Origin of the sequence: Citrobacter sp. Ca225 (assembly GCF_030337175.1) — a bacterium.
GTDB classification, from domain to species: Bacteria; Pseudomonadota; Gammaproteobacteria; order Enterobacterales; family Enterobacteriaceae; genus Citrobacter_A; species Citrobacter_A amalonaticus.
In genome coordinates this window covers 44,541-159,172 of the sequence record NZ_JAOWCD010000099.1, presented here as the reverse complement: position 1 = coordinate 159,172, position 114,632 = coordinate 44,541, and the positions used below count along the sequence as shown (strand labels likewise).

Sequence of the window (114,632 nt, the reverse complement as noted above, 5' to 3'; positions counted from 1 at the left end):
CCAGCGGTGAAATTATAGCCATCTCCGATCCGCTTTTATCATGCGTAACACAAATTTTATGAGGCGTTACTGTTTTTTCATCCAGTATATTTTACTGGCAATATTATCTTCTGCGAGTAAAATTACACACCTGCCCGCTCATTCCTTCAGGTAGCTGCTCATGAGTAAACCGTTCAAACTGAATTCCGCATTTAAACCTTCCGGCGATCAGCCTGAGGCGATACGCCGTCTGGAAGAGGGACTGGAGGACGGCCTGGCGCATCAGACGCTACTTGGCGTAACGGGGTCGGGGAAAACGTTCACCATTGCGAATGTGATCGCGGATTTGCAGCGACCGACGATGGTGCTGGCACCCAACAAAACGCTGGCGGCGCAGCTGTATGGTGAAATGAAAGAGTTTTTCCCGGATAACGCCGTCGAGTATTTCGTCTCCTACTACGACTACTATCAGCCGGAAGCGTATGTTCCCAGCTCAGACACCTTCATCGAAAAAGATGCCTCGGTGAATGAACACATCGAGCAGATGCGTCTGTCGGCCACCAAAGCGTTGCTGGAGCGTCGTGACGTGATCGTCGTGGCCTCCGTTTCTGCCATCTATGGTCTGGGCGATCCCGATTTATATCTGAAGATGATGCTGCACCTGACGGTGGGCATGATTATCGATCAGCGCGCCATTCTGCGGCGACTGGCTGAACTGCAATATACCCGTAACGATCAGGCGTTCCAGCGCGGGACTTTCCGCGTGCGCGGTGAGGTGATTGACATCTTCCCGGCGGAGTCTGACGACATCGCGCTGCGTGTGGAGCTGTTTGATGAAGAGGTGGAGCGTCTGTCGCTGTTTGACCCGCTGACCGGGCAGGTGGAATCCACTATTTCGCGCTACACCATCTACCCCAAAACGCACTACGTGACCCCCCGTGAGCGCATTGTGCAGGCGATGGAAGAGATCAAAGTCGAACTGGCTGAACGTCGCAAAATCCTGCTCGCCAACGACAAACTGCTGGAAGAGCAACGCCTGAGTCAGCGTACCCAGTTTGATCTGGAAATGATGAACGAGCTGGGTTACTGCTCGGGGATCGAAAACTACTCGCGCTTTCTGTCAGGACGCGGGCCGGGTGAGCCGCCGCCGACCCTGTTTGACTATCTGCCCGCTGACGGTTTGCTGGTGGTGGATGAATCCCACGTCACCATCCCGCAGATTGGCGGGATGTATCGTGGCGATCGGGCGCGTAAAGAGACGCTGGTGGAGTACGGTTTCCGTTTGCCATCGGCGCTGGATAACCGTCCGTTAAAGTTCGAAGAGTTTGAAGCGCTGGCTCCGCAGACCATATATGTGTCTGCGACGCCGGGCAATTACGAGCTGGAGAAATCGGGCGGAGAAGTGGTTGATCAAGTGGTGCGTCCGACAGGGTTGCTGGATCCGGTCATTGAAGTGCGACCGGTGGCAACGCAGGTGGACGATCTGCTCTCTGAAATCCGCAAGCGCGCAGAGATCAACGAGCGCGTGCTGGTTACCACGCTCACCAAGCGTATGGCGGAAGATCTCACCGAGTATCTGGAAGAACACGGTGAGCGGGTGCGTTACCTGCACTCGGACATCGATACCGTTGAGCGTATGGAGATCATTCGTGATCTGCGTCTGGGCGAGTTTGATGTGCTGGTGGGGATCAACCTGTTGCGCGAAGGTCTCGATATGCCTGAGGTGTCGCTGGTGGCGATTCTCGACGCCGACAAGGAAGGGTTCCTGCGTTCCGAACGTTCGCTGATACAGACCATCGGTCGTGCGGCGCGTAACATCAACGGGAAGGCGATTCTTTACGGTGACAAAATTACGGCCTCAATGGCGAAGGCGATTGGCGAAACCGAGCGTCGTCGCGAGAAACAGCAGCAGTACAATGAAGAACACGGCATTACTCCGCAGGGCCTGAATAAAAAAGTGGTCGATATTCTGGCGCTGGGGCAGAACATTGCGAAAACCAAAGCGAAGGGCCGAGGCAAATCGCGTTCCGCAGCGCAATCGGATGTGGTGGAACTGGACATGACGCCAAAAGCGTTGCAACAGAAGATTCACGAGCTCGAAGGGCAGATGATGCAGCATGCGCAGAACCTGGAATTCGAAGAGGCCGCGCAGATCCGCGATCAACTGCATCAGCTGCGTGAACTGTTTATTGCTGCGTCGTGAGAGATTGCCGGATGGCGGTGTAACCACCTTATCCGGCCTGTTCACTGGTAGTTTGCAGAGTAGATAAGCAGGCCTGGTGAACGTAGCGCCATCAGGCAATAAACCCTTTACCGCAGCGCCTGTACGGCTTTCTCCAGCGCGCTGTGCAATAACTGGCGGTCATGGCGATAGGGAATATCGCTGGCCTCCAGCACTTCCTGAATCACCACCCGGTCGCTGACCGCAGAGACATCTACCTTCGGCCCCACGATAACCGCATCAACGACTCTTTTGCCGACATACTGCTCCATAATGGTGAGCTTATCGATAAGCGTCAGGCTTGCGGCGGGGATGCTCAATTCCCGGCCCAGATTGCCGATGTAGACCATCGGCGCCTGCGTACGGCGCAGCGCCTGTGCGAGATCCTCCAGCAGCAGGATTGGCATCAGGCTGGTGTAAAAACTGCCCGGACCGATAATAATCAGGTCGGCATCGTTAATCGCCTGCACCGCTTCCCGGGTGGTGGGGACCTTCGGTGACAGCATCAGTTCCTGCAAGGGCGAGGTGAGCTGATCAATATTCACTTCGCCGTACACTTCATGCCCCTGATCGTCGATCGCCATCAGGTCAACTGGCAGCTCTGACATGGGGATTAAATGTGCGTCCACTTTCAGCAGATTACGAATTAAGTTGATGGCTTCCAGAGGCCGCACGCTCAGGTGGTCGAGCGCCTTTAACATCAGATTTCCGAGGTTATGGCCTGAAAGTTCACCATTACCGCCAAAACGGTATTCAAACATCGCGGAAGCGACGCTCGGTTCGGTAATCAACTGATTGAGACAGTTGCGCATATCGCCCCAGGCGATTCCCCCTTCCGAGCGGCGAATACGCCCCGTCGAACCGCCGTTATCGGTGGTGGTCACGATACCGGTGAGGCGTGAACCCAGGGAGGAGAGGGAAGAGAGAACGCGTCCTAATCCATGCCCTCCGCCGAGAGCCACGACACGATCCAGGTCAGCCAGCGTACGATTGCGCATAAAAGTTCCTGAAGTCAGATTTACCGCGCTACAGTAGCGCAAACAGGGGCTTTTCAGCAATTCGCTAACGGCAAGTTGAGAAAATAAATTCTGCCGCACTACTCCTTTAGGGGGGCGAATGCCTGACAGCGAAATGATGTACATCAATGCAAAAGTGCTATTTTTGCTTATTCTGTAACGAAATGGCACGATCATGGCGCTATATATATGATTATACATCGTTAAGTGTAAATAGCATTATGTTCGTTTACACGCTAGTATCGCCATAACCACAGTTAACACTCTAGCCTCTGCACCTGGGTCAAATGATACGGTGCTTTGGCCGTGACAACGCAAACGCATTGCCACCAGGGCGCAGGAAGAAATGACTTCGCCTCCCGTATTTGGAAAGGTGTACATGGCCACACAACTGACCGATGCTTTCGCGCGCAAGTTTTACTATTTGCGTCTGTCGATTACCGATGTGTGTAACTTTCGTTGCACATACTGTCTGCCGGATGGCTACAAGCCCGGCGGCGTCACCAATAAAGGTTTTCTCTCCGTCGATGAAATTCGTCGGGTGACTCGCGCCTTTGCTAACCTGGGCACCGAAAAAGTGCGCCTGACCGGTGGCGAACCTTCTCTGCGTCGTGATTTTACCGACATCATTGCCGCCGTGCGTGAAAACGAGGCGATTCGTCAACTGGCGGTGACCACCAACGGCTACCGTCTGGCGCGTGATGCCGCCCACTGGCGCGATGCGGGTTTGACCGGCATTAACGTCAGCGTTGATAGCCTTGATGCGCGTCAGTTCCACGCGATTACCGGGCAGGATAAATTCCAGCAGGTGATGGCGGGCATCGACGCCGCGTTTGATGCCGGTTTTGCAAAAGTTAAAGTCAACACCGTGCTAATGCGCGATGTGAATCATCATCAGCTCGATACTTTTCTTGGCTGGATCCAGACGCGTCCCATTCAACTGCGTTTCATCGAACTGATGGAGACGGGTGAGGGCAGCGAACTGTTCCGTAAACACCACATCTCCGGTCAGGTGTTGCGTGACGAACTGTTGCGTCGCGGCTGGATCCACCAGCTACGCCAGCGCAGTGACGGCCCGGCGCAGGTGTTCTGTCACCCCGATTATGAGGGTGAAATCGGCCTCATCATGCCGTACGAAAAAGATTTCTGCGCCACCTGCAACCGTCTGCGCGTCTCCTCCGTGGGTAAACTTCATCTCTGCCTGTTCGGCGAGGGTGGCGTCAGCCTGCGTGATTTGCTGGAAGACGATGGGCAACAAGACGCGCTCGAAGCGCGTATCTCGCTTGCGTTGCGTGAGAAAAAGCAGACCCATTTCCTGCACCAGAACAACACCGGTATTACCCAGAACCTCTCATACATCGGCGGTTAACGCCGCTTGAACAAGGAGTATTCCATGAGTCAGGTAAGCGCTGAATTTATCCCGACCCGCATTGCTATTCTGACAGTATCGAATCGCCGTGGCGAAGAGGACGATACCTCTGGTCATTTTCTGCGGGATTCCGCGCAGGAAGCGGGACATCAGGTTATCGATAAAGCAATTGTCAAAGAGAACCGTTACGCCATTCGCGCGCAGGTGTCAGCATGGATTGCCAGTGATGAGGTGCAGGTGGTGTTGATCACCGGCGGCACGGGCCTGACTGAAGGCGACCAGGCACCGGAAGCGCTGCTGCCGCTGTTTGATCGCGAAGTGGAAGGCTTTGGTGAAGTGTTTCGTATGCTGTCATTTGAAGAGATCGGCACGGCCACGCTGCAGTCGCGCGCAGTGGCGGGCGTGGCCAACAAAACGCTAATTTTTGCGATGCCGGGTTCCACCAAAGCCTGCCGCACGGCGTGGGACAATATCATCGCGCCGCAACTTGATGCCCGTACGCGTCCTTGTAATTTTCACCCACATTTGAAGAAATAATAAGTATGTCGCAACTGACTCACATAAACGCCGCCGGTGAAGCGCACATGGTGGATGTCTCCACAAAAGCGGAGACCGTACGCGAAGCGCGCGCCGAAGCCTTTGTCACCATGCGCAGCGAAACACTGGCCATGATTATCGACGGCAGCCACCATAAGGGCGATGTGTTCGCCACCGCGCGTATCGCCGGGATTCAGGCAGCAAAGCGCACCTGGGAGCTCATCCCGCTGTGCCATCCGTTGCTGTTGAGCAAAGTGGAAGTCCAGCTCCATGCACAGCCGGAACACAACCGTGTCCGTGTTGAATCGTTGTGTCGTCTTACCGGCAAAACCGGGGTGGAAATGGAAGCGCTGACGGCGGCGTCCGTCGCCGCGTTGACCATTTACGACATGTGCAAAGCGGTGCAAAAAGACATGGTGATTGGCCCGGTGCGCCTGCTGGCGAAAAGCGGCGGCAAGTCTGGCGATTTTAAGGCGGATTCGAATGATTAAGGTTTTGTTCTTTGCTCAGGTTCGCGAACTGGTTGGTACGGATACGCTGGACGTCGCGGCAGATTTCCCGACAGTGGAAGCGCTGCGTCAGCATCTGGCGACTAACAGCAACCGTTGGGCGCTGGCGCTGGAAGACGGCAAGCTGCTGGCGGCGGTAAACCAGACGCTGGTGAGCTTTGATCATCCGCTGACGGCGGGTGATGAAGTGGCTTTCTTTCCCCCGGTGACGGGAGGCTGAGATGGCTGAAACGAAAATTGTGGTCGGGCCTGCGCCGTTCAGCGTGGGGGACGAGTATCCCTGGCTGGCGGCACGCGACGAAGACGGTGCGGTGGTGACCTTTACTGGTAAAGTGCGCAACCATAATCTCGGCGACAGCGTGAAGGCGCTTACGCTGGAGCACTATCCGGGGATGACGGAAAAAGCGCTGGCGGAGATTGTCGATGAGGCGCGGGTGCGCTGGCCGCTGGGACGCATCACGGTGATTCACCGGATTGGCGAACTGTGGCCGGGCGATGAAATCGTCTTTGTTGGCGTCACCAGTTCGCACCGTAGCAGTGCGTTTGAGGCCGGTCAGTTCATCATGGACTATCTAAAGACGCGTGCGCCGTTCTGGAAGCGTGAAGCCACGCCGGAAGGCGAGCGCTGGGTGGAAGCCCGTGACAGCGATCGGCAGGCGGCTAAACGCTGGTAGCAAGAAATTGTGATACGCTTATCCAGAGTGGTCACTTTCAATCAGGAGATTATCATGGACCGATTTCCACGATCCGAATCAATCGTGCAGGCACGTTCCGGCCTGCAAACCTATATGGCGCAGGTATACGGCTGGATGACGGTCGGGTTGCTGCTTACCGCGTTTATTGCGTGGTATGCGGCGAATACGCCAGCCGTCATGATGTTCGTTTTTTCCAGCAAAATTACGTTCTTCGGTTTAATCATCGCCCAACTGGCGCTGGTCTTTGTGCTGTCTGGGTTGGTGCATAAACTCAGTGCAGGTATGGCGACGACGCTGTTTATGCTCTATTCGGCGCTAACCGGGCTCACACTTTCCAGTATTTTTATCGTCTACACCTACTCCTCCATCGCCAGCACCTTCGTGGTGACCGGCGGGATGTTTGGAGTGATGAGCCTGTGGGGATACACCACGAAGCGCGATCTGAGCGGCTGGGGCAACATGCTGTTTATGGCGCTGATTGGCATCATCCTGGCCTCACTGGTGAACTTCTGGCTGAAAAGCGAGGCGCTGATGTGGGCGGTGACCTATATTGGCGTGGTGGTGTTTGTTGGGCTGACCGCCTATGACACCCAGAAGCTGAAGAACATTGGCGAGCAAATCGATGTGCGCGACAGTTCTAACCTGCGTAAATATTCGATTCTCGGTGCGCTGACGCTGTATCTGGACTTTATCAACCTGTTCCTGATGCTGCTGCGTATTTTAGGCAATCGCCGTTGAGTTCGTTGTGCCGGATGGCGGCTACGCCTTATCCGGCCTACGAAATGATGCCGAGGGCGGTGACGAGGTATTACTTCGCCATCGCCTTCTCGTTCTTCGCCCGCAGCTTCTTCGCCCGACTCTCCAGCACCAGATAGCAGATCAGCGCCAGCAATAAGGGAATAAAGTAATACAGCACGCGGTAGGCGAGCAGGGCGGCAATAATCGCGCCTTGCGACGTGTCTTCCCCCGCCAGCAGCGCGATAAACACCGCTTCCAGAACGCCAATTCCCGCCGGAATGTGGACAATCACTCCCGCGATACTGCTGACCAGCAGCACGCCCAGCACGAAGAAATAATTCACCTCCTGGCCCAGTAGCAACCAGATAATCGCCCCCATCACCATCCAGTTGGCGCTGGAGATGGCCATCTGGGCCAGCGCAAATTTCCACGACGGTAGCACCAGTTTCTGCCCTTTGATCGTCATATGACGGTGTTTTGCGAAAGCGCAGAACCACAGATAAATAGCGATGATTAACAGCAGCACCACGCCGAGAATACGCAGCGTGCCCTCGTCGATATACCAGTGGGCAGGCAGTTGCACCACGCCAAAGGTGAAGATGATCCCGCCAAGCAAAATATAGCCCAGCCAGTTGGTGGTGATGCTAAGAGAGAAGATACGGGTGATGGTGCCACCCGGCAGGCCGAGGCGGGAATAGAGCCGGTAGCGCATACCGATGCCGCCGACCCAGGTACTGAGCGTCAGGTTAAATGCATAGCAAATAAACGACACCAGCATCACTTGCCGCTTTGCCAGCTTGTGACCGCAATAGGCGCGGCCCAACAGGTCATAGCAGCCATAGAGCAGATAGCTGAGGATCACCAGCCCGACGGCGCTCAGCAACGCAACCCGGTTGTAGTCACGGATCACCGTCCAGACGTCTTCCCAGTTCACCTTTTTGGCGTAGACCACCAGCAGCACAATCACGGCGATAAAAAACAGCCAGGTGAGGATCTTTTTTGCCAGCCGCCAGCGCGGATGTGATTTTGCCATCAGGGTTTGGCTCCTGTGTTCTGTACTTCTACCCGATCCTGCGTTTCCATCTCGGGCTGGGCTGGCGGATCAACCTGCGCGAGATGGGGAGTATGCGCCGGAAGCCAGCCGACCAGCGCCGGGAAGTGACGTAAGAAGTGGAACGCCAGCACGCTTTTGGTCAGGTTCCACCAGGTGCGTCTCGGCAGCATCGACTCATCGACCAGCTTACAGTCTTCGGCAATGATCGCGTTAAGGTTGTCGCGCAGCGTCTGGTTGAACTGGCGATCGTGCACGATCAGGTTGGCTTCCAGATTAAGCGACAGGCTGAGCGGGTCGAGATTGCTGGAGCCGACCGTCGCCCAGTGGTCATCCATCAGCGCCACTTTGCCATGCAGTGGCTTGCGGCGATATTCGTAAACCTGGACATCGCCTTTCACCAGATAGTTGTACAGCAGACGGGCTCCGACCTTCACAATTGGCATATCCGGCTCCCCCTGCACGATCAGTTTGACGCGCACGCCGCGGCGGGCGGCTTTGCGCATGGCGTGCAGTAACCGGTAACCGGGAAAGAAGTAGGCGTTGGCGATAATCACTTCCCGCCGTGCCTGGGTGAGCATTTTAAGGTAGTGACGTTCGATATCGTCGCGGTGCTCGTCGTTGTCGCGCCAGACGAACAGCGCCTGCGCCTCGCCGGGCTGGCGGTTCTCTTCAGCACGGTGATGACGGCGCCACCAGCGGCGTACTGCACTCTGCCCGGGAAGGTTTTCCACTTCAAACTGCAGTATATCGGCGACGACAGGTCCTTCCACGCGTACCGCGTAGTCCTGCTTGGCTTCCGGGCCATAGTCGGACATATGTTCATCGGAATAGTTGATCCCGCCGATAAACGCCACCCGGTCGTCTATCACCACAATCTTGCGATGCATACGGCGAAAGACGTTGGTGCGCATACCAAAGATCCGGGGACGCGGATCGTAATAACGAAACACCACGCCTGCCGAGGTCAGTTCGCCAACGAATGCATCGCTCAGGTCCGGTGAGCCGTAGCCGTCCAGCAGTACTTCCGCCTTCACGCCGCGTTTTGCTGCGGCCAGCAGAGCCGCATGAAGCTGTTTTCCTACCTCATCTTCAAACCAGATGAAAGTTTCGAGAATAATTCTTTGCTGCGCATCGGCTATTGCCGCAAACACAGCGGGATAATACTGGTCGCCGTTTTCCAGTAACTGGATCTGATTACCTTCACGCCAGCCACATTTCATAGATGGATCTCCGCGCTAAGGGGGGCATGGTCAGAGAGATGCCGCCAGTTGCGCAGCGGTAGCGCTGTCGGCGAACTGGCATTGGCATTTTTCACGTAAATACGATCAAGGCGCAGCAGCGGCAGGCTGACAGGAAAGGTCCGTGCCGGGCGGCCGCGGGCGCGGGTGAAAATTTCCTCCAGGCCCGCGGCTTTTAAGGAATGGTTTGCCTTTTGCCGCCAGTCGTTGAAATCACCGGCCACCACCACCGGTTCACCGTCGGGCAGGGCGTTGACCCAGTCTGTCAGCAGGGTAAGTTGCGCCTGCCGGTGAGCTTCACGCAGGCCGAGGTGAACACTCATCACATGAATCGGTTTCCCGAGTTGCGGCGGAACAATACGGCAATAGAGCACGCCGCGCTTTTCACTGCTGCCGACCGAAACATCACGATTTTCATAATGTTCAATAGGATAGCGTGACAGCACCGCGTTGCCATGATGCCCTTGCGGGTAGACGGCGTTACGCCCGTAAGCGTAGTCACTCCACATCGTGTCGGCGAGAAATTCGTAGTGCGTGGTATCCGGCCAGTTTTCGACGTGCAGTGGATGCACTTCGTGCGCGCCCATCACCTCCTGCAGGCAGACAATGTCGGCGCCAACCGTACGAACGGCATCACGCAGTTCCGGTAAAATGAAGCGCTTGTTAAAGGCGGTAAAGCCTTTATGCGTATTGATGGTGAGCACGGTGAATGAAAAATTTCGTGTCGATTGAGTCATTTTTCTCCTGTTGGCGTCACTCTTCTGATTGAAATAGTGTAGTCGTCGTCACAAAAAGGTGCGGTGTTACGGAATTTTCCGTAAAGTGCGGTACTCTGAGTCATTAGAGAAAAATCCTTCAGGAGAAAAGCCATGAGGTGGCAACAACGAGTTCGTGTCGCAACGGGGTTAAGTTGCTGGCAGATTATGTTGCATTTACTGGTCGTGGCGTTGTTGGTCGTAGGCTGGAAGAGTGGCACGCTGGTGCACGTTGGCCTGGGATTATGCGTAGTGTATGGCGTGACCGTATTACTGATGCTGGCGTTACAGCGTCATCACGAGCAGCGCTGGCGCGAAGTCGCCGACGTGCTGGAAGAACTCACCACCACCTGGTATTTCGGCGCGTCGCTGATTGCGTTGTGGCTGCTGTCCCGGGTTTTACAAAACAACGTCTTGTTGGCGTTAGCGGGACTGGCAATCCTGGCCGGACCCGCTGTGGTTTCGCTGCTGGCGAAAGACAAAAAGTTACATGATTTTGCGTCTAAACATCGCATACGCCGCTGATCCCGTTGTGGCCGCTATCACCAGTAGCGGCCACAAGCTTCCCCAGACAATCTGCAAACTCGCATCTTTCAAATAGATCTGCTTGGTGATATCCGTGAAATGACGGATCGGGTTTATCCATGTCAGATTCTGTAACCAGACCGGCATGTTCTCGACCGGAGAGACGTAGCCCGACAGTAAAATTGCCGGCATCATAAAGACGAATACGCCGATAAACGCCTGCTGCTGCGTGGAGCAGAGTGAGGAGATCAACAGGCCAAATCCCACCAGCGACAGCCCGTAAATCACCATCGTGAAGTAAAACAGCGCCAGCGACCCGGCAAACGGGATCTGATACGCCCAGATACCGATTGCCAGCACGATAGAGGCCTGGCCGGTGGCGACAATCAGTGCAGGAACCGCTTTACCGATAAATATTTGCCAGGTGGTGAGCGGGGAGACCAACAGCTGATCCAGCGTGCCCTGTTCGCGCTCGCGCGCGACAGACAGCGAGGTAACGATCATCACGCCAATGGTGGTGATCATCGCGATCAGTGACGGCACCACAAACCATTTGTAGTCGAGGTTAGGGTTGTACCAGTTGCGCACCACCAGCTCGCTGTTGTTCGGCTTCGGCTTGCCCTCCATCAACTCCTGCTGATAGTTCTTCACGATTTGCTGGAGATAGTTGGCGGCGATCTGCGCGCTGTTCGAGTTACGACCATCAAGTATTAACTGCATGGGCGCAGACTGAAAGGTATCCAGATTGCGCGAGAAATCCGCCGGAAAGCGCACCAGCAGCAGCGCTTTTTGCGTATCGATTGTGGGCTGAATTTCCTGCGGGCTTTTCAGTAGCAGGATGTGGGTAAAGGCTTTGGCACGGGCAAAGCGTTGGGTCAGCTCCACCGAATGCTTGCCGTTGTCTTCGTTATAGATGGCGATGGTGGCGTTAGTCACTTCCAGCGTTGCGGCAAAGGGAAACAAAAGCACCTGAATCAGTACCGGCAAAATTAAAATCGCGCGGGTCTGCGGTTCGCGCAGCAGCGACTGCAATTCTTTGCGGATTAACGTCCATAAGCGATGAAACATACGCGTCTCCCTAATCCAGCCGACGTTTGGTTTTCAGCCACGTCAGACCAATAAACATCACCGCTGAGGCGATCAAAAACAGCACGTTGACCACCAGCACCACCGGGATATTACCGGCGAGAAACAGGCTTTGCAGGGTGCTGACGAAGTAGCGCGCCGGAATAATATAGGTCACCGCGCGGATCACCGCAGGCATACTGTCTATTTGAAAAATAAAGCCTGACAGCATAATCGACGGCAAAAAGGCGGCGTTAAGCGCCACCTGGGCGGCATTAAACTGGTTGCGGGTGATGGTGGAGATCAGAAGTCCCATCCCCAGCGTGCTGAGCAAAAACAGGCTGGTGATGAAAAACAGCAGCAGAAGCGATCCGCGATACGGGACGCCGAGAATAAACACCGACACCAGCATACACAGCAGCATCGCCAGCATGCCGAGGAAGTAGTAGGGGATGAGCTTGCACAGCAGCAGCTCTGCGCGCGTCACTTCCGTGGAGAGCAACGCTTCCATGGTCCCGCGTTCCCATTCGCGCGCCACCACCAGCGAGGTGAGGATCGCGCCGATCACCGTCATGATAATGGTCACTGCGCCCGGGATAATAAAATGCTGGCTGATTGCCGCCGGGTTAAACCAGTAGCGGGTTTGCACCTCAATCAGTGGTTCAAACGTTTCCCCGCGATCTTCCGCTCGCTGCATCTGCCAGATTTGCCAGATCCCTTCCACATAGCCCTGCACGAAGTTGGCGGTATTGGGTTCACTGCCGTCGGTGATTACCTGAATGGGTGCGGTGTCGTTGGCGCGCGCCATCTGCTGGGCGAAATCGACCGGAATGACCACCAGACCGCGAATACGTCCGGCCTGCATCTTTTCAATCAGCGCCTGGCGGTTATCGCTGATGGTGGCGTCGATGTACGGTGAGCCGGTCATCGCATGGGTAAAGTCCAGCGCCTCTTCGCTTTGCTGCTCAAGCAGGATCCCCACCCGCAACTTGCTGGAGTCAAGGTTAATGCCGTAGCCAAAAATAAACAGCAGCAGCAGTGGGATCACCACGGCGATCAGCCAGCTACTGGGATCGCGGACAATCTGCCGCGTCTCTTTGACGCACAGCGCCCGTACGCGACGCCAGGAGAGAAGGCGGTTACGCATTGGCATGCTCCTTATCCCAGTCGTTAATTAGCCGGATAAAAGCCTGCTCCATGGTCGGGTCCGGCGTGTCGTCATCGGCGGCCTGCGCTTTCAGATCGTCCGGCGTACCGCTGGCAATCAGTTTCCCGCGATAGACCAGTCCGATGCGGTCGCAGTATTCCGCTTCGTCCATAAAGTGGGTCGTCACCATCACCGTCACGCCTTTTTCCACCATGCTGTTGATATGCAGCCAGAACTCTCGGCGGGTGAGGGGATCGACACCAGAAGTGGGCTCGTCAAGAAACAGAATGTCCGGTTCATGCATCAGCGAACAGGCCAGCGCCAGACGCTGCTTAAAGCCCAGCGGCAGTTCGTCGGTGGCATGCGAAGCGATGCTCTTCAGACCAAACGCCTCGCTCATGCGGGCGATTTTTTCGTTCTGCGCGCGTCCCCGCAGACCATAAACGCCGGAGAAAAAGCGCAGGTTTTGCTCCACCGTCAGGTTGCCGTAGAGCGAGAACTTTTGCGCCATATAGCCAAGATGCTGGCGAGCTTTGCCGGAGCTGACCTTCAGATCCATGTCCAACACCAACGCTTTCCCGGACGTGGGCACCAGCAGGCCGCACATCATTTTAAAGGTTGTCGATTTTCCCGCGCCGTTGGGGCCCAGCAGGCCAAAAATTTCTCCGCGCTGGACGGCAAAATCAACGTGGTCAGTGGCGGCAAAATCGCCGAATTTCTTGGTCAGCGCTTTCGCTTCAATCACCGTTTCGCCTGGCGTTCCCTCTACGGTATGCAAAATGGCGCCCAGCGGCGATTCAGAGGTCGCGGCACCGCCCAGCAGATCGATAAACGCATCTTCGAAGCGTGGCGCAGTCTCGCTGATGTCGAGTTCCGGCATGTCGTTGCCATGGCGAATGTCGTCCGCTGTGGCCTCTTTTTTCAGGATCAGACGCACCGATTTCCCCTGAATCATGCCGTCGCTAACCTGCGGCAGTTTTAACGCCCGCTGGAGCAGTTTCCGGTTGTTTTCCTGCGGGCTGTGCATCAAAAAACTGCGTCCCGCCATGGTTTGTGTCAGTTGGGTCGGCTCCCCCTGATACAGCAGTTCGCCTTCGTTCATCAGCAGCACGTCCCGACACTGTTCGGCTTCATCCAGATAGGAGGTGCTCCACAGGATCAGCATCCCGTCTCCCGCCAGTTCGTGCACCATCTGCCACAGTTCGCGACGTGAGATGGGGTCGACGCCGACGCCAGGTTCATCCAGCAGCAGCACTTTGGGTTCGCCGACCAGCGTACAGGCCAGCCCCAGCTTCTGTTTCATCCCGCCGGACAGTTTTCCCGCCAGACGTCCGGTAAACGGGCCGAGTGAGGTAAATTCCAGCAGACGGGCAAAGGTTTTTTCCCGCACCTCGCCCGTCACGCTGCGTAAATCCGCGTACAGATTGAGGTTCTCCATTACAGTGAGATCCTCATACAGACCGAATTTCTGCGGCATGTAACCGAGCACAGCATGTAGCGCGCTGTCGTTTTTGATTGGATCAAAGCCAATCACCGTTGCGCTACCGCCATCCGGCTTCAGCAAGCCCGCCAGCATTCGCATCAGCGTGGTTTTCCCGGCGCCATCCGGCCCCACCAGACCGGTTACATACCCGGCGTGAATCGTACAATCGAGTGGGGCGACCGCCGGCTTTTCCAGTCCGGAAAAACGCTTAGTCACCCCGCTCAGCGTGATGACGGCGTCATTCATGTCCAGCCTCGTTGCCGAACTTCACCGTCACCGGCATGCCCTGGCGCAGCGCGTCGTCGGCATCGGTGACCACAATGCGCAGACGGTAAACCAGATCGGTACGCAGGTCCGGTGTCTCTACCGTTTTCGGCGTGAATTCTGCCGTCGGAGAGACAAAGCCGATTTTACCGTGATAAGGCTTGTCGGGACGTCCATCGGTATACAGCAGGATTTCGCGTCCCGGCTGTGCCTGAGAAAGATGACGTTCGTCGACGTAGGCGCGCACCCAGACTGGTCGGGTGAGAGAGAGCGTCAGCACGGTGCCTCCTGCGCTGAGCATGCTGCCAGGTTCGACCGCACGAGTTAGCAGCGTGCCGTTCGAGGGGGCGATAAGCGTGGTGTCATGGAGATCGAGTTCCGCCTGTGCCAACTGCGCTTGTGCCTGTTCAAGGCTGGCTTTCGCCTGGGCGATATCCTGTTCGCGATTACCGGAACGGTACTGATTCAGTTTGTCCTGCGCGGATTTCAACGTGGCCAGCGCCTGGTCGCGGGAAGAACGGGCGTTTTCCAGATCGTTAGCGGAAATAGTGCGGCTTTTCCACAATCCCTGCTGACGGTTGTAGAAATTCTGCGCGTAATCATAGGCAGCCTGGGCCTGTTTCACCGCTGCTGCCGCCTGCGCAATCTCTTCCTGACGATAGCCCGCCAGCATCAAATCGTACTGGGCCTGGGCGACGGAAACGCCTGCTTTTGCCTGCATCAGGGCGTTCTCATAGGGAGCATGATCCAGTTCACCCAGCACCTGTCCCGTTTTAATGGTATCCCCTTCATCCACCGCCAGCGACGCGAGTCGGCCTCCGACGCGAAAGCTGAGGTTAACGGTACGGATGTCCACGTTGCCGTAGAGCGTCAGTCCGTTATCCTGTCGGCTTTGATACCACCATGTACCACCCGCAATCACGGCGAGCAGTGCCGCAATCACCAGCCCGATAACGACAGGTTTTTTCATCACTCCAGACTCCTTTGCGATAACCCTTGCAGAATAAGATCGATATGACAGGTCACGGTCTGCGTAATCAGTGCAGTTTTTTCTTCATCAAACTGCGACCAGCCGGTACGTAACAAAATGGTTTCTTTACCAAGACGGAATGCCAGCACTTCGCCGAGCAGCGCGTGGGTATGCAGAATCATGCGCGTATCGCTGGCGTCGCAGCCGGTATACGCGGCGATAAGACGAGTGAGATGACTGTGCAGAGGCTCAATAACCTGCTCGTGCACCCGTTGATAAGCCGCGGTAGGGGAGAGCTGTTCACGCGAGATAAATTTGCTCAGATTGACGGTGTCCTCCTGGGTCAACAGCATGATCATGTTTTTGCAGGCACGCAGAATCAGCTCGCGCATGGCCGCACGGTCGGGATGGGGCTCGGCGAATAAGCGTTCGGCTTCTTCCGCGTGTGGCCGAAACTGCCCGCCAATAAAATCGGCAATCCACTGGGCGCAGGCGAGGTATAAATCCTCTTTTGAGCCAAAATAGTAGGTAATGGCGGCAATATTTTGTCCGGCCTGCGCGGCAATGTCGCGGGTGGTGGCATGCAGGCCATACTCGCCAAACTGTGCCAGTGCGGCGGCAATCAGCTGGCTTTTGGCCTGTTCACCTTTCGTGGTCATGGTGGGTGTATTCATCACGCGACCTAATTCTTAATCAATCGATTGATTAAGATTATGACTGAATATTCTCCTTGTCCAGTCTGGTCGTTTATTTTGTCTTTTCCAGTGACCGGGATAATTTATGCGGTGTGTCATAAAAACTGCTACACTCCGCCCCTTCATGACATTGTGGTTTTTGTCATTCCCAAATTGTATGCATCTCCCTGAAAACGACACCGGGAACGGTCGGGGCGGTTCGGAGTAGTTATGTCTTTTGATTCCCTGGGTTTAAATCCTGATATTCTGCGCGCCATTGCCGAGCAGGGTTACCGTGAACCTACCCCTATTCAGCAACAGGCGATCCCTGCCGTGCTGGAAGGTCGCGACCTGATGGCGAGTGCGCAGACCGGTACCGGTAAAACGGCGGGCTTTACGCTGCCGCTGTTACAGCACCTTATTACCAAACAGCCGCATGGCAAAGGGCGTCGCCCGGTGCGTGCGCTGATCCTGACGCCAACGCGTGAGCTGGCGGCGCAGATTGGTGAAAACGTCCGTGATTACAGCAAGTATCTGAACATTCGCTCGCTGGTGGTTTTTGGCGGCGTGAGTATTAACCCGCAGATGATGAAACTGCGCGGTGGCGTCGATGTGTTGGTGGCAACGCCGGGCCGCTTGCTGGACCTGGAACACCAGAACGCGGTGAAGCTGGACCAGATTGAGATTCTGGTGCTGGATGAAGCGGACCGTATGCTGGATATGGGCTTTATTCACGATATTCGCCGCGTGTTAGCGAAACTGCCGGCGAAGCGTCAGAACCTGCTGTTTTCCGCGACGTTCTCTGATGAGATCAAAGCGCTGGCCGAAAAGCTGTTGCATAACCCACTGGAAATTGAAGTGGCGCGTCGCAACACGGCGTCTGAGCAGGTGACGCAGCACGTCCATTTTGTCGATAAGAAACGCAAGCGCGAACTGTTGTCGCAGATGATCGGTCAGGGCAACTGGCAGCAGGTACTGGTCTTTACCCGCACCAAACACGGCGCCAATCACCTGGCGGAACAGCTCAACAAAGATGGTATCCGCAGCGCAGCGATCCACGGTAACAAGAGCCAGGGGGCGCGTACCCGTGCGTTGGCGGATTTCAAATCAGGCGATATCCGCGTGCTGGTGGCGACTGACATTGCGGCGCGTGGTCTGGACATCGAAGAACTGCCGCACGTGGTGAACTACGAGCTGCCGAACGTTCCGGAAGATTATGTGCATCGTATCGGTCGTACCGGTCGTGCTGCGGCGACGGGGGAAGCGCTGTCGCTGGTTTGTGTTGATGAACACAAACTGCTGCGTGACATTGAAAAACTGCTGAAAAAAGAGATCCCACGTATTACCACGCCGGGCTATGAGCCGGATCCCTCGATCAAAGCTGAGCCGATCCAGAATGGTCGTCAGCAGCGTAGCGGTGGTGGCGGTCGGGGCCGTGGTCAGGGACAAGGGCAGGGCGCAGGTCGTGCTCAGCAGCCGCGTCGTCAGGACGGTGGCGCGTCGAAGGGCAAACCCCGTAGCGCAGAAGGCAAACCGGCTGGCGAAAAGCCACGTCCACCGCGTCGCCCGCGCAGAATTACACCCGTACAGTAAGGGGGTCAGGAAGGCCTGATACTCTGAGAAATGTTACGTTCACTTTGTATTCAGTGATTCTCTGAAACCGCAGTACACGTGAACGTGCAAGGGAGGCTCACCGCCGCCTCCCTTGCAACCCTGGCTCCCGGCAAGGAAAATCGCCACTTCGTGGTTCATTCGTCTTATGCCGTCTGCCTGTCGGGTCGGGGTCGAGCCTGCATCCATGCAGGCCGTCCCCTCCGCCCGCTTCCCTGCGGGCGGCCCCGGTCAGCCGCCAACGCCTCATCGATTTTCACGCCGGACCAATGCCATCGCTTCAATTCTCTGCCTTTCAGCTAAATTCACTTCGCTGTAAAAAAAAGCAAACCGTGGAGATGGTCAGGTATGGATAGGTCCGGCTGAAAATTGCCGACGCGTTTCCGTAAGGCCGGGAGAACCCGCAGGGATGCGGGTTCAGGGCGCGCGAAGCAGGGATGCTGAGTCGTGCCCGGCCCGGTAGCCTGAAGGAATAAGCGGAGGGTATCGCGAAGCGACAATTTTCCAGCCGGGAGCCAGGATTGTTAAGGAGGCGGCGACGAGCCTCCTTAACCCGTTCACAGGTACTGGTGTACCAGATTGGCTGCGAACATGAGGTGAACGGTACTCGTCCCACAGGGGCATATGCTTCTCAAAGCGTATACGCCCCCTCACTCCCCCGCATTCTGCGATTTCAACACAATAGAACAGGTATACCGTCCCGCCGGGTGAATTGAAATCGTGGTCTCGAACACTTTCCCGTCACGATCCCGATAGCGCCGTACGATGCGCATCCCCGGAGAGTCGGGCTCGACATTCAGTATCTTGGCGATTTTCTTCGGTACGCCAACGGCGGTGATCGTCTGATGCACTTCGTGACTCTTAATTCCGTAGTGCGTTTCGATCAGATCGCTAATCAGCGAGTGCGGATCGTCGCGGATGAACGCGCGTAGCCTGGAATAATCGGTGCTGGCGTAACTGTCCGTCCAGCAAATAGGCGCATCCGGGTTTTGCGCATCCTCACGAATACTGGCGATATGTAGCCAGCGTGAACCGGGCGGGCAATCTATCAGTTGGGAAAGCTCAATATCCGCTACAATCTCATCGATCTTCTTAATCACCCGCAGGTTGTTTTTCGCCAACAGCAGCAGATCTTCCAGATGTGACAACGGATGGTTAACCCCGCTCGCCTGCGGTTCGCATACGCGCGTGCCAGCGCCTTTACGTCGCGAAATCAACCCCTGTTCCGTTAATTCCCTCAGCGCTTCGCGCATGGTGTGACGACTCACTTGCCAGGTTTCGCACAGTTCCATTTCTGTCGGAAACAGTGAACCGGGTGGGTAAGTTCCCGTCGAGATTTGATGAGCCAGTTCACGGGCTATCCGTTTGTACAGAGATTCTTTCATCGCAGTTTCGTCAAATAATTAATGATCACAGTCACAAAAATGGGTACGGGCTATTCCATACATTCGTCATGATTATTATAAATGTCCGTACATTATAAATGTACGGACATTTACGTATGTTCGGACATTTTTGTTGTCCCGATTGCGTCGTAAACCGGGTCAGACGCTCATCTTATCATTATCAGATTGAACCGGGGGATTTATGGCTTCGAATGTAATGGATTCTGTTTTATTTAGAGATTCTTTTGGTACACCCGCAATGCGCGCCGTGTTTGATGACTACGAACTTATTCGCAAGTATGTCGAAGTGGAGGTGGCGCTCGCCAAAGCGCAGGCGCGTTGCGGAGTGATCCCGGAAGCGGCAGCCAAAGAGATCGCTGAGAAGTGCAATGCCGATACGCTGGATTTCGATTTGTTACGTCATGAGACGGAAATCGTCGGTTATCCGATCCTGCCGCTTGTGCACCAGATTTCAAAGCAGGCCGGAGAGTCTGGCGGCTATGTGCACTGGGGAGCGACGACGCAGGACATCATGGACACGGCGGTGGTACTGCAAATCCGTGATGCCTTTGAACTGATCGAGGCGGACATGAACCGGTTACGTGCAACGCTGGCTGACCTGGCGCTGCGCTATCGGGATACGCCAATGGCCGGTCGCACCCATTTACAGCAGGCGCTACCGGTGACGTTTGGTTATAAAGCCGCTATCTGGCTGGACATGTTTGAACGCCACGCCGAACGTTTGCAACAGGCGCGTCCGCGAGTGTTGGTCGGTGAATTTGCCGGGGCCGCCGGAACGCTGGCATCGCTGGGCGACAAAGGATTGCCGGTACAAAAAGCGCTGATGGAAGAGTTAGGTCTTAACGTCCCGACCTCCACCTGGCACGTAGCGCGCGACGGCTTCGCAGAGGCGGTGAACCTGCTGGCGGTCATCACCGGTTCGCTAGGGAAGATTGCTTATGACGTGATGCTGATGGCATCGAACGAGTTTGGCGAACTGTATGAACCGTTCGTTAAAGGCCGTGGTGCCAGCAGCACTATGCCGCAAAAACGCAATCCTATCTCCAGCGAACTGATGCTGGCCTGTGCAAAAGGCGTTCGTCAACAGGCCGGGCTGATGTTGGATGCGATGGTTCAGGATCTGGAACGCGCCACCGGACCGTGGCACGCGGAGTGGATTGCGATCCCGGAAAGTTTCGTCCTGAGCGCAGGGGCGCTGCATCAGGCCAACTTTATGCTGGCAGGACTGGAGGTCGATGAAGCCGCGATGACGCGCAATCTGGGAATGACCAATGGATTGATTGTGGCAGAAGCCGTGATGATGGGGCTGGCTCCATACATCGGCCGCCAGGATGCTCACGATGTGGTGTATGACGCCTGTCGCATCGTTAATGAGAAGGGCGGTCACTTGGCCGACGTACTGAACGCCATGCCGACAGTGGCACAACGACTGGATCCGCAACTGATTAACCAACTGACCGATCCGGCAAATTATCTGGGAATGGCGCCGGAAATGGTCGATCAGGTGCTGGCCAAATATCAGTCACGGAAATGAACATGATTGTGCTAACGCAATAAGGATAGCGCTATGTCTACGAATTTTGTCATGGGCAAGAAACTTCTCTCATTTCTGATCCCGCTGGTAATCGGTGCCGTCATTTGGTTTATTCCCGTTCCTGAAGGGTTAACCCCGGCGGCCTGGCATATGTTTGCGATTTTTGCCGCCACCATTGCGGCAATCCTGACCCAGCCGCTCCCTTCGGGGGCGGTTATGCTGATTGCGCTTTGCGTGGTGATCTTCAGCAAAACGTTGACTGAGGCGAAGGCACTGTCAGGCTTTGCCTCTGGCACGGTATGGTTGATTTTCTGCGCCTACGTGCTCTCGCTGGGGTTTGTGACCTCCGGACTGGGAAAACGTATTGCCTATAAAATGCTGTCGCTGTTTGGCGGAAGCAGTCTGGGAATTGCCTATTCGCTCGGTGTTTCTGACCTGATTATGGCCCCGGCGATGCCGTCGGTGACGGCGCGGTCTGGCGGGATTATTTTCCCGATCGCTCGCTCAATCAACGACGTACTCGGTTCGGCGCCTGGCGCGACTGGCAAGCGGATTGGCGATTTCTTGACGATGGTTTGCTTTCAGTTTACGCCGATCACCGGGGCGATATTTTTAACCGGTATGGCGGCGAACCCGCTGGTGGCAAGCCTGGCAAAATCCACGCTGGGTCTGGAGATCACCTGGGGCGGCTGGTTTATTTCTGCCGTCGTTCCAGCGATGGTCTGTTTTTGCCTGATGCCGCTGCTGGTCTACAAGCTGCTGGATCCGGAACTGAAGCATACACCGGAAGCCAAAGCGATGGGCAAACAGTCGCTGGGCGAACTGGGTGTCATGAGCAGTAATGAGAAAAAAGTGGCCGTAGGGTTTGTGCTGGCGCTTGTCGGCTGGGGAACCAGTCTGATTACCGGGATCTCGGCGACATCGGTCGGGCTGGGGCTAGCCGCTTATTTGTTTGCGACCGGGGCCGTCAGTTGGAAAAGTCTCCTCAATGACCATGCGGCGTGGGACACGGTGATCTGGTTCAGCGTGATCATCAGCCTGGCGACGGGTCTGGCGGATCTGGGATTCATCAAATGGATGACGGTGAAGTTGGGTAGCGGGATTCAGGGATTCGGTGCGATGGAAGCATTCATTGTGCTCGGTGTCTTGTACATCTACGTCCATTACCTGTTTGCTACCGCCACGGGGCACGTTGCCGCGTTGTACGCACCATTTGCCGCCACGGCGATTGCAGCCGGCGCACCGCCGATGATGGTGGCTATCTGCTTCGGTATCTTCAGTAACCTGATGTGGGGGAACACCGAGTACGGCGGAGGACCCGGCCCTATCTACTTTGCGCAAGGTTATTTTGAGCGACCACGGTTTTACCGAATCAACCTGTGCGTGGTGACCTTCAACGTCATTATCATTTTCGCGGTTGGCATGCTGTGGTGGAAGCTGCTGGGTTACTATTAAGTCACAGCGCAGTTGCCTGATGGCGCTGCGCTTATCAGGCCTACAAGCACATTTTTAATACGTGATATAAGAGGAGCTTTTAAAGACTTTTTACTGAAAATAAGAAAGACATTATTAATCAGCATGCAAATAAAAGCATAGGCAAAAAACATTATGATAGATACGATTATATCATTGAAACGCGTGAGGTAACATAAAAATGGGAGAAAACAATACAAATTTTGCAAACAAATGACAGTGTAACTGAGATTAGGTCGATAATTTAAAGGAACAAGAGCATTGACTCACTGAATAAATAAATTATTCTCTTCACATTCACATTCACATTCACATTCACATTCACATTCACATTCACATTCACATTCACATTCACATTCACATTCACATTCACATTCACATTCACATTCACATTCACATTCACATCCTGAATCTTCAGTGTGAGGATTCAGGATTTTTGTTGGAATTTGCAAGTGACATCACAATAAAAGCAATAAAAATAGTCTGATATTAAACTTTGCCATTTAATGCGAGGAACTTAATTATGAGAACCTTTAATAAGCGCTCTGAAGGGTTTTTATTAGCACCAGGAGATCGAACGAGTTGTGGTGGTTATATATTAAAGAGTAAAGAATACTATATGCTTGATGACATGGAAATAGTATATGAAATGGATGAATATATATGCGGGATGAATGGCCAAAAATATGAGATTAAAGGTGGTGTACCTAAAGGCTCATGGATTGAAAGAGGGGAAAATTTATTTCGTCGGACTAACGCAAGTTCCTGGGATAGTAGTATAGATTCGGAAGGGCGAAAAGTAGAACCTCCATCAGTATCGATAAAGCGGCTCAATGAGGAAAAATTTTTGTACCGGAGAAACCCCGATTCTCTTCGGAATTTTGAAAACGGATTTGGCTTTGAACATAACAGATTTCTCGGAAGAGCGGGGGGAACGATAAACCTTAAGAAAAAAATAATTGTTAATGATGAAAAAGAAGATGGTTTTTCACATCGAACATCTGGTTTCCCATTCCGAACCAGAATAAGTCATGAATTATATAATCATTACTTAACAATGGGGCATGATATGTCTCAATACGAGACAGAAATTATATGTTTACTAGCTGGTTCAGCGCATAGCAGAGGTACATGTTCTTGCCATTGTCGATTTATTCCCCATTTAAATATTACATACAGATATGATAATTATATTTTAGCAAGTTATGAATCAGCAAACAGGTCTCAAAATTCCACGCCTCTGGCTCCCGCAACAAGAAAAATTTCAGAGTCGAGACAATCAGTTGAACCGGGCTTTTGCGTAGTACCAGAATTGACGACACCCAAATCATATGAATATGAGTTAATGGTTAATCCACCATCTGGAGTAAAAGAGTTATATCATCAGTTGAATCCAGAAAAAAAGAAAAAGCCCGGTTCAATCTTAGTTGTTGCTGACCCACTATCCAGGTCACCTGAAAAAATTGCGCAAGTACAAACAGCAAGGGATAAAATTGATAAAGCACTTGAACCGCTGACTAATGAGGAAGCTAAATTACTCTATGAAAACAGAACCTCAATAGATATATTCTCATCTAATTTATATAGCGATGCTTTAGGACAAAGCGGAGATATCTTAGGTTACATAAAGGATGCTGGTGGGGGGTATTATGAAGAAATAAATAAAATACTAAACGAAATTCAGGAACTTTATAAAAAAACATATAGCCAAAATTCTGGCCGGATTTCTGGAGAGGAATTTTTTGGTCAGCGAGAAAGGTTATTTAAAAAGTTAGATGGTATTTTGAATAAATTTTCAAAAGAACAATTGAATTTAAAACAATACGAACAAATAAAACAAACATTGGGTTTATCCACAAAATCCATTATGCATAAGTGGGATCAAACAGGGGTGAAAGATATTGAAGGTTATGCAAACTATATAGAAAAATCTGCCAAGCTGATGAAAATAATGAGAACAACAGGCTTTATTGGTATTGGCCTTGACTTTGCCAGCTATACAACAAATGTGTATGACGCTTGCGCGAAAGGGCGAGAAAGCGAATGTAGAAAAGCAGCGATAATGGAGTATAGTAAATTCGGCTACAAACAAACTGCAAGTATTGCTGGTGGTGCTGTCGGGGGCATTATGGGGAGGGCAGCGTGTACGTGGGTTCTGGGATTGATTACATCAGAAGCTGGAGGTACTGGAGCGGCTTTATGTTTGGCTACCGGCATTGCTTCAAGTATTGCTGGCGGAAAAGTTATGGAAAAAGTAGGTGAAAAATTGGGTGAGGGGTTTGGCGGAATGGTGATTGGCGACATTGATAATCAAGGGTTTAAACAACATGGTCCAGATTCATTTACTGAAGAAGCAGGCATTCTAATATATGAAAAAGTATTTAGCAGATAATTTAAGTACTATTAACATGAGTCTTGGCACAATGCTAGTCATTTTAATGTTAATTTTAATATTTATGTCTTATGTCATAAACGATGAAAAATATAAAAAAATAGTAATTTTATATGAAGGGGAATTTGGTTGTCTTCCTATCACTGCAAATTTGGCGAGAACTGCAAGTTTAATTGGTACTCCCGGTATGTACTTTGCAAAAATAGATTTCATTATGTCTAGTCTAATATTCCCCTACAATAAGATTTTTAATAACAACATGAGCATTGAAGGATATCATTTTATTCGGGCCTTACCAAGTGAATTAACTACTAGTTTTAAAATTGAAGCGGCATTTTGGTTTATTGAAATTATTGTTGTATTCAGTTTGGTAATTCTTTATTTTATATTCTAGCTTGTTGAAATATAAAGGGACTCTATCTGAGTCCCTTTATAAATTTTTTTCAATGCCCCACATATCTGATCAACAATCCAGCCATATGTAGCCGCAGGTAATAATCCACTCACAAAAACATTTGGGTTTATTTTAGGGTCTGCAACTGGCGAGTGTGACCTGTTACCTCAAATCACAATAACCATATGATTAATCGGGTCGATAGAGGTCATCGTTCCGGTCCAGCCTGTATGACCATACGTTTCAGAGCTGGCTAACACATCAAACGTTGGCGTCATCGATGCGTTACTATTCGCACGCCACCCCAGTCCAGACGCAACGTCTTCTGACGAACTGCGAGTAAACTTCCTGACGGTTGCCTTATCGAACAGCTTAACGTTGCCATAGCCGCCGCCGTTAGGCATAACCTGCATTAGCACCGCCATATCGCTTGTATCAGAGAACAATCCAGCGTGGCCTGATACAACGCCCCTTGAGTACCAGGCTTATTCATCATATTGATCTAACGGCATTGCGAAGCGCCTTCCAGAAGCGGCAAAAAAGATACGTTCCAGGTCTGAAATGTGCCACAATAGTGGCTGTTTATACAGTGTTTCAGGTTTTCTCATGGCATTAACCGCTGCGCTTAAAGCGCAAATCGCCGTCTGGTATAAGGCGCTTCAGGAACAGATCCCCGACTTTATCCCCCGTGCGCCGCAGCGGCAGATGATTGCCGATGTCGCGAAAACGCTGACCGGAGAAGAAGGGCGTCATCTGGCGATAGAGGCGCCTACCGGAGTGGGGAAAACCCTGTCCTATCTCATTCCCGGCATTGCCATTGCACGGGAAGAGCAAAAAACGCTGGTGGTTAGCACCGCCAACGTGGCGTTGCAGGATCAGATCTACAGTAAAGATCTGCCGTTACTGCGCAAAATTATTCCCGATCTTCGCTTTACCGCCGCGTTTGGACGCGGGCGCTATGTGTGTCCGCGAAATCTGACGGCGCTGGCCAGTACTGAACCCACGCAACAGGATCTGCTCGCCTTTCTTGACGATGAACTCACGCCGAACAACCAGGAAGAACAGAAGCGCTGCGCAAAGTTAAAAGGCGACCTCGACAGCTACAAGTGGGACGGCCTGCGCGATCATACGGATATCGCCATTGACGACGACCTCTGGCGACGACTGAGTACCGATAAAGCCAGTTGCCTGAACCGCAACTGCCACTACTACCGCGAGTGCCCGTTTTTTGTCGCCCGTCGCGAGATTCAGGAAGCGGAAGTGGTGGTGGCAAACCATGCGCTGGTGATGGCGGCGATGGAAAGCGAAGCGGTGTTACCGGACCCGAAAAACCTGCTGCTGGTTCTGGATGAAGGCCATCACCTGCCGGATGTCGCCCGCGATGCGCTGGAAATGAGCGCGGAAATTACCGCCTCCTGGTATCGCCTGCAACTGGATCTGTTCAGCAAACTGGTGGCGACTTGCATGGAGCAGTTTCGCCCCAAGACCACGCCGCCGCTGGCGAATCCGGAGCGTCTGAACGCCCATTGCGAAGAGCTGTATGAACTTATCGCGTCACTTAATCACATTCTCAGTTTGTACATGCCTGCCGGGCAGGAAGCGGAACATCGCTTTGCGATGGGGGAACTGCCGGATGAAGTGATGGAGATTTGCCAGCGTCTGGCGAAGCTCACCGAAACGCTGCGCGGTCTGGCGGAGCTGTTTTTGAATGATCTCAGCGAGAAAACCGGCAGCCATGACGTTGTGCGTTTGCATCGGGCTATTTTGCAGATGAACCGGGCGCTGGGGATGTTTGAAGCGCAAAGCAAACTGTGGCGACTGGCCTCGCTGGCCCAGTCATCCGGCGCACCGGTGTCGAAATGGACGACGCGCGAGGTGCGCGACGGGCAACCCCACGTCTGGTTTCACTGCGTGGGGATCCGCGTGAGCGATCAACTCGAGCGATTACTCTGGCGCAGTGTGCCGCATATCATCGTCACCTCCGCCACGCTGCGTTCGCTTAATAGTTTTTCGCGTCTGCAGGAGATGAGCGGCCTGAAGGAAAAAGCCGGAGACCGCTTCGTCGCGCTCGATTCGCCGTTTAACCATGTCGAACAGGGTAAAATTATTATTCCGCAGATGCGCTATGAACCGTTGATCGACAACGAAGAACAGCATATTGCGGAGATGGCGGCTTATTTCCGCGAACAGCTGGAAAGTAAAAAACATTCCGGCATGCTGGTGCTATTTGCCAGTGGGCGAGCGATGCAGCGCTTTCTGGAATACGTCAGCGATCTGCGCTTGTTGTTGTTGGTCCAGGGTGACCAGCCGCGCTACCGGCTGGTGGAACTGCACCGTAAGCGGGTGGAAAACGGCGAGCGTAGCGTGCTGGTGGGGCTGCAATCCTTCGCCGAAGGACTGGACCTGAAAGGCGATTTACTCAGTCAGGTGCATATCCACAAAATTGCTTTTCCCCCCATCGACAGCCCGGTGGTGATCACCGAAGGCGAGTGGCTTAAAAGTCTCAATCGCTATCCGTTCGAAGTGCAGAGTTTGCCCGCCGCCTCGTTTAATCTAATCCAGCAGGTGGGACGCTTGATCCGTAGCCACGGGTGTTGGGGAGAAGTGGTAATTTATGATAAGCGTCTGTTGACCAAAAATTATGGCAAGCGTTTACTGGAGGCATTACCTGTTTTTCCCATAGAACGACCCGCAGTGCCAGACGTTATCGTTAAGGCAAAAGAAAAAGCGAAACCCACGCGCCGTCGGCGTAAATAACGTGAGTGTGAGGCAAGGAGTTTTCGATGGATTACCGCAACATAATTAAAGAGATCGGCCGGGGGAAAAACCACGCCCGCGATCTGGATCAGGACACCGCGCGAGGGCTTTATACCCACATGCTCAACGGCGACGTGCCGGAACTGGAAATGGGCGGCGTGCTGATTGCATTGCGTATCAAAGGGGAAGGTGAAGCCGAAATGCTGGGCTTTTATGAGGCGATGCAAAACCATTCCATTAAGCTTACCCCGCCGGTTGCGAAGCCGATGCCGATCGTTATCCCCAGCTATAACGGCGCGCGTAAACAGGCGAACCTGACGCCGCTGCTGGCGATTTTATTGCACAAGTTGGGTTTTCCGGTCGTCGTGCATGGGGTGAGCGAAGATCCGACCCGCGTGCTGACAGAGACCATTTTCGAACTGATGGGAATTGCGCCGACGCGTCATGCCGGACAGGCACAGGCGAAACTGGATGGACATCAGCCAGTCTTTATTCCGGTGAGTACGCTCTGCCCGCCGCTGGAAAAACAGCTGGCAATGCGCTGGCGACTGGGTGTGCGCAACAGCGCACATACGCTGGCGAAGTTAGCGACACCGTTTGCCGAAGACGCCGCGCTGCGTCTTGCCAGCGTGTCGCATCCGGAATATGTGCCGCGCGTCGCGAAATTCTTTAGTGATATTGGTGGGCGTGGGTTGTTGATGCACGGAACCGAAGGTGAGGTTTACGCCAATCCGCAACGCTGCCCGCAGATTAGCCTGATTGATAGCACTGGCACCCGGGTGTTACAGAGCCGACAAAGTGAAATGCCAGACGAACCTGTACCGCTGCCCGCGGCAAAGGATCCTGAGACGACCGCGCGCTGGATTGAACGCTGCCTGGCGGGAAGTGAGCCGGTACCCGCATCGTTGAAAATCCAGATGGCCTGTTGCCTGGTGGCAACGGGTGAGGTGGCAACACTCGAGCAAGGACTGGCGCGAGTCAACGACAGTTTTTAGCGCGACAGATAAAAAAGCCCGTCCAGTGGCGGACGGGCAAACAAGGGTAATTCAGGTTCAATGAGGGTTGGAGCAGGGTGTCTGTTGGCAGCAGACGGGGTAAAACTTATTTGTAGATAACAGCAGTACCGCTCATTTTGTTGTTGTTGTTGGCGGATGTGATGCTGTAACCGCTTGCGCCGGCAGCAGCGGCTTTCTCAGCCAGTTTTGCTTCCAGGCCGTCCAGCGTGGTTGCGCCTTCTGCAGAAACCACACCGATTTTATTCATGCTTTGCGCCTGAGCAGCCGTAACAGGTTCGGCAGCGAAAACGCCAAAAGACAGAGTAGACAGGGCAACAGCGGCAACAGCATATTTGATAGTTTTCATTGTTAATCTCTCGCAGGTTATTTATTAAGGAAGACGATGTTCCGTCGATGTGATGAGTATCACGCTTTTTTTCGAGAGATAAAATCGAAGAGAATTGACAGCATTAATCAAAAAAATTGAATGACAAATAACTTATTGATTATTAATTAATTCACGAGATGAATTTACGGTTCTACGCAGTTCACTTTACAGTTGAGGGATGAACGGCACATTTTGCTACGCAAAGAGCAATTTAACGTGAGCGTAAGCGAAACGGCATGTTCTTGATATTTATGTAAGCTTAGGTCAACGTAGCTGGCTGTCTTTTGATCCTCTGCGATTATATCCTGTATATGATGAGTTCTGTGAATCTTTCTCCTGCTGGCAGTTAAGGCACAGTCTTACACCTGGCACTGCCTGTCGGCGGGCTTCAGGGATCGGATCGCCACATTCTTCACATTCATACAGACTATCACCGCGCGGAATTTCGCCTCTTGCACGTGCAACAGCATCTTCAATTGTACTGTTGATTTGTTCGTTCACAGCGTCATCATTTGCCCAACCAGAAGCCATAGCACTATTCTCCTCACGCTTTTTACCGAGGTTATTATAGTCAAGATGGGGTCAAAAATTGCTCAGTCAAGGGAACATTGCCCGATAAGCGGCGTTGCTATCGGGCAGGTGGTGGGGAAGGTTACTTGTAAATGGTGGCTGTACCATACATCTGGTTCTTACCGCCTGCGGAATTAACCATAAAGCCTTTCGCGCCTTGTTCTTGCGCTTTTTCCGCCAGCTTATCCTCCAGATCACTCAGGTTGGTTGCGCCAGTGGCAGAGACGGTACCTGACGCACGTAGCTGACCGGTATCGGGACTGCTCAAAGGTTGTGCTGCAGACGCCGCGAATGCCACGCCTGCAAGCGTGGTGGCGACGAGTAATACGAGGCATTTTTTCATGATGCTCTCCTCAGTGAAACAACGTGTAGTGCCAGATAAGTTTAGGTCGTCAGTGCGGCAGAAATGGCGTAAAAAATTGATGATGATCTGCTTAAAATTTGAACGAAAAATATTGACGTATGTTGACAAATCAATGACATACATATCATTGATATTTGGGCGATTTGCGCCACTTCACCCCATTTCGCGCGCAGATGCGCTGCAGAGAAGCGCCCGTTTGTTATCAACCCGGTTTACCGCGTTGCGTTATGCGGGTATCTTACGCCGCTGTTAAAAGGAGAATGCTATGTCCCCCCAGAAACCGGGCTTACACCCGCGCAACCGTCACCACAGTCGCTACGATCTTGCCACGCTCTGCAAAGGCACGCCTGAGCTGGCGCAGTATCTCGTCCTGACCCCCGCAGGCGAACAAAGCGTTGATTTTGCCAATCCGCTGGCGGTAAAGGCCTTGAATAAGGCGCTGCTGGCGCATTTCTATGGGGTGGCAAACTGGGATATTCCTGAAGGGTTTCTGTGTCCGCCTGTTCCTGGGCGTGCCGATTACCTCCACCATCTGGCCGATCTGCTTGCAGAGACAACGGGAAGTGTGCCAACTCAGGCCACAATCCTGGATGTTGGCGTGGGCGCGAACTGTATTTATCCGCTGATCGGCGTGCATGAGTATAGCTGGCGTTTTACGGGCAGTGAGACGCATGAGCAGGCGTTAGCCAGCGCGCAGGCCATTATCAGCGCCAATCCAGGGCTGACGCGCGCCATTCGCCTGCGTCGTCAGAAAATCCCAGCGGCTATTTTTAACGGCATTATTCATAAAAATGAGCAATATGATGCGACGCTGTGCAACCCGCCGTTCCATGATTCCGCCGCCTCTGCTCGTGCAGGAAGCGAGCGCAAACGTCGCAACCTCGGACAGAGCAAAGATGATGCGCTGAACTTCGGCGGTCAGCAGCAGGAGTTGTGGTGCGAAGGGGGGGAAGTCGCGTTCATCAAAACGATGATTTCCGAAAGCCAGGCTTTTGGCCGTCAGGTCATGTGGTTTACCACGCTGGTGTCACGCGGCGAAAACCTGCCGCCGCTCTATCGTGCGCTGACTGACGTGGGAGCGGTCAAGGTGGTGAAAAAAGAGATGGCCCAGGGGCAAAAGCAGAGCCGCTTTATTGCCTGGACCTTTATGGACGACGACCAGCGCCGTCGTTTTAGCGCGCGTAAGCGCTAGAGCGTCGGCTCGCCGGGTGGCCGCGACGGCGGTGTGGCCGGTGTTGTGGCTGCCGCTGGCGCGGCGGGCAGAAACTGCCAGGTCTGCACCGGTGGACGAACGCCCGCCAGGTCGAAATGTTTTTTCACCTGGCTGTCCAGCGCGAAGCGAACCGTCCACTGCTTCAGCGGCAGCGTGGTAAACGATACCCGCAGCGTAAATGCCGTGTTGGTTAATCCGACAATCCCGGCAAACGACGGCTCACCAATAATCAGCCCACGAACGTCCTCGGTTTCCATTACCGCAGCGACCGCCTCTTTCAGCGCCTGATTGGCCTTATCAGCATCTTCATGACGATCCACATCGTAATTGGCGACCACCGAGCCAATGCCGCGGACAAAGTTGGCAAAGGTGGTGATCGATGACCACGGAATAATATGATACGCCCCGGTGTCCTGGCGTACGCCAACGGAGCGAATCGACATGCGTTCTACCGTACCGGTTAACGGCCCGATGGTCACCAGATCGCCCGTATTCATGCCATTTTCAAACTGAATAAAGACCCCGGTAATAATATCTTTCACCAGCGTCTGCGCACCAAAGGAAATTGCCAGCCCCAGCGCCCCGGCCCCGGCCAGCAGTGGGGCGATGTTAACGCCGATTTCCGAAAGTACGATCATGATGGTGATTGTGCTGATGATCACCGCCAGTGCGTTACGAAACAGCGTTAACAGCGTGCGGGTACGCGCGCTGGGGAGAGGACGGCCATGAATATCGGAAGCCAGCCGGTTTTCGATCAGGCTGGCAAGCAGCGTCCAGCCTACTGCGGAGAAAAACAGAATCAGCACGATGCGGATCAGAATATCAACCGTCTTCTCACCGGCGCCGTTGTGCAGCCAGTTCCAGAAATCAAACAGTCCCCAGGCGTTCAGCAGCAGCATGATGGCGACACACACCGTCAGGATCCGCGCCACATTCAATGCCGTAGAAAGCCAGCCGTTGAGCCGCTTTTGCAGTTCGGGATAATTGCGCTGCGTATGCGGGGAGAGGGTAATGGTTTTGGCGATCCAGCGGGTAAACATTCCGGAAACGAAGGCCGCAATGCCGATGATCACCAGACTGCGCACTGTCGCCCCCATCATAAACTTCAGGCTGTTGCCGGGGTCGAACAGGGAGAAGAAAAACAGGACGATGAAATAGGCGCTTGCCAGCCAGTGCCAGACCAGAGCAAAGGCGCGAATAAACAGACTGAAAAAGGCCAGCGATCGTTCCGCAAGATTCAGCAGGTGCTGGGTAATCTCTTTCTTGTTACGAAAAATCAGGTACAGCGCCCACAGCGTAATACACAGCATGATGACCACGTTGGCCATCGCACCGACCTGTACGTTCACCTGATTGGAAATAATCGGAACAGCGACGATCAGGCCATAGCCAATCAGACTGCTCAGCGAACTCAGTCGCCGGTTCCAGTAGCGGGCGCTGGCATCCTGAATGGTAAAAGGCCGCAGTTCCGCCACGTTCGGACAGAAGATCAGTCGCAGAATGGCTTTGAAAAATTCGATCAGGGCAAAGGCGTTCAGAAACAGTCCTTGTTGAAACGCGATGGTGCGACTGCCCGCGTTCAGCCTGTCGCTCAACAACTGACCGACAAACAGGGTAAGCGCCAGCAGAAGCAGATCAATAATAAAGGCGCCAACGATCATTGCCGGTAGCTGGAGCCAGTTGCTGCGCTCGCGGTTCTTCTTCCGCGCCCAGTTTCCCATTTTACGGTACAACGGCAACATACACAGACGAATCAACCAGTAGAAGCCGAACACCGCAGCGGCCAACATCAGAAAGTGACTGAGGGCATTACTGAAGGTCTGGCTGTTAAAGGGCTTGTGTGGCGCATCGGTGATGTTGCGATAGAGTTGGGCAAAGCGGCCAGACAGAGCTTCGCCGTAATGGCGGCTGAGATCGGTAACGTTCTCCAGTACCGTTTTTTCCTCCACAACCACCGGCGGGGTGATTTTAGGCACCGGTTCCGGCGGTGGCGTGGCGGCAACGGTACGCAACTGGTCAATCAATTCTTTGCGCGATGTCTCATTTTCCAGTACGTCGGCCAGCGCTCCGTAGGCCGCTTTCTTTTGCTCGACATCAGGTTCGGGCGCAGGTGTTGTTTGCGCGTCAGCATCAGCGCCGGTTGTGACACCGGGAATGGTTACCGCCTGGGCTGGTGCGCCCAGCAGGCAAAAGAGGATGAACAGGATCCACCGCATGACTCCTCCAGTGAGAAAACAGAACAAAGAGATAAGTATAGTGGCTGGAGGCGCGGCGATTCGAAATGGGAAGAGTCGTAGAGAAACCTCCCTTCCAGATGGAAGGGAGGCAGACCGTCAGGAAACGTGCTGCAAGAACTCCTGCAAACGCTGGCTTGGCGGGTTTTCAATCAGGGTTTGCGGATTACCGTCCTCGGCAATACGGCCCTTATCGATGAAGATCAGGCGCGAGGCGACTTTTTCGGCAAAGCCGATTTCGTGCGTAACGATGACCATCGTCATCCCTTCTTCCGCAAGATCCTGCATCACTTTCAGTACTTCGTGGCGCAGTTCCGGATCGAGCGCAGAGGTCGGTTCATCAAACAGCATCATCTTCGGCTTCACCGCCAGGGCGCGGGCAATCGCCACACGCTGCTGCTGACCGCCGGAAAGCTCAGACGGGTAGTGGTGAGCGCGCTCGGCCAGACCCACTTTCGCCAGCAGCTCTTTTGCCTGCTTCTCGGCAGCGTCTTTCTTCGTCCCACGAACGCGCAACGGGCCAAACATGACGTTTTCCAGCGCGGTCAGATGAGGGAAAAGATAGAACTGCTGGAACACCATCCCGGCTTCCTGACGGATCAGACGCTCGTCGACCTTCGGGTCGTTGACCTTTAGCCCATCAACGATCAGATCGCCGGAGGTAATCTCTTCGAGTTTATTTATGCAGCGCAACAACGTGGATTTACCGGAACCCGATGGCCCGATAATCACCACCACTTCGCCCTGCTTAATGCTCAGATCAATGTTATGCAGCACCTGGGTCGGGCCAAAATGCTTTGAGACGTTTTTAAATTCAATCACAGGATTTTCATCCTTCTTTCCAGACTACGAAGCACGATGTTCAGGACTTGCGTGATGATGAGGTAAATAACACCCACCGCGGTCCAGATTTCCAGGGCACGGAAATTGCCGGCAATAATTTCCTGACCGCTGCGGGTCAGTTCCGCCGCGCCGATGACGATAAACAGCGATGTATCTTTGATACTGATGATGAGCTGGTTACCGAGCGAAGGCAGCATACGACGCAGCGCAAGTGGCATGATCACATGACGGATGGTTTCCCGACGGGAAAGACCCAGCGCCAGACCCGCTTCGCTAAATCCTTTATGGATCGACAGGACCGAACCACGGGTGATTTCCGCGATATAGGCTCCGGAGTTAATCATGATCGTGATAACGGCGGCGCTGAAGGTGTCGATGCGCAAGTCCGGGAAAGCCATCGGCAGGGCGAAATAGATGTACATCACCTGGACGACGATCGGCGTGCCGCGGATGACTTCAATGAAGACGAGAGAGACGTGATTGGCGATCCAGCCGCCATAAGTTCGGGCTAAACCCGCCAGCAAGCCGATGATGATCCCGCCAGCCAGACCGAGGATGGAGATCCACAGGGTCATTTTGGCGCCCTGAAGCAGGATCGGAATGGCGGGCCAGATGGCGCTCCAGTCAAACTGCATATGTTGTTCCTGTTACCGTGGTGAAAAAAATCAAATGCCCGGTACGCTTAGCGCCTCCGGGCAACATCTGAAGGCAAAGCCATTATTATTTAGGTTCAGTACCGAACCATTTTTTGTAGATTTCGTTATAAGTACCGTTGTCACGCAGCGTTTTCAGCGCGCCATTCACTTTCTCGCGCAGTTCGTCGCTGCCTTTCGGGAATGCGATACCGTACTGCTGCGCTTCCAGTGATTCACCCACCGCTTTGAACTGGCCGTTACCTGCGGTTTTGATGAAATACAGGATGTTCGGCGTATCGTGCAGAACCGCGTCTGCGCGGTTGGTACCCAGTTCCATGTAGGCGTTATCGATGTTCGGGAACTGACGCAGATCTTTCGTTTTGATGTTGGCTTTGGCGTAATCAACGGAGCCAGTACCGCTCTTCACCGCGACCACTTTACCGTCCAGATCTTTTACGCTTTTTACGTCGTTGTTGTTGGTTTTCACCATCACTAACAGACCGCTTTTGTAGTAACCGTCAGAGAAATCGATCGCTTTTTTGCGCTCGTCAGTAATGGTGATGCCCGCCAGCGCCAGGTCAACGTTTTTGGTTTGCAGCGCCGGGATAATGCCGCTGAAATCCATCGGTTTCAGTTCATAATCCAGCTTCAGTTCTTTTGCTACGGCGGCCCACAGGTCCACATCAAAGCCAACGTATTTGTCACCCTGTTTGAATTCAAACGGGACGAACGCGGTGTCAGTTGCGACAACCAGTTTCTTATCCGCGGCATGAGAGGACACCGCAAAAGCCAGAGCAAGTGCTGCCAGTGAAACTTTTAATACAGACTTCATAGCATTTCCTTTTTTATCCACGGGGCGATCCCCTGCGAGAACGATAAATGTAATGAAAAAATCGTGCCAGTTTTGCAACCCCTTGTTTTAACAAGAGGGGACTGCACGCTTGTGCACAGGTCTCGGAGCAAAACTCGCTTTTTGCACCATTCTGGGGCACTGATTTAGTGCAGCCTGGAGGGGGCGTGAACGGTCTGCCTATTTAGCGCAAAGATCGTTGATAAAACAATCTTTCGTTAACGATTGTGTGAGGTGATTATTACAAATATTTTACTTTACGACGGAGTGGTGACGATGTGGTGCACCATAAAAGTGCAAAACCCCCGCCGTGGCGAGGGTTGTAGAGGGAATACTTATGAGGCGATTATTCGATGTTGGATTCGATGAACCACAGGAATTTGTCGAGATCGCGGGATGCGGCGGTAAAGATATCGGCGGTATCTTCGTCTTTCGCTTCGCTGATGGCTTTACGCACATCGTTAGCGACGACAGCATAACGGTCTGCCAGTTCTTTCAGATGATCCTGAACGGTATGGATGTCCAGCGGATAGCTTTTCAACGGCGTTTTGCTATTAATAACCTGCGTAGTCCCCAACGCCACACCGCCCAGCTGTACGGCACGCTCTGCCATGGTATCGAGATGGTCGGTCAATGCCGTACGGAAGCCATCCAGCATCTCATGGACGGCAATAAAATTAGCCCCACGCATATTCCAGTGGGCCTGCTTGGTGATCAGTGACAGGTCGATAAACTGGATCACCTGACGATTCAGCAACTCAACCGTTGCTTTCTTATCGCTGTCAGAGACATCGTTGCGGGTATAAAGCAGATTGGACGCTTTTGTTTTTACCAATTTAGCGGTACTCATAATTTCATATCCTCTTGATGTTATGTCCCAGTAATTTACGAGATTCAGTATAGCACCGGTTATGATTCCTGCTTTTCTGGCTCTGCCTATCGCTTTAATAGTATTTAACACCATCGTTATTTAATTGCATTACTATTCATGTGGTTGCGCAAGAGTTAGACCAGCGGTAACAATATTCTGATGGCGACATGAGAAGGCGGATAAATAGTCGGTACGGGGCAGATAGACGGTGGGGAAATATCAGGAAAATACAGGGAAAACAGCGGGAAGATATTCTGCATGGTTATGCAACCATGCAGAAATGTAAAATTAATTTACATCAACCTCTTTTATTTTGCTTTCCCGTCGAATGGTCAACGTCGAGCCCATCGAGGCGGCAATGATCGCGCCAAGCGCCAGCAACTGGACAAACGTGAGCGTTTCGCCCAGAAACAGGATACCTGCCAGTGCGGCCAGTGCGGGTTCCATACTCATCAGCGTGCCAAAGGTGCGCGTAGGCAGACGGGTTAAGGCAATCATCTCCAGCGAGTAGGGGAGCGCCGTCGACAGTACCGCAACCGCCAGACCCAGCGGAATGACAGACCAGTGCCAGAGCGCTTCCCCGGCCTGCACAGCCCCAAGTGGGACGAAAACCAGAGCCGCAATCAGCGAACCTATCGCGACAGTGGCCGGGCCGTGCTCAGCGCCGGCGCGTTGTCCGCTGAGAATATAGATAGCCCAGCAGGCGCCTGCGCCCAGTGCCATGGTGGCGCCGAACAGGTCGACATGCGAAACGTCCTGACCCAGCGGCAGCAGGAACCAGAGTCCGAGAACCGCGAGTACCACCCAGATAAAATCAACGGGGCGTCGCGAAGAGAACAGGGCGACCGCCAGCGGCCCGGTAAACTCCAGCGCGACAGCGATCCCCAGCGGGACCGTCTGAATCGACAGATAGAAGAGGTAGTTCATTCCCCCCAGCGACAGGCCGTAAAAAAGCAGCGGCAGACGCTGCTCTTTGGCAAACCGCAGACGCCATGGCTTGAAGAAGACAATAAGAATCAGCGTGCCTAACGCCAGACGGAGAGCGGTCACACCGGGCGCGCCAACCAGCGGAAACAATGATTTTGCCAGCGATGCGCCGCTCTGGATTGAGGCCATGGCAATAAGCAGTACTAAAACAGGCAGCCAAACTGGCGTTTTACGTGACGACCCTGGCATCCGTTCTCCCGACATAACTGTAGATACACGCCATCCAGCAACTTGCCTGATTTGTGTATAGAAAAGTAAAAGAGGCAGTGTAATGGAAATAACCATCTACGGTTGAGTCTTCGTTGAAAAAAAATTTCTGGAAAGCCGTAAAATGGCGGCAAATTGATGGATTAATGCGCTGGCAGATTAGGAATAATCTGGATGAATGTCCTTTATTATGCGCGTAATAATGGGGCAAATATCTGGAAAAAGTGATGTTAATTGAAAGAGATAGCGGTTGATGGAAACGTTCTGTTACATGAAATTGCCCGTTAGACATCACTAATCGCAAAGAGTTTCTCATCAATTTTTGATATATTTAACACTTAGGATTTATTTGAAGCACATTTGAGGTGGTTATGAAAAAAATTGCATGTCTTTCAGCACTGGCCGCTGTTCTGGCTATCTCCGCAGGTTCCGCTGTCGCTGCAACGTCTACCGCTACCGGTGGTTATGCTCAGAGCGATGCTCAGGGCGCGGCGAACAAAATGAACGGTTTCAACCTGAAGTATCGCTATGAGCAGGACAACAACCCGCTGGGCGTAATCGGTTCCTTCACTTACACCGAAAAAGATCGTACTAACGGTGCAGGCGATTACAACAAAACTCAGTACTACGGCATCACTGCTGGTCCGGCTTACCGTCTGAACGACTGGGCAAGCATCTACGGTGTTGTGGGTGTGGGCTACGGTAAATTCCAGGACACCAACTACCCGACGCATAAAGATGACACCAGCGATTATGGTTTCTCTTATGGCGCAGGTGTGCAGTTCAACCCGATCGAAAATGTTGCTCTGGACTTCTCTTACGAGCAGAGCCGTATTCGTAGCGTTGACGTTGGCACCTGGATCGCAGGCGTCGGTTACCGCTTCTAATCACGTCAGTGATATAAAAAATCCGCCTCAAGGGGCGGATTTTTTTTGGATGTATTTCAATAGGTTATCGCGATTTGGTGCTAAAGATATCGGTTCCCAGGTGGTTATAATCCACCTTCTGCAATTTGAAATTGGTGATATACACCGGCCCGGCTTTCTGTTCAGAGATAAACCGGTACTTCATCTTAATCTCTTTTGCGCTGATCCCTGTCCACTGTGAGAAAAAGCCAAGGAAGTCGTTGGCGGAGCGCCGCGCTTTGATGACTTTATGCGCTTTGTCATCGCTGGAGAGCACCATAAACGGGACCTGAAAGTTTTGCTGGAACTGGTCGTCATGCGCCAGATACTGCACTTCCTTCCCACGCTCTTTAAAGGCGAGACCGTGATCGGAGAAATACGCCAGCGAGAAACTGTCGCCGCTGTTGCGGAGCTGATCGTACAGTTTTCGCAGCAGGTCGTCGGTCTGAGTCATGGTATAGAGATAGCAGGAGGTTTCTTTCGACTGGACGAACGTGTCGTACTTGCCTTTTGTCCGATCGCAGGCCTGTGGATGAGACCCCATCAGATGCAGGACAATCAGCTGCGGCTGGGTGCGTTCCGTTTCCAGCACCTGTGCGGTCATTTTTAACAGCGCCTCGTCCTGGGTGTTTTTGTCCGCCTCGAAGTCACCGTTTTTAAGAAAATGCACTTCATCAGCCCGCTTTGCGATACTGGCGATAGCGGTATCGTATTCGCCGATTTGTCCCTGATTCGAGAACCACCACGTCTGGAAACCGGCGCGGTTTGCCAGCGTGACAAAGTTGTCCTGATACTGCGGCTTATCATCAACGACCCGGTTGAGGGTCAGCCCGAGCGATTTTTGCGTTGACCCGCTGGCCGCGATGTAATCGGCAAACAGGTAGCCGTTAACGCTGCTGGCAAACGGAGTGTTATCCCAGTGACCGCCAAACGCCCCCAGCGCATCACGACGAGCGCTTTCACCGATCACCACCACATAGGTGTGATATTTCGGCTTCACAGCGGTGACAGTCCAGGTGTCTTTCATGCTGGCTAACTTCGCCATGCGCTCCTGCTCGTCAATGACTTCATTGTTATTGACGATGACGTCTTTGGCGAAACGGAACACCGGATAGCCGGTATCCTTTAATTTAAACACGCCGCCCCAGGCCAGGTTCTGTACGGGGGTGACAAAAAAAGCCACGACGCTGAACAGCAGGCACAGGCTGTCATATTTATTCCAGCGTTTCTTCTCTTCGTCAGGTTTGCGACGCACGGCGATCACGCCAAGGGCAAAGATAAACACCCCCATCAGGTAATTATACCAGGGGAAAATCGTCAGGATTTCCGTGGACTCTTCCATATTGGTCGAGTGCAGAGCCAGCAGCGTATTAAAGTTTGGCGATCCGTAGGCCTGGCCGAAAGGAAAGTAACAGGCGGCGACCAGCGAACACACGCCGATCAGCACCTTCTGCGCTTTCGGCGCGCTCCGCCAGAGCAACTGCAATATGCAGGTAAAGGCAAGGGTATACAGCAGACTAAACGGATAGCCCAGCGCCAGGTTGATCAGCAGCGACTGCAAAACATAAAAGCCAGTCCACGGGCTAAGGGCCCGGCTGCGAGCAAGAAGTGAGTCTTTGACGGTTAAATTCATATGCCACTATCGTAAAAACGCCATGTGCTTACCCTGGCGCCAAGGGTCATTACCTGCTGAGAGTGCGTGAAGAGGGAAAGAGGTCCGCATCTGCGAGCCGCAAGTTAGGCAGGGCTGCAAGAAGATAGAGCGTGTGAATGTGAAGGTCAACGGGCAGACAGAAATTGTTTTGCGAAGGGGTTAGCAAATCCGACAAAAAGAAGGGCTATTTTGACATAGGCAGAAGTGTAACGGCCGTAGATGACAGCCAGATGACGCGGCGTACCGCGACGCCGCGTTATTTATCCGAGGGCTTATCCTGCTCAGGTTTGCTGTTGATCATATCGCACAGCATTGAGAGCAGCATTAACCGGACTTTAAAGGGAGAGTGGCTAAACACGCGCATACACCTCTTAAACTCGTTCATATTGACCTCCTGACGTTCTGGTCCCTCGATCCGTGAGAGATGACTGCATTACATACAGATATAGCACAGGCTATATTATATAGCTATTGCTAAAACGTTAATTTTTTGTGCCTGGGCAACTCTGGTTTACAATGGACGCTCTCCAATTAGATGCTGTTAACGCGTCACAGGAATGAGGAAGCAGAATGAGTCGTCGCGCAGGTATGCCAACAACAAAAAAAGTGACGCAGTTAGTGAACGTTGAAGAACACGTCGAAGGGTTTCGTCAGGTGAGAGAGGCGCATCGGCGTGAGCTGATTGACGACTATGTTGAGTTGATTTCTGATCTGATTATCGAAGTCGGTGAAGCGCGTCAGGTGGATATGGCGGCCCGGCTCGGGGTGTCCCAACCCACGGTGGCGAAGATGCTCAAACGCCTGGCCTCGGTGGGATTGATCGAAATGATCCCCTGGCGCGGCGTTTTCTTAACCCCGGAAGGGGAGAAGCTGGCGCAGGAAAGCCGTGAGCGCCATCAGATCGTGGAGAACTTCCTGCTGGTGCTGGGGGTGAGCGCTGAGATAGCCCGTCGCGATGCTGAGGGGATGGAGCATCATGTCAGTCAGGAGACGCTGGACGCATTCCGGCTGTTTACCGAACAACACGGAACTTCCGTTGAATGAACCTGCCTTTATTGCGGGCGTTGAAACGCGACCGTTTTTTTCAGCTATTGATTGTCGTTGGCGTGGCGTTGAGTCTGTGGGTGCCGTTCACGCCACGGACGTGGCCTGGCGCTATTGACTGGCACACCATTATCATCCTGAGCGGCCTGATGTTGCTGACTAAAGGCGTGGAGCTTAGCGGCTATTTCGATGTGCTGGGACGTAAAATGACCCGCCGCTTTGCGACTGAGCGCCGTCTGGCGATGTTCATGGTGCTGGCAGCGGCGCTGCTTTCCACTTTTCTGACCAACGACGTCGCGCTCTTTATCGTCGTGCCACTTACTATCACCCTGAAGAAATTGTGCGCGATACCGGTCAACCGGCTGATTATTTTTGAAGCGCTGGCCGTGAATGCTGGCTCGCTGTTAACGCCCATCGGCAACCCACAAAACATTTTGCTGTGGGGGCGTTCTGGTCTCTCATTTTTTGCCTTTATCAGCCAGATGGCGCCGCTTGCCGTTGCGATGATGGTGACGCTGCTGGTCGTGTGCTGGTTCTGCTTCCCTAATAAGCCGCTGTCGTACCACACCGGCACGCATGCGCCGCAATGGCAGCCGCGACTGGTATGGGGGTGTCTGGGGCTGTACCTCGTTTTTCTGACGGCGCTGGAGTTCAAACAAGAGCTGGTAGGGCTGGCGATTGTCGCGCTGGGGTTTCTGTTACTGGCGCGGCGTGTGGTGTTGAGCGTTGACTGGACGCTGTTGCTGGTGTTTATGGCGATGTTTATTGATGTTCATCTACTGACGCAACTGCCGGCGTTGCAGGGAACGTTAAGTCACGTCGGCTCGCTGTCTGAACCCGGCCTGTGGCTGACGGCAATTGGCCTGTCGCAGTTTATCAGCAATGTTCCCGGCACCATCTTACTGCTGAATTACGTGCCTCCGACCGTGCTGCTGGCATGGGCGGTCAACATCGGTGGATTTGGTTTGTTGCCGGGATCGCTGGCGAATTTGATTGCGCTACGGATGGCAAACGACCGACGCATCTGGTGGCGCTTTCATCTCTATTCACTGCCGATGCTGGTGTGGGCGGCGTTGGTGGGGTATGGGCTGTTACTGCTGAGATAATCCCAAATAAAATCAACAAAAAAGGGCGGAAAAATTATCCGCCCTTTTTATTGTCCAGATTCGTATCAGTTCAGACGAACCGGCATCCCTGAACGGTTCTGAATCGCTTGTTCCACAATACTCTGGTCAACATCGGCCTGATTGGTGATGTTCTGAATGCTCTTCGACAGGGTAATCGGTACGATTTCGCCGCCTTCAAACTGCGCTTCAGTGGTCGACAGTGGGTTGTGAACTTCGATGTAACGGCTGCCATCTGGCTCAGTGGTCGCTTTTACCGGCTCATCAATAAACTGTACGCGCGTGCCGACAGGCACATTCTGGAACAGGAATTTGATGTCTTCGTTACGCAGACGCACGCAACCGTGGCTCACGCGCAGGCCGATACCGAAGTTGGCGTTGGTGCCGTGAATGGCGTACAGACGCCCAATGTACAGCGCGTACAGACCCATCGGGTTATCCGGACCTGCCGGAACAACGGCAGGCAGCGGTTCACCTGCGGCACGATATTCAGCGTGCATTTTCGCGGTTGGCGTCCAGGTCGGACCGGCTTTCTTACGTTCTACTTTGGTGGTCCAGTTGATAGGCGTGTCTTTACCTAACTGACCAATACCGATAGGCAGGACGATCACCGTATTGGTGCCTTTCGGGTAGTAGTACAGACGCATTTCCGCGCTGTTAATCACGATACCTTCGTGCACGGTGTCCGGCAGAATCAACTGCTGCGGAATATTCAGCACGGTGCCGCCTTTCGGCAGGAAGGTATCCACGCCCGGGTTGGCTTCCAGCATGTTGGAAAGTCCCATCTGGTATTCAGCAGCAAAATATTCCAGCGGCTGCGTGTTACCTTCCGGGATGGTGATAACCTGATTCTGACCAATGACGCGACTACCATCCGTTGGCAGGGGATAAGTGACAGCGGATGCGGTATTGCAAAAGCCGACGACCGCGAGTGCTGCCGCGAAAAACGTTGTTAATTTCATATTCATGTTATGCGAGATTCATTGCCTGGCAGGCTGTTGGGTTGAGAATTCTGTAGTGTTGGGAGCGCATTATATGTGCATTCCTGTTAACAGGGAATTCAGATGTGTACGAAATCACATTTTTTTCCTGTTACCCCAGTGTAGTCGTTTGCGACGAGGCGCGATCTTATTTCAGACTTGTGGCATAATACGCGGTTTGTCACATATTCTTTAGGATACGTCCGTGTTAGTTTCCAGCAACGTCACCATGCAGTTCGGCAGTAAGCCGCTGTTCGAAAACATTTCCGTCAAATTTGGCGGCGGCAACCGTTACGGCCTGATTGGCGCCAACGGTAGCGGTAAATCCACCTTTATGAAAATTCTCGGCGGCGACCTTGAGCCGACGCTGGGTAACGTTTCTCTCGATCCGAACGAGCGTATCGGTAAGCTGCGCCAGGATCAGTTTGCTTTTGAAGAGTTCACGGTGCTCGATACGGTGATCATGGGCCACGGTGAACTGTGGGAAGTGAAGCAGGAGCGCGATCGTATCTACGCCTTGCCGGAGATGAGCGAAGAGGATGGCTACAAGGTGGCCGATCTGGAAGTGAAATACGGCGAAATGGACGGTTACTCGGCTGAAGCGCGCGCCGGTGAACTGCTGCTTGGCGTTGGTATTCCGGTAGAGCAACACTACGGTCCGATGAGCGAAGTCGCTCCCGGCTGGAAGCTGCGTGTACTGCTGGCCCAGGCGCTGTTTTCCAATCCGGATATTCTGCTGCTCGACGAACCGACCAACAACCTGGACATCGATACCATTCGCTGGCTGGAGCAGGTGCTGAACGAACGTGACAGCACCATGATCATCATTTCGCACGACCGTCACTTCCTGAACATGGTGTGCACGCACATGGCGGATCTCGACTACGGCGAACTGCGAATTTATCCGGGGAACTACGACGAATATATGACCGCCGCGACGCAGGCGCGCGAACGTCTGCTGGCGGATAACGCCAAGAAAAAAGCGCAGATTGCCGACCTGCAATCCTTCGTCAGCCGTTTTAGCGCCAACGCCTCTAAATCTCGTCAGGCGACGTCTCGTGCCCGTCAGATTGATAAAATCAAACTCGATGAAGTGAAGGCATCCAGCCGTCAGAACCCGTTTATCCGCTTCGAGCAGGACAAGAAACTGTTCCGTAACGCGCTGGAAGTGGAAGCGATCAGCAAAGGTTTTGATAACGGTCCGCTGTTTAAAGGCGTGAACCTGCTGCTGGAAGTCGGTGAAAAGCTGGCGGTACTGGGGACCAACGGCGTGGGTAAATCGACGCTGCTGAAAACGCTGGTGGGCGATCTGGACGCCGACAGCGGTACCGTGAAATGGTCGGAGAACGCGCGCATTGGTTATTACGCGCAGGATCACGAATATGAATTCGAAAACGATCTGACGGTCTTCGACTGGATGAGTCAGTGGAAGCAGGAAGGCGATGACGAACAGGCGGTGCGCAGCATCCTCGGTCGTCTGCTGTTCAGCCAGGACGATATCAAAAAGCCAGCTAAGGTGCTGTCGGGTGGTGAAAAGGGTCGCATGCTGTTCGGTAAATTGATGATGCAGAAACCAAACATTCTGGTCATGGATGAACCGACTAACCACCTCGATATGGAATCCATCGAATCGCTGAACATGGCGCTGGAGCTGTATCAGGGTACCCTGATCTTCGTTTCTCACGACCGTGAATTTGTGAGCTCGCTGGCGACCCGCGTGCTGGAAATCACCCCAGAGCGCGTGGTGGACTTCAGCGGCAACTACGAAGACTACCTGCGTAGCAAAGGGATCGACAACTAATTTCCCGTCGTCTTTCACGCTGCAGATGCGTTGGCTTCACCTGTTCACCCCGGTCACTTACTTATGTAAGCTCCCGGGGATTCACAGGTTTGCCGCCTTCCTGCAGCGCGAAATACTTAGGGAAAGGAGGCGTGCTCCTGTTCCCTCTCCCCGTAGGAGAGGGCTAGGGCATCAGTCAGTACTACACCACCCATTCACTCCCTTCAACGCCATTCACCAACAGCGTGCGTCTTTCGCCTGCCGGTAACGACACCTTCAGGGCTTTCCACGCCGGACGATAATCCCCGCGGGCGTTCACCTTCAGGTTAATGGTTGCGCCGTCGCATTGCATTTCCCACTCTACCCACAGCGCATTGCCGTGCTGATATCCCCATGACTCGCCGTCATCTTCAAACAGCAGACCAGAGGTCGTTCCGACACCGTTGACCGGGTATAGCATCAGTTCCCGGGTATCGTCTTTTTCGGCACTGACATGGGTAATGCGCTCGCTTAACGGCAGACCCGCCCCGGCGCGTACCAGCAGCGGCAGTTTTTCCAGCGGCGCATCACGGGTGATCCACTGACCGCCAGAGAACCACTCGTGAGTGTAAAAATCGTACCAGCCGGTTTCGTTATCCGGCAGCCAGACGCGGCGCTCGCGCTGACCCGCTTCTACCACGCTTGCCACCAGCAGGTCGCGGCCTAGCAGGAAGTCATCGCATTCTTCAAAGGTCTGCGCGTCATGCTCGTGGTCGAGGAACGTCGGACGTAGCATCGGTTCGTCATCGGCATGCGCCTGCCAGAGCAGGGTGTAGAGATAGGGCAGCAGCCGATAACGCAGCACTATCGCACTGCGAATGGCTGGCGTCACGCCCGGATACATCCATGGCTCGTTCACCGTATGATCGTCATTCCACGAGTGAATGGTAAAGCGTGGATGCATCACCCCATTCTGTACCCATCTTACGAACAGTTCGGCGTCGGGTTTATCGCCAGAGAATCCGCCGACATCGTGACCGACGTTGAACAGCCCGGAAAGACTCATTCCCAGCCCCATGCGGGTGTTATAACGCAGAGTATCCCAACTGGTGCGGTTATCGCCGCTCCAGGTCTGAACGTAACGTTGCATACCGGCGCAACCCGAGCGGGAAATCAGATACGGTCGCTTATCCGGGGCAAAACGCTGTTGCGCTTCCAGCGAGGCGCGCATCATCAGTAACGGCATCACCGGGCGAATGTGTTTGATGGCGATTTCCTTGCCAAAGCCGTAACAGCGCGCTTCGCCGTCCCACACTTCGAACTCGTTGTTATCGTTCCAGGTGGAGTCGATGCCCATCTCCAGCAGTTGCGTCGTCACACCGTTCTGCCACCACTGAATGGTCTCCGGGTTGGTAAAGTCGAGGTGCGATCCTTCGTCATCCCAGAAGCTGGAACGTTCCGGTGAATCGGTTTCTGAATCACGAATAAACAGGCCGCTTTCCGCGACGTCGTTATAGCGAGGATGATCCTGCAACAGACAGGGCTTGATGTTGGCAGCAAGCTTCAGCCCGGCATCGTGGAATGCCTGACTCATCACTTTAGGTTGCGGCACTTTGTCGTAGTTCCAGTTAAAGACATAGCGCTTACCGTTAATTGAGGTATATCCCGACGAGAGCTGGAACGAGTCGCACGGAATCGCGTGTTCTTCACACAGTCGGATAAAGTTCATGAGCTGGTTTTGCGCGTCCGGCGCGTCGGTATAGTGCATCGTGGAACCGCTGTACCCCAGACTCCACTTCGGCCCGAATAGCGTTTTCCCGGTCAGGCGCACAAAAGCTTTAGTGACGTCCAGGACCCGTTTGCCGGTAAACAGGTAGTAATCAATATCGCCTGCTTCCGCCTGCCAGCGGCGATAAGCGGTGTGATAATTATCGATCTCGTTCCCCAAATCCAGCCAGCAACTGCTCAGGTTGTCGTAAAACAGGCCGTAGCTCACGTCGTCGCGGCGGGTGAGAGTGAACGGGATGTGTTTGTACAGCGGGTCGGTGCTCACGGCGTTGTAACCCATCGCATCCAGATTACGCATTTCATAGCGCTTACCGTTACGCTGCAGATCGCCGGCTTTTTCACCCAGACCGTAAAAACGTTCATCTTTACGCCGACTCAGGTAATGCGCCACGCCGTCACCGTGGGCGTTCAGAAGGTAGGCGCTGGTGGCGCGATCGTTGACCAGCGACTGCCAGGCGCCAGCATCGTTACGATATTCCCACTCCAGCCACAGCGGTTGGTGGACCGTCACGCGCAGTTGGTGGGTCGACACCGTCACGCTATCGTCCTGCTGTGAAAGCGTCCAGTCCGGGCAACTGAAACCGCTGATGTCGTCGCGGTGCCGACCTTCCCACGGTACGTTTTTTTCAGGCGCGATGCTCCAGGTTCGGTCCAGCGCTAGTTCACCTTTGCGTTTGATCAGCACACGGAAGAGATTTTCTTCCAGTACGTAAAGACACAGACGGTGCTGTTTATCCACCACCAGTTCAAGGTGAGTGGCCGATTGTTTATCAAGGGTCCAGTTTTTCAGGGTTTTCATATGCAATACATCCACGATCAGGCGCGCTTGGCGCGACGTTCAGCAATAAATGCCACCAGGAAAACAGCGCCAATCAGGTCAAAGAAACCCATGGCAATGAAGAGGGGGTTAAAGCCGATTTTGTCAGCCGTAACACCAATCAAAAGAGAGAACAGGAAGCTGGCGATCCACGCCGCCGAACCGCGCATACCGTTAACGGTGGCCATCTGACCTTTATCAAACGACTCGACAACGAGCGCACTCAGCATGCAGGAGATGATCTGATGTCCGAAGCCGCCAATAGAGATCAGGACAATGGTGATATACGGGTCGCGGGTAATGGCCACAATGGCCAGAGAGATCATCAGGAACGCGCCCGTCACGGAGCTGGCTACGACCGAGTTAACGCGGGAGCAGCCGAACCAGCGGGTATACAGACGCGTCAGGTAGCCACTCGCTACGCTGCCGAGATCGGCGGCCAGGAACGGTAGCCAGGCAAACATCGCGATCTGCTTCAGATCCATACCGTGTTCTTTGGCGAGATACAGCGGCACCCAGAAGCTCAGTACGGCCCAGGCCGGCTCCGCCATAAAAGCCGGGATGGCGATACCATAGAATCGTTTGTTTTTTGAGACGGTTTTTAACGCTGTCAGGAAAGGCAGCTTGACGGCTGGTGGTTCGTTATCCTGCTTAATAAAGTCCAGTTCATCTTTACTCAGATTCGGATGCTGTTCCGGGTTGTGATAGAACGCCCACCACAGGACGACCCACACCAGCGCCAGCACACCGGTAAACATAAACGCACCCTGCCAGCCAAACGAGGCGTGCGCGAAGTAGATGATAGGCGGCGCGAGCATCGCGCCAATCGAGAAACCCACGCCAGCCCAGCCGGCAGCGACGGGACGCTCTGATTTCGGAAACCATTCGCCGATTGTTTTCGCGTTGGCTGGGGTGGCGGCCGCTTCTGAGGCACCCATAAAAAAGCGCAGGATCGCAAGATGCAACCAGCTTCCGGCACCGGCATGAAAAATACACATGAGCGCCCAGATGCCAGCGCAAACCATGAAGCCAATTTTCAAACCAATCACGTCGATCAGCCATCCGCATAACGGCTGGAAAATGGTGTAGGCAATCTGAAATGCGCCGACAATCCACGAATATTGCTCGGTTGTGATGCCCAGGCTCTCTTTCAGTTCCGGTGCCAGAATGCCTAATGAATTTCGGGTGATGTAGTTAACGGTGACGCCGAGTAAAAAAAGTACCAGCACATACCAGCGCAGATTTTTTATGACGCGACGGGGTTTGCTTGTCGCAACCGTATTGTTGATGTCCTGACTCATTTTCTGTCTCCACAAGACGGACGGTAGGGGGATGAATGTTTAAAATGTCATACGGTTATCGCTTTAGTTTTTATTGCGTTAAGCGATGAAGTTGCTATACAACTAGTATGGAAGCTGTATGACAAATTCACCTTAAGGGAGAAAATGGGCGACCAATAGCAGAATTTGTGCAAGCTTTCTCATCAATGCACGCAGTCATCTGCCACTATTCATTCGAAGCGAGTCAGAGCTTCAATTTCAGGTCGTGAAAATTTTTTCATGAGGCAAGTGGAGCAAGATCACAAAATGGATAAAAGGTTAAAAATCAGGGAAATTGCCGCCCGAACGCAGCTCTCGATCAGTACCGTTTCGCGTGTGCTGGCGGGTAAGTCCAACACCAGCGACAACGCCCGGCGTCTCGTGCTGGAATGCGCACGTGAACTGGGGGTGATGGAGGGGATGGCGGCAGGACGTCTGCTACTCAATAGCCTGATGATCTTTGCGCCACAGCGGGCATTTGATGAGCGGTCCGACATCTTTTATTACCGTGTGATCCAGAGTGTGAATAAAGGACTGGCTTCGCACGAAGTCCGGTTGCGCTACTGCGCTCTTGAGGAACATGACAGTGATGCGCAATTGTTTCTGGCGCGAATGAACGAACCGGATACGCATGCCGCTATTTTGCTGGGGATCGACGATCCGCATATTCATGATTTAGCCGTTGATGTCGGAAAACCGTGCCTGTTGATTAACTGTCGCGATCGGCTCATGCGTCTTCCCGTGGTGGCACCCGATCATCGGGCGATCGGTGAACGAGCGGCGGGCTATCTGTTTGAAATGGGGCATCGTGAGGTGATGAACGTTCTCTGCCTGCGCCGATACACAATGGAGCTGCGCTTAGCAGGGATCCGCGATGCGTGGCGGTCACATAACATGAAGTTCACTGACGACCGCGATCTGCTGGTCGCCACAAATTTTAGCGCCAGAGAGACAGAACAACTGGTCAGTGAATGGATCAGCGAGAGAAAAGGGCAAGATTTACCCACCGCCTTTTTAGTCGGGGGAGATTTTATGGCGGCAGGGGTCATCAGCGCGCTGCAAAAACGGGGATTACGTGTCCCTCAGGATATCTCAGTGATGAGTATCGATGGTTTTAATCTGGCGTCGATTCAGGATGTCCCCTTAACAGCAGTTCATGTTCCTCGGGATGAGTTGGGGACAGAGGCGGTGTATATGCTCCAGCAACGTCTGGTGCGCCCGGAGGCGCCAGTCAGTTCGTTGTTACTCAATGGTACGCTTGCGGTACGGGAGTCGGTCCGGCGGATACGTCAGGGGAAACGACGCACCGCCGTTGAACAGGAAGGTCTGTATGATCGTTAACTCATCCCCAGCGCGCGCTTGCCGTGGATATTCAAATCCGCCAGCGTGAAGCGGCCTTCCCAGTCTGTTTCGTAATCCTCTCGCGGGAAATCGCCCGGTGACGCGCCTTTCTCCAGCGCGGCCTTCACGCTGTGCGCATAGGCCAGATTTTTCTCGCACAGCGGGGCGGCGGGAATATACATCACATTGCCCCAGCCCTGCTGATTGTCGACCGGCGCCACGGAGTGAATCACATCGCAATGCCACCAGACGGAATCGCCTGCTTCCAGTGGCGGAATACTGGTAAGCGCCTCAATCAACAAAGGATGCCATTGTTCGGATATCGGCAGTACCCGCCCTGGCGCCACGCCACACAGTTCATCTTCCGGAACATCATCGAGCAAAGGACGTAAAAGCACATAGGCCATGGCTTCCGGAATGGGGACGACATGCAGTAAACCCTGACCGGGCAACATATCCGACAGTGCGGTCCAGCCCTGGAAGGTGCGAAATACTGAACATTTGGTGGTGTTGTCCACCGTATACTCTTCCACTTCCGTACGATGGGCGGCCTGCCACGGATCGTATTCCGCCAGCTTGCCGTTAAACACATTCGCGAAGACGCGCTGATAGGCCGGCAGCAGCCAGCGTTCCAGCGCGCCGGAATCGGTGTGCGCGCCCAGCCCTTTTGACGTGGTTCCCGGTGGACGGCGACGGATTCTGTCTGGGTAGATCACGCTGACATCCGGGTTAAACCACTGCTTGCCCTCGCTTTCAAAGGTCCACAGACGGTTGAGGAACGACTGCACGTTAGCCATCTCTTCACTCTGTCTGGCCTGCATTTGCGCCTGCGACCAGTAGATCGGATAAATCTCCGGACGCGAAGCGGTGAGGGTGCCAAAGAAGTTATCGCCGGGGCCTTTGTACACCTCGTCAAAATGGTTTCTGTCCAGATAGTCCAGCATCGACTGATCCCAGGCCAGCGCCTGCTCACGTGGGAAGTGACCTTTGATGACCGCACAGCCGCGACGTTTGATCTGTTCGCGCTGCTGCGCCGTGACGGTGCCAGCGTTGATATCGGCATACGATAGCTCAGGCCACACCGGGGCGCCCTGCGTGTTAAGTGCGTTGATTTCCGCCACGCGGGTGGCAATGGTATCGCTAATCTGGCTGAAGATCTGTTGGACGTCGCCGAGCTGCGCCCGCAGTTCCTGCTTCATCTGACGGATCGCCGCTTTATGGTCGACCGGTAATGTGTCGCTTGTGAAGGAAAAAGCCATAACCACCTCGCATAACTTTCATTCGAAACTTATTTATCTTACAGGTGATAATATAAGTTATAAAAAAGTTAATGCAAGTTTAAAATGTTGAGGTGGCAAACAGGGGGGAAGAAAATAAAACCGGAACAGGGTGTTCCGGTTATTGCCGTCACACGTTGAAAGGGGCGGTGTTATCCAGCACGGCCTGAATCACGTTCAGCGCGCCGTCATGGTTATTGTCATCCGTCTGAAAGCGGGCGATTGCTTTGATACTGTCGGTGGCATTCGCCATAGCGAAAGCGTAGTGCGCCATTTTCAGCATTTCTGCATCATTGCCGCTGTCGCCAATCGCCACGACTTCTTTTGGTGAAAGGTTCCACCGTTTCAGCAATCGGCTGATGCCATTCGCTTTGTGCAGCCCCGGAATGATCAGATCGATAAAGCCGAAACCGCTGGTCACGGGTTTCATAATGCCGTCCAGCGCCGTGTGCAGGTGGTCGATAACCAACGGGATCTGCTGGTCTGGCAGATTCAGCGAGAACTTAAACAGCACGTCGTCGATGTCATGATAGTCCTTCACCGGCTTCAGGCGGTGGTAGTGCTTCGACATCAGTGCGACAAAGGGTTCCGGCGCGTTTTCACTGACGTACGCGCTTTGCAGACCGCAGGCCACAAAGTTGAGCTGTTTATCTTTCAGCAATTCGCCCATCACAACCTGAGATTCGTGACGCGTGAGTTCGCCGTGAAAAAGCTGTTTGCCATGCTCAAACACCAGCGCGCCGTTTTCGGCAACGAAAGAGATCTCGTCTTTGAGTTCGGGGAAGAAAGAGATGAGCTGGTAATACTGATTGCCGCTGGCGACGACGAATTCAATGTTGCGTTTTTTTAGCTCATGGTACTGCGCCATAAATCGTGCGTGATCGTACTTTTTGGCGTCATTGAGAAAAGTACCGTCCATATCGGTGACGATAACTTTAACGGTCATATAAAGCTCCTGGCTCAAAACTGCGACCAGAAACATTTTAATAACAATGTGACCTAAAGCACAAATTTATTTCGAATGAAAGCGGTGAAGAGGGACGAGTAGGCCGGATAAGACGCTTTGTGTCGCCATCCGGCCTACGGGGAGAATTACAGCATATGTTCGGTACGGGCGATGATATCGTCCTGCGCGTCCGGTGAAAGTGCAGTGAAGAAGGCGGAATAACCGGCTACACGGACTACCAGATCACGGTACTGATCAGGATGTTTTTTCGCCTCCAGCAGGGTTTCGCGCGACACGATGTTGTACTGAATGTGCCAGCCTTTGTGCTCTTCAAAGAAGGTGCGCAGCAGGATCATCAGTTTCTGCTTGTCGGATTCATTTTCCAGCGTTGCCGGGTTCAGCTTCTGGTTTAACAGTACACCGCCCAGAATTGAACCGGTAGGCAGTTTACCGACCGAGCCAATCACCGCCGTTGGACCCAGATGGTCAGTACCGGACGCCGGGCTTGCCCCTTCGGCCAGCGGAGTATGGGCTTTACGCCCATCTGGTGTGGCCATAGTCGCTGCGCCGAACGGCACGTTTGCCGAGATAGACGAGGTGCCCGCGTAATAATTGCCGCCGACCGGACCACGTCCGTAGCGTGGGTTATGGTACTGCTTCAGTTCATCAATATAGGTCTGGTAAGCGCGAGCCAGCAGGGTGTCGACCGTGTCATCATCGTTGCCATACTTCGGCGCGCCGTTGATTAAACGCTGACGCAACTGCTCATGAGTCAGGCCGTCAAAATCATCCGCCAGCGCGGCCGCAAGCTGTTGCTGACCGATGGCCCCCTGTTCAAAGACCAGTTTTTTCACCGCGGCCAGGCTGTTGCCGAGGTTGGCGATACCCACCTGCAAGCCGGATACCCAGTCATACTTCGCCCCACCTTGTTTAATGCTCTTCGCCCGTTCGATGCAGTCATCCACCAGTGCCGAGCAGAGAATATCGTGCACGTTCTCTTCAAGCATGGTGTCGACCACATACTCAATCTCAATCGATTTACGCGTGTAGTAGCGGATTTGCGCATCCCATGCGGCCATCACCTCATCGAAATTGTTGAAGTTACCGGCGGAAAGCGCTTTTTCCTGCGGCAGGAAGACTTTCCCGCTGGTGGCGTCACGACCGCCTTCCAGCGCAGCGAGCATCACGCGGGCAAAGTTGATAAAGCTCATGCCGGTGCAGCGGTAGCCCCACTTGCCGCCGACCGCGGTTTCGATACAGCCGATCGCTGCGTAATCGTAGGCGTCCTGCGGCTCAATTCCGAGTTTGATAAATTCCGGGATGACAATTTCATCGTTGTTAAATGCTGGCATCCCAAAGCCACAGCGGATCACCTGCACGCAGGCGTCGAGGAAGTCATTGCTCATCCTGGCGTGATAACGCACGCTGAGGTTAGGCTGAGTGGAGCGCAGACGACCGCACGATTCAAGGATCGCGTAAGAGAGCGGATTGACCGCATCCATCGGTTGACCGTTAACCAGGCTTTGTCCGCCAATGGTGACGTTCTGATAGAGGGGGCTGCCTGCAGAGGCTTTAGAGTGCGATCCGGAACGGATTTTGTTCACTTCCAGCAGCTTAAGCCAGCAGCTGTGAAGCAGTTCAATGGCGTGTTCGCGGTCCAGCGACTGGTTCAGCTCCACGTCACGGCGGTAGTACGGATAAAGATACTGGTCCATACGCCCGAACGACACCGAGTGACCATTGGACTCAATTTGCAGAATCAACTGGATGAAGTAGCACAGTTGCAGCGCCTGCCAGAAAGTTTGCGGCGGCTGGTGGGCGATCAGATCGCAGTTTTCCGCTATCGCCAGCAGTTCGTTACGACGGCTGATACGCGTCTCTTCACTCGCCATTTTACGTGCCAGTTCGGCGAAGCGGGTGATGTGGTCACTGACGGCAACCAGCACAATATCAATGGCTTTCAGGAACTGCTCGCCATGCAGATCCTCGAGAACAGTCAGGTTAATACGAGAACGGCGCTCTGCGACTTTTTCCCGCAGGCCGTCAATGCCTTTTTCCAGCAGCAGCGGGAAGTTCACCGCCAGGTGTGCGTCACCGGAGGTCATGTTGCCTTCAGCTTTGATAATACCGGTTTCCAGCAACCCTTTTTGCTCATCAGTAAACATGCCGTAGCAGCGGTCCTGAACGGTCTGACCGCGCCACCACGGGCACACGGCATGCAGGACGCGCTTGTTCTCTTCACTGACCGCAAAACCAGCCCCTGGTCTGTCCGCCAGGTCGTCGATTTCTTTTTCAATCCATGACACGGTGTATTCCGGGAAGATCGGCGCGGCGCGGACTTCGCTTGCCTGGTTACCGATGATCAGCTCGTCGTGTTTGATCCAGATGGTTCGTTGTGCCAGATGATGTGCCAGTGCCAACGCGCGGCGTACCGGAATCGGCTTGTCCAGATGCTGCTGGTACATTTCAGTGTAATGCTGCGCGCGTTCGGTACAGACCGGTGGTTTGACGATATGCACCAGCGCGGTTTTGTGCGCTTTGATGCGGTCGCTGAGCGTATCCAGTTTCAGTTGGGTCATGGGTTTATCCTCGTAAAGTCGCGGTCAAACCTTTCGTGCAGGCGTACTGCTGCGCAAAGGCGAGCAGATCGGGTGCATCCAGCGGCTTATCCGGCGCGTGGTAGGGTTGGTTGAGCAAATGGTATTTATTGATGCCCAGCGTGTGGTAGGGCAAAAAGTGGATCTCGCTGACGTGCAGTTCGTCGGCGGCAAAATCGGTAATCGCTTTAATGGCCTCTTCATCCGCGTTAAAACCCTGAACCAGCGGAACGCGGATGATGATTTTTTTTCCGGCAGCGGCGAGCTTTTTCAGGTTTTCCAGCACGCGTGATGCGCTGCCATCCGTCCATTGCTTAAACGGCGCGTCGGCAACGTGTTTCAAATCTGCAAGGAACAGATCGATCCAGGGCAATGAAGGTTCAATGTATTTCCACGGCACATGCAGACAGGTTTCAACTGCGGTATGAATGCCCGCTTCGTGACTGGCTTTAAACAGCGACGCGGCCAGCTCTGGCTGCATAAACGGTTCGCCGCCCGAAAGCGTAATACCGCCGCCGCTGCGGTCATAAAAAGGTTTATCGCGCAGAACGGTGGTCATTATTTCATCCACGCTTTTGACTTCACCGCAAACGGTCAATGCCTGAGTGGGGCAACAATCGGTCAGGCGGGTAAGATGCGCGTCAGTGAGTTTTTCGCGATGGATAAGGAGGCCATTCAGCGCGCGTTCGATGACGCCCGGCGCCGCCTTTACGCAAAGCTCGCAGCCTTCGAGGCACAAACGTGCATCAAACAGCAGATCCTGCGTGCGCGCCCGGCTTTCCGGATTCTGACACCAGCGACAGCCCAGAGAGCATCCTTTAAGGAACACCACGGTGCGGATACCGGGGCCATCGTGTGTAGAATAGCGCTGAATATTGAAAATCATAAGCGGCCTCATTTGTTTCGTATAAAGATTAAATAACTTTCGAATGAAAGTTATGTTGACGTGCGTCAACTAACAGAAAGGTTTTGCCGTGGTATCTTTCATTTATGCTAACGAGTCGTTGAGGAATGATTATGGAACTCTATCTGGATACGTCCGATGTTGACGCGGTGAAAGCGCTGGCGCGAGTTTTCCCGCTGGCGGGCGTGACCACCAACCCCAGTATTGTGGCGGCGGGGAAAAAACCGCTGGATGTCTTATTGCCACAATTGCATGAAGCGATGGGAGGACAGGGGCGTCTGTTCGCTCAGGTGATGGCGACAACGGCACAAGGGATGGTGAGCGATGCGCGCAAACTGCGTGGGATCATTGCTGATATCGTGGTGAAAGTGCCGGTCACGGCGGAAGGTCTGGCGGCGATCAAACTGCTGAAAGAGGAAGGCATTCCGACGCTGGGAACGGCGGTGTACGGGGCGGCGCAGGGGCTGCTGTCGGCACTGGCGGGGGCGGAATATGTTGCGCCTTACGTGAACCGCGTAGACGCGCAGGGCGGCGATGGCATTCAGACCGTCAACGATTTGCAGAATTTACTGACGATGCATGCGCCGCATGCCAAAGTGCTGGCCGCCAGTTTCAAAACACCGCGTCAGGCGCTGGATTGTCTGCTGGCGGGTTGTGAATCCATCACCTTACCGCTGGACGTTGCCCAGCAGCTGATTAGCTCTCCGGCTGTTGATGCGGCGGTGGCGAAGTTTGAACACGACTGGCAGAGTGCCTTTGGGCGCACGTCGCTGTAAATTGTAGGTCGGATAAGGCAACGTCGTCATCCGGCAATACGCGCCATCATTGCCTGATGGCGCTACGCCTTATCAGGCCGGAATCTACTCAGGATGATGCTTCCCCACACACCTCGCAGCCCGGATTACGCATCAGCTTCATTTCGCGGAACTGGCAGGTCATGGCATCGTACATGACGATTTTCCCTGACGCGGGCTGACCATACTGCGCCAGCAGCTTTATCGCCTCCATTGCCTGTAACGACCCTATCACCCCAATCAGCGGCGCCATCACTCCGGCTTCCACGCAGGTCAATGCATTTTCACCAAACAGACGGCTCAGACAGCGATAGCAGGGCTCACCTTCTTTGTAGGTAAAGACAGTGATCTGGCCTTCCATGCGGATCGCCGCGCCAGAAATCAGCGGGACTTTTGCCGCATAACAACCCGCATTGAGCTGGTTACGAATCGCGACGTTATCGGTGCAGTCCAGCACCAGATCGTGTTCGGCGATGAGTGCCCGAAGGGCGGTCTCCTCCAGCAGCGCATTAATCGGGGTAATCGCGACGTGCGGATTAATTCGTCTTAGCGCGGCATGCGCCGACTCCACTTTCGGCTGGTTGAGGGTCGCATCGCTGTGCAGCGTCTGGCGCTGCAGATTTGACAGCGACACGGTGTCGAAATCGAGCAGCGTCAGGTGGCCGACGCCGGCGCTCGCCAGATACTGCGAGGACGCACAGCCCAGCCCACCGAGGCCCACCACCAGTACTCTGGCTTCCTTCAGCGCTTCCTGTCCGTCAAAGTCAAAGCCGCGCAGAATGATCTGCCGGTTGTAGCGCAGCATCTCCTGATCGCTGAGTTCTGCCATCACAGGCCTCCGAACAGCGCGTTGAAGGGTTCGACTTCCACCCATTCACCCACTTCGACGTTACCGCGATCGCGCTCGAGCACAATGAAGCAGTTGCCCTGACTGAAGGAACTAAAAATATGTGAACCCTGATGGCCTGTGGTACTTACTTCCAGTTCACCGTTAGCGGTGCGCTGCAGCATACCTCGCTGGAAATCGAGACGTCCCGGCGTTTTCTTCAGTCGCGAAGCGGTACGGACGCGCTGGCGCGCGGGTAATCCGCTGGCCGTATTGCCGCTCAGTTTCGCCAGCAGCGGCTGAACCAACTGGTAGAAAGTCAGCGCCGCTGAGACCGGGTTGCCCGGCAGACCGCAGAACCAGCTGTTGCGCAGTTTGCCAAAGGCGAACGGTTTGCCCGGCTTGATTGCCAGTTTCCAGAAAGCGATTTCGCCCAGCTCTTCAAGAATGGTTTTTGTGTAATCCGCTTCACCGACCGACACGCCGCCGGAGCTAATCACCACATCCGCCTGACTGTCGGCTTCGATAAACGCCGTGCGCAGGGCGTGCGGATCATCGCGGATGATGCCTAAATTGATTACGTCGCAACCCAACTGTTGCAGCATCAGGTGCACCGTCAGGCGGTTGGTATCATAAATCTGACCTTCGCCGAGTGGTTGACCGGGTAGTTGCAGTTCATCGCCCGTCGAGAACAGCGCAACGCGCACTTTACGCACCACCTGGACGTCGGCAATGCCGAGCGAGGCCAGTACCGGCAGTTCGCCTGTGGTCAGACGCGTACCGGCAGGGAAAACCACTGCGTTTTGCCCGATGTCTTCGCCACGACGGCGGATATTTTGCCCGGCGCGAACGTCGGCGGTAAAACGCACGCCGTTGTCTGTCTGTTCAGTCTGCTCTTGCATCACTACCGCGTCACATCCCGGCGGTACTGGCGCACCGGTCATAATGCGAATACAGCTGCCCGCAGGCCATTCTCCCTGGAACGGCTGACCGGCGAACGCTTTGCCAGCGACCGGCAGCGGATGTCCGTTGGCGAGATCGGCCAGACGTACCGCGTAACCGTCCATCGCCGAATTATCGAAACCCGGGACGTCCAACGGCGAAACCACGTCAGTCGCCAGAATTCTGCCAAAGCACTGCACCAGCGGTAACGTCTCGACGGCGGTGAGCGGGGTAACACGCGACAACATTTCGGTAAGCGCCGTTTCCAGCGGCATCAGTCCGGCGGTAAATTCCATGAAAACACTCCTGCGGGGCAAAATCGAATCCGTCTATTATGTCAGAAAATGCGAGGGGACTGTATGCCACCTCGGACTTAGGAAGGTGTGAATGCTTTACATGCTAATCGCATCTTTCTATAGTCAAAAATCGAATCAATAACTCTACAGAATTCTGATATTTGTAGAAGACGGACGGCAAATATGGGCAAAGCAGTCATTGCAATTCACGGCGGCGCAGGGGCGATTACCCGCGCGCAGATGAGCCAGGAGCAGGAATTACGCTATATCCAGGCGCTTTCCGACATTGTCGACGTCGGCCAAAAGATGCTGGAAGCGGGAGAGAGCGCGCTGGATGTGGTCACTGAAGCCGTGCGACTGCTTGAAGAGTGTCCGCTGTTTAATGCCGGGATCGGCGCGGTGTATACCCGTGATGAGACCCATGAGCTGGATGCCTGCATCATGGATGGCAATACCCTGAAAGCCGGGGCGGTAGCGGGCGTCAGTCATTTGCGTAATCCGATCCTCGCTGCCCGACTGGTGATGGAGCGCAGCCCGCATGTCATGATGATTGGCGCGGGGGCAGAAAAATTTGCGGCCGCAGAAGGGATGGGGCTGGTCTCTGCGGATCTCTTTTCAACGCCTGAACGTTATCAACAATTGCTGACCGCGCGATCGAGCGGCGAAACCGTGCTGGATCACAGCGGCGCACCGCTGGATGAAGGCAAGAAAATGGGCACTGTGGGCGCGGTAGCGCTGGATGTGCATGGCAATCTGGCGGCGGCGACATCGACTGGCGGCATGACCAACAAATTACCGGGCCGCGTCGGCGACAGCCCGCTCGTTGGCGCGGGCTGCTATGCCAATAACGCCAGCGTGGCGGTCTCCTGCACCGGCACCGGAGAAGTGTTTATCCGCGCGCTGGCGGCTTATGATATTGCTGCGTTGATGGACTACGGCGGCCTGAGTTTATCCGAAGCCTGCGAACGGGTGGTGATGGAAAAGTTACCGGCGCTGGGCGGCAGCGGCGGGCTGATTGCCATCGATCACGAAGGGAATGTGGCCTTGCCGTTTAATTGTGAAGGCATGTATCGCGCCTGGGGTTATGCCGGGGATACACCAACGACCGGGATCTACCGGGAAAAAGGGGACACCGTTGCCACACAGTGATGCGCTTGACGCCAGCGACGTGCTGGCCGTCAGCAATCTGAATATAGCCTTTCAACAGGACCAGCAGCGTACTGAGGCGGTGCGGAACCTGTCGTTTCGTCTCAGGCGCGGCGAGACGCTGGCGATTGTCGGTGAATCCGGTTCAGGAAAATCGGTCACCGCGCTGTCGCTGATGCGACTGATTGAACAGTCTGGTGGTGAGGTGCAGTGCGAGCAGATGCTGCTGCGTCGTCGGAACCGCGAGGTGATTGAGCTGGGCGAACAGAGTACGTCGCAGCTTCAGCGGGTCCGTGGCGCCGATATCGCCATGATCTTTCAGGAGCCGATGACATCGCTCAATCCGGTGTTTACCGTGGGTGAGCAGATAGCCGAGTCCATTCGCCTGCATCAGGGGGCGGGACGGGAAGAGGCGATGGCGGAGGCGAAGAGGATGCTCGATCAGGTTCGCATTCCGGAGGCGAAAGCGATCCTTTCACGCTATCCCCATCAGCTATCCGGCGGCATGCGCCAGCGGGTAATGATTGCGATGGCGCTCTCGTGTCGCCCGGCGGTGCTGATTGCCGATGAACCGACAACCGCGCTGGACGTCACGATTCAGGCGCAAATCCTGCAACTGATCAAAGTTCTGCAACGAGAGATGTCGATGGGAGTGATTTTCATCACTCACGATATGGGCGTGGTCGCGGATGTCGCCGATCGTGTACTGGTGATGTATCAGGGCGAAGGGGTGGAGACCGGCACTGTGGAACAGATCTTCCGCGCGCCACAGCATCCTTACACGCAGTCATTATTAGCGGCGGTACCGCAACTTGGGGCGATGAAAGGTCTCCCTTATCCGCGCCGCTTCCCGTTGATCTCTTTGAGCGAGCCGGAAAAGCGTGAGCGGCCTGTCGATCAAAATACGGTGGTCGAGGGAGAGCCCATTTTGCAGGTACGCAATCTGGTGACTCGTTTCCCGTTACGTAGCGGTATCCTTAATCGGGTGACTCGCGAAGTGCATGCGGTGGAAAATGTCAGCTTTGATCTCTGGCCTGGCGAGACGCTGTCGCTGGTCGGTGAGTCAGGCTGTGGCAAATCCACCACCGGACGTGCGCTACTGCGCCTGGTGGAGTCGCAGTCCGGCGAGATTATTTTCAACGGTCAGCGAATCGATACGTTGTCCGACAGTCAATTGCAGCCATTGCGTCGCGATATTCAGTTTATTTTTCAGGATCCATACGCCTCACTCGACCCGCGACAAACCGTGGGTTATTCGATCATGGAGCCACTGCGCGTCCACGGGTTGTTGCAGGGGAAGGCGGCGGCCGATCGGGGGGCGTGGCTGCTGGAGCGTGTCGGGTTGAAACCTGAACATGCGTGGCGTTACCCGCATGAGTTTTCCGGCGGACAGCGCCAGCGGATCTGTATTGCCCGCGCGCTGGCGCTCAATCCAAAAGTGATTATTGCCGATGAGTCGGTCTCCGCGCTGGATGTGTCGATTCGCGGGCAAATTATCAACCTGCTGCTCGACTTGCAGCGAGAGCTGGGGATCGCCTGGCTGTTCATCTCGCATGATATGGCCGTCGTTGAACGGATCAGCCACCGCGTGGCGGTGATGCATATGGGGCAGATTGTTGAGATCGGCCCACGCGCTGCGCTGTTTGAAGATCCTCAGCATCCGTATACCCGCAAGCTCATGGCGGCGGTTCCGGTTGCCGACCCCGGACATCACCGCCCGCAGCGGGTGCTGCTGTCGGACGATCTGCCCAGCAACATTTACCGGCGCGGCGAAGCGCCCGCACCGGTTTCATTGCAGTTAGTCGGGCCCGGACATTATGTCGCGCGTCCACAACAAGAAAATGCGCTATTGCGTTTATAACAATCAGGCAGGGTTCAGGAGAAAAAAGATGACAAAATTACTCGCCCGACATTGGCTGCTGGCATTAGGCGCGACGACCGCGCTGGCGGCGTCCCCGGCGTTTGCCGCGAAAGATGTAGTGGTCGCGGTGGGGTCCAACTTCACCACGCTCGATCCGTATGATGCGAATGACACCTTATCGCAGCAGGTGGCAAAATCGTTTTATCAGGGGCTGTTTGGCCTTGATAAAGAGATGAAGCTGAAGAACGTGCTGGCAGAAAGTTACACCGTCTCTGACGACGGCCTGGTGTATACCCTTAAACTGCGTCAGGGGGTGAAATTCCAGGACGGGACCGACTTTAACGCCGAGGCGGTGAAAATAAACCTCGATCGCGCCAGCGATCCCGCCAATAGCCTTAAGCGTTATAACCTGTATAAAAACATCGCCAAAACAGAGGCTGTCGATCCCGCGACGGTAAAAATCACTCTGAAGCAGCCGTTCTCCGCGTTTATTAATATTCTGGCGCACCCGGCAACGGCGATGATCTCACCAGCCGCGCTGGCGAAATACGGCAAAGAGATTGGCTTTCATCCGGTCGGCACTGGTCCGTATGTGCTGGACACCTGGAATCAAACCGATTTTGTGAAGGTGAAGAAATTTGCCGATTACTGGCAGCCGGGATTACCGAAGCTGGATAGCATCACCTGGCGTCCGGTCACCGATAACAATACCCGTGCGGCGATGCTGCAAACCGGGGAAGCACAGTTTGCCTTCCCGATCCCCTACGAGCAGGCGGCGCTGTTAGAGAAAAACAAAAATCTGCAACTGGTCGCCAGTCCGTCGATCATGCAGCGTTACATCAGCATGAACGTGACGCAAAAACCGTTCGACAACCCGAAAGTCCGCGAGGCGTTAAATTACGCCATCAACCGTCAGGCGCTGGTGAAAGTGGCGTTTGCTGGTTACGCGACCCCGGCTACCGGCGTGGTGCCGCCGTCGATTGCTTATGCGCAAAGCTACACGCCCTGGCCTTACGATCCGGCAAAAGCGCGTGAACTGCTGAAAGAAGCGGGTTATCCAAACGGTTTTAGCACCACGCTATGGTCATCGCACAATCACAGTACCGCCCAGAAAGTGTTGCAGTTTACCCAACAGCAACTGGCGCAGGTGGGGGTTAAAGTGCAGGTGACGGCGATGGATGCCGGTCAGCGCGCGTCGGAAGTTGAGGGCAAAGGGCAGAAAGAGAGCGGCGTGAGAATGTTCTACACCGGCTGGTCGGCGTCGACCGGTGAAGCCGACTGGGCATTGTCGCCGCTGTTTGCCTCACAAAACTGGCCGCCAACGCTGTTTAACACCGCGTTCTACAGCAATCCGCAGGTTGACACTGACCTCGCCGACGCGCTGAAAACGACCGATCCGCAAGAGAAAGCGCGGCTGTACAAAGCGGCGCAGGATATCGTCTGGAAAGAGTCGCCGTGGATCCCGCTGGTGGTGGAAAAACTGGTCTCGGCGCACAGTAACAAACTGACCGGTTTCTGGATCATGCCAGATACCGGATTCAGCTTTGATGATGCAGATTTGAAATAAGCCACAGCGGAAATCGGATGCTTAACTATATCCTTAAACGCCTGCTGGGGTTGATTCCGACCCTGTTCATTGTTGCGGTGCTGGTGTTTTTATTTGTTCACCTGTTGCCCGGTGACCCGGCGCGGCTGATTGCCGGGCCGGAAGCCGACTCGCAGGTGATTGAGCTGGTTCGTCAGCAACTCGGTCTCGACAGGCCGCTGCATGTCCAGTTCTGGCATTACATGACTAACGTGTTGCAGGGCGATTTTGGCCTCTCGATGGTTTCCCGTCGGCCGGTCTCGGAGGAGATCGCCAGTCGGTTTATGCCGACGCTGTGGCTGACGTTGACCAGTATGATCTGGGCCGTTCTGTTCGGTATGGCGGCGGGAATTGTCGCGGCGGTATGGCGTAATCGCTGGCCGGATCGCCTCAGCATGACGCTGGCCGTTACCGGGATCTCCTTTCCGGCGTTCGCGCTGGGGATGTTGTTAATGCAGGTGTTCTCCGTGGAGTTAGGCTGGTTGCCGACCGTCGGGGCCGATAGCTGGCAGCACTATATTCTGCCGTCTGTCACCCTTGGCGCGGCGGTGGCCTCAGTGATGGCTCGCTTTACCCGCGCCTCATTTGTCGATGTGCTCAGTGAAGACTATATGCGTACCGCCCGGGCGAAAGGGGTCAGCGAAACCTGGGTGGTGCTCAAGCATGGGCTGCGCAATGCGATGATCCCGGTGGTCACCATGATGGGGTTACAGTTCGGCTTTTTGCTCGGCGGGTCTATCGTGGTCGAAAAGGTCTTCAACTGGCCCGGTCTCGGACGTTTGCTGGTGGACTCCGTAGAGATGCGCGATTATCCGGTGATTCAGGCGGAAGTCCTGTTGTTCTCACTGGAATTTATACTTATCAACTTAGTGGTGGATGTGCTGTATGCCGCCATTAACCCGGCTATCAGGTACAAGTAAGGATGCGTTTACTTAACTGGCGCCGTCAGGCGATTTTAGATGCCATGCCAATGGTGAAACCCGAGCGGGTACGCACGCCGTGGCACGAATTCTGGCGACGTTTTCGCCGTCAGCATGTGGCGTTGATAGCAGGCCTGTTTGTGCTGCTGCTGATCCTGGTGGCAATCTTCGCCCGCTGGCTGACGCCGTTCGATGCGGAAAACTATTTCGATTACGACAGGCTGAATGACGGACCGTCGATGATGCACTGGTTCGGCGTGGATTCACTGGGCAGAGATATCTTCAGCCGCGTGCTGGTTGGCGCGCAAATTTCACTGGCGGCAGGGGTTTTTGCAGTATTGATTGGCGCGGTTATTGGCACCGTCCTGGGGCTGCTCGCGGGTTACTATGAAGGCTGGTGGGACCGGGTCATCATGCGCATCTGCGACGTGCTGTTTGCGTTTCCGGGTATCCTGCTGGCGATTGCTGTGGTCGCGGTATTAGGCAGCGGCATTGCCAACGTGATTATCGCGGTGGCGATCTTCTCAATCCCGGCATTTGCGCGTCTGGTGCGCGGCAACACGCTGGTGCTGAAACGCCAGACGTTTATCGAATCGGCGCGCAGTATTGGTGCCAGCGATGCGACCATTATTTTCAGTCATATCCTGCCAGGAACCGTCTCGTCGATTGTGGTCTTTTTTACCATGCGTATTGGTACGTCGATCATCTCTGCGGCAAGTCTGTCGTTTCTGGGACTGGGCGCACAGCCGCCGACGCCGGAGTGGGGCGCGATGCTGAATGAAGCGCGGGCGGATATGGTGATTGCGCCGCATGTGGCGCTGTTCCCGGCGGTGGCGATTTTCCTGACGGTACTGGCGTTTAATCTGTTAGGCGATGGCCTGCGCGACGCGCTGGACCCGAAGATAAAAGGGTGAACCACAAGCCTGATAAGACGCGTTGGCGTCGTTATCAGGCATTGCCGGATGGGGCATAAATGCCTTATCCGGCTGGGTCAGTGAGAGTTAAGCGCGGGTGCCCCACAGGTCGTACTCGTCGGCGTTTTCCACTTTCACGCGGATCACGTCGCCCGGCTTCACGTTGGTTTCACCGTTCAGATAGACTGCGCCGTCGATTTCCGGGGCGTCGGCCATGCTGCGACCAATCGCGCCTTCTTCGTCGACTTCATCGACGATCACCAGAATTTCGCGACCGACTTTCTCCTGCAGACGTTCCGCAGAGATCTGCTGTTGCAGTTGCATAAAGCGGTTCCAGCGCTCTTCCTTCACCTCTTCCGGTACCTGATCCGGCAGCGCATTGGCGCCAGCGCCTTCTACCGGGCTGTATTTGAAGCAGCCTACGCGGTCGAGACGCGCTTCTTTCAGGAAGTCGAGCAGCATCTGGAAATCGTCTTCCGTTTCACCCGGGAAGCCAACAATAAACGTTGAGCGCAGGGTCAGCTCCGGACAGATTTCACGCCATTGCTTGATGCGCGCCAGCTGGCGGTCAACCGAGCCGGGGCGCTTCATCAACTTGAGAATACGTGGGCTGGCGTGCTGAAGCGGGATATCCAGATATGGCAGGATCTTACCTTCCGCCATCAGCGGGATCACGTCATCAACGTGCGGATACGGGTAGACATAGTGCAGACGCGTCCAGATACCCAGTTTAGACAGCTGTTCACACAGGCTGACCATGCTGGTTTTCACCGGTTCACCGTTATAGAACCCGGTACGATGCTTCACATCCACGCCATAGGCGGAGGTGTCCTGAGAAATCACGAGGATCTCTTTCACACCGGCATCGACCAGACGCTTTGCTTCGCTCAGCACATCACCAATTGGACGGCTAACCAGATCGCCGCGCATGGACGGAATGATGCAGAAGGTGCAGCGATGATTGCAGCCTTCAGAAATTTTCAGGTAGGCGTAATGACGCGGGGTCAGCTTCACGCCTTGTTCCGGCACCAGGCTCAGGAACGGATTGTGCTTCGGTTTCGGCACGTAGTGGTGAACATGTTCCAGAACCTGCTCATAGCTATGCGGCCCGGTGATTTCCAGCACTTTCGGATGGACTTCACGGATCTGATCTTCTTTCGCGCCCAGACAGCCGGTGACGATCACTTTGCCGTTTTCGTTCAGCGCTTCGCCAATGGCTTCCAGTGATTCCTGCACTGCGCTGTCGATAAAACCGCAGGTATTGACGATCACCATATCGGCGTCGTCGTAACTCGGGACGACATCGTAGCCTTCGGTACGCAGTTCAGTCAGGATACGTTCCGAATCGACGAGGTTTTTCGGACAGCCGAGGGAAACGAAGCCGATTTTCGGCTGGTGGGTTACTTTGCTCATAGCTTAAAAATTGTTCAGTTATTGGAATGTTCAGGGCAGGGATTCTACAGAGTTCCGCACAAAAATTGTATTGCTATCTCACCCGATAAGGGCGGGAAAGTCGGTATTGGCTTATAGCGACTTTGTAAATTATGTTAATGGCGGGTGAATTATTGATCTCAGGCATCACATTGTACAAAAAATAGCCATACTATTATGTTGCACCATGGCTGGAAGAGGAGGAACGAAGTATGTTCGTTGACAGACTGAGAACCGATCTGCTGAATAAGCTTATCAACGCAAGGATCGACCTCGCTGCGTATCTGCAGCTAAGGATGGCGAAAGGATACATGTCAGTCAGCGAGAATGATCATCTACGTGAGAACTTTTTCGAACTGAACCGAGAGCTGCACGATAAATCGTTGCGCTTGAATCTGCATCTCGATCAGGAAGAGTGGGATGCTTTGCACCATGCCGAAGGCGCACTCGCCGCTGCGGCGGTGTGCCTGATGAGCGGACACCACGACTGTCCGAATTTTATTGCCGTCAATGCAGAAAAACTCAATACCTGCCTGACAACCTTAACGCTGAGCATTCAGAGTCTGCAGGCTCATTCCACGCTTGAAGATGCCTGATTCCAGGGGGAGGCGACTCCCCCTTTCATCGTTAAGTTTTTGTAAAAATGCCTTCCTGACGTTCTTCGCTGACTACGCTTTAACCAGAGTCAACAAGGAGGCGTTATGCGTCGTTCGCTTATCCCAGTAATGACATTGCTAATTTTCCCCTGGTTTGCTCAGGCGAAAACGCCTGCGGTCAATGTTGAGGTGCTGCAAACCAAACTTGACCACCCGTGGGCGCTGGCCTTTCTGCCGGGCGACGACGGCATGCTGATCACTCTGAAGGGTGGGCAGTTGCGCCACTGGCAGGCAGGAAAAGGGCTTTCTGACCCGCTGCCTGGGGTGCCAAAGGTGTGGTCAAACGGGCAGGGCGGTCTGCTGGACGTGGCGCTGGCACCGGACTTTAGCCAGTCCCGGCGCGTCTGGCTCAGTTTTTCCCAGGCTGATGCAGAGGGAAAAGCAGGAACTGCGGTGGGCTATGGTCGACTCAGCGACGACCTTTCGCGGCTGGAAAACTTCCAGACGGTCTTCCGGCAGATGCCAAAACTCTCTACCGGCAATCATTTCGGTGGACGACTGGTGTTTGACGGTAAGGGGTATCTGTTCATCGGGCTGGGGGAAAACAACCAGCGGCCGACGGCACAGGACCTCGACAAACTGCAGGGGAAAGTGGTGCGTCTGACCGATCAGGGGAAAATCCCGGCGGACAATCCGTTTGTTAATCAGCCTGGCGCGCGCCCGGAAATCTGGTCTTATGGGATCCGTAATCCGCAGGGGATGGCGATGAATCCGTGGAGCGATACGCTGTGGCTCAATGAGCACGGGCCGCGCGGCGGAGATGAGATCAATATCCCCGAAAAAGGCAAAAACTACGGCTGGCCGCTGGCGACATGGGGCATTAACTATAGCGGGCTGAAAATCCCGGAAGCGCAGGGCGAAAAGGTGGCAGGTACCGAACAGCCCATTTTCTACTGGCAGAAATCACCTGCCGTTAGCGGGATGGCCTTTTATGACCACGATACTTTCCCTCAGTGGCGGCAGAAACTGTTCATTGGCGCACTGAAGGACCAGAATGTGATTGTGATGAGGGTGAATGGCAATACGGTCGCTGAAGAGGGGCGCATTCTGGGTGAGCGAAAACAGCGGATCCGCGACGTACGCGTCGGGCCCGACGGTTATCTGTATGTCTTAACCGACGAGTCCGATGGCGAGTTGCTTAAAGTCAGCCCGCGTACCTGAACGGCTTAGCTGACCGGGATCATGACCGTTTTACGAAACGCCGGGCGCTCGCTGAGCTGCTGGTACCAGCGCTCAAGATGCGGACGCGGTGTCCATGTCAGTCCCACGTTGAACAGGTTGTAGACAAACGGCGCGATGGCGATGTCACCGGTGCCAAACGCTTTTCCCGAGAACCATAACTGGTCGGCCAGCGCCGCGTCGAGGATCGCGAACAGCTCGTCGCAGCGTTTCGCTCCGGCATCGATAGCGGCGAGATCGCGCTGTTCCGGCGGTGTTCTCACTAAACCAAAAAGCACCACACGGTGTGCTGGACTGAGGGTTTGATTCGCCCAGTCCATCCATTTTTCGCCTTCAGCCCGACGTGCCGGTGACTCGACCCACAGGCGTTTTTGTCCATACTGGGCAGCCAGGTAACGCACGATGGCGTTGGACTCCCACAGCAGCAGGTCGTTTTCATCATCACGTAGCAAAGGCACCAGACCGTTCGGGTTCATCGCCAGATAATCGGCATCATGGTTCAGGCCAAACTGTCCTCCCGCCAGGATATGATTAAACGGTAATTCCAGTTCTTCGAGCGTCCACAATACTTTTTTGACGTTGGTTGAGTTATTCCGGCCCCACAGCGTAATCATAATTACCCCTCAAAAAATGGACAGCCTCAGGGCTGCGTTCACTCCACATGGTGAGATAAAGCTAACATTTACGCAACAGCCAACAAAAAATTCCTCTCCGTTGCGGCATAGCGGGGGGTTATTGCATAAACTTTAAAAACTTTACCAACTTACGGTTCACTTACGCTTCTTAGTGCGTTATTACTCACCGCACTTATTATACGGTGGTATGACGTATATTTTTTGAATGGATACTCGGGTGGCATTTATGACGCAATACGTTTCTTCCCTTCGCAATTTCGCAGCGGGTTCAGCCCTTCTCTTTCTCTTTGCGCCGACGGTGATGGCGGCGGAACAGACCATTGAACCGCCGAGCGTCGATGCGCGCGCGTGGATTTTAATGGATTACGCCAGCGGTAAGGTGCTGGCTGAAGGCAATGCCGATGAGAAACTGGATCCGGCCAGTCTGACGAAAATCATGACCAGCTATGTGGTGGGGCAGGCACTCAAAGCGGGCAAAATTAAACTGACCGACATGGTGACGATAGGCAAAGACGCGTGGGCGACCGGTAACCCGGCGCTGCGCGGCTCCTCGGTCATGTTCCTGAAGCCCGGCGATCAGGTGGCGGTTTCCGATCTCAATAAAGGGGTGATTATTCAGTCCGGCAACGACGCCTGTATCGCACTGGCAGACTATGTCGCAGGGAGCCAGGAGTCGTTTATCGGTCTGATGAATGGTTATGCGAAAAAGCTTGGGTTGACGAACACCACCTTCCAGACGGTACACGGTTTGGATGCGCCGGGCCAGTTCAGCACCGCGCGTGATATGGCGCTGCTGGGTAAAGCACTGATCCACGATGTGCCGGAAGAGTATGCGATCCATAAAGAAAAAGAGTTCACTTTTAACAAGATTCGCCAGCCCAACCGAAACCGTCTGCTCTGGAGCTCCAGCCTGAACGTTGACGGCATGAAAACAGGCACCACGGCCGGGGCCGGATACAATCTGGTCGCGTCGGCCACCCAGGGCGATATGCGTCTGATTTCGGTGGTATTAGGCACCAAAACTGACCGTATCCGCTTTAATGAATCAGAAAAACTGTTGACCTGGGGGTTCCGCTTCTTTGAGACCGTAACGCCTATCAAACCGGATGCCACCTTTGTGACCCAGCGCGTCTGGTTTGGTGACAAGAGTGAGGTGAATCTGGGGGCTGGCGAAGCCGGTTCTGTGACGATTCCGCGCGGTCAACTGAAAAACCTGAAAGCCAGCTTTACGCTGACGGAACCGCAGCTCACCGCGCCGCTGAAAAAGGGCCAGGTGGTCGGGACGATTGACTTCCAGTTGAACGGCAAATCGATTGAACAGCGTCCGTTGATCGTGATGGAGGCGGTAGAAGAGGGCGGCTTCTTTGGCCGGATGTGGGATTTCGTACTGATGAAATTTCATCAGTGGTTCGGTAGCTGGTTCTCTTAAGTCCTGATGATTGCCGGATAGCGCTGACGCCTGTCCGGCAAACGGCAATTAGTACATAAGCTTAATTCGCTGCGCTTTGGCGAAGCAGACAAATTCATCGTCAGGGCAGCAGTCGCTTACCACGATGTCAAAGTGTTTTAAATCTCCCATCCGCGCCGGACGGACCTTGCCAAATTTGCTGTGATCGGCCACCAGTACGTGGTGTTGCGCCATCGACATTGCCCAGTGTTTCACCGGCAATTCTTCCAGATTAAAACAGGTCGCCCCTTTGCTGATATGAACGCCGGCAGCGGAATAAAAGGCGATATCCGGACAGATATTGTTCAGGGTTTCCTGAGCATCAAGCGGTTTGAAAATCGCATTGCTGGCGTGAAATTCGCCGCCGGAGAGGATTGCCCGGCACAGCGGTTTTTCCTGCAATGCCAGAAACGTATTCAGGGAATAGCAGACGGCGGTAAACGGGATGTCATTATCGATCGCTTCGATGATCCACGGCGTCGTCGTACCGCAGTCAAAAAACAGCGTCTGATGCGGCTGCACCAGACTTGCCGCCAGCTGCGCCGCACGACGTTTTTCTTCCACTAAGCGGGATTTTTGATCGCTGAGCAGATAGTGGCTGGCGCTGCGGGGTTCCAGCACAATATAGCCACCGAGCAGCACTACCGGCGCACTGTTGTTATTCAGGTCGCGGCGAATGGTCATTTCAGAGACGCCCAGCAGGGTCGCGGCTTCCTTAAGATGGAGTTTATCGCTGCGTTTCAGTGCCTGCAGCAATTGACCAATACGCTCTTCGCGACGTGTTTCCATAATTCCCCTGGATGAATAATTAAGCGCTCTGTCTCTTTCAGTGCGCTTAATATTACTCTTTTTTCCTTCGTCTAGTCACGTACCCAGCCTTTACGAATCGGCAGGGCGAAGCAGATGCGGTAACCGTGTTGCAGGCCACGATAGAGGGCTGGACCGAATTTTTGCCAGATCATCTGCGCGCTCAGGCAGCCGATCATCCCAGCCAGCAGTCCGCCGAGCATGTCGAGCGGCCAGTGCACGCCAAGATAGACGCGGGACCAGGCGATGGTGACGGCCAACACCATCAACAGAACGCCGGACCAGAGACGATGCCAGAACAAAAACGCCAGCGCGAAGGTAAATATCACCGTGCCGTGATCGCTGGGGAACGAGTCATCTGCCGCATGCTGGAGATAATTGTAGCCAATGCGATCGGCAAACGGACGATCGTGTGGGAACAGGTGTCCCATTACCCATGACACCAGCAGGCTAACGACCAGCGCCATCGCCATTTTGACGATCAACTGCCGCTGCGCGCAAACCTGTTCACGCGGTCCCCACAGCCAGAGAACAACGGCTAACAGCGGGACGATGTTGATCAGATCTTTGGCGATAAAAATGGCGAGGGAAATCATCCACGATGCCGAGTCCGGCGTGGCATTGATAAAGTAGAACAGCGAATAGTTAATATTTTCCAGCATAGCAGTCAGACTCAGTTCGTTTAATGAAAATCCAGGCAGGCCGAGAATAAAAGTGTCCGTCCGCAGGGTAAAGAGGGATTGTCTTATTTACCTGTAAAAGAAGGTGTTTCAGACATCGCTCGTGATTTTCACTCAGCATAACCGCGTCAACGTAGACTAACCTTAAACCCGGGGAAGGATTTTCATGAGCGGGTAAAAATGTGCGCATTTTGCTTTTACCACGCATAATTCACTATCTCAGGTGAGGCTCTTTCATTACACTTTGCGCGATTTTTTATTGTCGAAGAGATTGCATGCAAAACCGTTTACAACAAGGTGCCCGTCTTGGACGTCAGGCGCTGCTTTTCCCTCTCTGTCTGGTGCTCTACGAATTCTCCACCTACATTGGCAACGATATGATCCAACCCGGCATGCTGGCGGTGGTGGAACAATATCAGGCGGGGATCGACTGGGTACCCACCTCCATGACCGCCTATCTGGCCGGCGGTATGTTTTTGCAATGGCTATTAGGGCCACTGTCGGATCGCATTGGCCGTCGTCCGGTGATGTTAGCGGGCGTGGTGTGGTTTATTGTCACCTGCCTGGCAACGCTGCTGGCGCAAAGCATCGAACAATTTACCCTGCTGCGTTTTTTGCAGGGCATCAGTCTGTGCTTTATTGGCGCGGTGGGTTATGCGGCTATCCAGGAGTCCTTTGAAGAGGCCGTGTGTATTAAAATCACCGCCCTGATGGCGAACGTTGCGCTGATAGCGCCACTGCTTGGACCGCTGGTGGGAGCGGCGTGGGTGCATGTCCTGCCGTGGGAAGGCATGTTTGTGCTGTTCGCCGCACTGGCGGCGATCGCGTTCTTTGGTCTGCAGCGGGCGATGCCGGAGACCGCCACGCGGATCGGCGAGCCGCTATCGCTAAAGGCGCTGGGTAATGATTACAGACTGGTGCTGAAAAATGGGCGCTTTGTCGCCGGCGCGCTGGCGCTGGGGTTCGTCAGCCTGCCGTTGCTGGCCTGGATCGCCCAGTCACCGATTATTATCATCAGCGGCGAACAACTTAGTAGCTACGAGTATGGCCTGCTACAGGTGCCGATTTTTGGCGCGCTGATCGCCGGGAACCTGATGCTGGCGCGCCTGACCGCTCGGCGTACGGTGCGTTCGCTCATCATCATGGGCGGCTGGCCGATTGTGCTGGGACTGCTCATCGCCGCGGCGGCCACCGTCGTCTCGTCCCATGCGTATCTGTGGATGACGGCTGGTCTGAGCGTTTACGCCTTTGGCATCGGTGTGGCCAACGCCGGACTGGTGCGCCTCACCCTGTTCGCCAGCGACATGAGTAAAGGCACGGTCTCTGCGGCGATGGGAATGCTGCAAATGCTGATCTTTACCGTCGGGATTGAACTGAGTAAGCACGCTTATCTGCTCGGCGGGAATGGGCTGTTCAGCCTGTTTAATCTGGCGAGCGGCATGTTGTGGCTGTTGCTGATGTTTATCTTCCTGAAAGATAAACAGGCCGGGAATACCCGGGAAGGGTAATGGCGACATTGTTGGCCCGCTAAGCGCACCGCCATCAGGCAATAAAGTCGGATGGCGGTGTAAACACCTTAGCCTGGTGAATAACGCAAGTCGTTGTTAATTAAATGGCGCTTCGTTCTTCAGGACACAATCAATGATGTCGAGGACGCCTTCTTTGTTGTTTGAGCCAGCTCGATATTTCGCGGCCTTCGCAATCGTATCTGCCGCATTTTCCATTGCAAAACTAAAGCCCGCCTGGCGCAGCATTTCAACATCATTTCCGCCATCCCCAAACACCACGACTTCACTATCGTCAATTCCCCAACGCTGCTGGAGCAGGCGCAGTCCGTTCGCTTTGTGTACGCCGGGGATAATGAGATCGATGCTGCCATAGCCGGTGTGAACAGGCACCATGATATCGCCAATGGCGTCGTGCAGGGCTTGCTGAACTTCCGGGATCCGATCGTCTGAGATGTTCAGGCCAAATTTGAAAAACACGTCATTGATATTGTTAAAATCATCCACGAATTCGAGGCGGTGATAGTACATGCCGGCGGTGGCTTTCATCTCGTCGTTGTACGCTTTCAGGGTATACGCACTGTTCTTACCGCAGGCGATGATTTCGACATCGGCGCGGGTTAACAGGTGATCAACGATGGCGGTAAAATCGGATTTCGCCAGATCGCCGTTAAAGATATCCTGGCCTTCGCTTACCACCCAACCGCCGTTTTCGGCGACAAAGGAGATCTCATGGGCAATCTCAGGAAAGAAAGAGATGAGCTGGTAGTACTGATTGCCACTGGCGACCGCAAAACGAATACCCTGCGTTTTCATCTGCTGATACTGTGCAAGAAAACGTTCGCGATTATAGGTCTTTTGATCGCTCAGAAAAGTGCCATCCATATCGACTGCAATTAACTTAATACCCATTTATCCCTTCTCCATCGCAGTTTGCGTAGTTGAATTTGGTTTGGCGACGGCTCTGGCGACAACGGCGGCCAGCAGTACCAGCGCCAGCACCACCAGCATGGCGCTACGTAAACCGTAGTGTTCGCCGAGGTAGCCGAGCAGCGGAGGGCCAACGAGAAAGGCGAGATAGCCGGTGGTTGCCACGACGCTAACGCGTGTCGGTGCATCCGGCCCCGTGTCGCTGGCCGCAGAAATGGTTAACGGGAAACCGAGCGATGCGCCCAGGCCCCACAGTATCACAGAGACGCCGGCCACCCAGGCGCTGTCGACGAAAATAATCAGACCAATACCGAGCGCGCCCATCAGGGCGCTGGCGCGAACCACCGCCACACGACTGTAACGGTCAATAAACCAGCCACCGGTAAAGCGCCCGACGGTCATCCCGAGCGTGAACCCTGCGTAAATCAGCGAGCCGGATGTCGGGCTAAACCCGTGACCGTCGACCATCAGCAGCGGTAGCCAGTCGTTGGCGGACCCTTCAGCAAAGGCCATCGCCAGCACCACAACGCCAATCAGCAGCAACTGAATATCGCGCCAGAAGGGGACGCCTTTTTCCTGGTGATGAGAACCGTCGTTGGCGTTTTTGCCCGTCCCGTCAGGAATGGCCTGGATGGCAATAAAAATCGGCGCAATCGCTACCAGCGAAGCCAGTACAATATGCGTGGTTGCCGCGACGCCGAAGGCTGTCAGTGCCATCCCGATACCCGCGCCCGCCAGCGTGCCGAAACTGTAAAAACCGTGCATCATCGGCAAAACGGTTTTGTTCATCTCACGTTCGACGGCCGCCCCTTCAATATTGATCGCCACTTCTGCGGAACCAAAACTGGCGCCGAATACACCTAAACCCAGCGCGAACAACACCGGGGAGGTGAGCCAAAGCGCCAGGCTTAGCACCAGCATCCCTACAATTGCGCAGGACATGGTGGTGCGAATCACCTTTCGAGTGCCAAATCGTTTCACCAGCCAGGCCGAACAAAGGATGCCGCTCATCGAACCAATCGAGAGACCAAACAGTACGGCCCCCATTTCCGCCGTCGAGACCGAAAGCGTGTCACGAATGGCGGGCGTGCGTGTGGCCCAGGAGGCCATCAGCAAGCCGGGCAAAAAGAAGAACATAAAAAGCGCCCAGGTACGGCGTTGCAGGGCTTTGCGGGAGGAAGTCAATGTCATCAGGGAAGCACCAAAAGTACAACAATAGCGACAACACTAGCAAGTTTGTGTACATTTGTACATAAATCAGAAGGGGAATTTATGAGCAGACGACCAAACGATCCGCAGCGTCGGGAAAGGATACTTCAGGCAACTCTGGAGACAATTGCTGAGCATGGGATCAGTGCTGTAACGCATCGTAAAATCGCCAGCTGTGCAGGGGTTCCACTGGGATCCATGACATATTACTTCGAGGGTATGGACTCGTTGATTGAAGAAGCGTTCACGCGTTTTACGTGCGATATGGCGCAGCAATATCGTGATTTTTTTGCCGGGGTGACCGGCCCGGAAATGGCCTGCGAATCGATCACCACCCTCATTTACAGTTCAGAAGTGACGACGCCGCATAATATGGAGCTGATGTATCAGCTGTACGCGATGATGAATCGTAAGCCGACGCTAAGAAGTGTGATGCAGGACTGGATGCAAACCAGTCAGAGAACGCTTGAGCAGTGGTTTGATCCTATTACCGCCCGGGCGTTGGACGCTTTTATTGAAGGGATGACGTTGCATTTTGTGACTGACCGGACGCCGATGACGCGCGAAGAGATCCTGCGGATGGTTAAACGCATCGCCGGGTGAGCATCGTTGAGGGCGATAGTGGTTGTCTCCCCGGCGACACAAATGTCTTGCGCCACACGATCCTGCTCTTCATGCCGATCATCAGTCAGTATGGTTGAGGAAGGGGGTAAAGACGGGAGAGGAGAAATGCAGGCAACAAAAAACCCATCAACCTTGAACCAAAACGGCGGGGTTGATGGGCTCCACAAATTGGGGACATCAAAGAAAAGCAGTGGCACTAGTTATGACTGACACCTTGAGGAAAAGTTCTACATATCTGCAAAAAATTTTCACTTAAGGGACAACTTCAGTTTTATCCTAAGCCTGGCCAGATGATGATGATGAGTGTCCCCGCCAGTGTCAGCAGCACGTTGGCTATCGCGTAGGTGCCTGCGTAACCGAGTGCCGGGATATTGCTACGCGCGGTGTCGCTGATAATTTCCATTGCCGGTGCGCAGGTACGCGCCCCCATCATGGCGCCAAAAAGAAGCGCCCGGTTCATGCGCAAGACATAGGCGCCGAACAGGAAGCAAATGATCACCGGCACCAGGCTGACGATCAGACCAGCAATCAGCATTTGACCGCCAATCGCCCCTAACCCCTGACCGATGCCACTGCCTGCGCTTAAGCCAACGCCCGCCATAAAGACCATCAGGCCGAACTCTTTCACCATATTCAGCGCTCCCTGCGGGATGTAGCCAAATGTGGGATGGTTAGCACGCAGGAAGCCCAGCATGATCCCGGCGAACAGCAATCCAGCGGCGTTACCGATGCCGAAACTGAAGTTGCTGAACTGGAAGGTGATCATGCCGATCATCAGACCAATAATGAAGAACGCACAGAAGGCCAGCAGATCGGTGACCTGGCTGTGAATCGAGATAAAGCCAATACGATCCGCGATTGTTTTCACCCGGCGCGCGTCGCCGCTGACCTGCAATACGTCGCCTTTGTTGAGCACCACGTTGTCATCAATTGGCATTTCAATCTGCGAGCGAATCACGCGGTTCAGGAAGCAGCCGTGATCGGTGAGCTTCAGTTGCGCAAGACGGCGTCCCACGGCATTGTGGTTTTTCACCACGATCTCTTCCGTGACGATCCGCATGTCGAGCAGGTCGCGGTCGAACACCTCTTTGCCGTTACGAAAGCTGGGGTCGAGGCGGGCATGAGCATCCGGATAGCCGACCAGCGCGATTTCATCACCCATCTGCAGCACGGCGTCACCGTCCGGGTTTGCCAGAATACCGTTACGACGGATGCGTTCAATGTAGCAGCCAGTTGCGCGGTAAATGCCGAGCTCCCGCAGGTTCTTTCCGTCCGTCCAGGCGACCAGTTCCGGGCCGACGCGATAAGCACGAATGACCGGCAGGTACACCTTCCGGTTCGTGTCGGTGTCCAGACCGCGTTCACGGGCGATTTGCTGGGCGCTGGTTTGCAGATCCTGATGCTGTAATTTTGGCAGATAGCGTGCGCCGACGATCAGGCTGACCAGACCGATCAGGTAGGTCAGTGCGTAGCCCAGACTCAGGTTATCCAGCGCCCGGGAAAGCTGTGCGCTCTCCATTCCAAAATGGCGCAGCGTATCGCCAGCACCGACCAGAACCGGGGTAGACGTCATTGAACCAGCCAGCATACCGGCCGTCAGGCCGATGTCCCAGCCAAATAGCTTACCCAGCCCCAGGGCGATCAGCAGCGCGCTGCCGACCATCACCAGAGCCAGCATCAGGTAATTCTTCCCGTCCCGAAAAAAAATGGAAAAAAAGTTAGGACCCGCTTCAACGCCGACACAAAAAATAAACAGCATAAAGCCCAGATTCAGTGCGTCAGTGTTAATACTGAAATGCTGTTGCCCTAATAAGAGAGAGACGACTAAAACGCCAATGGAATTACCCAGTTGGATGGAACCCAGACGCAATTTACCGAGACACAGGCCGAGAGCCAGTACAACGAATAATAACAGGATGTAATTCCCATTTAACAAATCGGCGACGTTTATATTCACGGAGACTAACTTCTTGTTTACGAGTAAGCTGTTGAAAGAAATGGTAATTTAGGCTACTGTTTTGCCATCAAATAAGGGCGATTGTGACATATTCACAGCCCGAATATAAGCGGCACAACAATATAATCTGGCTAGTTTAATCTCATTACGTATCAACGGCTATAAGAATCGTGTTGGCGTATTTTGGCACGGAATGCTGAACGGCTTTATCTGACTGGACGCCTTTGGCGAAAAGTGTATTCGATAGAGACAGTGTCAGGAGAAAAGATTGAAATATAAGCATGGTTGGGTAGGAGCGGTCTGCTGCTTTGTGCTCTTTATGGTTGTCTGTCTTTTTCTGACGATGAACATGAAAGGGGCATTTCGGGCGGCCGGGCATCCTGAAATTGGGCTACTGTTTTTTACGCTGCCAGGCGCGGTCGCCAGTTTTTGCTCTCATCGCCGGGAGGTGATCAAACCGCTCCTTGGCGCGATGCTTGCGGCACCTTGTTGTTTGCTGCTCACGCGTCTTTTCTTTACGCCCACTCGCTCGCTGTGGCAGGAGATGGCGTGGTTATTCAGCGCCGTATTCTGGTGCGCTTTGGGAGCCTTATGCTTCCTGTTCATTAGCAGTTTGTTCAGACCGCGACAGCGTAAAAACCAATAACGCCCTCCGGAGAGGGCGTTATGACATCACTTACAGTACTCAGGCGAACAGGTTCAAATTCTCTTTCGCCCAGGCTTCAAAATCGGTGCAACCGCCGATGTGTTTCTGATCAACAAAAATCTGCGGCACGGTTTCAACCGGTTTGCCGACGGTCTTTTCCAGGTCCGCTTTGGTGATGCCTTCCGCGTGGATGTCGATGTAGCGATAGTTGAAATCATCGCGCTCGTTGCTCAGTTTCTCTGCCAGTTCTTTTGCGCGTACACAGTAAGGGCAACCCGGGCGACCAAAAATAACAGTAAACATTGTAGTCTCTCTCCTCGAACTCAAAGCCTGACGGCGAATGGCTGCTATGATGACGCTAATCGTCAGTCTTGAACAGTAGGTTGCACCTTTTACTTCGATACATTTAGTCTATATCTGTTAAACACATTCACGCTGAACGCCTTACACTATGTCTCACAAAAGGGGGCTTCCTGTGCGTATGACCGGCGCGTTACCAAAAAGTGTATTGATTCTGGAAATGGTGGGTATGGTGCTCCTGGCGCTGGCTTTGCTGTTGCTGAACCACTACCTGACGCTTCCCGCCCCGTTTAACAGCCCGTTAGCGGTCATTATCATGCTTTTTTTGGGCGTGCTGTTGATGATCCCCGCCGCACTGGCATTCGTCTGGCAAGTCGCGCAGCGGCTGGCGCCCCAGCTGATGAAGCCCTCATCCGATTCATCCCGTTCTGACAGAGAAAAAGAGAATGACTCCAACCATTAACCTTCTGCGTCGTCACCGTTCGATTCGCCATTATACCGATCAACCGATTACGCCTGAACAGCGAGAGGCGATTCTGGCCGCCGCTCAGGCGACCTCCAGCTCCAGCTTTTTGCAGTGTACATCCATTATTCGTATTACGGATCCGGTACTACGTGACGCACTGGTACCCTTAACCGGCGGTCAACAGCACGTCGCGCAGGCCGCTGAGTTTTGGGTCTTCTGCGCCGACTTCAACCGTCATCTGCAGATTTGCCCTGAAGCGCAATTAGGCCTTGCAGAGCAGTTGTTGCTGGGCGTCGTTGATACGGCGATGATGGCGCAAAACGCGCTGACGGCGGCGGAATCGCTGGGACTGGGTGGTGTCTATATCGGCGGATTACGCAATAATATCGAATCTGTCACCGAGTTGCTGGCGCTGCCAAAACACGTACTGCCGCTGTTTGGGCTGTGCCTGGGCTGGCCTGCTGATAACCCGGAGCTGAAGCCGCGCCTGCCCGCAGCGATAGTGATGCACGAAAATCGTTATCAGCCGCTCGACAAGGACGTGCTGGCTGATTATGACGAACAGCTCGCGCAGTATTATCTCAGCCGTGGCAGCAATACCCGCCGTGACACCTGGAGCGATCATATTCGCCGCACGCTGATTAAGGAAAATCGTCCCTTTATCCTGGAATATTTGCATAAACAGGGTTGGGCCACGCGCTAAAAATTCCGCCGCTGTGTATGATACGCGGGATAGTGATCGAGTGATGCAGAGAGGTGCAGGGTGAAAATTGCCATATTGTCCCGGGATGGAACGCTCTACTCGTGTAAGCGCCTGCGTGAAGCGGCGATGACGCGTGGTCATCTGGTTGAAATACTCGACCCGCTTTCCTGTTATATGAACATCAATCCGGCGGCGTCCTCAATTCATTATAAAGGACGCAAGTTGCCTCATTTTGATGCCGTCATTCCGCGTATTGGTTCGGCGATTACCTTTTATGGTACGGCGGTGCTACGCCAGTTTGAGATGCTGGGCAGCTATCCGTTGAATGAATCTGTAGCGATTACCCGCGCCCGCGATAAGCTGCGTTCGTTGCAGTTGCTGGCGCGTCAGGGTATCGATCTCCCGATTACCGGCATTGCGCACTCGCCGGATGACACCAGCGATCTGATCGATATGGTTGGTGGCGCGCCGTTGGTGGTGAAACTGGTAGAGGGAACGCAAGGAATTGGCGTGGTACTGGCAGAAACCCGTCAGGCTGCCGAGAGCGTCGTGGATGCGTTCCGGGGGCTTAACGCCCACATTCTGGTTCAGGAATATATTAAAGAGGCCAAAGGCCGCGATATTCGCTGTCTGGTGGTGGGGGATGAGGTGGTTGCTGCCATCGAACGACGGGCGAAGGACGGCGATTTTCGTTCTAATCTCCATCGCGGCGGCGTCGCCTGCATTGCCAACATTACTCCCCGTGAGCGCAAAATTGCGATAAAAGCCGCGCAGACGATGGGGCTTGATGTTGCTGGTGTTGATATTTTACGCGCCGAGCGCGGCCCGCTGGTGATGGAATTGAATGCCTCTCCGGGTCTGGAAGGGATCGAAAAAACCACCGGTATCGATATCGCCGGGCGGATGATTCAGTGGATCGAACGCCACGCGACGGCTGAATTTTGTCTCAAAACGGGTGGCTAGTCTTTAATATCGCCGATGATCGTGGCATGACGAACACTTTTTGCGTAAGCTGTGCCGGTATTTTTTTATCGTAAGAGGTAGCACATTATTATGACAGAATTGGTCGTTCCCACTCTGGATACGTTGCGGCAATGGCTCGACGACCTGGGCATGAGTTTTTTTGAATGTGATACCTGTCAGGCACTGCATTTACCACACATGCAAAATTTTGACGGCATCTACGATGCGAAATTAGATCTCGTCGATAATACGCTGCTGTTTTCCGCGATGGCTGAAGTGAGGCCTTCTGCGTTACTGCCGCTGGCCGCGGATCTGTCTGCCATCAATGCCAGTTCCCTCACTGTGAAAGCGTTCCTGGATATGCAGGATGATAATCTGCCAAAGCTGGTGGTTTGCCAGTCTTTATCCGTTATGCAAGGGGTAACTTACGCGCAGTTCGAGTGGTTCGTGCGCCAGAGCGAAGAGCAGATATCCATGGTCATTCTTGAAGCGGGCGCGCACCAGATGCTGTTTACCGCCGAAGAAGACGCGCAAAAAAGCAGCGTTGAGAACCATTTTCTTCACTGATTTTAACGTGAAGTATGGCGCGTATAGCGCAGTCGCTGCCAGAGCGGCTGCGGTTTACGTTCTTTTATTCTGCATTTAACCTTTCTTTAAAGAATTATTCACCTCCTTTCCCGCTGTTTCGCTTTATCACATAGACATAAATTGCATAAAAAATTGATAAAAGGCGTTTTTTAATCTGGGCTATAGCCTGAAACCCTGGCTAAAGTTATTCTTGCGAAGCTTAATTACAGCGAGCAATAACGGTCGGGGGAGCGTCCACTCTTCCTGGTTTTTGCCGAGTGACAAACTATGCACGTTTCTTGCATAGCATTGAGTGCAACTTTTTTGGTTCGTTTGTTAACGAACTTTGATAAGGAAAGAGATTATGACCGCCTTAAATAAAAAATGGCTATCGGGTCTGGTTGCGGGTGCTCTGATGGCCGTCTCTGCCGGCACGCTCGCTGCAGAACAAAAAACACTCCATATCTATAACTGGTCTGATTATATTGCGCCGGATACGGTCGCTAATTTTGAAAAAGAGACCGGCATCAAAGTGGTCTATGACGTTTTTGACTCCAACGAAGTGCTGGAAGGCAAACTGATGGCAGGTAGCACCGGTTTTGATCTGGTAGTGCCTTCCGCGAGCTTTCTTGAACGTCAGTTGACGGCAGGCGTTTTCCAGCCGCTGGATAAGAGCAAACTGCCGGGCTGGAAAAACCTCGATCCGGAATTGCTGAAACTGGTCGCCAAACACGACCCGGACAATAAATTCGCGATGCCGTATATGTGGGCGACCACCGGTATTGGCTACAACGTCGATAAAGTGAAAGCGGTGCTCGGCGCTGATGCCCCGCTTAATAGCTGGGATCTGGTGCTGAAGCCGGAAAATCTTGAAAAACTCAAGAGCTGTGGCGTCTCTTTCCTCGATGCGCCGGAAGAGTTGTTTGCCACCGTGCTGAACTATCTGGGTAAAGATCCGAACAGCACCAAAGCAGACGACTATACCGGACCGGCTACCGATCTGCTGCTCAAGCTGCGGCCGAATATCCGTTACTTCCACTCTTCGCAGTACATCAACGACCTGGCTAACGGCGATACCTGTGTGGCGATTGGCTGGGCAGGAGATGTCTGGCAGGCCGCCAACCGGGCGAAAGAGGCGAAGAATGGCGTCAATATCTCCTTCTCGATTCCGAAGGAAGGGGCAATGGCCTTCTTTGATGTCTTCGCGATGCCAGCAGATGCCAAAAATAAAGACGAGGCCTATCAGTTCCTCAACTACCTGTTGCGCCCGGATGTGATTGCGCATATCTCTGACCACGTGTTCTACGCGAATGCCAACAAAGAGGCGACGGCGTTGGTGAGTGCAGAAGTGCGTGATAATCCAGGTATTTATCCGCCAGCAGACGTGCGCGCGAAGATGTTCACCCTGAAAGTTCAGGATCCGAAGATTGACCGCGTCCGTACGCGTGCCTGGACCAAGGTGAAAAGCGGTAAATAACCTTTTACCGTAGGCCGGGCAAGCGAAGCGCTCCCGGCAACTGGCGCACCGTTCTGGTGCGCCTGCACCATGATTGTTTCTGCCGGAGAGCACCCCGTGAATGATGCCACCCCACGCCCGCAGGCGAAAACCCGTAAAGCGCTGACGCCGCTCCTCGAAATCCGCAACCTGACCAAATCCTTCGATGGTCAGCACGCTGTCGATGACGTAAGTCTGACCATTTATAAAGGCGAAATCTTTGCCCTGCTGGGCGCATCAGGCTGTGGAAAATCCACGCTGTTGCGCATGCTGGCGGGGTTTGAACAACCTACTACAGGACAAATCATGCTGGATGGCGTCGACCTGTCCCAGGTGCCGCCTTATTTACGGCCCATCAATATGATGTTTCAGTCCTATGCGCTGTTTCCCCATATGACGGTGGAACAGAATATCGCCTTTGGCCTGAAGCAGGACAAACTGCCGAAAGCAGAAATTGCCAGCCGGGTCGACGAGATGTTAGGTCTGGTGCATATGCAGGAGTTCGCTAAACGCAAACCGCATCAGCTTTCCGGCGGTCAGCGTCAGCGTGTGGCGCTGGCGAGAAGCCTGGCAAAACGGCCTAAACTTCTGCTGCTCGACGAACCGATGGGCGCACTGGATAAAAAGCTGCGTGACCGTATGCAGCTCGAAGTGGTCGATATCCTTGAGCGCGTCGGCGTAACCTGCGTGATGGTGACGCACGATCAGGAAGAGGCGATGACCATGGCCGGGCGTATCGCCATTATGAACCGTGGCAAGTTTGTGCAAATCGGTGAGCCGGAAGAAATTTACGAGCACCCGACCACGCGCTACAGCGCAGAGTTTATCGGCTCGGTCAATGTCTTTGAGGGCGTAATTAAAGAGCGCCAGGAAGACGGTCTGGTGCTCTATTCTCCTGGGCTGGTGCATCCGTTGAAGGTCGATCCGGATGCGTCGGTGGTGGATAACGTGCCGGTGCACGTGGCGCTGCGTCCGGAAAAAATCATGCTCTGCGAAGAGCCGCCTGCCGACGGTTTTAACTTCGCCGTCGGTGAAGTGGTGCACATTGCCTATCTTGGCGATCTCTCCATCTATCACGTTCGCCTGAAAAGCGGACAGATGATCAGCGCCCAGTTGCAAAACGCTCACCGTTATCGCAAAGGTCTGCCGACCTGGGGCGATGAGGTGCGTCTGTGCTGGGATGCGGACAGTTGTGTGGTGTTGACGGTTTAAGGAGCGAAGATGAGTACACTTGAACCTCCGGCACGCGTAGAAAAACCAGGCGGCTTTACGTTCTGGCTGGCGCGCGTGCAGATGAAACACGGGCGCAAACTGGTGATAGCGCTGCCTTACGTCTGGCTGATCCTGCTGTTTCTGCTGCCTTTTCTGATCGTCTTTAAAATCAGTCTGGCGGAGATGGCGCGAGCGATCCCGCCGTATACGGAGCTGATGGAGTGGGCCGACGGGCAACTGTCGATCACCCTTAATCTCGGTAACTTCCTGCAGTTGACGGACGATCCGCTCTACTTTGATGCTTATCTGCAGTCACTACAGGTGGCGGGGATCTCGACGCTCTGCTGTCTGCTGCTGGGGTATCCATTGGCGTGGGCGGTGGCGCACAGCAAGCCGTCAACGCGTAATATTCTGCTGCTGTTGGTGATCCTGCCGTCGTGGACCTCGTTTTTGATCCGCGTATATGCCTGGATGGGGATACTGAAAAATAATGGCGTGTTGAATAACTTTCTGCTGTGGCTGGGCGTAATTGACCAGCCGCTGACCATTCTGCACACCAATCTGGCGGTGTATATCGGTATTGTGTACGCCTATTTGCCGTTCATGGTGCTGCCGATTTATACCGCACTGACGCGGATTGATTACTCGCTGGTGGAAGCGTCGCTGGATCTGGGTGCGCGTCCGTTGAAAACGTTCTTTAGTGTGATCGTACCGCTGACCAAAGGCGGCATTATTGCCGGTTCTATGCTGGTGTTCATTCCGGCGGTGGGCGAGTTTGTGATCCCGGAACTGCTCGGCGGGCCAGACAGCATCATGATTGGTCGCGTGCTGTGGCAGGAGTTCTTTAACAACCGCGACTGGCCGGTGGCGTCTGCGGTCGCGATTGTCATGTTGCTGCTGCTGATCGTCCCGATTATGTGGTTTCACAAACATCAGCAAAAAAGCGGAGGGGCCCACGGATGAACAACTTACCGGTAATTCGTTCGCCCTGGCGGATTATGATTCTGGTGCTCGGGTTTACTTTCCTGTATGCGCCGATGCTGATGCTGGTCATCTACTCGTTTAACAGTTCCAAACTGGTCACGGTGTGGGCGGGATGGTCAACGCGCTGGTACGGCGAACTGTTCCGTGATAGCGCAATGATGAGCGCGGTGGGGTTGAGTCTGACTATCGCCGCCTGCGCGGCGACCATGGCGGCGATACTCGGCACGATTGCTGCGGTGGTGATGGTGCGTTTTGGTCGCTTTCGCGGGTCGAACGGCTTTGCCTTTATGATCACCGCGCCGCTGGTGATGCCGGATGTGATCACCGGGCTCTCTTTGTTGCTGCTGTTTGTCGCACTGGGGCACGCTATTGGCTGGCCGTCGGATCGTGGCATGCTGACTATTTGGTTGGCGCACGTCACGTTCTGTACGGCGTATGTGGCGGTGGTGATCTCCTCGCGCCTGCGTGAACTGGATCGCTCCATTGAGGAAGCGGCGATGGATCTGGGGGCGACGCCGCTGAAGGTGTTCTTTGTGATTACGCTGCCGATGATTATGCCAGCGGTGGTCTCCGGCTGGCTGCTGGCGTTTACCCTGTCGCTGGACGATCTGGTCATTGCCAGCTTTGTCTCCGGACCGGGCGCGACCACGTTACCGATGCTGGTCTTCTCCAGCGTGCGGATGGGCGTTAACCCGGAAATTAACGCCCTGGCGACGCTGATACTCGGGGTGGTGGGAATTGTTGGTTTTATCGCCTGGTATTTGATGGCTCGCACGGAAAAACAGCGGATCCGCGATATCCAACGTGCAAGACGTGACTGAAGACACTAAAATCTGCCAACCTGGCTACATAATGCCGCGCTCGTCGCGGCATTGTTTTCATGGAAGACGATTCGTTGGGATTTTTTAATAAAACATCCTCATCACATGCCCGCCTGAATGTGCCCACGCTGGTGCAGGTGGCGGCGCTCGCCATTATTATGATCCGTGGGCTCGACCTGCTGATGATTTTCAACACCCTTGGCATTCGCGGACTGGGCGAGTTTATTCATCGCAGCGTGCAGACATGGAATTTAACACTGGTTTTTCTCGGCAGCCTGATGCTGGTATTTATTGAAATCTGGTGTGCGTTTTCACTGGTGAAAGGGCGTAACTGGGCGCGCTGGATCTATCTCCTCACGCAGGTGATTGCCGCCAGCTATTTGTGGGCGGCCTCGCTGGGCTACGGCTATCCAGAGCTGTTCAGCATTGCGGGTGAGTCAAAGCGGGAGATTCTGCGTACGCTGGTAATGCAAAAACTGCCCGATATGCTGGTGCTGTTATTACTGTTTGTGCCCGCGGCCAGTCGTCGCTTCTTCCGCTTACAATAATGTGTATAATCCTCGCCCCTGTTTAGATAAAGGTTTCCGTATGCAGTGCGCACTCTATGACGCCGGTCGCTGTCGTTCCTGTCAGTGGATCACGCAGCCCGTCGGCGAGCAACTCACCGCCAAAACCGCCGATCTGCAAAATTTGCTTACCGGTTTTCTCGTCGGAGAATGGTGCGTGCCGGTCAGCGGCCCGGAGCTGGCGTTTCGCAATAAAGCGAAGATGGTGGTCAGCGGCAGCGTGGAAAAACCGTTGCTGGGCATGTTGCATCGCGATGGTACGCCAGAAGATCTGTGCGATTGCCCGCTCTATCCGGCCTCGTTTGCCCCGGTGTTTGCTGTGCTGAAACCGTTTATTGCGCGGGCCGGACTAACTCCCTACAACGTGGCACGCAAGCGTGGAGAGCTTAAGTACCTTTTGCTGACGGAAAGTCAGTTTGATGGCGGTATGATGCTGCGCTTTGTTCTGCGTTCCGACAGTAAACTGGCGCAGTTGCGTGCTGCGCTGCCGTGGTTGCAGGCGCAACTGCCGCAACTGAAGGTCATCAGCGTCAATCTTCAGCCGGTGCATATGGCGATTATGGAAGGGGAGACAGAAATCTTTCTGACTGAACAGCAGGCGCTGGCGGAGCGGTTTAACGACGTGCCGCTGTGGATCCGCCCGCACAGTTTCTTCCAGACCAACCCGGCGGTGGCAAGCCAATTATATGCCACAGCGCGTGACTGGGTGCGGCAGTTGCCGGTGAACCACATGTGGGATCTGTTCTGTGGTGTCGGTGGGTTTGGTCTGCACTGCGCGACGCCGCAGATGCAGTTGACGGGAATTGAAATTGCGCCGGAAGCCATTGTCTGTGCGAAGCAGTCAGCGGCGGAACTGGGCTTAACCAATCTTCATTTTCAGGCGCTGGATTCGACGCAGTTTGCCACCGGGCAGGGGGCTGTGCCGGATCTGGTGCTGGTGAACCCGCCGCGCCGCGGAATTGGTAAATCCTTGTGTGATTACCTCAGCCGAATGGCACCGCAAGTTATCATCTATTCCAGCTGTAATGCGCAGACGATGGCGAAAGACATTGCCGCATTGCCAGGCTATCGCATTGAACGGGTACAACTTTTCGATATGTTCCCACATACCGCGCATTATGAAGTGCTGACATTGTTGCTGAAGGACGAGTCACGGTTTGCCGGATAGCGGCGGTGGCGCCTTATCCGGCTTGCGAGTGAAGTGTATTTTGTAGGCCTGATAAGCGTAGCGTCATCAGGCACTCTACAGCCAATTCTCGGTCTTACTGCGGGAACCACTGGTCGTTGATTTTTTGGTACGTACCATCGGCCTTGATCGCCGCCAGCGCAGCGTTCAGTTTATCCAGCAGCACTTTATTATCCGGGCGAACCGCGATGCCGAGGCCGGTGCCGAAGTACTGTGGATCGGTGACTTTCTCGGTTGCCACACCCAACTGCGGGTTAGTTTTCAGCCACTCGTTCACCACGGCGGTATCACCGAATACACCATCAATACGGCCATTTTTCAGGTCGATAAACGCATTCTGATAGCTGTCATAGGCCACGGTTTTCACTTCCGGGTGCTTGTCCTGCAAGTATTTCTGGTGAGTGGTGCCGTTTTCCATCCCGATACGTTTACCTTTCAGGTCGGCAAAGGTTTTATAGGTATCTTTCTTCGAAATTACCAGCGCCGAGTTGGCATAGTAGGGGGTCGTAAACGCCACCTGTTTGCTCCGCTCTGGGGTGATATCCATACCGGAAATCACGGCGTCATATTTTTTGAACTTGAGCGCCGGGATCAGGCTGTCAAATGCATGGTTGGTGAAAGTACATTCTGCCTGCATCTGTTTGCATAAGGCTTTTGCCAGATCGAGGTCGAAGCCGACGATTTGGTTATTGGCATCCATAGATTCGAACGGTGGATAGGTCGCAGAGACGCCAAAACTGATTTTTTCAGCGGCAGAGGCACCGAAGGTGAAAGAGGCAAGTAATGTGGCCAGAACTAACTTTTTCATGGTTGGACTCCCGTTATGATGAGGCGCCGTTTCTGCGGCATGGATTTACAATGCCAGTAAATGAATTTGTATGCAATAAAAATGATTAACTATTTTGTGATAAATAAAAAAAGACGGACAGGTTATAAACTTGTCCGTCTTGTTGGTTGTGATTTATGCAATAAAGTGCTTAGTTTCGACGTTCGAATGCCAGCGCTTTACGCTCGATCAGACGCATCATTAACGTCAACAGGCCGTTGACGATCAGGTAGATAACTCCCGCTGCGCCGAACACCATCACATCATAGGTGCGACCGTACAGCAGCTGACCATAACCCATCACTTCCATCAGCGTGATGGTATATGCCAGAGAGGTACTTTTGAACACCAGCACCACTTCGTTGGAATACGAGGAGAGGGCGCGTTTAAAGGCATACGGCAACAGGATTGCCAGCGTGTCTTTCTTGCTCATCCCCAGCGCGCCGCAGGACTGCCACTGGCCTTCCGGAATCGCGCGAATCGCCCCGTAGAACAGTTGAGTGGTATAAGCTGCGCTGTTCAGCGACAGTGCAATCAAGGCGCACAACCACGGCTCTGACAGCAGATGCCACAGAACCGGATACTCCTGCAGAGACGGAAACTGACCCGGTCCGTAGTAGATCAAGAAGATCTGAACCAGCAGCGGCGTACCGGTAAACAGCGTGATATAGCCACGCACCAGCCAGACTACCACCGGCGTTTTCAGCGTCAGAACAATCGTGAAAATCAACGCCAGAATCAGGGCAACGACAATGGACGCCACCGTCAGGGTCAGGCTGGTATGCAGCCCTTTCAGCAGTTCAGGTAAATACTCAAACATCAGCCTGGTCTCCGCTCAAAACGTGTCGCGCGCAGGTCAATGCGTTTGAGAATGTACTGGCTCACCAGCGTAATCACCAGGTAGATCGCCGCAGCGATAATGTACCAGTTAAACGGTTCCTGGGTTCGCGTGGCGATACTCTTGGTTTGCAGCATCAGGTCGTTGACGCTGATGAGGCTCACCAGCGCGGTATCTTTCAGCAATACCAGCCACTGGTTGCCCAGCCCCGGCAGCGCATGACGCCACATTTGCGGCATCACCAGCCGGAAGAAAATGGCGGTCTTCGACAGTCCCAACGCCTGGCCGGATTCCCACTGCCCCAGCGGTACCGCTTTTAGCGCGCCGCGCAACGTTTGAGACGCATAGGCTGCGTAGAGCAGAGAGAGGGCAATCACCCCACACAGGAAGGGGCTGACGTCGAAGTTTTCGATCTCCATTCGTACCGGAATCTGCACGACGCCCAGATTGATCGTAAAGCCATCAGAGAGCATCAGCAGCAGTTGAGAGGAGCCGAAATAGATAAACAGCACCACCAGAATTTCCGGCAGGCCGCGTAAAATGGTGACCAGCGCGGAACCCGTCCACGCGACAGGACGCCATTTCACTGACTCCCAGACGGCGAAAAGCATTGCCAGCGCCAGGCCGAGGATCAGTGCACAAACGGCAAGGCCGACGGTCATCCCGGCGGCGCTTGCAAGTGGGAAAAATTCGTTCATCAAGGCTTACTTCTGGAACCATTTGTTATAGATGGTCTCGTAAGTCCCATCTTTCTTCACTTTTTCCAGCGCAGTGTTGAATTTCTGCTGCAGTTCCTCATTGCCCTGGCGTACGGCGATGCCGAGGCCGGTGCCGAAGTAATCTTTATCCGTCACTTTGTCGCCAACCGGCGCCAGCTTCGGATTGTCTTTCAGCCACTCTGTGACCACCGCGGTATCACCGAACACACTGTCAATACGGCCGTTTTGCAGATCCAGTTTCGCATTCTGGTAGCTGTCATACGGAACGGTAGTGATTTCCGGGTGCTTATCCATGATGAATTTCTGGTGAGTGGTGCCATTCTGCACGCCCACTTTCTTGCCTTTCAGCTGATCAACGCCAGTGAATTTACCCTGCTGACCAATGAACAGCGCGGAGTTGTCATAGTAAGGGGTCGTGAACAGCACCTGTTTTTCACGCTCGGGCGTGATATCCATCCCGGCCATCACCGCGTCGAAACGGCGGAATTTCAGGCTTGGGATCAGGCTGTCAAATGCCTGGTTGGTAAAGGTACAGGTCGCGTCGATCTCTTTACACAGCGCATTGGCCAGATCGACATCAAAGCCGACAATCTTGTTATTAGCGTCCATGGATTCAAACGGAGGATAGGACGCTTCGGTCGCAAAACGAATGGTCTGGGCTGCTGTAGCGGAAAGGCTAAAGCCTGCGATAAGCGCGGCAATCAGAACTTTTTTCATTGTGTTGTCCCGAATCTTAGTGAGAGAGATAGTTTTTAAATGCTTCGGTCTGCGGGTCGGCAAAGCAACTCGCATTACCCTGCTCGACGATATGACCGTTTTCCATATACACGACGCGGCTGGCGGTTTTACGCGCCACTTCTACTTCGTGCGTCACGATCACTTGTGTAATTTTAGTTTCCGCCAGTTCACGAATGATGCTGACGATCTGCGCGGTAATTTCCGGGTCCAACGCGGCGGTGGGTTCATCAAACAGCAACACCTGCGGCTCCATCATCAACGCGCGGGCAATGGCCACACGCTGCTGCTGTCCGCCTGAGAGATGCAGCGGATAGCGATCGCTGTAAGGTTTCAGGCGCAGGCGTTCAAGCAGCTTTTCGGCGCGCGCCAGTGCCTGATCTTTCGACAGACCCAGCACGCGGCAGGGTGCCTCAATCAGATTCTGTTGCACGGTGAGGTGCGGCCACAGATTGTATTGCTGAAAGACCATTCCGACGTTCTGACGCAGCTCGCGAATTGCTTTATCTGACGGCGTCTTGCGGAAATCGAAGTGATTTCCCGCAATGTTAAGCGTACCGGAACGCGGCATCTCAAGCAGATTGAGTACCCGCAGCAGTGAGCTTTTACCGGCCCCGCTTGGGCCCAGTAACACCAGTGTTTCACCCTGCGGGCAATCCAGCGTGATATCGAACAGCGCCTGATGCGCGCCGTAGAAGCAGTTAATGCCGTTTAATTGAATACTCATTGATGCTCGTATACTGGCCGTCTGATAGCTATTGAAGCCGCAGATAGTACCTTTGACAGAATAGTTATGCAATATTTATGCTTTAAAAGTTAAATATAACGCGCATTTCTCATTAAACATAGCACAAAATAGCGAGGGGGAAGGTCGGTAAGAACAATTGTCGGCATTCCATGCAGAATGCCGGACAATTTACGGGGGGACAATTTTTAGCGCGTTTAAGCGGAGAGATTAACGGTTTTCAACCGACTGACGAAGCGTACCGGCCGGGGCATGCACGCTGCCGCCGAGATAGCGAACATCATCAATGGCCCAGCACTGGCCTTCACGGATCATCAGCACTTCATCCTGCCAGTTCTGATCGCCCTGTTTCAGCGCAACGCGTAGCGGGATGTTTCGTGCATCACTATTCGGAATGGTCGAGGCGCTGGCAACACTGGCGCTGTCCGGCGGCGTGGCGCGGCTGGAGAACGGATCGCTGCTCATCAGTTGACGATGCGCGCTGTCACGACTGGCATCCGACAGCAGTTTCGCCAGGCTGTCGCTCAGATAAGGGCGCAGGGCGGTGAGATCATTACTGCGGTGCTGGATACGATAGTCATAGAATTGTTGAGCCACACTGTCCGGGCCGCCATCCACACAGGCCCCCGCACGCGGCCCGTTGTCTTTATAGGCTGGCGTGACGGTAGTGCAGGCGCTGAGCAGCAGCGCGCAAGGGATGAGCAGGGAGAGTTTCGAATAGCGCATAGTGATTTCCTTATAAGCGTTCTGCCATGAGTCTTCTAAGATAACAGTCATCTACGATAATCAATTATATCCTTTCAATGATAGTGTATGGCGCTGATAATGTGCTGAATGTAACCAGGAGAGACATCATGCAATTTTCGACAACCCCCACGCTCGAAGGACAAAGCATCGTGGAATACTGCGGTGTGGTCACAGGCGAAGCCATTCTGGGCGCGAATATTTTCCGGGACTTTTTTGCCGGTATCCGCGATATCGTCGGCGGTCGTTCAGGCGCTTACGAAAAAGAGTTACGCAAAGCGCGTGAAATTGCTTTCGCAGAGCTGGGCGAGCAGGCGAAAGCGCTGGGCGCGGACGCCGTCGTGGGCATTGATATCGATTATGAAACGGTCGGCAAAGACAGCAGCATGCTGATGGTCAGCGTCAGCGGGACGGCGGTGAAAACGCGTCGATGAGAAAGGGGTTATGGCTGGCGGCCTTTGCGTTACTGTTGACGGGATGCGCGGGCGAAAAAGGGATCGTTGATAAAGACGGTTATCAGCTTGATACCCGTCATCAGGCGCAGGCGGCATATCCGCGCATCAAAGTGTTGGTGATCCACTATACCGCGGATGACTTCGATAGCTCGCTGGCGACGCTGACGGATAAAAACGTCAGTTCGCATTATCTGATCCCGTCCGTGCCGCCGTTGCATCGTGGTAAACCGCGTATCTGGCAACTGGTGCCGGAACAGGATCTGGCGTGGCATGCCGGTATCAGTTTCTGGCGCGGCGCGACGCGCATCAACGACACCTCGATTGGCATTGAGCTGGAAAATCGCGGCTGGCAAAAATCGGCGGGTGATAAATATTTTGCCCCGTTTGAGCCTGCGCAGATTCAGGCGCTGATCCCGCTGGCAAAAGACATTATCGCCCGTTACGACATCAAGCCACAGAACGTGGTCGCGCATGCGGATATTGCCCCACAGCGAAAAGACGATCCCGGTCCGCTGTTTCCCTGGCGAGCGCTGGCAGCACAAGGCATTGGCGCCTGGCCCGATGCGCAGCGGGTAAATTTCTACCTCGCTGGGCGGGCGCCGCATACGCCCGTTGAGATGGCCTCACTGCTGGATCTGTTGTCGCGTTATGGGTATGAGGTGAAGCCTGAAATGACCGCGCGTGAACAGCAGCGCGTTGTGATGGCGTTTCAGATGCACTTCCGCCCGACGTTGTGGAACGGCGTTGCCGATGCCGAAACGCAGGCGATTGCTGAGGCGTTACTGGAAAAGTATGGGCAAGGTTAGCGATGCAGTTTTCCGTGGTCGCGCAACCACGCGGCCGTTTTCACAATGCCTTCATCCAGCGTCACCACCGGCTTATACCCCAGTTCCGTTTCGGCACGGCTGATATCCAGCGTAAAATCGAAATTCAGCTTCGACACCCCGTAGTGGGTTAACGCCGGCTCTTTGGCAGACTTATTGCCAAAGTGCTCCAGGCTGCGGGCAATCATATCCAGCATCGGATAGGGCACGGAACGGATCCGGCAGTGAATATTCAGTTCATCAATCAGCTTTTGCACGATACTGCGCAGGGTTCTGGGTTCGCCGTTGGTGATGTTGTACACCCGACCGGACGGCAGGCTGTCGCACAGTTCCTGACTCGCCAGCCACATCGCGTGGATTGCGTTCTCATAGTAGGTCATATCGACCATCGCGCTGCCGCCGTGCGGCAACAGCACGCTGCCGTAGTGGTGCATCATGTGCGCCAGACGGGGAATAAACACTTTGTCGTGTGGGCCAAACAGGCTCTGTGGGCGCAACACCGTAAACCGGGTCTGCGGGTTGGCCTGGGCCAGCAGGCTGATGACCTCTTCGCCAGCGGCTTTGCTGCGGGCAAATTCGTTGGCAAAGCGGTGCGGGCGAAAATCTTCTTTGATATCGCGATGATGGTGATAATCGAAATAAAGCGATGGAGAGGAAATATGAACAAAGTTACGCACGCCCCATGCGACGGCCCATTCGCCAAGACGGCGGGTCGCACGTACGTTTGCCAGATCAAAGGCTTCCTGAGTTCCCCAGGGTGAGGTGAAACTTGAGCAGTGCCACAGCGTATCGATGCCCGCAAGCATAACCTTCGCCTGCGAAGAGACCAGCTCGGTCAGATCCGCATGCACAAACTCCGTGCCCATTTTTTCGAGCAGTTTACCCATCGCTTCGTTGCGACCGGTCGCTCTGACGCTGATGCCTTTGTTGCGCAAAAACTCAACCGCGTTTCGTCCTAAGCCGCTGGTTGCGCCGGTAACCAGTACCTTCATATCAGTCCACTGTGTTTAATAAAACGTCGTGCGCATTCTTCCGTGAATTACGTCGGTATGCAATGGGAAACATGAAACAATACAGTAAGTTTTTACGATTTATCTGTGATTTGTTCTGCAAGTCTGGCAATTTTCTTTGCCATCCCCCGGAAAATAAACAGGTGCGCCGGGATCATCAGCAGCCAGTAGAAAAGCCCTGGCATACCGTGCGGATGCCACCAGGCACGCACGTCAATTTCGCGATGATCGCCCTTATCGTCAAGGGTAAAGCTCAGCCGTCCCAGGCCTGGCGCTTTCATGCCAAACAGCAGCGCGAGCTGTTTTTCTGGCTCGACGATAATCACTTTCCAACTGTCTACAGTATCGCCCGGTTGAAGCAGTTCGTGTTCAGGGCGACCTTTTGCCAGCCGATGCCCGACTAGCAGATCCAGCGCGGCCCGGATCTTCCACAATCCATTGCCAAAGAAATAGCCCTCTTTGCCGCCAAGACGGTTCACTACCCGCCACAACGCCGGCAAACTGGCGGATGTCTTTACGGTAAACCCGGCCTGTTTGGCGAAAAAACCGTATTCCGGTCGCCAGCGGGCAAACGCCTGCGCGTCGTAACCCCAGTCGCTGGAGTTCACCAGTTTCTCCTCTTCCTTCAGCGTGCTGCGTACAGCATCGTCAAAGGCGATAAGCTTTTGGGGTATCAACGCCCGTAGTTCGCTGTCATCGGCCAGCAGATCGTGTCTGAGACCCTGTATCAACGCTTTCGCGGTGGTAGGCGGCACCGAGGTGATGACATTCAGGAACCAGACGGAAATCCAACGGGTGGGAAAGGGGATGGGGATAAGCCAGCGATGCTTGCCGCTCACCGTCATGAAATGTTCGAACTGCTGCTGATAGCTAAGCACCTGTGGCCCGGCGGCTTCAAAGATCCGATGCTCACGGGACGGGTGATCCAGCAAGGCCACCAGATAATGCAGCAGGTTTTCCAGCGCGATGGGCGTGGTACGTGAGCGCACCCAGCGCGGCGGGGTCAGCACCGGCAGGTTGTAGACCATGTCGCGCATCACTTCAAAAGCGGCGGAACCGGCTCCGACGATGATCCCGGCGCGCAGTTCCGTTACCGGTACGCCAGACTCGCGCAGGGTATCGGCGGTGATCTGCCGCGCCCGCAGGTGGTCAGACTGCTCGTGTTCCGGTGCCTGCAAGGAGCTGAGAAAAATCAGTTGCCCGACCGGCGTTTCACGCAGAGCATCACGCACGTTAAGCGCGACCTGACGCTCATGGGCAATGAAATCGCCGCCTTCTCCCATACCGTGTACCAGATAGTAGACGGTATCAACATTCGTCAACAGAGACGCAAGCTGCGTCGGCCAGTTCAGATCGACCTTATGACAGCTGACGTTGGGCAACTGCTGTTTGTCCAGCCGTTCAATGCGACGTGCCACCGCCAGTACCTGATGTCCTTGCTGGCTGAGCGCCTGCACCAGATGTTGACCAATGTAACCACTGGCACCAAGAACCACTATGCGTTGCGGCACATCTCTCTCCTTAACGAGTCAGGAACGCGCGCCAGTGGGCGACGACATCAGCAAGCTGTTCCCGTGAAACATCCAGATGGGTCACCAGACGGACAATCGGCGACGCGTTGATCAGCACGCCCTGTGCCTTCATGTACTCACCCAGCGCTACGGCGTTGGCCTCACCGACGCGGACAAACAGCATATTGGTGTCGTGACGCATCACGTCCGCCCCGGCTTCCCGTAGCTGCTCTGCAAGCCAGGCCGCGTTGTCGTGATCGTCCTGCAGGCGCGCAACGTTATTTTTCAGGGCATACAGTCCAGCTGCCGCCAGGATACCGGCCTGACGCATGCCGCCACCGGTCATTTTGCGCCAGCGGGTCGCACGCTTAATGTAATCGTGGCTGCCGACCAGTAGCGATCCGACCGGCGTCCCCAGCCCTTTGGACAGGCAGATGGTAAAGGAGTCGCAATACTGCACGACCTCTTTGAGTTCACAGCCGTACGTCACGACAGCGTTAAAAATACGTGCGCCATCGACATGCAGCGCCAGACCGCGCTCACGGGTAAATTCCCATGCCTCTTTCAGATACTCTCGTGGCAGGACTTTGCCGTTGTGGGTATTTTCGAGGCTTAACAGGCGGGTACGGGCAAAGTGGATGTCATCTGCCTTTATTTTGGCGGCGACTTTATCCAGCGGTAACGTTCCGTCTGGCGCAGCGTCAATCGGCTGCGGCTGAATGCTGCCGAGCACCGCCGCGCCGCCGGCTTCATACAGATAGTTATGTGCCCCCTGACCGGCGATATACTCTTCGCCACGCTCGCAGTGGCTCAGTAGCGCCACGAGGTTGGCTTGGGTGCCGGTGGGTAAAAATAACGCCGCTTCTTTACCTGAAAGGTCAGCGGCGTAGTGCTGGAGAGCGTTAACGGTAGGGTCATCCCCGTACATGTCGTCCCCCACCGGGGCGGCCATCATTTCTTCAAGCATGGCGCGACTCGGACGGGTGACGGTATCACTGCGTAGATCAATCATTGCACATCCCTATTGTTTGAAAGGCGATGTGCATTGTTTTACCTGAGCCAGTTGGTTTTTGCCAGTTCGATCACCTCATCGCCGCGACCGCTGATGATGGCGCGCAGCATATACAGGCTGAAGCCTTTGGCCTGCTCCAGTTTGATCTGCGGCGGAATGGCCAGTTCTTCTTTTGCAACAACTACATCCACCAGCACCGGGCCGTCGATTGACAGGGCGCGCTGTAGTGCTTCATCAACGTCTGCGGCTTTTTCCACCCGAATACCGGTGATGCCGCACGCTTCGGCAATGCGCGCAAAATTAGTGTCGTGCAACTCCGTACCGTCAGTGAGATAACCACCGGCCTTCATCTCCATCGCCACAAAGCCCAGCACGCTGTTGTTAAAGACCACGATTTTGACCGGGAGCTTCATCTGGACCACCGACAGGAAATCCCCCATCAGCATACTGAATCCGCCGTCGCCGCACATGGCAATGACCTGACGTCCCGGTGCGGTGGCCTGTGCGCCCAGCGCCTGCGGCATGGCGTTAGCCATCGAACCGTGGTTAAACGAGCCCAACAGACGGCGCTTGCCGTTCATTTTCAGGTAGCGGGCGGCCCACACCGTCGGCGTACCGACGTCGCAGGTAAAGATGGCGTCATCGGCGGCAAAATGGCTGATTTGTTGCGCCAGGTACTGCGGGTGAATTACCTTTTCGCTGGGTTTGGCAAGATCGTCGAGGCCCTTACGCGCATCGCGATAATCGCTCAATGCCTTATCGAGGAATTTACGTTCGGTTTTCTCTTCCACCAGCGGCAGCAGTGCCGTCAGCGTGGCTTTGATATCGCCTACCAGCGCCATATCGACCTTACTGTGCGCGCCGATACTGGCGGGGTTGATATCAATCTGAATAATTTTGGCGTCGGTTGGGTAGAACGCGCGGTAAGGGAACTGCGTACCGAGTAGCACCAGCGTATCGGCATTCATCATGGTATGGAAGCCGGATGAGAAGCCGATCAATCCGGTCATCCCCACATCATATGGGTTGTCGTATTCGACATGTTCTTTACCGCGCAGGGCGTGAACGATAGGGGCCTTAATTTTGGCGGCAAACTCGACCAGTTCTTTATGCGCACCCGCGCAGCCGCTGCCGCACATCAGGGCGATGTTGCTGGAGTAGCGTAACAGTTGGGCCAGCTTTCTTAACTCTTCTTCTGCGGGCGTGACGATCGGTAAGGGCGCGCGATACCAGTGGCTGCTGGCGCTTTCTGGCGCCGGTTTTAATGCCACATCGCCTGGTAATACCACCACCGAGACGCCGCGATTGAGCACCGCTTTGCGCATGGCAATCGCCAGGACCTGGGGGATCTGTTCCGGGCTGGAAACAAGCTCGCAATAGTGGCTACATTCGCGGAACAGTTCCTGTGGGTGCGTCTCCTGGAAATAGCCGCTGCCAATTTCGCTGGACGGAATGTGGGCGGCGATGGCCAGCACCGGGACGTGGTTACGATGACAATCAAACAGACCGTTGATCAGATGCAGGTTACCGGGTCCACAAGACCCTGCGCAAACCGCCAGTTCACCGGTCAGTTGCGCCTCCGCACCCGCCGCAAACGCGGCAACTTCTTCATGACGGGTCGACATCCACTCAATCGTTCCCATGCGATTGAGGCTGTCGCTCAGGCCGTTCAGCGAATCGCCCGTCACGCCCCAGATACGTTTCACACCTGCCTGTTCCAGTGTTTTAGCAATAAAAGCGGCAACCGTTTGTTTCATGGTTTTCCATCTCCTTAATTGTGATACCGGTTACAAGTTTAGATGAAGATAGTGATTACGCTGCGTGGCCCCCCCTTATTTTCAGCGGCTTCCTTTCAGGGGGGATAACGCGTAGCGTGAAAAAATCAGAGTGAACCAGGGGTAAATTCAGATGCTTACCACATTGTTAAATGCAGTGAATCGGATGCTGACGCACGAGGATTTTGGCAAGTTTTTATTACGCCTGGCGGTGGGGGGATTGATGCTGTTTCACGGGCTGCATAAGCTGTTTGCCGGAATTGATGGCATTAGCGGAATGCTGATTGCCAAAGGGTTACCGGGCTTTATTGCGTACGGCGTACTGGTGGGGGAAGTGATTGCGCCTTGTCTGATTATTCTCGGGATCCTGACGCGTCCGGCGGCGCTGGTGCTGGCATTCACCATGATTGTGGCGTGGCTGATGGTCGGGATGAATGAAACCTGGGCGCTGGATAAAACTGGCGCATGGGCAATTGAAAGTCTGGTCTATTTCTTTATCGGCGCACTGGCGGTGGCGTTTCTCGGTGCGGGACGGTTTTCGGTTGCGGGTAATTCAGCCTGGCGGTAAAAAAAATGCCCGGACGAACCGGGCATTGTTGACTCAGGCGAGCACTAAGTCGCCCTGCGGATGACAGGAGCAGGCCAGTACGTAGCCTTCGGCGATTTCAGCATCGGTTAGCGTCATGGTGCTGCTGACCGTATAGTCGCCGGAAACCACTTTGGTTTTACAGCAACCGCAGACGCCCGCGCGGCAGGCAACGGTGACGGGCACCTTGTTGCTTTCCAGCGCATCCAGCAGCGTCGTACCGACCGGCGCGTAAAATTCTTTCGCTGGCTGCAGCTTAGTGAATTTCAGACCGCTGGTTACCGCTTCCGCTACCGGGGTGAAGAACTGTTCTTTAAAGAAGCGCGTGACGCCCAGCGCTTTCACTTCCCGCTCGACCAGATCCATATACGGCGCCGGGCCACAGGTCATCACCGTGCGGGAGGCCAGATCCGGTACCTGTTGCAACAGCGCAGTGGTCAGGCGACCGGCGACAAAACCGGCCGTGGCGTTGTTTTCCGCCACCAGCGTGACCGGATACTGACGCCATTCTTCGGCAAAAATGACATCCTGCGGCGAGCGCACGTTGAAGATCACCTGTACGTCAGCATGCGGACGGTACTTCGCCAACCAGCGGCGCATCGACATGATCGGCGTGACGCCACAACCGGCTGCCAGCATCAGGAACTTATCATCGGCTTTGTCTTCGCAGATGAAATCGCCCATTGCATCGGACAGCCAGAGGTAGTCGCCGCGCTTCACGTCGCGGGTTAACCACTGTGAGCCCGCACCATCGTCAATCCGGCGAACGGTCAGCGTAATGTACTCGCTGACGCCCGGCGTTGAAGAGAGCGTGTAAGCGCGCAGCGTTTCCGCCGAATTACGCACGCTGATCAGTGCATACTGCCCGGCGCGATACGGATAATAGTCGTGGCACAGCAACGAAATTGTCCATACATCCGGCGTTTCCTGATGGATGTGATGAACCTGCATCCGCCATGGGCACTGATGAGTTGGCATTGTCATTTTTTACTCCTTACGCGCTCAGCAACTGCTTCATGTCTTCTTCAACGGTGGTCACGGAACGTAGACCAAATTTCTCGTTGAGTACCGCCAGCAGATCCGGCGTGAAGAAACCAGGCGCAGTCGGGCCAGTAACGATGTTTTTCACACCGAGAGACAGCAGGGTCAGCAGAATGACAATCGCTTTCTGTTCAAACCAGGAGAGCACCAGCGACAGCGGCAGGTCGTTTACGCCACAGCCCAGTTTCTCTGCCAGCGTCACTGCCAGAATGATAGCGGAGTACGCATCGTTACACTGACCGGCATCAACCAGACGCGGCAGGCCTTCGATATCGCCGAACTCCAGCTTGTTGAAGCGATATTTACCGCAGGCCAGGGTCAGGATCAGGCAATCATCCGGTACGCTGGTGGCGAAATCGGTGAAGTAGTTACGTTCGCCGCGCGCGCCGTCACAGCCGCCGACCAGGAAGATATGACGCAGTTTTTCACGGCTCACCAGATCGATCAGAGTGTCCGCCGCGCCCAGCAGGGTCTGACGACCGAAACCGACGGTGATCAGGTGTGGAATTTCGCTGTACGGGAAGCCTGCCATTTGCTGGGCCTGCGCGATAACCGGACCGAAGTCATCGCCTTCCAGGTGGCTCACACCCGGCCAACCGACGATGCTGCGAGTCCAGATACGATCGTCGTAACTGCCAACGGTCGGGTCGATGATGCAGTTAGAGGTCATCACGATAGGGCCAGGGAAGCGGGCGAATTCGACCTGCTGGTTCTGCCAGCCGCTACCGTAGTTACCAATCAGATGTTTGAATTTACGCAGTTCCGGATAACCGTGCGCGGGCAGCATTTCACCGTGGGTGTAGACGTTAACGCCAGTACCTTCGGTTTGTTCCAGCAGGTTATACAGATCTTTCAGGTCATGACCTGAGATCAGGATGCACTTCCCTTCGGTCGCTTTCACGTTAACCTGGGTCGGCGTCGGGTGGCCGTATTTAGTGGTTTCACCGGCATCCAGAATGCTCATCACTTTGAAGTTCATCTGGCCGATTTCCATTGAGCACTCCAGCAGAGTGTTCATATCGGAAGGCCAGGTGCCCAGCCACGCCATGATTTTATGGTACTGCGCGTAGATATCGTTGTCGTACTTCCCGAGAACGTGCGCGTGCTCCATATAGGCCGCCGCCCCTTTCAGGCCGTACAGGCACAACAGACGCAGGCCGAGAATGTTCTCGCCAATCGCGGCTTTGTCTTTGTTCGGGGTAAATTCGGCGGCCTGACGCTGCAGGTCGCCCAGATCGTCACTAACCAGTTGCAGGTCAGCCATTGGGTTGTCGCAGTGCGCATTGGCGTCAACGCTCAGGCATTGGGCTTTTAGCGCTTCACGCATCGCGATAGCGTCGCGTGCATAGCCGACGATACGTGGAGAATCGAAGTTAACGTTGGTCAGCGTGGAGAAGAAAGCACGCGGTGCAAAGTTATCAACGTCATGATTAATGATGCCATATTCACGAGCTTTAGCCGCCCATGCAGACAGACCTTGTAGGGAGGCGATCAGCAGATCCTGAAGATCAGAGGTTTCAGCCGTTTTACCGCACATACCCTGTGCGTAAGAGCAGCCGTTTCCTGCCGGAGTACGGATGGTTTGTTCACATTGCACACAAAACATGGTCACACCTTTAAAGTTATATTTGATATACATGTTTAAGATTATGCCTGTACGCAGAGGGATAAAAGGGATTTCTGATACAACTTACAGGGAGATTGATTTAGCGCAATTTTGGCGGCAGTGGCCTACCGCCAAAGAGGGCGTTAAGCGGAGAAAAAAGCCATCAAAATGGGCACCAGCAAACTGAGGACAAAGCCGTGAACAATCGCCGCTGGAACCATCTCCAGCCCACCGGTACGCTGTAAAACCGGCAGGGTAAAGTCCATTGACGTGGCACCACACAGTCCCAGTGCAGTAGAACGACTGCGGCGTACCAGACCCGGGATCAGCATAATCGCGAGCAGTTCGCGCGCCAGATCGTTAAAGAACGCGGCGCTGCCGATCACCGGACCGTAGGATTCGGTCAGCAAAATACCAGAAAGGGAGTACCAGCCAAAACCCGACGCCATCGCCAGCGCGGTTTTCACTGGCAGACCGAGAATCAACGCGTTAATCAGGCCGCCAATCATGGAACTGGCGACGACCACGACCGCCACAATCATGCCTCGCCGGTTCAGGACAATCTGCTTTAACGTCATCCCGCTATTGCGTAACTGGATGCCGACCAACAACAGCAGCAGGATCAGCGTATATTCGCTTGCTTCTGTGGCGTGTTGCAAAATGGGCAGCGCGCTCAATCCCAGCAAAAAGCCAACCACCACCACGCCGCACAGTTTCAGCGACTCAAGCGCCATCGCGATACGGGAGGGCAGTTTCTCTTGTTGATGATGATGTCGCCAGGGTAATGCGCGTTCCAGCCACAGTAATGCGGCAATATTGCACAGCAAAATAACGGTAATGCTAACGGCGGAATAGTGAAATATCGCCAGCAAATTGCTCGCCAGATTATCCAGAAAGGCCAGGCTGATCCCCATAAAAAAGAGAATCAGATAAACCATCCAGCTCAATAGTCGATTGATCAGTTTTAATGCCGCGGAGTGCCGAAGCGGAATGAGATAACCTGCTATCAGCGGAAGCAGAATGATGAGAAGTCCTGAAAACATGAACAGCCGGGTCCTTTGAATTAGCGAGACAGCGCCATGACACTACCCAATTACGCGGGTTCAGTAAAGATGCAAAATAAAAGCCGGACAAGGTCCGGCTGAAGCGCGTTTGACCCGACGGGTATGCGCCGTCGGGTGTTCTGACATTAATCGCGTTTTTCGAGCAGCGTACGGTAAATAAGACCGCCGAGAATCCCGCCAATAATTGGCATCACCCAGAATAACCACAGTTGTTCTAACGCCCAACCGCCCTGGAAGATAGCGACCGCGGTACTCCGCGCCGGGTTCACAGACGTATTGGTCACCGGAATGCTGATCAAGTGGATAAGGGTTAATGCCAGACCGATAGCGATCGGCGCAAAACCTGCCGGTGCATGTTTGTCCGTTGCGCCGTGAATCACCAGCAAGAAGCCGGCAGTCAGCACGATTTCGATAATAATCGCGGACAGCATGGAGTAGCCACCCGGAGAGTGCTCGCCATAACCGTTGGAGGCGAAACCGCTGGCGGTTGCATCAAAACCGGCTTTACCGCTGGCAATTAAATACAGGACTGCCGCTGCAATAATACCGCCGACTACCTGGGCAATAATGTAGCCAATAACCTCTTTTGCCGGGAAACGGCCGCCAGCCCATAAACCTAATGTCACCGCCGGATTAAAATGCCCGCCGGAAATATGGCCAACAGCAAAGGCCATGGTTAATACGGTCAGGCCGAAGGCCAGGGCAACACCCGCAAAACCAATACCTAATTCCGGAAACGCTGCTGCCAGAACGGCGCTGCCGCAGCCACCAAAAACAAGCCAAAATGTACCAAAACATTCGGCTGCTAATTTTCTCAACATATCCACCTCAATGTAAAAAATAACCACAAAAAAACAGTGGCAATCAATATTTATTGTCTGCCTGAATGACGACAAATAAATAGCTCGCTATTTTAAAAACGATCGTCATCCGTTCTCTAGTCAAATAAAACCCGTTAGTTTGATTTAGGGCAATGCGGCGTCATTCCTTCCATAGATTTCTCTTAAGGGAAGTGTAGTGCAAAGTCCTGTGAAAATGGATTGTCAAAAACGGATTTATTTTTTGCATCCTGCAAAACGTGCGTTTCTGTATTACGAATGAAAGAGTAAAGAATAAATCGTTCATCCTTCAGACAGTTAGCTTGCGTAATAATATGCCTGTCACGTCCCGCGCCGGGTTTTGCGGTTATACTGCGAGGAGAGTAAAGGGAAAGTGAAGATTTTCTGGAGGATACATGATTCTCGAACGCGTTGAGATAGTGGGATTTCGCGGTATCAATCGACTGTCGTTGATGCTCGAGCAGAATAACGTCCTGATCGGTGAGAACGCCTGGGGTAAATCAAGTTTACTGGATGCGTTAACACTCCTGCTGTCACCCGAATCTGAGTTGTATCATTTTGACCGCGATGATTTCTGGTTTCCTCCTGGTGATATGAAAGGCCGCGAACATCATCTGCATATCGTACTGACGTTTCGTGAATCTCAGCCTGGGCGCTACCGGGTTCGCCGCTATCGGCCGCTCGAGGCGTGCTGGGCACCGTGTCACGATGGTTTTCAACGCATCTTTTATCGACTTGAAGGCGAATGTGGCGAGGATGGCAGCGTGATGACGCTGCGCAGTTTTCTCGACGGTGACGGGCATCCGCTGGCGGTAGACGATATCAACGAACAGGCGCGGCATCTGGTGCGCCTGATGCCGGTGCTGCGTTTACGCGATGCGCGGTTTATGCGCCGTATTCGTAACGGCACGGTGCCGGAGGTTGCTGATGTCGAAGTCACCGCCCGCCAACTGGATTTTCTCGCCCGCGAACTGGCGATGCGTCCGCAGAATCTCACCGACGGACAGATTCGGCAGGGGCTTTCGGCGATGGTGCAACTGCTCGAGCACTATTTTACCGAGCAGGGCACTTCGCAGTCCCGCCACCGCTTAATGCGCCGACGCTCCACCAACGAACAGCGAAGCTGGCGCTATCTCGATATTATCAACCGGATGATCGACAAACCGGGAGGACGTACTCACCGGGTGATTCTGTTGGGGCTGTTCTCCACGCTGTTGCAGGCGAAGGGCACGGTCAGGCTGCATAAAGACGCCAGACCACTGCTGTTAGTAGAAGATCCGGAAACGCGTCTGCATCCCATCATGCTGTCAGTGGCGTGGCAGTTGCTGAATCTGCTACCGCTTCAGCGTATCACCACCACCAACTCGGGCGAGTTGCTCTCGCTGACCCCGGTGGAACATGTCTGCCGTCTGGTGCGTGAATCCTCGCGCGTGGCGGCCTGGCGTCTGGGACCGGGGGGGCTGAGCGCAGAGGATGGTCGACGCATTGCGTTCCACATTCGCTTTAACCGTGCTTCCTCGCTGTTTGCCCGCTGCTGGCTGCTGGTGGAAGGGGAAACAGAAACCTGGGTTATCAACGAACTGGCCCGTCAGTGCGGTCATCACTTTGATGCCGAAGGGATTAAGGTGATCGAATTCGCGCAGTCCGGTCTTAAACCGCTGGTGAAATTCGCCCGGCGGATGGGCATTGAGTGGCACGTGCTGGTGGATGGTGATGAAGCCGGGAAAAAATATGCCGCCACGGTGCGCAGCCTGCTGAATAACGACCGGGAAGAAGAGCGCGAACACCTGACGACGCTGCCAGCGCTGGATATGGAACACTTTATGTACCGGCAGGGGTTTGCCGATGTTTTTCACCGGGTGGCGCAAATCCCGGAAAATGTGCCAATGAATATGCGCAAAATCATTTCGAAGGCGATCCATCGCTCATCGAAGCCCGACTTAGCCATCGAAGTGGCGATGGAAGCCGGGCGGCGAGGTGTGGATGCGGTGCCGACGCTGCTGAGAAAAATGTTCTCCCGGGTGCTGTGGCTGGCGCGCGGCAGAGCGGACTAACCCTGTAAGCACTGCGGAACCTGCGAGACGATGCTGTCGAGCAGCGCATAGCGGCGGCGGTATTCAGCCCGTTTTTTGCTGGCGATATCCGCCTCGCTTTTTCGCGCAATGGTCAGCGGCAGCGAGAAGTAATCTCCTTGCGTTTTTTCACCGCCCAGGGACGCCCAGAAGGCGTCGTAGTCGGCATGCATTTGCGTTTTTTTGTCCATATAGCGCCAACTGCGATAAACATGCACCTCGTTGCTGACCGCCAGAATCTGCTCCGCCCTGGCGATGTGTGCGAACTGACACAGCGCTTCCATTACCACTCTTTTGGGGAACAGGCCGTAACAGGCTTTCGTGGCCTGCTGAATGACCTCATGTGGAACATCATTTGCCGCGCCCTGCAAGCCGCCAATAAACAGGGTGCGTTTTCCGTTTAGCGTGCAGAATGTGAAGGTAATTTCTGCCAGAATACGCATCTGCTCGTCGCGGATCACGACGGTACTTTCACCTTCTTTATCCAGTGAGACCAGGCTGACTAAATCAAGCTGGAATGACGCACCGTCTTTGGCCTCAAATTTTGCCAGATTGAGACCGTTCTGGCTTAAATAACGGGCCAGTTGTTCGCGGCTGAATAACTGACGCAGCAGGTCATAATGACTACAGAGCGCGGTCAGTGCGGTTTCGCGCTTAATATTCACCGCCATATACGGACGATGCAGACGAATTGGCAACCGGGGTTGTCGGGCCAGCAGCGTATTCAGCTCAGGCCATTGGGTCAGGTTTTCCAGCAACTGACGGGTAGCCCTTGGCATCAGTAACGAGCGAATTAAAAACTTACGGCGAAAGCTGGCCTTCCGCCAGAATTTACCCGGCAGTAATTGACCCCTTGTCAGGCGCATAAATAATTGTAAAGGAGACGCAACGTCTGAAGTGTAAAAGGTATTATCAGTAATCTGTGACATGATCATAATCCGCAATGCGATGATTGTGGAAATTGAAACACGCTGAATCTTAACCAATCATCAATGCCTCGAGCGCTATCCTTTTCGCTTGCGGTTTGTTTAGATACTGTTGAATTTCAGCTGAAAACTTACCATCAGGATCGCTATGGGTATTAAGGGAAATAAAATTAAAAAGCGCTATCTGTTGCTTATTTTCATTCTCATCCTGGGGGCATTTGCCCTTTGGCGGACGCTTAATGCGCCGGTGCCAAATTATCAGACGCTGATTGTGCGGCCGGGAGATTTGCAGCAGAGCGTACTGGCAACCGGCAAACTCGACGCCTTACGTAAAGTTGACGTGGGCGCGCAGGTGAGTGGTCAGCTCAAAACGCTGTCGGTAGCAATTGGCGATAAAGTGAAGAAAGACCAGTTGCTGGGCGTTATCGACCCCGAACAGGCGGAAAACCAGATCAAAGAGGTGGAAGCGACGCTGATGGAGCTTCGCGCTCAACGCCAGCAGGCTGAAGCCGAGTGGAAGCTGGCGCGGGTGACGCTCGCCCGCCAGCAACAGCTGGCAAAAACTCAGGCTGTGTCGCAACAGGATCTGGACACCGCCGCGACGGAGATGGCGGTGAAACAGGCACAAATCGGTACCATTGATGCGCAGATCAAACGCAATCAGGCATCTCTGGATACCGCGAAGACCAACCTCGACTACACCCGCATCGTTGCGCCGATGGCCGGTGAAGTCACGCAGATCACCACCCTACAGGGGCAGACGGTGATTGCCGCGCAGCAGGCGCCGAACATTCTGACACTGGCGGACATGAGTACGATGTTGGTGAAAGCACAGGTTTCTGAAGCTGATGTGATTCACCTTAAACCGGGGCAGAAAGCCTGGTTCACCGTGCTGGGCGATCCGCAGACCCGCTACGAAGGGACGCTGAAAGATGTGCTGCCGACGCCGGAAAAAGTGAATGATGCCATTTTCTATTACGCCCGATTTGAAGTGCCCAACCCCAAAGGTATTCTGCGCCTGGAGATGACCGCACAGGTCCATATTCAGCTAACGGATGTGAAAAACGTTCTGACGATCCCGCTTTCCGCGCTGGGCGATCCGGTCGGGGACAATCGCTACAAGGTGACCTTACTGCGTAACGGTGAAACTCGTGAACGCGAAGTGTCAATTGGCGCGCGCAATGACACCGACGTGGAGATTGTAAAAGGGCTGGAAGCCGGTGATGAAGTGGTGACGGGCGAGGGCAAACCAGGAGTCGCGCAATGACGGCATTGCTTGAACTGAGCAATATTCGCCGCAGTTATCCCTCGGGAGAAGAGCAGGTGGAGGTGCTGAAAGGCATCACGCTACAGATCAATGCCGGGGAGATGGTCGCGATCGTCGGGGCGTCTGGCTCCGGCAAATCCACGCTGATGAACATTCTGGGATGTCTCGATAAACCCACCAGCGGCACCTACCGGGTCGCGGGACGCGATGTCTCAACGCTGGACCGCGATGCGCTGGCGCAACTGCGTCGGGAGCATTTCGGTTTTATTTTCCAGCGCTACCATTTGCTGTCACATCTGACGGCAGCACAAAACGTCGAAGTCCCTGCCGTTTACGCCGGTACGGAAAGGAAACAGCGTCTGGCGCGCGCGCAGGAGCTGCTCCAGCGGCTTGGTCTGGGCGATCGCGTTGATTATCAACCCTCGCAGCTTTCCGGCGGTCAGCAGCAGCGCGTGAGTATTGCCCGCGCGCTGATGAACGGCGGACAAGTGATCCTCGCCGATGAACCCACCGGTGCGCTCGACAGCCGTTCCGGTGAAGAGGTGATGGCAATTCTGCACCAGCTGCGCGATCGCGGGCATACGGTCATTATCGTCACCCACGATCCCCTGGTTGCCGCCCAAGCTGAGCGGGTGATTGAGATCCATGACGGCGAAATTGTGCGCAATCCGCCCGCAAAGCACACCGCGCAGGGGCAGGGCATTCAGGAACCGACGGTGAAAACGGCGTCAGGCTGGAGCCAGTTTGTCAGCGGGTTTCGCGAGGCACTGACAATGGCGTGGCTGGCGATGGCGGCCAACAAAATGCGCACGCTGCTGACGATGCTCGGGATCATCATCGGTATCGCGTCGGTGGTGTCGATTGTGGTGGTCGGCGACGCAGCGAAACAGCTGGTGCTGGCAGACATCCGCGCCATCGGGACCAACACCATTGATATCTACCCCGGCAAAGATTTTGGCGATGACGATCCACAGTATCAGCAGGCGCTGAAATACGACGATCTTGCGGCGATCCAAAAACAACCCTGGGTGACTTCTGCGACGCCCGCCGTGTCGCAGAACCTGCGCTTACGCTATGGCAATATCGACGTCGCCGCCAGCGCGAACGGGGTCAGCGGCGACTATTTTAACGTTTATGGCATGACGTTCAGCGAAGGGACAACGTTCAACCGTGAACAGCTTAACGGCCGTGCGCAGGTGGTAGTGCTCGACAGCAACACCCGACGTCAGTTGTTCCCGCATAAGGCGAACGTGGTGGGTGAGGTGATCCTCGTGGGCAACATGCCTGCGACGGTCATTGGCGTGGCGGAAGAGAAGCAGTCGATGTTTGGCAGCAGCAAAATCCTGCGCGTCTGGTTGCCTTACAGCACGATGTCCGGGCGCATCATGGGGCAGTCGTGGCTGAACTCGATCACCGTACGAGTGAAGGAAGGCTTCGACAGCGCACAGGCCGAACAGCAACTCACCCGACTGCTGACGCTGCGTCATGGCAAAAAGGATTTCTTCACCTGGAATATGGACGGTGTCTTGAAAACCGCCGAAAAGACCACACGTACTCTTCAGTTATTCCTGACGCTGGTGGCGGTGATTTCGCTGGTAGTTGGCGGGATCGGCGTGATGAATATTATGCTGGTGTCGGTCACAGAGCGTACGCGGGAGATCGGCATCCGGATGGCGGTTGGCGCGCGCGCCAGTGATGTGCTGCAGCAGTTTCTGATTGAAGCGGTGCTGGTATGTCTGGTGGGCGGCGCGCTGGGTATCAGCCTGTCGATGCTGATTGCCTTCACGCTGCAACTGTTCCTGCCCGGTTGGGAGATTGGTTTCTCGCCGGTCGCGCTGCTGACGGCATTTTTGTGCTCTACCTTTACTGGCGTCCTGTTTGGCTGGTTACCGGCGCGCAACGCGGCGCGACTGGATCCGGTCGATGCGTTAGCGCGAGAGTAACGTCCCGGGAAATAAAAATGCCAGCCGATCGGGCTGGCATTTTACCTGCGGGATGTACACAATGAGACAGAAGAGCTATGCAACAGCTTCTGCTTCGATAGGCACGATGACACTGGCGTGATTGCCTTTTGGCCCCTGGTGAACATCAAACTGGACAGACTGTCCGGCTTTTAGCGTTCTGTAACCATCCATCTGAATGGTGGAATAGTGAGCGAAAATATCTTCGCCGCCGCCTTCAGGGCAGATGAACCCAAACCCTTTGGCATTGTTGAACCACTTAACAGTACCCGTTTCCATGCTTCGACATCCTTCGTAAATCTTATATAAGTAAGATGGAATGAACCGGTGGTGGAGTGGGGGGTTGTTCAAAACCTCGCCAACTCTCGAAATTACAATTTAGAGAAATCAGGCGGGGCGTCAAGCGTCTGACGGGGGTCGGTGGGTAAAAATGAATCAAAAATTTGAAGCAGTTAACGCTATTGGCGGGAATGTGACAGATGTCGCGGATGCCAGTGATAGATGATAGTTATCTATTAATTGAGGTAGATTGATTGTGCACATCCGCTCTTGTCAGCGGCAGACTGTTCTGCCGGTAACCGTAACTGAAGATGACGACTGACAATGGGTAAGACGAACGACTGGCTGGATTTCGACCAGCTGGCGGCTGATAAAGTGCGTGACGCGCTAAAACCGCCATCTATGTATAAAGTGATATTAGTCAATGATGATTACACTCCGATGGAGTTTGTTATTGACGTGTTACAAAAATTCTTTTCTTATGATGTAGAACGTGCAACGCAACTGATGCTTGCGGTTCACTATCACGGTAAAGCCATCTGCGGCGTTTTCACCGCAGAGGTCGCGGAGACCAAAGTGGCGATGGTGAACACGTATGCGAGGGAGAACGAGCACCCGTTGCTGTGTACGCTGGAAAAAGCCTGAATGCAGGCATAAAAATTGGGGGGAGGTGCCTATGCTCAATCAAGAACTGGAACTCAGTTTAAATATGGCTTTCGCCAGAGCGCGCGAGCACCGTCATGAGTTTATGACCGTCGAGCACTTGTTACTGGCGCTGCTCAGTAACCCATCGGCCCGCGAAGCGCTGGAAGCGTGTTCCGTGGACCTCGTGGCGCTCCGTCAGGAACTCGAAGCCTTCATTGAACAAACCACACCCGTATTGCCTGCCAGCGAAGAAGAACGCGACACGCAGCCGACGCTGAGCTTTCAGCGCGTACTGCAACGTGCGGTCTTCCACGTTCAGTCCTCCGGGCGCAGTGAAGTGACTGGCGCGAACGTGCTGGTCGCCATCTTTAGCGAACAGGAATCTCAGGCTGCTTACCTACTGCGTAAACATGAGGTCAGCCGTCTTGATGTGGTCAACTTTATTTCTCACGGTACGCGCAAAGATGAGCCGAGTCAGTCGTCTGATCCTGGCAGTCAGCCCAATACCGACGAGCAAGCTGGCGGGGAGGAACGTATGGAGAACTTCACGACTAACCTTAACCAGCTTGCCCGGGTTGGCGGTATTGACCCGCTGATCGGCCGTGACAAAGAACTGGAGCGCGCCATTCAGGTACTGTGCCGTCGGCGTAAAAATAACCCGCTGCTGGTGGGGGAATCTGGCGTCGGGAAGACGGCGATAGCCGAAGGCCTGGCCTGGCGTATCGTGCAGGGCGACGTGCCGGAAGTGATGGCCGATTGCACCATCTACTCGCTGGATATCGGTTCGCTGCTGGCGGGCACCAAATACCGCGGTGACTTTGAAAAACGCTTTAAAGCGCTGCTGAAACAACTGGAGCAGGATAGCAACAGCATTCTGTTTATCGACGAGATCCACACCATCATCGGGGCCGGTGCGGCGTCGGGTGGTCAGGTGGATGCGGCAAACCTGATTAAACCGCTGCTTTCCGGCGGTAAGATCCGCGTGATCGGCTCCACAACCTATCAGGAGTTCAGCAATATTTTCGAGAAAGACCGTGCGTTAGCCCGTCGCTTCCAGAAAATTGATATTACTGAACCGTCGGTAGAAGAGACCGTACAGATCATCAATGGCCTGAAACCGAAGTATGAAGCGCACCATGATGTCCGTTACACCGCGAAAGCGGTACGTGCGGCGGTTGAACTGGCGGTGAAATACATCAACGACCGTCATCTGCCGGATAAAGCGATTGACGTCATTGATGAAGCGGGTGCGCGTGCGCGCCTGATGCCGGTCAGCAAGCGTAAGAAAACCGTCAACGTGGCGGATATCGAGTCCGTTGTGGCGCGTATTGCGCGTATCCCGGAGAAGAGCGTGTCGCAAAGCGATCGTGATACGCTGAAAAACCTTGGCGACCGTCTGAAAATGCTGGTCTTTGGGCAGGATAAAGCCATTGAGGCGCTGACCGAAGCCATCAAGATGAGCCGTGCGGGCCTGGGACACGAGCATAAGCCTGTCGGTTCCTTCCTGTTTGCCGGTCCGACCGGGGTCGGGAAAACCGAGGTAACAGTGCAGCTTTCTAAAGCGCTGGGAATTGAATTGCTGCGTTTTGACATGTCCGAGTATATGGAACGTCATACGGTCAGCCGCCTGATTGGCGCGCCTCCGGGATACGTTGGTTTCGATCAGGGCGGTTTGCTGACGGATGCGGTCATCAAGCATCCCCATGCGGTACTGCTGCTCGATGAAATTGAAAAAGCGCACCCGGATGTCTTTAACCTGCTGCTGCAGGTGATGGACAACGGCACGCTGACGGATAACAACGGGCGTAAAGCCGATTTCCGCAACGTGGTGCTGGTGATGACGACTAACGCCGGTGTCCGTGAAACGGAGCGTAAATCGATTGGCCTGATTCATCAGGACAACAGCACTGACGCGATGAGCGAAATCAAGAAAGTGTTCACGCCGGAGTTCCGTAACCGTCTCGACAATATTATCTGGTTCGAGCACCTGTCTACTGAGGTGATCCACCAGGTTGTCGATAAGTTCATCGTCGAGCTGCAGGTTCAACTGGATCAGAAAGGTGTCTCCCTGGAAGTCAGCCAGGAAGCGCGTAACTGGCTGGCTGAGAAAGGCTACGATCGGGCAATGGGCGCACGTCCAATGGCGCGCGTGATTCAGGATAACCTGAAAAAACCATTGGCGAACGAGCTGCTGTTTGGTTCTCTGGTGGATGGCGGGCAGGTGACCGTGGCACTGGATAAAGAGAAAAATGAGCTGACCTATGGTTTCCAGAGTGCCCAGAAGCACAAACCGGAAGCCGCGCATTAATCTCACTTCTCTATAACTGGTTGATAAACCGGGCCGTGTGCCCGGTTTTTTTATGCGAAAAAAAGCCTGTACTTGCGTACGCGCTCATTCTCGAATATGGCGGTGAGGGGGGGATTGACTCGCTTCGCTCGCCCTGCGGGCGTCATGGCCTGCGGCCATTCCGTCCAACGGGC

The 114,632-nt window shown here is 54.3% G+C and carries 107 protein-coding genes, 1 pseudogene and 1 riboswitch; of the genes and pseudogenes, 53 read left to right on the top strand and 55 right to left on the bottom strand.

Annotated features, from left to right (window positions below):
- Positions 1-160: 160 nt before the first annotated feature.
- Positions 161-2,182: an excinuclease ABC subunit UvrB gene (uvrB, locus tag OGW13_RS19495; protein WP_044268002.1), complete on the top strand. Its 2,022-nt coding sequence runs from the start codon at positions 161-163 to the stop codon at positions 2,180-2,182.
- A gap of 107 nt (positions 2,183-2,289) precedes the next feature.
- Here the strand turns inward: uvrB and yvcK are convergent, their stop codons facing one another.
- The gene (gene yvcK / locus OGW13_RS19490; protein ID WP_043001303.1) at positions 2,290-3,198 is read right to left on the bottom strand and encodes a uridine diphosphate-N-acetylglucosamine-binding protein YvcK; all 909 of its coding nucleotides are present in this window, start codon (positions 3,196-3,198) and stop codon (positions 2,290-2,292) included.
- Positions 3,199-3,465: 267 nt separating this feature from the next.
- Positions 3,466-3,608, top strand: a riboswitch (molybdenum cofactor riboswitch).
- On the opposite strand from yvcK, the gene moaA reads away from it, so the two are divergent.
- From moaA to OGW13_RS19460, 6 genes are all read left to right on the top strand, one after another.
- On the top strand, positions 3,596-4,585 hold the full coding sequence (gene moaA, locus OGW13_RS19485) for a GTP 3',8-cyclase MoaA (RefSeq protein ID WP_043001302.1): 990 nt from the start codon (positions 3,596-3,598) through the stop codon (positions 4,583-4,585). (Overlaps the previous riboswitch by 13 nt.)
- Positions 4,586-4,609: 24 nt before the next feature.
- Positions 4,610-5,122 carry a molybdenum cofactor biosynthesis protein B gene (moaB, locus tag OGW13_RS19480; protein ID WP_043001301.1) on the top strand — a complete coding sequence of 171 codons (513 nt, stop codon included), beginning with the start codon at positions 4,610-4,612 and terminating at the stop codon, positions 5,120-5,122.
- Positions 5,123-5,127: 5 nt separating this feature from the next.
- Complete coding sequence (moaC, locus tag OGW13_RS19475) at positions 5,128-5,613, top strand: cyclic pyranopterin monophosphate synthase MoaC (protein WP_061070351.1); 486 nt, start codon at positions 5,128-5,130, stop codon at positions 5,611-5,613.
- On the top strand, positions 5,606-5,851 hold the full coding sequence (gene moaD / locus OGW13_RS19470) for a molybdopterin synthase sulfur carrier subunit (protein ID WP_043001299.1): 246 nt from the start codon (positions 5,606-5,608) through the stop codon (positions 5,849-5,851). The genes moaC and moaD overlap by 8 nt, the downstream gene beginning before the upstream one ends.
- 1 nt (position 5,852) lies before the next feature.
- Positions 5,853-6,305 carry a molybdopterin synthase catalytic subunit MoaE gene (moaE, locus tag OGW13_RS19465; RefSeq protein ID WP_044256447.1) on the top strand — a complete coding sequence of 151 codons (453 nt, stop codon included), beginning with the start codon at positions 5,853-5,855 and terminating at the stop codon, positions 6,303-6,305.
- 54 nt (positions 6,306-6,359) lie between these two features.
- A complete protein-coding gene (locus OGW13_RS19460) occupies positions 6,360-7,064 on the top strand; it encodes a Bax inhibitor-1/YccA family protein (protein ID WP_043001297.1) in 705 nt (234 codons plus the stop codon).
- 70 nt (positions 7,065-7,134) lie between these two features.
- On the opposite strand, the gene OGW13_RS19455 is transcribed toward OGW13_RS19460, so the two are convergent.
- Genes OGW13_RS19455 through OGW13_RS19445 form a run of 3 tightly spaced genes read right to left on the bottom strand, consistent with a single transcriptional unit; the run spans position 7,135 to position 10,093 of the window.
- Positions 7,135-8,097, bottom strand: coding sequence for a lysylphosphatidylglycerol synthase domain-containing protein (locus tag OGW13_RS19455; protein WP_043001296.1), 963 nt, complete (start codon positions 8,095-8,097; stop codon positions 7,135-7,137).
- A complete protein-coding gene (gene clsB, locus OGW13_RS19450) occupies positions 8,097-9,338 on the bottom strand; it encodes a cardiolipin synthase ClsB (protein ID WP_109740030.1) in 1,242 nt (413 codons plus the stop codon). The genes OGW13_RS19455 and clsB overlap by 1 nt, the downstream gene beginning before the upstream one ends.
- On the bottom strand, positions 9,335-10,093 hold the full coding sequence (locus tag OGW13_RS19445; RefSeq protein WP_043001294.1) for an endonuclease/exonuclease/phosphatase family protein: 759 nt from the start codon (positions 10,091-10,093) through the stop codon (positions 9,335-9,337). Before OGW13_RS19445 ends, clsB begins: the two co-directional genes overlap by 4 nt.
- 132 nt (positions 10,094-10,225) lie before the next feature.
- Here OGW13_RS19445 and OGW13_RS19440 point away from each other — a divergent pair, with 132 nt between their 5' ends.
- Positions 10,226-10,636 (top strand): YbhQ family protein, encoded by a 411-nt coding sequence (locus OGW13_RS19440; protein WP_044267995.1) that lies wholly within the window; start codon positions 10,226-10,228, stop codon positions 10,634-10,636.
- Here the strand turns inward: OGW13_RS19440 and OGW13_RS19435 are convergent.
- From OGW13_RS19435 to cecR, 5 genes are read right to left on the bottom strand one after another with little or no spacing between them, the layout of a single operon-like run.
- Positions 10,598-11,704, bottom strand: a complete 1,107-nt coding sequence (locus OGW13_RS19435; protein WP_043001292.1) for an ABC transporter permease — start codon at positions 11,702-11,704, stop codon at positions 10,598-10,600. The genes OGW13_RS19440 and OGW13_RS19435 overlap by 39 nt on opposite strands.
- A 10-nt stretch (positions 11,705-11,714) precedes the next feature.
- Positions 11,715-12,848 (bottom strand): ABC transporter permease, encoded by a 1,134-nt coding sequence (locus OGW13_RS19430; protein WP_043001291.1) that lies wholly within the window; start codon positions 12,846-12,848, stop codon positions 11,715-11,717.
- On the bottom strand, positions 12,841-14,577 hold the full coding sequence (locus OGW13_RS19425) for an ATP-binding cassette domain-containing protein (RefSeq protein WP_287116396.1): 1,737 nt from the start codon (positions 14,575-14,577) through the stop codon (positions 12,841-12,843). Before OGW13_RS19425 ends, OGW13_RS19430 begins: the two co-directional genes overlap by 8 nt.
- Entirely contained in the window at positions 14,570-15,565 is a 996-nt protein-coding gene (gene hlyD / locus OGW13_RS19420; protein WP_156595509.1) for a secretion protein HlyD, read from the bottom strand. The genes OGW13_RS19425 and hlyD overlap by 8 nt, the downstream gene beginning before the upstream one ends.
- Positions 15,565-16,239 carry a transcriptional regulator CecR gene (gene cecR / locus OGW13_RS19415; protein ID WP_054176175.1) on the bottom strand — a complete coding sequence of 225 codons (675 nt, stop codon included), beginning with the start codon at positions 16,237-16,239 and terminating at the stop codon, positions 15,565-15,567. Before cecR ends, hlyD begins: the two co-directional genes overlap by 1 nt.
- 231 nt (positions 16,240-16,470) lie before the next feature.
- Here cecR and rhlE point away from each other — a divergent pair, with 231 nt between their 5' ends.
- Positions 16,471-17,832 carry an ATP-dependent RNA helicase RhlE gene (rhlE, locus tag OGW13_RS19410; RefSeq protein WP_044327529.1) on the top strand — a complete coding sequence of 454 codons (1,362 nt, stop codon included), beginning with the start codon at positions 16,471-16,473 and terminating at the stop codon, positions 17,830-17,832.
- A gap of 668 nt (positions 17,833-18,500) precedes the next feature.
- On the opposite strand, the gene OGW13_RS19405 is transcribed toward rhlE, so the two are convergent.
- Positions 18,501-19,235 carry a GntR family transcriptional regulator gene (locus OGW13_RS19405; RefSeq protein ID WP_044256426.1) on the bottom strand — a complete coding sequence of 245 codons (735 nt, stop codon included), beginning with the start codon at positions 19,233-19,235 and terminating at the stop codon, positions 18,501-18,503.
- A gap of 202 nt (positions 19,236-19,437) precedes the next feature.
- Here OGW13_RS19405 and pcaB point away from each other — a divergent pair, with 202 nt between their 5' ends.
- From pcaB to OGW13_RS19385, 4 genes are all read left to right on the top strand, one after another.
- On the top strand, positions 19,438-20,790 hold the full coding sequence (gene pcaB / locus OGW13_RS19400) for a 3-carboxy-cis,cis-muconate cycloisomerase (RefSeq protein WP_090048654.1): 1,353 nt from the start codon (positions 19,438-19,440) through the stop codon (positions 20,788-20,790).
- 33 nt (positions 20,791-20,823) lie between these two features.
- Entirely contained in the window at positions 20,824-22,245 is a 1,422-nt protein-coding gene (locus OGW13_RS19395; RefSeq protein WP_044256423.1) for a DASS family sodium-coupled anion symporter, read from the top strand.
- A gap of 541 nt (positions 22,246-22,786) precedes the next feature.
- Positions 22,787-24,655: a hypothetical protein gene (locus OGW13_RS19390; protein WP_287116395.1), complete on the top strand. Its 1,869-nt coding sequence runs from the start codon at positions 22,787-22,789 to the stop codon at positions 24,653-24,655.
- Entirely contained in the window at positions 24,633-25,049 is a 417-nt protein-coding gene (locus OGW13_RS19385) for a hypothetical protein (protein ID WP_090048651.1), read from the top strand. The genes OGW13_RS19390 and OGW13_RS19385 overlap by 23 nt, the downstream gene beginning before the upstream one ends.
- Here OGW13_RS19385 and OGW13_RS19380 read toward each other — a convergent pair.
- Positions 25,046-25,534: pseudogene (locus OGW13_RS19380) on the bottom strand (serine hydrolase); the annotation flags it as partial. The gene OGW13_RS19385 and the pseudogene OGW13_RS19380 sit on opposite strands and share 4 nt — an antisense overlap.
- A 121-nt stretch (positions 25,535-25,655) precedes the next feature.
- On the opposite strand from OGW13_RS19380, the gene dinG reads away from it, so the two are divergent.
- Both dinG and ybiB read left to right on the top strand, forming a co-directional pair.
- Complete coding sequence (gene dinG / locus OGW13_RS19375) at positions 25,656-27,806, top strand: ATP-dependent DNA helicase DinG (protein WP_222167909.1); 2,151 nt, start codon at positions 25,656-25,658, stop codon at positions 27,804-27,806.
- A 26-nt stretch (positions 27,807-27,832) separates the two neighbouring features.
- A complete protein-coding gene (gene ybiB, locus OGW13_RS19370; protein WP_222167910.1) occupies positions 27,833-28,801 on the top strand; it encodes a DNA-binding protein YbiB in 969 nt (322 codons plus the stop codon).
- A gap of 106 nt (positions 28,802-28,907) precedes the next feature.
- Here the strand turns inward: ybiB and ybiJ are convergent, their stop codons facing one another.
- The 3 genes from ybiJ to mcbA form a co-directional block, all read right to left on the bottom strand.
- Complete coding sequence (gene ybiJ, locus OGW13_RS19365; protein WP_043001280.1) at positions 28,908-29,168, bottom strand: DUF1471 family protein YbiJ; 261 nt, start codon at positions 29,166-29,168, stop codon at positions 28,908-28,910.
- 285 nt (positions 29,169-29,453) lie between these two features.
- Entirely contained in the window at positions 29,454-29,720 is a 267-nt protein-coding gene (locus tag OGW13_RS19360) for a DksA/TraR family C4-type zinc finger protein (RefSeq protein ID WP_043001279.1), read from the bottom strand.
- 121 nt (positions 29,721-29,841) lie between these two features.
- On the bottom strand, positions 29,842-30,102 hold the full coding sequence (gene mcbA / locus OGW13_RS19355; protein ID WP_043001278.1) for a DUF1471 family periplasmic protein McbA: 261 nt from the start codon (positions 30,100-30,102) through the stop codon (positions 29,842-29,844).
- A gap of 286 nt (positions 30,103-30,388) precedes the next feature.
- Here mcbA and rlmF point away from each other — a divergent pair, with 286 nt between their 5' ends.
- Positions 30,389-31,315, top strand: coding sequence for a 23S rRNA (adenine(1618)-N(6))-methyltransferase RlmF (gene rlmF / locus OGW13_RS19350; RefSeq protein WP_287116394.1), 927 nt, complete (start codon positions 30,389-30,391; stop codon positions 31,313-31,315).
- Here rlmF and ybiO read toward each other — a convergent pair.
- The 6 genes from ybiO to rhtA form a co-directional block, all read right to left on the bottom strand.
- Entirely contained in the window at positions 31,312-33,552 is a 2,241-nt protein-coding gene (gene ybiO / locus OGW13_RS19345; protein ID WP_043001276.1) for a mechanosensitive channel protein, read from the bottom strand. The two genes, rlmF and ybiO, sit on opposite strands and share 4 nt — an antisense overlap.
- Positions 33,553-33,669: 117 nt before the next feature.
- Positions 33,670-34,392 (bottom strand): glutamine ABC transporter ATP-binding protein GlnQ, encoded by a 723-nt coding sequence (glnQ, locus tag OGW13_RS19340; protein ID WP_043001275.1) that lies wholly within the window; start codon positions 34,390-34,392, stop codon positions 33,670-33,672.
- Positions 34,389-35,048 carry a glutamine ABC transporter permease GlnP gene (gene glnP / locus OGW13_RS19335; protein WP_043001274.1) on the bottom strand — a complete coding sequence of 220 codons (660 nt, stop codon included), beginning with the start codon at positions 35,046-35,048 and terminating at the stop codon, positions 34,389-34,391. Before glnP ends, glnQ begins: the two co-directional genes overlap by 4 nt.
- An 85-nt stretch (positions 35,049-35,133) precedes the next feature.
- Positions 35,134-35,880 (bottom strand): glutamine ABC transporter substrate-binding protein GlnH, encoded by a 747-nt coding sequence (gene glnH / locus OGW13_RS19330; protein WP_043001273.1) that lies wholly within the window; start codon positions 35,878-35,880, stop codon positions 35,134-35,136.
- 364 nt (positions 35,881-36,244) lie between these two features.
- Positions 36,245-36,748 carry a DNA starvation/stationary phase protection protein Dps gene (gene dps, locus OGW13_RS19325; protein WP_042320427.1) on the bottom strand — a complete coding sequence of 168 codons (504 nt, stop codon included), beginning with the start codon at positions 36,746-36,748 and terminating at the stop codon, positions 36,245-36,247.
- A 309-nt stretch (positions 36,749-37,057) separates the two neighbouring features.
- Positions 37,058-37,945 (bottom strand): threonine/homoserine exporter RhtA, encoded by an 888-nt coding sequence (gene rhtA / locus OGW13_RS19320; RefSeq protein WP_043001272.1) that lies wholly within the window; start codon positions 37,943-37,945, stop codon positions 37,058-37,060.
- A 271-nt stretch (positions 37,946-38,216) separates the two neighbouring features.
- Between rhtA and OGW13_RS19315 the strand changes: the two genes are divergently transcribed.
- Together OGW13_RS19315 and ompX are read left to right on the top strand one after the other, a co-directional pair.
- Complete coding sequence (locus OGW13_RS19315; RefSeq protein ID WP_125340082.1) at positions 38,217-38,261, top strand: hypothetical protein; 45 nt, start codon at positions 38,217-38,219, stop codon at positions 38,259-38,261.
- Positions 38,262-38,334: 73 nt separating this feature from the next.
- Positions 38,335-38,850 (top strand): outer membrane protein OmpX, encoded by a 516-nt coding sequence (gene ompX / locus OGW13_RS19310; protein WP_287116393.1) that lies wholly within the window; start codon positions 38,335-38,337, stop codon positions 38,848-38,850.
- A 64-nt stretch (positions 38,851-38,914) separates the two neighbouring features.
- Here ompX and OGW13_RS19305 read toward each other — a convergent pair whose 3' ends face one another.
- Positions 38,915-40,501 (bottom strand): phosphoethanolamine transferase, encoded by a 1,587-nt coding sequence (locus OGW13_RS19305; protein ID WP_099433401.1) that lies wholly within the window; start codon positions 40,499-40,501, stop codon positions 38,915-38,917.
- Positions 40,502-40,778: 277 nt separating this feature from the next.
- The gene (gene mntS / locus OGW13_RS19300; protein ID WP_043001269.1) at positions 40,779-40,907 is read right to left on the bottom strand and encodes a manganase accumulation protein MntS; all 129 of its coding nucleotides are present in this window, start codon (positions 40,905-40,907) and stop codon (positions 40,779-40,781) included.
- 185 nt (positions 40,908-41,092) lie between these two features.
- On the opposite strand from mntS, the gene mntR reads away from it, so the two are divergent.
- On the top strand, positions 41,093-41,566 hold the full coding sequence (mntR, locus tag OGW13_RS19295) for a manganese-binding transcriptional regulator MntR (protein ID WP_043001268.1): 474 nt from the start codon (positions 41,093-41,095) through the stop codon (positions 41,564-41,566).
- Positions 41,563-42,672, top strand: a complete 1,110-nt coding sequence (locus OGW13_RS19290; protein ID WP_044264246.1) for an anion transporter — start codon at positions 41,563-41,565, stop codon at positions 42,670-42,672. Before mntR ends, OGW13_RS19290 begins: the two co-directional genes overlap by 4 nt.
- A 65-nt stretch (positions 42,673-42,737) precedes the next feature.
- Here OGW13_RS19290 and ldtB read toward each other — a convergent pair whose 3' ends face one another.
- A complete protein-coding gene (gene ldtB, locus OGW13_RS19285; RefSeq protein ID WP_046401463.1) occupies positions 42,738-43,658 on the bottom strand; it encodes a L,D-transpeptidase in 921 nt (306 codons plus the stop codon).
- 217 nt (positions 43,659-43,875) lie between these two features.
- Between ldtB and OGW13_RS19280 the strand changes: the two genes are divergently transcribed.
- Complete coding sequence (locus tag OGW13_RS19280; RefSeq protein WP_043001266.1) at positions 43,876-45,471, top strand: ABC-F family ATPase; 1,596 nt, start codon at positions 43,876-43,878, stop codon at positions 45,469-45,471.
- A 181-nt stretch (positions 45,472-45,652) separates the two neighbouring features.
- Here OGW13_RS19280 and OGW13_RS19275 read toward each other — a convergent pair whose 3' ends face one another.
- Together OGW13_RS19275 and OGW13_RS19270 are read right to left on the bottom strand one after the other, a co-directional pair.
- Complete coding sequence (locus OGW13_RS19275; RefSeq protein WP_142764959.1) at positions 45,653-48,016, bottom strand: glycoside hydrolase family 31 protein; 2,364 nt, start codon at positions 48,014-48,016, stop codon at positions 45,653-45,655.
- A gap of 17 nt (positions 48,017-48,033) precedes the next feature.
- Positions 48,034-49,335: an MFS transporter gene (locus tag OGW13_RS19270; RefSeq protein WP_090050813.1), complete on the bottom strand. Its 1,302-nt coding sequence runs from the start codon at positions 49,333-49,335 to the stop codon at positions 48,034-48,036.
- A 285-nt stretch (positions 49,336-49,620) separates the two neighbouring features.
- Between OGW13_RS19270 and OGW13_RS19265 the strand changes: the two genes are divergently transcribed.
- Positions 49,621-50,694 (top strand): LacI family DNA-binding transcriptional regulator, encoded by a 1,074-nt coding sequence (locus OGW13_RS19265; RefSeq protein WP_043001263.1) that lies wholly within the window; start codon positions 49,621-49,623, stop codon positions 50,692-50,694.
- Here the strand turns inward: OGW13_RS19265 and OGW13_RS19260 are convergent.
- The 4 genes from OGW13_RS19260 to OGW13_RS19245 form a co-directional block, all read right to left on the bottom strand.
- A complete protein-coding gene (locus OGW13_RS19260) occupies positions 50,691-51,953 on the bottom strand; it encodes a DUF1479 domain-containing protein (RefSeq protein WP_287116392.1) in 1,263 nt (420 codons plus the stop codon). The two genes, OGW13_RS19265 and OGW13_RS19260, sit on opposite strands and share 4 nt — an antisense overlap.
- 148 nt (positions 51,954-52,101) lie before the next feature.
- Entirely contained in the window at positions 52,102-52,917 is an 816-nt protein-coding gene (locus OGW13_RS19255) for a Cof-type HAD-IIB family hydrolase (RefSeq protein WP_054177086.1), read from the bottom strand.
- 146 nt (positions 52,918-53,063) lie between these two features.
- Positions 53,064-55,496, bottom strand: a complete 2,433-nt coding sequence (locus OGW13_RS19250) for a glycyl radical protein (protein WP_287116391.1) — start codon at positions 55,494-55,496, stop codon at positions 53,064-53,066.
- Positions 55,497-55,500: 4 nt separating this feature from the next.
- Positions 55,501-56,400 (bottom strand): glycyl-radical enzyme activating protein, encoded by a 900-nt coding sequence (locus OGW13_RS19245; protein WP_044264234.1) that lies wholly within the window; start codon positions 56,398-56,400, stop codon positions 55,501-55,503.
- 131 nt (positions 56,401-56,531) lie between these two features.
- On the opposite strand from OGW13_RS19245, the gene fsa reads away from it, so the two are divergent.
- A complete protein-coding gene (gene fsa, locus OGW13_RS19240; RefSeq protein ID WP_043001258.1) occupies positions 56,532-57,194 on the top strand; it encodes a fructose-6-phosphate aldolase in 663 nt (220 codons plus the stop codon).
- Between the two features lie 88 nt (positions 57,195-57,282).
- Here the strand turns inward: fsa and moeB are convergent, their stop codons facing one another.
- The gene (gene moeB / locus OGW13_RS19235) at positions 57,283-58,041 is read right to left on the bottom strand and encodes a molybdopterin-synthase adenylyltransferase MoeB (RefSeq protein WP_043001257.1); all 759 of its coding nucleotides are present in this window, start codon (positions 58,039-58,041) and stop codon (positions 57,283-57,285) included.
- Complete coding sequence (gene moeA, locus OGW13_RS19230; protein WP_099433406.1) at positions 58,041-59,276, bottom strand: molybdopterin molybdotransferase MoeA; 1,236 nt, start codon at positions 59,274-59,276, stop codon at positions 58,041-58,043. Before moeA ends, moeB begins: the two co-directional genes overlap by 1 nt.
- A 183-nt stretch (positions 59,277-59,459) precedes the next feature.
- Here moeA and iaaA point away from each other — a divergent pair, with 183 nt between their 5' ends.
- Genes iaaA through gsiD form a run of 5 tightly spaced genes read left to right on the top strand, consistent with a single transcriptional unit; the run spans position 59,460 to position 65,702 of the window.
- Positions 59,460-60,425: a beta-aspartyl-peptidase gene (iaaA, locus tag OGW13_RS19225; RefSeq protein WP_181628287.1), complete on the top strand. Its 966-nt coding sequence runs from the start codon at positions 59,460-59,462 to the stop codon at positions 60,423-60,425.
- Positions 60,412-62,283, top strand: coding sequence for a glutathione ABC transporter ATP-binding protein GsiA (gene gsiA / locus OGW13_RS19220; RefSeq protein ID WP_287116390.1), 1,872 nt, complete (start codon positions 60,412-60,414; stop codon positions 62,281-62,283). Before iaaA ends, gsiA begins: the two co-directional genes overlap by 14 nt.
- A 28-nt stretch (positions 62,284-62,311) precedes the next feature.
- Positions 62,312-63,850 carry a glutathione ABC transporter substrate-binding protein GsiB gene (gene gsiB, locus OGW13_RS19215; RefSeq protein WP_044256396.1) on the top strand — a complete coding sequence of 513 codons (1,539 nt, stop codon included), beginning with the start codon at positions 62,312-62,314 and terminating at the stop codon, positions 63,848-63,850.
- 17 nt (positions 63,851-63,867) lie between these two features.
- On the top strand, positions 63,868-64,788 hold the full coding sequence (gene gsiC / locus OGW13_RS19210; RefSeq protein ID WP_044256395.1) for a glutathione ABC transporter permease GsiC: 921 nt from the start codon (positions 63,868-63,870) through the stop codon (positions 64,786-64,788).
- A 2-nt stretch (positions 64,789-64,790) separates the two neighbouring features.
- Positions 64,791-65,702 (top strand): glutathione ABC transporter permease GsiD, encoded by a 912-nt coding sequence (gene gsiD, locus OGW13_RS19205; RefSeq protein ID WP_044256394.1) that lies wholly within the window; start codon positions 64,791-64,793, stop codon positions 65,700-65,702.
- Positions 65,703-65,789: 87 nt separating this feature from the next.
- On the opposite strand, the gene rimO is transcribed toward gsiD, so the two are convergent.
- Positions 65,790-67,115, bottom strand: a complete 1,326-nt coding sequence (gene rimO / locus OGW13_RS19200; protein WP_043001250.1) for a 30S ribosomal protein S12 methylthiotransferase RimO — start codon at positions 67,113-67,115, stop codon at positions 65,790-65,792.
- 230 nt (positions 67,116-67,345) lie between these two features.
- Between rimO and bssR the strand changes: the two genes are divergently transcribed.
- Both bssR and OGW13_RS19190 read left to right on the top strand, forming a co-directional pair.
- The gene (bssR, locus tag OGW13_RS19195; protein WP_043001249.1) at positions 67,346-67,729 is read left to right on the top strand and encodes a biofilm formation regulator BssR; all 384 of its coding nucleotides are present in this window, start codon (positions 67,346-67,348) and stop codon (positions 67,727-67,729) included.
- A 105-nt stretch (positions 67,730-67,834) separates the two neighbouring features.
- The gene (locus tag OGW13_RS19190) at positions 67,835-68,950 is read left to right on the top strand and encodes a PQQ-dependent sugar dehydrogenase (RefSeq protein ID WP_287116389.1); all 1,116 of its coding nucleotides are present in this window, start codon (positions 67,835-67,837) and stop codon (positions 68,948-68,950) included.
- Positions 68,951-68,955: 5 nt separating this feature from the next.
- Here OGW13_RS19190 and OGW13_RS19185 read toward each other — a convergent pair whose 3' ends face one another.
- Entirely contained in the window at positions 68,956-69,582 is a 627-nt protein-coding gene (locus OGW13_RS19185; RefSeq protein ID WP_287116388.1) for a glutathione S-transferase family protein, read from the bottom strand.
- Positions 69,583-69,829: 247 nt separating this feature from the next.
- On the opposite strand from OGW13_RS19185, the gene dacC reads away from it, so the two are divergent.
- Positions 69,830-71,032, top strand: coding sequence for a serine-type D-Ala-D-Ala carboxypeptidase (gene dacC / locus OGW13_RS19180; RefSeq protein ID WP_044256495.1), 1,203 nt, complete (start codon positions 69,830-69,832; stop codon positions 71,030-71,032).
- A 48-nt stretch (positions 71,033-71,080) separates the two neighbouring features.
- On the opposite strand, the gene deoR is transcribed toward dacC, so the two are convergent.
- On the bottom strand, positions 71,081-71,839 hold the full coding sequence (gene deoR / locus OGW13_RS19175) for a DNA-binding transcriptional repressor DeoR (protein ID WP_156595383.1): 759 nt from the start codon (positions 71,837-71,839) through the stop codon (positions 71,081-71,083).
- A 71-nt stretch (positions 71,840-71,910) separates the two neighbouring features.
- Entirely contained in the window at positions 71,911-72,519 is a 609-nt protein-coding gene (gene ybjG / locus OGW13_RS19170; RefSeq protein ID WP_044264225.1) for an undecaprenyl-diphosphate phosphatase, read from the bottom strand.
- Positions 72,520-72,812: 293 nt separating this feature from the next.
- Here ybjG and OGW13_RS19165 point away from each other — a divergent pair, with 293 nt between their 5' ends.
- On the top strand, positions 72,813-74,045 hold the full coding sequence (locus OGW13_RS19165) for an MFS transporter (RefSeq protein ID WP_043001244.1): 1,233 nt from the start codon (positions 72,813-72,815) through the stop codon (positions 74,043-74,045).
- A gap of 96 nt (positions 74,046-74,141) precedes the next feature.
- Here the strand turns inward: OGW13_RS19165 and OGW13_RS19160 are convergent, their stop codons facing one another.
- Together OGW13_RS19160 and OGW13_RS19155 are read right to left on the bottom strand one after the other, a co-directional pair.
- A complete protein-coding gene (locus OGW13_RS19160) occupies positions 74,142-74,954 on the bottom strand; it encodes a Cof-type HAD-IIB family hydrolase (protein WP_043001243.1) in 813 nt (270 codons plus the stop codon).
- A complete protein-coding gene (locus OGW13_RS19155) occupies positions 74,955-76,163 on the bottom strand; it encodes an MFS transporter (protein WP_043001242.1) in 1,209 nt (402 codons plus the stop codon).
- 81 nt (positions 76,164-76,244) lie between these two features.
- Between OGW13_RS19155 and OGW13_RS19150 the strand changes: the two genes are divergently transcribed.
- A complete protein-coding gene (locus OGW13_RS19150) occupies positions 76,245-76,784 on the top strand; it encodes a TetR/AcrR family transcriptional regulator (RefSeq protein WP_054177094.1) in 540 nt (179 codons plus the stop codon).
- A gap of 292 nt (positions 76,785-77,076) precedes the next feature.
- Here OGW13_RS19150 and OGW13_RS19145 read toward each other — a convergent pair whose 3' ends face one another.
- Positions 77,077-78,762, bottom strand: coding sequence for an aspartate:alanine antiporter (locus tag OGW13_RS19145; protein ID WP_043001240.1), 1,686 nt, complete (start codon positions 78,760-78,762; stop codon positions 77,077-77,079).
- A 268-nt stretch (positions 78,763-79,030) separates the two neighbouring features.
- On the opposite strand from OGW13_RS19145, the gene OGW13_RS19140 reads away from it, so the two are divergent.
- Complete coding sequence (locus OGW13_RS19140) at positions 79,031-79,408, top strand: inner membrane protein YbjM (RefSeq protein ID WP_099433408.1); 378 nt, start codon at positions 79,031-79,033, stop codon at positions 79,406-79,408.
- Positions 79,409-79,447: 39 nt separating this feature from the next.
- Here the strand turns inward: OGW13_RS19140 and OGW13_RS19135 are convergent, their stop codons facing one another.
- On the bottom strand, positions 79,448-79,711 hold the full coding sequence (locus OGW13_RS19135; protein WP_000495514.1) for a GrxA family glutaredoxin: 264 nt from the start codon (positions 79,709-79,711) through the stop codon (positions 79,448-79,450).
- A 172-nt stretch (positions 79,712-79,883) separates the two neighbouring features.
- On the opposite strand from OGW13_RS19135, the gene OGW13_RS19130 reads away from it, so the two are divergent.
- The 10 genes from OGW13_RS19130 to rlmC all read left to right on the top strand — a co-directional run bounded on the left by OGW13_RS19130 (position 79,884) and on the right by rlmC (position 88,653).
- On the top strand, positions 79,884-80,171 hold the full coding sequence (locus OGW13_RS19130) for a DUF1418 family protein (RefSeq protein ID WP_125339575.1): 288 nt from the start codon (positions 79,884-79,886) through the stop codon (positions 80,169-80,171).
- The gene (nfsA, locus tag OGW13_RS19125) at positions 80,155-80,877 is read left to right on the top strand and encodes an oxygen-insensitive NADPH nitroreductase (protein ID WP_043001237.1); all 723 of its coding nucleotides are present in this window, start codon (positions 80,155-80,157) and stop codon (positions 80,875-80,877) included. Before OGW13_RS19130 ends, nfsA begins: the two co-directional genes overlap by 17 nt.
- A gap of 60 nt (positions 80,878-80,937) precedes the next feature.
- Positions 80,938-81,840: a 30S ribosomal protein S6--L-glutamate ligase gene (rimK, locus tag OGW13_RS19120; protein ID WP_287116387.1), complete on the top strand. Its 903-nt coding sequence runs from the start codon at positions 80,938-80,940 to the stop codon at positions 81,838-81,840.
- 90 nt (positions 81,841-81,930) lie between these two features.
- On the top strand, positions 81,931-82,407 hold the full coding sequence (locus tag OGW13_RS19115) for a type III secretion system chaperone family protein (RefSeq protein WP_043001235.1): 477 nt from the start codon (positions 81,931-81,933) through the stop codon (positions 82,405-82,407).
- Positions 82,408-82,771: 364 nt separating this feature from the next.
- A complete protein-coding gene (gene potF, locus OGW13_RS19110) occupies positions 82,772-83,884 on the top strand; it encodes a spermidine/putrescine ABC transporter substrate-binding protein PotF (RefSeq protein WP_287116386.1) in 1,113 nt (370 codons plus the stop codon).
- Between the two features lie 96 nt (positions 83,885-83,980).
- Positions 83,981-85,114 (top strand): putrescine ABC transporter ATP-binding subunit PotG, encoded by a 1,134-nt coding sequence (gene potG, locus OGW13_RS19105; RefSeq protein WP_044264253.1) that lies wholly within the window; start codon positions 83,981-83,983, stop codon positions 85,112-85,114.
- Positions 85,115-85,123: 9 nt separating this feature from the next.
- Complete coding sequence (gene potH, locus OGW13_RS19100) at positions 85,124-86,077, top strand: putrescine ABC transporter permease PotH (RefSeq protein ID WP_043001233.1); 954 nt, start codon at positions 85,124-85,126, stop codon at positions 86,075-86,077.
- Positions 86,074-86,919 carry a putrescine ABC transporter permease PotI gene (gene potI / locus OGW13_RS19095; RefSeq protein ID WP_044326564.1) on the top strand — a complete coding sequence of 282 codons (846 nt, stop codon included), beginning with the start codon at positions 86,074-86,076 and terminating at the stop codon, positions 86,917-86,919. The genes potH and potI overlap by 4 nt, the downstream gene beginning before the upstream one ends.
- Positions 86,920-86,978: 59 nt before the next feature.
- Complete coding sequence (locus OGW13_RS19090) at positions 86,979-87,467, top strand: YbjO family protein (protein WP_043001232.1); 489 nt, start codon at positions 86,979-86,981, stop codon at positions 87,465-87,467.
- Positions 87,468-87,507: 40 nt separating this feature from the next.
- On the top strand, positions 87,508-88,653 hold the full coding sequence (rlmC, locus tag OGW13_RS19085) for a 23S rRNA (uracil(747)-C(5))-methyltransferase RlmC (RefSeq protein ID WP_287116385.1): 1,146 nt from the start codon (positions 87,508-87,510) through the stop codon (positions 88,651-88,653).
- 94 nt (positions 88,654-88,747) lie between these two features.
- Here the strand turns inward: rlmC and artJ are convergent, their stop codons facing one another.
- The 6 genes from artJ to OGW13_RS19055 all read right to left on the bottom strand — a co-directional run bounded on the left by artJ (position 88,748) and on the right by OGW13_RS19055 (position 93,260).
- Positions 88,748-89,479 carry an arginine ABC transporter substrate-binding protein ArtJ gene (artJ, locus tag OGW13_RS19080; protein ID WP_043001230.1) on the bottom strand — a complete coding sequence of 244 codons (732 nt, stop codon included), beginning with the start codon at positions 89,477-89,479 and terminating at the stop codon, positions 88,748-88,750.
- Between the two features lie 169 nt (positions 89,480-89,648).
- Positions 89,649-90,317 carry an arginine ABC transporter permease ArtM gene (gene artM / locus OGW13_RS19075; RefSeq protein WP_042320323.1) on the bottom strand — a complete coding sequence of 223 codons (669 nt, stop codon included), beginning with the start codon at positions 90,315-90,317 and terminating at the stop codon, positions 89,649-89,651.
- The gene (gene artQ / locus OGW13_RS19070) at positions 90,317-91,033 is read right to left on the bottom strand and encodes an arginine ABC transporter permease ArtQ (RefSeq protein ID WP_043001228.1); all 717 of its coding nucleotides are present in this window, start codon (positions 91,031-91,033) and stop codon (positions 90,317-90,319) included. The genes artM and artQ overlap by 1 nt, the downstream gene beginning before the upstream one ends.
- Positions 91,034-91,039: 6 nt before the next feature.
- Positions 91,040-91,771: an arginine ABC transporter substrate-binding protein ArtI gene (artI, locus tag OGW13_RS19065; RefSeq protein WP_043001227.1), complete on the bottom strand. Its 732-nt coding sequence runs from the start codon at positions 91,769-91,771 to the stop codon at positions 91,040-91,042.
- 16 nt (positions 91,772-91,787) lie between these two features.
- On the bottom strand, positions 91,788-92,516 hold the full coding sequence (gene artP / locus OGW13_RS19060; protein WP_043001226.1) for an arginine ABC transporter ATP-binding protein ArtP: 729 nt from the start codon (positions 92,514-92,516) through the stop codon (positions 91,788-91,790).
- Positions 92,517-92,744: 228 nt separating this feature from the next.
- Entirely contained in the window at positions 92,745-93,260 is a 516-nt protein-coding gene (locus tag OGW13_RS19055; RefSeq protein WP_044264217.1) for a lipoprotein, read from the bottom strand.
- Between the two features lie 128 nt (positions 93,261-93,388).
- Between OGW13_RS19055 and OGW13_RS19050 the strand changes: the two genes are divergently transcribed.
- Complete coding sequence (locus OGW13_RS19050) at positions 93,389-93,712, top strand: heavy metal-binding domain-containing protein (protein ID WP_042320310.1); 324 nt, start codon at positions 93,389-93,391, stop codon at positions 93,710-93,712.
- Positions 93,709-94,539: an N-acetylmuramoyl-L-alanine amidase gene (locus OGW13_RS19045; RefSeq protein ID WP_044256372.1), complete on the top strand. Its 831-nt coding sequence runs from the start codon at positions 93,709-93,711 to the stop codon at positions 94,537-94,539. The genes OGW13_RS19050 and OGW13_RS19045 overlap by 4 nt, the downstream gene beginning before the upstream one ends.
- On the opposite strand, the gene OGW13_RS19040 is transcribed toward OGW13_RS19045, so the two are convergent.
- From OGW13_RS19040 to poxB, 4 genes are all read right to left on the bottom strand, one after another.
- Positions 94,536-95,549 carry a 3-beta-hydroxysteroid dehydrogenase gene (locus OGW13_RS19040; protein ID WP_287116384.1) on the bottom strand — a complete coding sequence of 338 codons (1,014 nt, stop codon included), beginning with the start codon at positions 95,547-95,549 and terminating at the stop codon, positions 94,536-94,538. The genes OGW13_RS19045 and OGW13_RS19040 overlap by 4 nt on opposite strands.
- 92 nt (positions 95,550-95,641) lie before the next feature.
- A complete protein-coding gene (locus OGW13_RS19035; protein WP_043001222.1) occupies positions 95,642-97,078 on the bottom strand; it encodes an SDR family oxidoreductase in 1,437 nt (478 codons plus the stop codon).
- A 10-nt stretch (positions 97,079-97,088) separates the two neighbouring features.
- Positions 97,089-98,090: a low-specificity L-threonine aldolase gene (ltaE, locus tag OGW13_RS19030; protein WP_287116383.1), complete on the bottom strand. Its 1,002-nt coding sequence runs from the start codon at positions 98,088-98,090 to the stop codon at positions 97,089-97,091.
- 38 nt (positions 98,091-98,128) lie between these two features.
- Positions 98,129-99,847, bottom strand: a complete 1,719-nt coding sequence (gene poxB / locus OGW13_RS19025; RefSeq protein ID WP_287116382.1) for a ubiquinone-dependent pyruvate dehydrogenase — start codon at positions 99,845-99,847, stop codon at positions 98,129-98,131.
- A 151-nt stretch (positions 99,848-99,998) separates the two neighbouring features.
- Here poxB and OGW13_RS19020 point away from each other — a divergent pair, with 151 nt between their 5' ends.
- Positions 99,999-100,433 (top strand): DoxX family protein, encoded by a 435-nt coding sequence (locus OGW13_RS19020; protein WP_044327093.1) that lies wholly within the window; start codon positions 99,999-100,001, stop codon positions 100,431-100,433.
- A gap of 33 nt (positions 100,434-100,466) precedes the next feature.
- On the opposite strand, the gene hcr is transcribed toward OGW13_RS19020, so the two are convergent.
- The 4 genes from hcr to aqpZ form a co-directional block, all read right to left on the bottom strand.
- Entirely contained in the window at positions 100,467-101,435 is a 969-nt protein-coding gene (gene hcr / locus OGW13_RS19015) for an NADH oxidoreductase (RefSeq protein WP_044264207.1), read from the bottom strand.
- A gap of 10 nt (positions 101,436-101,445) precedes the next feature.
- Positions 101,446-103,098, bottom strand: a complete 1,653-nt coding sequence (gene hcp, locus OGW13_RS19010) for a hydroxylamine reductase (RefSeq protein WP_200050308.1) — start codon at positions 103,096-103,098, stop codon at positions 101,446-101,448.
- Positions 103,099-103,241: 143 nt separating this feature from the next.
- On the bottom strand, positions 103,242-104,141 hold the full coding sequence (locus tag OGW13_RS19005; protein ID WP_061070329.1) for a LysO family transporter: 900 nt from the start codon (positions 104,139-104,141) through the stop codon (positions 103,242-103,244).
- A gap of 146 nt (positions 104,142-104,287) precedes the next feature.
- Positions 104,288-104,983, bottom strand: coding sequence for an aquaporin Z (gene aqpZ, locus OGW13_RS19000; protein WP_044327096.1), 696 nt, complete (start codon positions 104,981-104,983; stop codon positions 104,288-104,290).
- Between the two features lie 413 nt (positions 104,984-105,396).
- Between aqpZ and OGW13_RS18995 the strand changes: the two genes are divergently transcribed.
- Positions 105,397-107,055 carry an ATP-dependent endonuclease gene (locus tag OGW13_RS18995; RefSeq protein WP_043001216.1) on the top strand — a complete coding sequence of 553 codons (1,659 nt, stop codon included), beginning with the start codon at positions 105,397-105,399 and terminating at the stop codon, positions 107,053-107,055.
- Here the strand turns inward: OGW13_RS18995 and OGW13_RS18990 are convergent.
- Positions 107,052-108,002: a VirK/YbjX family protein gene (locus OGW13_RS18990; RefSeq protein WP_287116381.1), complete on the bottom strand. Its 951-nt coding sequence runs from the start codon at positions 108,000-108,002 to the stop codon at positions 107,052-107,054. The two genes, OGW13_RS18995 and OGW13_RS18990, sit on opposite strands and share 4 nt — an antisense overlap.
- Before the next feature lie 145 nt (positions 108,003-108,147).
- Between OGW13_RS18990 and macA the strand changes: the two genes are divergently transcribed.
- Positions 108,148-109,266 (top strand): macrolide transporter subunit MacA, encoded by a 1,119-nt coding sequence (gene macA, locus OGW13_RS18985; protein ID WP_043001214.1) that lies wholly within the window; start codon positions 108,148-108,150, stop codon positions 109,264-109,266.
- Positions 109,263-111,209: a macrolide ABC transporter ATP-binding protein/permease MacB gene (gene macB, locus OGW13_RS18980; RefSeq protein ID WP_287116380.1), complete on the top strand. Its 1,947-nt coding sequence runs from the start codon at positions 109,263-109,265 to the stop codon at positions 111,207-111,209. The genes macA and macB overlap by 4 nt, the downstream gene beginning before the upstream one ends.
- A 75-nt stretch (positions 111,210-111,284) precedes the next feature.
- Here the strand turns inward: macB and cspD are convergent, their stop codons facing one another.
- On the bottom strand, positions 111,285-111,506 hold the full coding sequence (gene cspD / locus OGW13_RS18975) for a cold shock-like protein CspD (protein ID WP_042284847.1): 222 nt from the start codon (positions 111,504-111,506) through the stop codon (positions 111,285-111,287).
- A 151-nt stretch (positions 111,507-111,657) separates the two neighbouring features.
- Here cspD and OGW13_RS18970 point away from each other — a divergent pair, with 151 nt between their 5' ends.
- The 3 genes from OGW13_RS18970 to clpA all read left to right on the top strand — a co-directional run bounded on the left by OGW13_RS18970 (position 111,658) and on the right by clpA (position 114,459).
- Positions 111,658-111,732 (top strand): hypothetical protein, encoded by a 75-nt coding sequence (locus tag OGW13_RS18970; protein WP_212807582.1) that lies wholly within the window; start codon positions 111,658-111,660, stop codon positions 111,730-111,732.
- Positions 111,733-111,830: 98 nt separating this feature from the next.
- On the top strand, positions 111,831-112,151 hold the full coding sequence (gene clpS / locus OGW13_RS18965) for an ATP-dependent Clp protease adapter ClpS (RefSeq protein ID WP_042320277.1): 321 nt from the start codon (positions 111,831-111,833) through the stop codon (positions 112,149-112,151).
- Between the two features lie 31 nt (positions 112,152-112,182).
- On the top strand, positions 112,183-114,459 hold the full coding sequence (gene clpA, locus OGW13_RS18960) for an ATP-dependent Clp protease ATP-binding subunit ClpA (RefSeq protein WP_043001212.1): 2,277 nt from the start codon (positions 112,183-112,185) through the stop codon (positions 114,457-114,459).
- Positions 114,460-114,632: the final 173 nt, after the last annotated feature.

What these genes read in the sequence shown, in the direction of transcription:
- uvrB (WP_044268002.1), top strand. Translation starts at nt 161, where the DNA reads ATGAGTAAACCGTTCAAACTGAATTCCGCATTTAAACCTTCCGGCGAT.
- yvcK (WP_043001303.1), bottom strand. Translation starts at nt 3,198, where the DNA reads ATGCGCAATCGTACGCTGGCTGACCTGGATCGTGTCGTGGCTCTCGGC.
- moaA (WP_043001302.1), top strand. Translation starts at nt 3,596, where the DNA reads ATGGCCACACAACTGACCGATGCTTTCGCGCGCAAGTTTTACTATTTG.
- moaB (WP_043001301.1), top strand. Translation starts at nt 4,610, where the DNA reads ATGAGTCAGGTAAGCGCTGAATTTATCCCGACCCGCATTGCTATTCTG.
- moaC (WP_061070351.1), top strand. Translation starts at nt 5,128, where the DNA reads ATGTCGCAACTGACTCACATAAACGCCGCCGGTGAAGCGCACATGGTG.
- moaD (WP_043001299.1), top strand. Translation starts at nt 5,606, where the DNA reads ATGATTAAGGTTTTGTTCTTTGCTCAGGTTCGCGAACTGGTTGGTACG.
- moaE (WP_044256447.1), top strand. Translation starts at nt 5,853, where the DNA reads ATGGCTGAAACGAAAATTGTGGTCGGGCCTGCGCCGTTCAGCGTGGGG.
- OGW13_RS19460 (WP_043001297.1), top strand. Translation starts at nt 6,360, where the DNA reads ATGGACCGATTTCCACGATCCGAATCAATCGTGCAGGCACGTTCCGGC.
- OGW13_RS19455 (WP_043001296.1), bottom strand. Translation starts at nt 8,097, where the DNA reads ATGGCAAAATCACATCCGCGCTGGCGGCTGGCAAAAAAGATCCTCACC.
- clsB (WP_109740030.1), bottom strand. Translation starts at nt 9,338, where the DNA reads ATGAAATGTGGCTGGCGTGAAGGTAATCAGATCCAGTTACTGGAAAAC.
- OGW13_RS19445 (WP_043001294.1), bottom strand. Translation starts at nt 10,093, where the DNA reads ATGACTCAATCGACACGAAATTTTTCATTCACCGTGCTCACCATCAAT.
- OGW13_RS19440 (WP_044267995.1), top strand. Translation starts at nt 10,226, where the DNA reads ATGAGGTGGCAACAACGAGTTCGTGTCGCAACGGGGTTAAGTTGCTGG.
- OGW13_RS19435 (WP_043001292.1), bottom strand. Translation starts at nt 11,704, where the DNA reads ATGTTTCATCGCTTATGGACGTTAATCCGCAAAGAATTGCAGTCGCTG.
- OGW13_RS19430 (WP_043001291.1), bottom strand. Translation starts at nt 12,848, where the DNA reads ATGCGTAACCGCCTTCTCTCCTGGCGTCGCGTACGGGCGCTGTGCGTC.
- OGW13_RS19425 (WP_287116396.1), bottom strand. Translation starts at nt 14,577, where the DNA reads ATGAATGACGCCGTCATCACGCTGAGCGGGGTGACTAAGCGTTTTTCC.
- hlyD (WP_156595509.1), bottom strand. Translation starts at nt 15,565, where the DNA reads ATGAAAAAACCTGTCGTTATCGGGCTGGTGATTGCGGCACTGCTCGCC.
- cecR (WP_054176175.1), bottom strand. Translation starts at nt 16,239, where the DNA reads ATGAATACACCCACCATGACCACGAAAGGTGAACAGGCCAAAAGCCAG.
- rhlE (WP_044327529.1), top strand. Translation starts at nt 16,471, where the DNA reads ATGTCTTTTGATTCCCTGGGTTTAAATCCTGATATTCTGCGCGCCATT.
- OGW13_RS19405 (WP_044256426.1), bottom strand. Translation starts at nt 19,235, where the DNA reads ATGAAAGAATCTCTGTACAAACGGATAGCCCGTGAACTGGCTCATCAA.
- pcaB (WP_090048654.1), top strand. Translation starts at nt 19,438, where the DNA reads ATGGCTTCGAATGTAATGGATTCTGTTTTATTTAGAGATTCTTTTGGT.
- OGW13_RS19395 (WP_044256423.1), top strand. Translation starts at nt 20,824, where the DNA reads ATGTCTACGAATTTTGTCATGGGCAAGAAACTTCTCTCATTTCTGATC.
- OGW13_RS19390 (WP_287116395.1), top strand. Translation starts at nt 22,787, where the DNA reads ATGAGAACCTTTAATAAGCGCTCTGAAGGGTTTTTATTAGCACCAGGA.
- OGW13_RS19385 (WP_090048651.1), top strand. Translation starts at nt 24,633, where the DNA reads ATGAAAAAGTATTTAGCAGATAATTTAAGTACTATTAACATGAGTCTT.
- dinG (WP_222167909.1), top strand. Translation starts at nt 25,656, where the DNA reads ATGGCATTAACCGCTGCGCTTAAAGCGCAAATCGCCGTCTGGTATAAG.
- ybiB (WP_222167910.1), top strand. Translation starts at nt 27,833, where the DNA reads ATGGATTACCGCAACATAATTAAAGAGATCGGCCGGGGGAAAAACCAC.
- ybiJ (WP_043001280.1), bottom strand. Translation starts at nt 29,168, where the DNA reads ATGAAAACTATCAAATATGCTGTTGCCGCTGTTGCCCTGTCTACTCTG.
- OGW13_RS19360 (WP_043001279.1), bottom strand. Translation starts at nt 29,720, where the DNA reads ATGGCTTCTGGTTGGGCAAATGATGACGCTGTGAACGAACAAATCAAC.
- mcbA (WP_043001278.1), bottom strand. Translation starts at nt 30,102, where the DNA reads ATGAAAAAATGCCTCGTATTACTCGTCGCCACCACGCTTGCAGGCGTG.
- rlmF (WP_287116394.1), top strand. Translation starts at nt 30,389, where the DNA reads ATGTCCCCCCAGAAACCGGGCTTACACCCGCGCAACCGTCACCACAGT.
- ybiO (WP_043001276.1), bottom strand. Translation starts at nt 33,552, where the DNA reads ATGCGGTGGATCCTGTTCATCCTCTTTTGCCTGCTGGGCGCACCAGCC.
- glnP (WP_043001274.1), bottom strand. Translation starts at nt 35,048, where the DNA reads ATGCAGTTTGACTGGAGCGCCATCTGGCCCGCCATTCCGATCCTGCTT.
- glnH (WP_043001273.1), bottom strand. Translation starts at nt 35,880, where the DNA reads ATGAAGTCTGTATTAAAAGTTTCACTGGCAGCACTTGCTCTGGCTTTT.
- dps (WP_042320427.1), bottom strand. Translation starts at nt 36,748, where the DNA reads ATGAGTACCGCTAAATTGGTAAAAACAAAAGCGTCCAATCTGCTTTAT.
- rhtA (WP_043001272.1), bottom strand. Translation starts at nt 37,945, where the DNA reads ATGCCAGGGTCGTCACGTAAAACGCCAGTTTGGCTGCCTGTTTTAGTA.
- ompX (WP_287116393.1), top strand. Translation starts at nt 38,335, where the DNA reads ATGAAAAAAATTGCATGTCTTTCAGCACTGGCCGCTGTTCTGGCTATC.
- OGW13_RS19305 (WP_099433401.1), bottom strand. Translation starts at nt 40,501, where the DNA reads ATGAATTTAACCGTCAAAGACTCACTTCTTGCTCGCAGCCGGGCCCTT.
- mntS (WP_043001269.1), bottom strand. Translation starts at nt 40,907, where the DNA reads ATGAACGAGTTTAAGAGGTGTATGCGCGTGTTTAGCCACTCTCCCTTT.
- mntR (WP_043001268.1), top strand. Translation starts at nt 41,093, where the DNA reads ATGAGTCGTCGCGCAGGTATGCCAACAACAAAAAAAGTGACGCAGTTA.
- OGW13_RS19290 (WP_044264246.1), top strand. Translation starts at nt 41,563, where the DNA reads ATGAACCTGCCTTTATTGCGGGCGTTGAAACGCGACCGTTTTTTTCAG.
- ldtB (WP_046401463.1), bottom strand. Translation starts at nt 43,658, where the DNA reads ATGAATATGAAATTAACAACGTTTTTCGCGGCAGCACTCGCGGTCGTC.
- OGW13_RS19275 (WP_142764959.1), bottom strand. Translation starts at nt 48,016, where the DNA reads ATGAAAACCCTGAAAAACTGGACCCTTGATAAACAATCGGCCACTCAC.
- OGW13_RS19270 (WP_090050813.1), bottom strand. Translation starts at nt 49,335, where the DNA reads ATGAGTCAGGACATCAACAATACGGTTGCGACAAGCAAACCCCGTCGC.
- OGW13_RS19265 (WP_043001263.1), top strand. Translation starts at nt 49,621, where the DNA reads ATGGATAAAAGGTTAAAAATCAGGGAAATTGCCGCCCGAACGCAGCTC.
- OGW13_RS19260 (WP_287116392.1), bottom strand. Translation starts at nt 51,953, where the DNA reads ATGGCTTTTTCCTTCACAAGCGACACATTACCGGTCGACCATAAAGCG.
- OGW13_RS19255 (WP_054177086.1), bottom strand. Translation starts at nt 52,917, where the DNA reads ATGACCGTTAAAGTTATCGTCACCGATATGGACGGTACTTTTCTCAAT.
- OGW13_RS19250 (WP_287116391.1), bottom strand. Translation starts at nt 55,496, where the DNA reads ATGACCCAACTGAAACTGGATACGCTCAGCGACCGCATCAAAGCGCAC.
- OGW13_RS19245 (WP_044264234.1), bottom strand. Translation starts at nt 56,400, where the DNA reads ATGATTTTCAATATTCAGCGCTATTCTACACACGATGGCCCCGGTATC.
- fsa (WP_043001258.1), top strand. Translation starts at nt 56,532, where the DNA reads ATGGAACTCTATCTGGATACGTCCGATGTTGACGCGGTGAAAGCGCTG.
- moeB (WP_043001257.1), bottom strand. Translation starts at nt 58,041, where the DNA reads ATGGCAGAACTCAGCGATCAGGAGATGCTGCGCTACAACCGGCAGATC.
- moeA (WP_099433406.1), bottom strand. Translation starts at nt 59,276, where the DNA reads ATGGAATTTACCGCCGGACTGATGCCGCTGGAAACGGCGCTTACCGAA.
- iaaA (WP_181628287.1), top strand. Translation starts at nt 59,460, where the DNA reads ATGGGCAAAGCAGTCATTGCAATTCACGGCGGCGCAGGGGCGATTACC.
- gsiB (WP_044256396.1), top strand. Translation starts at nt 62,312, where the DNA reads ATGACAAAATTACTCGCCCGACATTGGCTGCTGGCATTAGGCGCGACG.
- gsiC (WP_044256395.1), top strand. Translation starts at nt 63,868, where the DNA reads ATGCTTAACTATATCCTTAAACGCCTGCTGGGGTTGATTCCGACCCTG.
- gsiD (WP_044256394.1), top strand. Translation starts at nt 64,791, where the DNA reads ATGCGTTTACTTAACTGGCGCCGTCAGGCGATTTTAGATGCCATGCCA.
- rimO (WP_043001250.1), bottom strand. Translation starts at nt 67,115, where the DNA reads ATGAGCAAAGTAACCCACCAGCCGAAAATCGGCTTCGTTTCCCTCGGC.
- bssR (WP_043001249.1), top strand. Translation starts at nt 67,346, where the DNA reads ATGTTCGTTGACAGACTGAGAACCGATCTGCTGAATAAGCTTATCAAC.
- OGW13_RS19190 (WP_287116389.1), top strand. Translation starts at nt 67,835, where the DNA reads ATGCGTCGTTCGCTTATCCCAGTAATGACATTGCTAATTTTCCCCTGG.
- OGW13_RS19185 (WP_287116388.1), bottom strand. Translation starts at nt 69,582, where the DNA reads ATGATTACGCTGTGGGGCCGGAATAACTCAACCAACGTCAAAAAAGTA.
- dacC (WP_044256495.1), top strand. Translation starts at nt 69,830, where the DNA reads ATGACGCAATACGTTTCTTCCCTTCGCAATTTCGCAGCGGGTTCAGCC.
- deoR (WP_156595383.1), bottom strand. Translation starts at nt 71,839, where the DNA reads ATGGAAACACGTCGCGAAGAGCGTATTGGTCAATTGCTGCAGGCACTG.
- ybjG (WP_044264225.1), bottom strand. Translation starts at nt 72,519, where the DNA reads ATGCTGGAAAATATTAACTATTCGCTGTTCTACTTTATCAATGCCACG.
- OGW13_RS19165 (WP_043001244.1), top strand. Translation starts at nt 72,813, where the DNA reads ATGCAAAACCGTTTACAACAAGGTGCCCGTCTTGGACGTCAGGCGCTG.
- OGW13_RS19160 (WP_043001243.1), bottom strand. Translation starts at nt 74,954, where the DNA reads ATGGGTATTAAGTTAATTGCAGTCGATATGGATGGCACTTTTCTGAGC.
- OGW13_RS19155 (WP_043001242.1), bottom strand. Translation starts at nt 76,163, where the DNA reads ATGACATTGACTTCCTCCCGCAAAGCCCTGCAACGCCGTACCTGGGCG.
- OGW13_RS19150 (WP_054177094.1), top strand. Translation starts at nt 76,245, where the DNA reads ATGAGCAGACGACCAAACGATCCGCAGCGTCGGGAAAGGATACTTCAG.
- OGW13_RS19135 (WP_000495514.1), bottom strand. Translation starts at nt 79,711, where the DNA reads ATGTTTACTGTTATTTTTGGTCGCCCGGGTTGCCCTTACTGTGTACGC.
- nfsA (WP_043001237.1), top strand. Translation starts at nt 80,155, where the DNA reads ATGACTCCAACCATTAACCTTCTGCGTCGTCACCGTTCGATTCGCCAT.
- OGW13_RS19115 (WP_043001235.1), top strand. Translation starts at nt 81,931, where the DNA reads ATGACAGAATTGGTCGTTCCCACTCTGGATACGTTGCGGCAATGGCTC.
- potF (WP_287116386.1), top strand. Translation starts at nt 82,772, where the DNA reads ATGACCGCCTTAAATAAAAAATGGCTATCGGGTCTGGTTGCGGGTGCT.
- potH (WP_043001233.1), top strand. Translation starts at nt 85,124, where the DNA reads ATGAGTACACTTGAACCTCCGGCACGCGTAGAAAAACCAGGCGGCTTT.
- potI (WP_044326564.1), top strand. Translation starts at nt 86,074, where the DNA reads ATGAACAACTTACCGGTAATTCGTTCGCCCTGGCGGATTATGATTCTG.
- OGW13_RS19090 (WP_043001232.1), top strand. Translation starts at nt 86,979, where the DNA reads ATGGAAGACGATTCGTTGGGATTTTTTAATAAAACATCCTCATCACAT.
- rlmC (WP_287116385.1), top strand. Translation starts at nt 87,508, where the DNA reads ATGCAGTGCGCACTCTATGACGCCGGTCGCTGTCGTTCCTGTCAGTGG.
- artJ (WP_043001230.1), bottom strand. Translation starts at nt 89,479, where the DNA reads ATGAAAAAGTTAGTTCTGGCCACATTACTTGCCTCTTTCACCTTCGGT.
- artM (WP_042320323.1), bottom strand. Translation starts at nt 90,317, where the DNA reads ATGTTTGAGTATTTACCTGAACTGCTGAAAGGGCTGCATACCAGCCTG.
- artQ (WP_043001228.1), bottom strand. Translation starts at nt 91,033, where the DNA reads ATGAACGAATTTTTCCCACTTGCAAGCGCCGCCGGGATGACCGTCGGC.
- artI (WP_043001227.1), bottom strand. Translation starts at nt 91,771, where the DNA reads ATGAAAAAAGTTCTGATTGCCGCGCTTATCGCAGGCTTTAGCCTTTCC.
- artP (WP_043001226.1), bottom strand. Translation starts at nt 92,516, where the DNA reads ATGAGTATTCAATTAAACGGCATTAACTGCTTCTACGGCGCGCATCAG.
- OGW13_RS19055 (WP_044264217.1), bottom strand. Translation starts at nt 93,260, where the DNA reads ATGCGCTATTCGAAACTCTCCCTGCTCATCCCTTGCGCGCTGCTGCTC.
- OGW13_RS19050 (WP_042320310.1), top strand. Translation starts at nt 93,389, where the DNA reads ATGCAATTTTCGACAACCCCCACGCTCGAAGGACAAAGCATCGTGGAA.
- OGW13_RS19045 (WP_044256372.1), top strand. Translation starts at nt 93,709, where the DNA reads ATGAGAAAGGGGTTATGGCTGGCGGCCTTTGCGTTACTGTTGACGGGA.
- OGW13_RS19040 (WP_287116384.1), bottom strand. Translation starts at nt 95,549, where the DNA reads ATGAAGGTACTGGTTACCGGCGCAACCAGCGGCTTAGGACGAAACGCG.
- ltaE (WP_287116383.1), bottom strand. Translation starts at nt 98,090, where the DNA reads ATGATTGATCTACGCAGTGATACCGTCACCCGTCCGAGTCGCGCCATG.
- poxB (WP_287116382.1), bottom strand. Translation starts at nt 99,847, where the DNA reads ATGAAACAAACGGTTGCCGCTTTTATTGCTAAAACACTGGAACAGGCA.
- OGW13_RS19020 (WP_044327093.1), top strand. Translation starts at nt 99,999, where the DNA reads ATGCTTACCACATTGTTAAATGCAGTGAATCGGATGCTGACGCACGAG.
- hcr (WP_044264207.1), bottom strand. Translation starts at nt 101,435, where the DNA reads ATGACAATGCCAACTCATCAGTGCCCATGGCGGATGCAGGTTCATCAC.
- hcp (WP_200050308.1), bottom strand. Translation starts at nt 103,098, where the DNA reads ATGTTTTGTGTGCAATGTGAACAAACCATCCGTACTCCGGCAGGAAAC.
- OGW13_RS19005 (WP_061070329.1), bottom strand. Translation starts at nt 104,141, where the DNA reads ATGTTTTCAGGACTTCTCATCATTCTGCTTCCGCTGATAGCAGGTTAT.
- aqpZ (WP_044327096.1), bottom strand. Translation starts at nt 104,983, where the DNA reads ATGTTGAGAAAATTAGCAGCCGAATGTTTTGGTACATTTTGGCTTGTT.
- OGW13_RS18995 (WP_043001216.1), top strand. Translation starts at nt 105,397, where the DNA reads ATGATTCTCGAACGCGTTGAGATAGTGGGATTTCGCGGTATCAATCGA.
- OGW13_RS18990 (WP_287116381.1), bottom strand. Translation starts at nt 108,002, where the DNA reads ATGTCACAGATTACTGATAATACCTTTTACACTTCAGACGTTGCGTCT.
- macA (WP_043001214.1), top strand. Translation starts at nt 108,148, where the DNA reads ATGGGTATTAAGGGAAATAAAATTAAAAAGCGCTATCTGTTGCTTATT.
- macB (WP_287116380.1), top strand. Translation starts at nt 109,263, where the DNA reads ATGACGGCATTGCTTGAACTGAGCAATATTCGCCGCAGTTATCCCTCG.
- cspD (WP_042284847.1), bottom strand. Translation starts at nt 111,506, where the DNA reads ATGGAAACGGGTACTGTTAAGTGGTTCAACAATGCCAAAGGGTTTGGG.
- clpS (WP_042320277.1), top strand. Translation starts at nt 111,831, where the DNA reads ATGGGTAAGACGAACGACTGGCTGGATTTCGACCAGCTGGCGGCTGAT.
- clpA (WP_043001212.1), top strand. Translation starts at nt 112,183, where the DNA reads ATGCTCAATCAAGAACTGGAACTCAGTTTAAATATGGCTTTCGCCAGA.